This is a genomic window from Sphingobacterium sp. HMA12 (assembly GCF_002933815.1).
In the GTDB taxonomy this organism is placed as follows: Bacteria; Bacteroidota; Bacteroidia; order Sphingobacteriales; family Sphingobacteriaceae; genus Sphingobacterium.
On the sequence record NZ_BEYR01000002.1, the window covers coordinates 747,047 to 832,343 of the forward strand.

The 85,297-nt window shown below is 39.5% G+C and carries 72 protein-coding genes (1 of these 72 only partly in view); 38 read left to right on the forward strand and 34 right to left on the reverse strand.

Annotated features, from left to right (window positions below; genetic code table 11):
• The 5 genes from HMAT_RS16530 to HMAT_RS16550 all read left to right on the forward strand — a co-directional run.
• A protein-coding gene (locus HMAT_RS16530; protein WP_104383931.1) for a TonB-dependent receptor crosses the window boundary here: on the forward strand, positions 1-765 show its final stretch. The gene continues 1,806 nt to the left of window position 1, outside the view; 765 of the gene's 2,571 nt are visible here — the last part of the coding sequence; the start codon falls outside the window, past its left edge; its stop codon occupies positions 763-765.
• 1 nt (position 766) lies between these two features.
• Positions 767-1,585 (forward strand): DUF4249 family protein, encoded by an 819-nt coding sequence (locus tag HMAT_RS16535; protein WP_104383932.1) that lies wholly within the window; start codon positions 767-769, stop codon positions 1,583-1,585.
• A gap of 32 nt (positions 1,586-1,617) precedes the next feature.
• A complete protein-coding gene (locus HMAT_RS16540) occupies positions 1,618-2,307 on the forward strand; it encodes an AcvB/VirJ family lysyl-phosphatidylglycerol hydrolase (protein WP_104383933.1) in 690 nt (229 codons plus the stop codon).
• Positions 2,308-2,374: 67 nt separating this feature from the next.
• Positions 2,375-4,879, forward strand: a complete 2,505-nt coding sequence (locus HMAT_RS16545) for a DUF5686 and carboxypeptidase-like regulatory domain-containing protein (RefSeq protein WP_104383934.1) — start codon at positions 2,375-2,377, stop codon at positions 4,877-4,879.
• Positions 4,880-4,965: 86 nt separating this feature from the next.
• Positions 4,966-7,536: a flippase-like domain-containing protein gene (locus tag HMAT_RS16550; protein ID WP_104383935.1), complete on the forward strand. Its 2,571-nt coding sequence runs from the start codon at positions 4,966-4,968 to the stop codon at positions 7,534-7,536.
• Positions 7,537-7,583: 47 nt separating this feature from the next.
• On the opposite strand, the gene HMAT_RS16555 is transcribed toward HMAT_RS16550, so the two are convergent.
• Positions 7,584-8,075, reverse strand: coding sequence for a histidine phosphatase family protein (locus HMAT_RS16555; RefSeq protein WP_158655907.1), 492 nt, complete (start codon positions 8,073-8,075; stop codon positions 7,584-7,586).
• A gap of 130 nt (positions 8,076-8,205) precedes the next feature.
• Here HMAT_RS16555 and HMAT_RS16560 point away from each other — a divergent pair, with 130 nt between their 5' ends.
• The 3 genes from HMAT_RS16560 to HMAT_RS16570 are packed head-to-tail and all read left to right on the forward strand — an operon-like array spanning position 8,206 to position 10,650.
• On the forward strand, positions 8,206-9,195 hold the full coding sequence (locus HMAT_RS16560) for a glycosyl transferase (RefSeq protein ID WP_158655908.1): 990 nt from the start codon (positions 8,206-8,208) through the stop codon (positions 9,193-9,195).
• The gene (locus HMAT_RS16565) at positions 9,195-9,596 is read left to right on the forward strand and encodes an FdtA/QdtA family cupin domain-containing protein (protein ID WP_104383938.1); all 402 of its coding nucleotides are present in this window, start codon (positions 9,195-9,197) and stop codon (positions 9,594-9,596) included. The genes HMAT_RS16560 and HMAT_RS16565 overlap by 1 nt, the downstream gene beginning before the upstream one ends.
• Positions 9,562-10,650: a DegT/DnrJ/EryC1/StrS aminotransferase family protein gene (locus tag HMAT_RS16570; protein WP_104383939.1), complete on the forward strand. Its 1,089-nt coding sequence runs from the start codon at positions 9,562-9,564 to the stop codon at positions 10,648-10,650. The genes HMAT_RS16565 and HMAT_RS16570 overlap by 35 nt, the downstream gene beginning before the upstream one ends.
• On the opposite strand, the gene HMAT_RS16575 is transcribed toward HMAT_RS16570, so the two are convergent.
• The 3 genes from HMAT_RS16575 to HMAT_RS16585 are packed head-to-tail and all read right to left on the reverse strand — an operon-like array spanning position 10,613 to position 13,469.
• Complete coding sequence (locus HMAT_RS16575; RefSeq protein WP_104383940.1) at positions 10,613-11,581, reverse strand: DUF6492 family protein; 969 nt, start codon at positions 11,579-11,581, stop codon at positions 10,613-10,615. The two genes, HMAT_RS16570 and HMAT_RS16575, sit on opposite strands and share 38 nt — an antisense overlap.
• Before the next feature lie 20 nt (positions 11,582-11,601).
• Positions 11,602-12,459: an alpha-1,2-fucosyltransferase gene (locus tag HMAT_RS16580; RefSeq protein ID WP_104383941.1), complete on the reverse strand. Its 858-nt coding sequence runs from the start codon at positions 12,457-12,459 to the stop codon at positions 11,602-11,604.
• Entirely contained in the window at positions 12,456-13,469 is a 1,014-nt protein-coding gene (locus HMAT_RS16585; RefSeq protein WP_104383942.1) for a glycosyltransferase, read from the reverse strand. Before HMAT_RS16585 ends, HMAT_RS16580 begins: the two co-directional genes overlap by 4 nt.
• Positions 13,470-13,811: 342 nt before the next feature.
• On the opposite strand from HMAT_RS16585, the gene HMAT_RS16590 reads away from it, so the two are divergent.
• On the forward strand, positions 13,812-14,813 hold the full coding sequence (locus HMAT_RS16590; protein WP_104383943.1) for a hypothetical protein: 1,002 nt from the start codon (positions 13,812-13,814) through the stop codon (positions 14,811-14,813).
• 2 nt (positions 14,814-14,815) lie between these two features.
• Here HMAT_RS16590 and HMAT_RS16595 read toward each other — a convergent pair whose 3' ends face one another.
• The 5 genes from HMAT_RS16595 to HMAT_RS16615 form a co-directional block, all read right to left on the reverse strand.
• A complete protein-coding gene (locus tag HMAT_RS16595) occupies positions 14,816-15,619 on the reverse strand; it encodes a hypothetical protein (protein WP_104383944.1) in 804 nt (267 codons plus the stop codon).
• Between the two features lie 107 nt (positions 15,620-15,726).
• Positions 15,727-16,779 carry a glycosyltransferase gene (locus tag HMAT_RS16600; RefSeq protein ID WP_104383945.1) on the reverse strand — a complete coding sequence of 351 codons (1,053 nt, stop codon included), beginning with the start codon at positions 16,777-16,779 and terminating at the stop codon, positions 15,727-15,729.
• Entirely contained in the window at positions 16,779-17,735 is a 957-nt protein-coding gene (locus HMAT_RS16605; RefSeq protein WP_104383946.1) for a lipopolysaccharide core biosynthesis protein rfaS, read from the reverse strand. The genes HMAT_RS16600 and HMAT_RS16605 overlap by 1 nt, the downstream gene beginning before the upstream one ends.
• Entirely contained in the window at positions 17,704-18,720 is a 1,017-nt protein-coding gene (locus HMAT_RS16610) for a hypothetical protein (RefSeq protein WP_104383947.1), read from the reverse strand. The genes HMAT_RS16605 and HMAT_RS16610 overlap by 32 nt, the downstream gene beginning before the upstream one ends.
• On the reverse strand, positions 18,695-19,471 hold the full coding sequence (locus tag HMAT_RS16615; RefSeq protein WP_104383948.1) for a glycosyltransferase family 2 protein: 777 nt from the start codon (positions 19,469-19,471) through the stop codon (positions 18,695-18,697). The genes HMAT_RS16610 and HMAT_RS16615 overlap by 26 nt, the downstream gene beginning before the upstream one ends.
• A gap of 410 nt (positions 19,472-19,881) precedes the next feature.
• Here HMAT_RS16615 and HMAT_RS16620 point away from each other — a divergent pair, with 410 nt between their 5' ends.
• A complete protein-coding gene (locus HMAT_RS16620) occupies positions 19,882-20,493 on the forward strand; it encodes a glycosyltransferase family 32 protein (RefSeq protein ID WP_233789397.1) in 612 nt (203 codons plus the stop codon).
• Positions 20,494-20,526: 33 nt separating this feature from the next.
• The gene (locus HMAT_RS16625) at positions 20,527-21,489 is read left to right on the forward strand and encodes a glycosyl transferase family 90 (RefSeq protein WP_104383950.1); all 963 of its coding nucleotides are present in this window, start codon (positions 20,527-20,529) and stop codon (positions 21,487-21,489) included.
• Here HMAT_RS16625 and HMAT_RS16630 read toward each other — a convergent pair.
• The 14 genes from HMAT_RS16630 to HMAT_RS16695 form a co-directional block, all read right to left on the reverse strand.
• Complete coding sequence (locus HMAT_RS16630; RefSeq protein ID WP_104383951.1) at positions 21,484-22,593, reverse strand: glycosyltransferase family 1 protein; 1,110 nt, start codon at positions 22,591-22,593, stop codon at positions 21,484-21,486. The two genes, HMAT_RS16625 and HMAT_RS16630, sit on opposite strands and share 6 nt — an antisense overlap.
• Positions 22,590-23,615: a glycosyltransferase family 9 protein gene (locus HMAT_RS16635; protein ID WP_104383952.1), complete on the reverse strand. Its 1,026-nt coding sequence runs from the start codon at positions 23,613-23,615 to the stop codon at positions 22,590-22,592. The genes HMAT_RS16630 and HMAT_RS16635 overlap by 4 nt, the downstream gene beginning before the upstream one ends.
• 4 nt (positions 23,616-23,619) lie before the next feature.
• On the reverse strand, positions 23,620-24,225 hold the full coding sequence (locus tag HMAT_RS16640; RefSeq protein WP_104383953.1) for a DUF4254 domain-containing protein: 606 nt from the start codon (positions 24,223-24,225) through the stop codon (positions 23,620-23,622).
• A 104-nt stretch (positions 24,226-24,329) separates the two neighbouring features.
• Entirely contained in the window at positions 24,330-25,811 is a 1,482-nt protein-coding gene (locus HMAT_RS16645; RefSeq protein WP_104383954.1) for an NADH-quinone oxidoreductase subunit N, read from the reverse strand.
• Positions 25,812-25,817: 6 nt separating this feature from the next.
• Entirely contained in the window at positions 25,818-27,419 is a 1,602-nt protein-coding gene (locus HMAT_RS16650) for a NuoM family protein (protein ID WP_104383955.1), read from the reverse strand.
• Positions 27,420-27,422: 3 nt separating this feature from the next.
• Positions 27,423-29,477: an NADH-quinone oxidoreductase subunit L gene (locus HMAT_RS16655; protein WP_104383956.1), complete on the reverse strand. Its 2,055-nt coding sequence runs from the start codon at positions 29,475-29,477 to the stop codon at positions 27,423-27,425.
• 2 nt (positions 29,478-29,479) lie between these two features.
• Positions 29,480-29,788, reverse strand: a complete 309-nt coding sequence (gene nuoK, locus HMAT_RS16660) for an NADH-quinone oxidoreductase subunit NuoK (protein WP_104383957.1) — start codon at positions 29,786-29,788, stop codon at positions 29,480-29,482.
• Positions 29,785-30,327, reverse strand: a complete 543-nt coding sequence (locus HMAT_RS16665; RefSeq protein WP_104383958.1) for an NADH-quinone oxidoreductase subunit J — start codon at positions 30,325-30,327, stop codon at positions 29,785-29,787. The genes nuoK and HMAT_RS16665 overlap by 4 nt, the downstream gene beginning before the upstream one ends.
• Positions 30,328-30,331: 4 nt before the next feature.
• Entirely contained in the window at positions 30,332-30,895 is a 564-nt protein-coding gene (locus tag HMAT_RS16670; protein WP_104383959.1) for an NADH-quinone oxidoreductase subunit I, read from the reverse strand.
• A gap of 3 nt (positions 30,896-30,898) precedes the next feature.
• Positions 30,899-31,972 (reverse strand): NADH-quinone oxidoreductase subunit NuoH, encoded by a 1,074-nt coding sequence (nuoH, locus tag HMAT_RS16675; RefSeq protein ID WP_104383960.1) that lies wholly within the window; start codon positions 31,970-31,972, stop codon positions 30,899-30,901.
• Between the two features lie 225 nt (positions 31,973-32,197).
• Complete coding sequence (locus HMAT_RS16680) at positions 32,198-33,484, reverse strand: citrate synthase (RefSeq protein ID WP_104383961.1); 1,287 nt, start codon at positions 33,482-33,484, stop codon at positions 32,198-32,200.
• Between the two features lie 191 nt (positions 33,485-33,675).
• Complete coding sequence (locus tag HMAT_RS16685; RefSeq protein WP_104383962.1) at positions 33,676-33,921, reverse strand: hypothetical protein; 246 nt, start codon at positions 33,919-33,921, stop codon at positions 33,676-33,678.
• A 6-nt stretch (positions 33,922-33,927) separates the two neighbouring features.
• Positions 33,928-34,935, reverse strand: coding sequence for an SPFH domain-containing protein (locus HMAT_RS16690; RefSeq protein ID WP_104383963.1), 1,008 nt, complete (start codon positions 34,933-34,935; stop codon positions 33,928-33,930).
• A 5-nt stretch (positions 34,936-34,940) separates the two neighbouring features.
• Positions 34,941-36,311, reverse strand: coding sequence for a hypothetical protein (locus HMAT_RS16695; RefSeq protein WP_104383964.1), 1,371 nt, complete (start codon positions 36,309-36,311; stop codon positions 34,941-34,943).
• Positions 36,312-36,661: 350 nt separating this feature from the next.
• On the opposite strand from HMAT_RS16695, the gene HMAT_RS16700 reads away from it, so the two are divergent.
• Both HMAT_RS16700 and HMAT_RS16705 read left to right on the forward strand, forming a co-directional pair.
• A complete protein-coding gene (locus HMAT_RS16700; RefSeq protein WP_104383965.1) occupies positions 36,662-37,024 on the forward strand; it encodes a BlaI/MecI/CopY family transcriptional regulator in 363 nt (120 codons plus the stop codon).
• Between the two features lie 4 nt (positions 37,025-37,028).
• The gene (locus tag HMAT_RS16705; RefSeq protein WP_104383966.1) at positions 37,029-39,116 is read left to right on the forward strand and encodes a TonB-dependent receptor plug domain-containing protein; all 2,088 of its coding nucleotides are present in this window, start codon (positions 37,029-37,031) and stop codon (positions 39,114-39,116) included.
• Between the two features lie 51 nt (positions 39,117-39,167).
• Here the strand turns inward: HMAT_RS16705 and pth are convergent, their stop codons facing one another.
• The 3 genes from pth to HMAT_RS16720 form a co-directional block, all read right to left on the reverse strand.
• Positions 39,168-39,731 (reverse strand): aminoacyl-tRNA hydrolase, encoded by a 564-nt coding sequence (gene pth / locus HMAT_RS16710; protein ID WP_104383967.1) that lies wholly within the window; start codon positions 39,729-39,731, stop codon positions 39,168-39,170.
• 79 nt (positions 39,732-39,810) lie between these two features.
• Positions 39,811-40,407: a 50S ribosomal protein L25 gene (locus tag HMAT_RS16715; RefSeq protein WP_104383968.1), complete on the reverse strand. Its 597-nt coding sequence runs from the start codon at positions 40,405-40,407 to the stop codon at positions 39,811-39,813.
• 165 nt (positions 40,408-40,572) lie between these two features.
• Positions 40,573-41,529, reverse strand: coding sequence for a ribose-phosphate pyrophosphokinase (locus tag HMAT_RS16720; RefSeq protein ID WP_104383969.1), 957 nt, complete (start codon positions 41,527-41,529; stop codon positions 40,573-40,575).
• An 800-nt stretch (positions 41,530-42,329) separates the two neighbouring features.
• Here HMAT_RS16720 and HMAT_RS16735 point away from each other — a divergent pair.
• The 11 genes from HMAT_RS16735 to HMAT_RS16785 all read left to right on the forward strand — a co-directional run bounded on the left by HMAT_RS16735 (position 42,330) and on the right by HMAT_RS16785 (position 58,774).
• Complete coding sequence (locus HMAT_RS16735; protein WP_104383970.1) at positions 42,330-45,341, forward strand: DUF2723 domain-containing protein; 3,012 nt, start codon at positions 42,330-42,332, stop codon at positions 45,339-45,341.
• 144 nt (positions 45,342-45,485) lie between these two features.
• Positions 45,486-46,877 (forward strand): APC family permease, encoded by a 1,392-nt coding sequence (locus HMAT_RS16740; protein ID WP_233789401.1) that lies wholly within the window; start codon positions 45,486-45,488, stop codon positions 46,875-46,877.
• Between the two features lie 312 nt (positions 46,878-47,189).
• Complete coding sequence (gene pyrR / locus HMAT_RS16745) at positions 47,190-47,753, forward strand: bifunctional pyr operon transcriptional regulator/uracil phosphoribosyltransferase PyrR (RefSeq protein WP_104383971.1); 564 nt, start codon at positions 47,190-47,192, stop codon at positions 47,751-47,753.
• Positions 47,754-47,853: 100 nt separating this feature from the next.
• Entirely contained in the window at positions 47,854-48,792 is a 939-nt protein-coding gene (locus tag HMAT_RS16750) for an aspartate carbamoyltransferase catalytic subunit (RefSeq protein WP_104383972.1), read from the forward strand.
• A 381-nt stretch (positions 48,793-49,173) separates the two neighbouring features.
• Positions 49,174-52,212, forward strand: coding sequence for a tetratricopeptide repeat protein (locus HMAT_RS16755; RefSeq protein ID WP_104383973.1), 3,039 nt, complete (start codon positions 49,174-49,176; stop codon positions 52,210-52,212).
• A gap of 6 nt (positions 52,213-52,218) precedes the next feature.
• Positions 52,219-53,970 carry a TonB-dependent receptor gene (locus HMAT_RS16760; RefSeq protein WP_104383974.1) on the forward strand — a complete coding sequence of 584 codons (1,752 nt, stop codon included), beginning with the start codon at positions 52,219-52,221 and terminating at the stop codon, positions 53,968-53,970.
• Positions 53,971-54,010: 40 nt separating this feature from the next.
• A complete protein-coding gene (locus HMAT_RS16765) occupies positions 54,011-55,420 on the forward strand; it encodes an SPOR domain-containing protein (RefSeq protein ID WP_104383975.1) in 1,410 nt (469 codons plus the stop codon).
• Between the two features lie 25 nt (positions 55,421-55,445).
• On the forward strand, positions 55,446-56,153 hold the full coding sequence (locus HMAT_RS16770) for a MotA/TolQ/ExbB proton channel family protein (protein ID WP_104383976.1): 708 nt from the start codon (positions 55,446-55,448) through the stop codon (positions 56,151-56,153).
• The gene (locus HMAT_RS16775; RefSeq protein WP_104383977.1) at positions 56,153-56,563 is read left to right on the forward strand and encodes a biopolymer transporter ExbD; all 411 of its coding nucleotides are present in this window, start codon (positions 56,153-56,155) and stop codon (positions 56,561-56,563) included. Before HMAT_RS16770 ends, HMAT_RS16775 begins: the two co-directional genes overlap by 1 nt.
• A 57-nt stretch (positions 56,564-56,620) precedes the next feature.
• Positions 56,621-57,448: an energy transducer TonB gene (locus HMAT_RS16780; protein ID WP_104383978.1), complete on the forward strand. Its 828-nt coding sequence runs from the start codon at positions 56,621-56,623 to the stop codon at positions 57,446-57,448.
• 12 nt (positions 57,449-57,460) lie between these two features.
• Positions 57,461-58,774 carry a folylpolyglutamate synthase/dihydrofolate synthase family protein gene (locus tag HMAT_RS16785; protein ID WP_104383979.1) on the forward strand — a complete coding sequence of 438 codons (1,314 nt, stop codon included), beginning with the start codon at positions 57,461-57,463 and terminating at the stop codon, positions 58,772-58,774.
• Positions 58,775-58,882: 108 nt separating this feature from the next.
• Here the strand turns inward: HMAT_RS16785 and HMAT_RS16790 are convergent, their stop codons facing one another.
• Both HMAT_RS16790 and HMAT_RS16795 read right to left on the reverse strand, forming a co-directional pair.
• The gene (locus tag HMAT_RS16790; protein ID WP_104383980.1) at positions 58,883-59,902 is read right to left on the reverse strand and encodes an asparaginase; all 1,020 of its coding nucleotides are present in this window, start codon (positions 59,900-59,902) and stop codon (positions 58,883-58,885) included.
• 13 nt (positions 59,903-59,915) lie between these two features.
• On the reverse strand, positions 59,916-60,683 hold the full coding sequence (locus HMAT_RS16795; protein WP_104383981.1) for a TatD family hydrolase: 768 nt from the start codon (positions 60,681-60,683) through the stop codon (positions 59,916-59,918).
• Positions 60,684-61,002: 319 nt separating this feature from the next.
• Here HMAT_RS16795 and HMAT_RS16800 point away from each other — a divergent pair, with 319 nt between their 5' ends.
• From HMAT_RS16800 to HMAT_RS16810, 3 genes are read left to right on the forward strand one after another with little or no spacing between them, the layout of a single operon-like run.
• Complete coding sequence (locus tag HMAT_RS16800; protein ID WP_233789402.1) at positions 61,003-62,397, forward strand: TolC family protein; 1,395 nt, start codon at positions 61,003-61,005, stop codon at positions 62,395-62,397.
• A 1-nt stretch (position 62,398) separates the two neighbouring features.
• A complete protein-coding gene (locus HMAT_RS16805; RefSeq protein ID WP_104383982.1) occupies positions 62,399-63,355 on the forward strand; it encodes an HlyD family secretion protein in 957 nt (318 codons plus the stop codon).
• An 11-nt stretch (positions 63,356-63,366) separates the two neighbouring features.
• Complete coding sequence (locus tag HMAT_RS16810; protein ID WP_104384050.1) at positions 63,367-64,545, forward strand: ABC transporter permease; 1,179 nt, start codon at positions 63,367-63,369, stop codon at positions 64,543-64,545.
• Positions 64,546-64,626: 81 nt separating this feature from the next.
• Here the strand turns inward: HMAT_RS16810 and HMAT_RS16815 are convergent, their stop codons facing one another.
• The 3 genes from HMAT_RS16815 to HMAT_RS16825 all read right to left on the reverse strand — a co-directional run bounded on the left by HMAT_RS16815 (position 64,627) and on the right by HMAT_RS16825 (position 69,416).
• Positions 64,627-65,625 carry an FKBP-type peptidyl-prolyl cis-trans isomerase gene (locus HMAT_RS16815; protein WP_104383983.1) on the reverse strand — a complete coding sequence of 333 codons (999 nt, stop codon included), beginning with the start codon at positions 65,623-65,625 and terminating at the stop codon, positions 64,627-64,629.
• Positions 65,626-65,648: 23 nt separating this feature from the next.
• Positions 65,649-66,659 carry a bifunctional oligoribonuclease/PAP phosphatase NrnA gene (locus HMAT_RS16820; protein WP_104383984.1) on the reverse strand — a complete coding sequence of 337 codons (1,011 nt, stop codon included), beginning with the start codon at positions 66,657-66,659 and terminating at the stop codon, positions 65,649-65,651.
• 117 nt (positions 66,660-66,776) lie between these two features.
• Positions 66,777-69,416 (reverse strand): hypothetical protein, encoded by a 2,640-nt coding sequence (locus HMAT_RS16825; protein ID WP_104383985.1) that lies wholly within the window; start codon positions 69,414-69,416, stop codon positions 66,777-66,779.
• Positions 69,417-69,690: 274 nt separating this feature from the next.
• Here HMAT_RS16825 and HMAT_RS16830 point away from each other — a divergent pair, with 274 nt between their 5' ends.
• From HMAT_RS16830 to HMAT_RS16850, 5 genes are all read left to right on the forward strand, one after another.
• Entirely contained in the window at positions 69,691-70,080 is a 390-nt protein-coding gene (locus tag HMAT_RS16830) for a DUF423 domain-containing protein (RefSeq protein WP_104383986.1), read from the forward strand.
• Positions 70,081-70,226: 146 nt separating this feature from the next.
• Positions 70,227-72,710 (forward strand): primosomal protein N', encoded by a 2,484-nt coding sequence (gene priA / locus HMAT_RS16835; RefSeq protein ID WP_104383987.1) that lies wholly within the window; start codon positions 70,227-70,229, stop codon positions 72,708-72,710.
• A 224-nt stretch (positions 72,711-72,934) separates the two neighbouring features.
• Positions 72,935-73,591 carry a protein-L-isoaspartate(D-aspartate) O-methyltransferase gene (locus tag HMAT_RS16840; protein WP_104383988.1) on the forward strand — a complete coding sequence of 219 codons (657 nt, stop codon included), beginning with the start codon at positions 72,935-72,937 and terminating at the stop codon, positions 73,589-73,591.
• A 34-nt stretch (positions 73,592-73,625) separates the two neighbouring features.
• Positions 73,626-75,449, forward strand: a complete 1,824-nt coding sequence (locus HMAT_RS16845) for a DNA mismatch repair protein MutS (RefSeq protein WP_158655910.1) — start codon at positions 73,626-73,628, stop codon at positions 75,447-75,449.
• 69 nt (positions 75,450-75,518) lie between these two features.
• Positions 75,519-75,920: an acyl-CoA thioesterase gene (locus HMAT_RS16850; RefSeq protein ID WP_104383990.1), complete on the forward strand. Its 402-nt coding sequence runs from the start codon at positions 75,519-75,521 to the stop codon at positions 75,918-75,920.
• A gap of 84 nt (positions 75,921-76,004) precedes the next feature.
• Here the strand turns inward: HMAT_RS16850 and HMAT_RS16855 are convergent, their stop codons facing one another.
• Positions 76,005-76,379, reverse strand: coding sequence for a DUF779 domain-containing protein (locus HMAT_RS16855; protein WP_104383991.1), 375 nt, complete (start codon positions 76,377-76,379; stop codon positions 76,005-76,007).
• A gap of 2 nt (positions 76,380-76,381) precedes the next feature.
• The gene (locus tag HMAT_RS16860) at positions 76,382-77,884 is read right to left on the reverse strand and encodes an aldehyde dehydrogenase family protein (RefSeq protein WP_104383992.1); all 1,503 of its coding nucleotides are present in this window, start codon (positions 77,882-77,884) and stop codon (positions 76,382-76,384) included.
• A gap of 199 nt (positions 77,885-78,083) precedes the next feature.
• Between HMAT_RS16860 and HMAT_RS16865 the strand changes: the two genes are divergently transcribed.
• Complete coding sequence (locus HMAT_RS16865; protein WP_104383993.1) at positions 78,084-78,986, forward strand: AraC family transcriptional regulator N-terminal domain-containing protein; 903 nt, start codon at positions 78,084-78,086, stop codon at positions 78,984-78,986.
• Positions 78,987-78,991: 5 nt separating this feature from the next.
• Here the strand turns inward: HMAT_RS16865 and smpB are convergent, their stop codons facing one another.
• Positions 78,992-79,447, reverse strand: a complete 456-nt coding sequence (smpB, locus tag HMAT_RS16870; protein ID WP_077438891.1) for an SsrA-binding protein SmpB — start codon at positions 79,445-79,447, stop codon at positions 78,992-78,994.
• Positions 79,448-79,857: 410 nt separating this feature from the next.
• Between smpB and HMAT_RS16875 the strand changes: the two genes are divergently transcribed.
• Genes HMAT_RS16875 through HMAT_RS16895 form a run of 5 tightly spaced genes read left to right on the forward strand, consistent with a single transcriptional unit; the run spans position 79,858 to position 84,279 of the window.
• Positions 79,858-81,057, forward strand: coding sequence for a pyridoxal phosphate-dependent aminotransferase family protein (locus HMAT_RS16875; RefSeq protein ID WP_104383994.1), 1,200 nt, complete (start codon positions 79,858-79,860; stop codon positions 81,055-81,057).
• Positions 81,058-81,068: 11 nt separating this feature from the next.
• A complete protein-coding gene (locus HMAT_RS16880; RefSeq protein WP_104383995.1) occupies positions 81,069-82,190 on the forward strand; it encodes a hypothetical protein in 1,122 nt (373 codons plus the stop codon).
• Positions 82,187-83,179: an NAD(P)-dependent oxidoreductase gene (locus tag HMAT_RS16885; protein WP_104383996.1), complete on the forward strand. Its 993-nt coding sequence runs from the start codon at positions 82,187-82,189 to the stop codon at positions 83,177-83,179. The genes HMAT_RS16880 and HMAT_RS16885 overlap by 4 nt, the downstream gene beginning before the upstream one ends.
• Before the next feature lie 9 nt (positions 83,180-83,188).
• Positions 83,189-83,881: a CDP-alcohol phosphatidyltransferase family protein gene (locus HMAT_RS16890; RefSeq protein WP_104383997.1), complete on the forward strand. Its 693-nt coding sequence runs from the start codon at positions 83,189-83,191 to the stop codon at positions 83,879-83,881.
• Positions 83,882-83,883: 2 nt separating this feature from the next.
• Positions 83,884-84,279 carry a GtrA family protein gene (locus HMAT_RS16895; RefSeq protein ID WP_104383998.1) on the forward strand — a complete coding sequence of 132 codons (396 nt, stop codon included), beginning with the start codon at positions 83,884-83,886 and terminating at the stop codon, positions 84,277-84,279.
• Positions 84,280-85,297: the final 1,018 nt, after the last annotated feature.

Here is an 85,297-nt window from a genome sequence, read left to right on the forward strand (position 1 = left end):
CTCTTGCAAAATGATGAACTTGCATTTTCTTCTTTGGAAGCATGGGTGCCAGCTGGGCCAAATATAAAACCGCAGTATGCAGATGTGCTTTCTTTTCGTGTTAATAGGTTGTTGTATAAAGGTAATCTCGGATTGGAGGGCTATTGGAAAAAAATGGGAAACCAAGTGGAGTTGATTGACCATGCGCAGTTAATTCTCAATCCTTTTATCGAAACGCAATTGCGACAGGGAAAGGGTCGGGCTTATGGGGTGGAATTGTCCATAAACCAACGTATTGGGAATGTGTCCGGTAGCCTGCTCTATAGCTGGTCAAGGTCTTTCAGGAAGATTAATGGTATCAATAAAGGAAAGGAGTATGTGGCCAATTTTGACATTCCCCATGTGCTCAAAAGCAGTCTGTCCTACGATTTGGGGCGCAGTATTCATTTTAGTGGTTTCTATACGATTCATACAGGTCGGCCGCTAACTTATCCAATGGGTTTTATGGAATATGAGGGAATCTACGTGCCGGTTTATTCAAGTCGTAATTCACAGCGAATGCCTACATTTAGTCGATTAGACCTAAATTGCTCAGTAGACTTGGAAAGTAGAAAACAGCGGCAAGGTGGTACACGTCATACGTTGAATTTTGGCTTGTATAACGTCTTTAATCAACGTAATCCCCTTTATTATAGTTTTTCTGAAGATAGCAATGGGAACTTAGCTATCCAAAAAAACTCGTTCTCGGGACGGGTACCCTCAATCAGTTATGCCATGAGATTTTAATATGAGAGTGTTTTTGTTTTTTATCGTTTGTTGTCTGCTGTTTGCCTGTAGTAAGTCAATGGTGGATGAAGGTCAATCGTATGATATGATCGTTGAAGGTGGAATTAATACCATGTATAAGGAACAGTATATCCAATTAAAAAAGCTGGATGGACTGCATTCTAATGGGATGACAGTGGGTATTACGGATGCTACTGTGCGGGTCGTGAATGGAACCAATACCATCGATTTCGAAGAATTGGGGGAAGGACTTTATATGGGTAAACTATTTGACCTAAAGGACACAGTCGGAAGTATTTTCGAACTGCAGGTCACATTAAACGGTAAGCTGTATCAAGCCCAGGACCAATTGATACCGACTGTACCTATTGAAAAGGCTTTCTTACCCGTTGAAAAGAGCAGTTTAAATAACAATTGGGAAGTCAAGGTAAGTAAGCATCTGTTTGGTATGAAATCTTCCAATAAATGGTTGATTATGCCGCAAAAAGATTTTTCGGATGAAGATATTTCTACCTTCCGTTTGCCATTTAGCTATAGCTACCGTTTGGGAGCTCCCAACGTACTCAATACATTGCTGGGGCGTACCTATAATTATGAGGTATCAAAGAAGGATAGTCTGATGGTGTTTAAATTTTCTGTATCACCACGTTATGCCCGGTTTCTTTACAATCTATTTCAGGAGACAGAATGGAAAGGTCTATTGTCAGCGGTTCCCGCTAATGTAGAAGGAAACATTTCGGGTAATACACTTGGATTTTTTTATGTCATGGATGGAACTCAAAAGACGATCCCAATAAAAGATGTTAGAAACAGTAAATAACAATTGATATACGCAATTTATTTTTTAGTGAAATGAAAACCAAACAATTTAAAGCAGGTAGGCTGCTTATGCTTTTGTTTTTTTGCTTATGTTCAAGCGTACGGGCGGAGAATCTTCCAAATTATGTCATACCGCTTAAGGATAGCAATAACAAACAACGAACGATGCTGGTATTTATCACGGGTGACGGTGGTTACAATGATTTTAGTAAGAGCTTATTGTCCTATTTTACACAAGAAGGTTACCCTCGATTGGTGATTGATGCAAAAAAATATTTTTGGAAAAAGAAAGACCCGCAAGAAGCGGGACGGGATTTTGAACGTTATATTGATCATTTCAAAAAGGAATGGAATTGTGAACAGATTTACGTGATTGGCCATTCATTTTCTGCGGGCGTACTACCGTTTGTTCTCAGTAATTTCTCAGATTCCCTAAAAAAATCCATTCGTCATGTAACTTATTTGTCCCCTGATCAGTATGCAAGCTTTGAAGTGACTATTTCCACGATGCTCAACTGGAAGCAGAAAGCAAATGGCTACGATGTTCTTGCTGAAATCATGAAGTTAAGGCAATTTCCAGCAACCTATGTTTTCTGCCGTGATGGCGAAGAAGATCTGGTAAAAATGTATCACAATGCAGGTTTAAAAGTCGATGTATTGGCGGGCCCACATAATTATAACCGCGATTTTAAGACAATATACAATACGATTCGATTAAGATAACATTCTTATTAGGACTTTTTTAGCGAAACCTTGTCATCTTACTGAATTTAGATGCAAGGTTTTTTTTATGCGATATCGTTTTTTACTGATTTTATTGTTCTTTACTTCTCGAATACTTGGACAAGGGGCATCACTCACAGGGATAGTGTTGGATGCCGCAACCGAAAAGCCAATCCAGGGTGTAACCGTAAAACTTTCCAATACCACCAAATCTGTAAGCACAAATAAGGGGGGGCTGTTTTCGCTACCCTCAGTTCCCGATAATTGGGAGCTAATATTCAGCGCTGTTGGTTTTAAAAAGCAGCTGTTTCCGATGAGTGTCGCACAGGGGAGAAAAGTTCTTATTGTGCGGTTAGAAGATGAGCAGCAGAATTTGGAGGAAGTGGTGGTTAATGCACCCAAAAGAAAAAAATATTCAAATAAACATAATCCAACGGTCGATCTGATCCGCAAAGTGATCGAAAAGCGTGATGGTAACAATGCTTTGAACACAGCTGGAGGTAGTTATCGTGAATATGAAAAACTATCCATGTCACTGTCCATACAGAATGAAAAAGTGGATAAGTCTCGTTTGTTAAAGCGTTTTGACTTTTTAAAACAGGGGACGGATACCCTAAAGTATCCCGGCAGAACCTTGGTGCCCATCTATATGGATGAAAAAATTGGTCAGCGCCAATTGGATAAAGCCAAGGGAAACGCCTTTATATTATTGGGGGAGAACCAGTCCCGTGTGGACCAATATCTAGACGAAGATGGTATTGATGAGTATTTGGATAAAATCTATGGGGAGACAAATATTTATGATACGGATGTATCCATCGGGAATAGGCGTTTTCTAAGCCCCATTGCGACATTAGGCCCTTCTTTCTATAAATATTATTTAGTCGATACACTCAAAGATACGAAACCCTGGCATGCCAAAATTAGGGTAGAACCACGGAACAGGGAGGATGCGCTCTTTTCAGGATACATCTATATCCGACTCGATGGTACTTATGCCCTGGATCAAGCTGAATTGTCGATCAATGAAGCGACCAATATCAATTGGGTAAGAGGTTTGAATATTGTGCTGGATTATTCGCAGGATCAGGCCCAGCGTTTTTTTCTCAGCCGGGGGCTGCTTCGAATAGATCTAGGAATTTTTAAGGACGGTATGGGATTATTTGGTGAAAAAGTAACCAACCGTTCTGTGCTGGATACGGCACAACTGGCGACGCATGCAAAGGCACTGACAGGTCGGGGCGTTCAAAATCCGAATGCCATTGATTGGGAGACGGCGAGACCGGAAAAACTCAGTAAATTGGAGCAGCAAGCTTTCCGGAACATTGACAGTTTAAAACAATCAAAGTCATTTAAAAACCTAATGGCTTTGGGTTCTCTTATCGTATCGGGCTATTATGGACGGGGGCTGATCGAGATCGGATCTATTCCTTCATTTTATAGTTTTAATCCGATAGAAGGTAGCCGGTTTAAGTTTGGAGGGAATACAACGGATCTGTTTAGCAAAACCTTGGTATTGGAAGGATACGGCGCTCATGGAACCAAGGATAAACGATGGAAATATAATCTTGGTGCGACCTATTCTTTTAATGGGCAGTCTGTATATAAATTTCCTGTCAAGTTACTTAGTATCAAGGTCAGTAAAGAGGTTCAAGTCCCAGGGCAAGATCTTAATTTTATTGACAACGATAATTTTTTGCTGTCTTTTAGAAGGGGAGAAAACGATAAAATGTTTTATCTGCAACGTCGGCAGGTAGAGTATTTTCAGGAATTTGAAAATCACTTCTCATTTAAAGTGGGTTTCTTTAATCAGATTTTAAGTCCGGCAGGGGTATTGGAGTTTGACCGCCGGGCATTCAGAAAAGGTAATGGAGAGGAATTATGGACTTCGGCTTTCACAGCAGAGTTACGCTGGGCCCCCGAAGAGAAACTTTATCAGGGAAAACGGTATCGCCGTATCATCATTACAGGAAAGCCTATTTTTACACTTGTGGCACAGTTGGGGGTGAAAGGGCTTTTGGGTGGAGATTATAATTACCAGCGTTTTATCTTCAATGCCAAGAAGCGGTTCTATGCTTCGCAATTTGGTTTCGCAGACGTTGTGTTTGAATCAGGCGTGCAGTTTGGCAAGGTTCCTTATCCTTTGATGATTATCCATCGTGCAAACCAGACCTATTCCTATCAGTTGAACTCGTATAATCTGATGAATTCCATGGAATTTATGAGTGATAAATACACTTCGCTATTACTTCAGCATTCTTTCAATGGTTTTTTACTCAATAAAATACCGCTCATAAAGAAATTAGATCTACGTGAAATTGCTTCATTGAAAGTGCTCTATGGTTCGGTGGATGCATCTAATCGGTATACTAAAAGTTTTGACGGGATGCCCAAAAATCCGCTGGAACCGCGCTTGTTTTCGCTCAGCAACGGACCTTATGTGGAAGGAAGTGTGGGGCTCAGTAATATTTTCAAGATCCTAAGGGTGGATGTGGTTCGTCGTTTTACGTATCTGAACAATCCGGGGGTGTCACCTTGGGGTATTCGGGCAAAAATCGGTATCGACTTTTAAATAGATAAAAAATGTATTGGGACTATTTACAGGAATTGGTGTCATTAGATAAATAGCAGTAAGAAACAAAGTAGCGAAGTAGCACGATGAAGAACAAAATATTGATCTGGAAATCCTTATTGGGACTATTAATCATCTTTGGAGCCTTATACTTTTTTGCCAATCAGCGACAAGAACTTGCCTCTTCGTTACAGCTTATTCAATCGAGTTCCTTATTTTGGATTGCTATAGGTATTGTGATTTCTTTCGCCTATATCGCTATGCAGGGACTGGTTTATGTCTATAGTTTCAAATCTTTGCGACAAAAACTTTCACTTGGTCTGGCTACTCGTTTGTTTCTGAAAAGAAATTTTATCAGCGTATTTTTACCTGTCGGCGGATTCACTTCATTGGCGTTTTTCAAGAAGGAGGTCAATCAGGAGGGAATCTCTGACTCGAATTCCAATCTAGCTTCCGTGATATATGCGGTTATTAGCTTGGTATCGCTATTTATTCTTTGTCTCCTCGTTTTTCTTTTTGTCGGGATTGCGGGCCTAAATCTGCAATTGGTAGGGGTAATGTCAGCTTTCACCGCTTTATTGCTTGCTTTTGGGTGGTATTTTTACTCCTTTTATCAGCAAGGAAAGGCCTATCATTTAACGATCCGTTATTTTCCTGCCGTGGAGACAGCCTGGCGTGAACTCAGGGGTAACGGTGTCAATTTTAAGTCCGTATTTCACAGCTTACTTTGGGCGACAGCGATTGAACTGGTGGGTATTTTGCATATGTACATTGCCATGCTTGCGCTGGGGTTTGATACGTCTTTGTTGGCTTGTACCGTTGCCTATGCGGTGGGTACATTGGTGTATTGTTTTTCCCCTTTAATGAAGGGCATCGGGCTCATTGAGGTTTCGATGGTCGTCATTTTGAGCAGTTTTGGCTATACGGAAGAAGAGGCGATTTCGATCTCATTATTGTACCGTTTGTTTGAATTCTGGGGACCATTAGCATTAGGAGGCATGAGCTTCTTTGTCAATAAAGACAATATTTTCGTCCGTATCCTTCCGTCGGTTTTTATTTTCGCGATGGGTATCATCAATATCATTTCTGTATTGACGCCCGCAATTCATAGCCGTGTGACAGTACTCAAGCAGTTTATTTCCTATGATGCGCTGAACTTCTCCAATGCTGCGGTGCTGTTTTTCGGTATTTTACTGGTGATGTGTTCGGGCTTTTTAATGAAAGGCTTGCGCTTGGCTTGGTACGTTGCTGTCGCATTATGTTCACTTTCAATTGTTGCCAACCTCTCCAAAGGACTTGATTTTGAAGAGGCTTGGTTTGCTTTTCTGGTGCTATTGATGTTATTCTATTCATCGCGGCATTATTTTGTACAAAGTAATCGTAAACTGACAATACTTAATCTGGGGTTGGTTTTGTGGCCTATAGGTGTTGTTTTGCTGTATGGGATCATCGGATTCTTTTTTCTCAATAGCCGGCATTTCAACATGGACTTTACAATTGGGAATGCTGTAAGGAGTACATTACACAGTTTTGTGCTGTTGAATGGCGACGTGGCGGCGCCGCAGACAGCCATCGGACAATATTTTTTGTACTCCATTAATTTTTTCAGTGTGGTGAGTCTGTCCGCATTATTTTATTGGCTGGTCAACCCCTGTCAGGCAGCTGCAGTGGAAATGGAAGGAAAAATAGAACTCGCTCAAAAGTTACTTGAACGGTATGGTAAATCTCCGATAGATTATTTTAAGACCTATGGTGACAAGGAAATTTTTCTGAATGATGAAGAAAGCGGGTTTATTGCCTATAAAAAATGCTATGGTTTTGCTATTGTCCTGGAAGGTCCGGTCTGCGAAGATAGGGAGTCCGTGATAAAGGATTTGATTAATTCCTTTGAATGTTACTGCCGCCGATCAGGTTTAAAAACGGTCTACTATCGCGTTGACGGTAAATATTTGGGGATCTTCAAACAGCTCGGAAAGAAATCATTTTTGATCGGTGAGGAAGCAATAGTGAATGTGGACAATTTTTCATTGGAGGGCAAGAAACGAAAATCATTGCGGAATGCAGTAAATAGCATCGAGAAGAAAGGATTTGTATCCAATCTATATCGTGCTCCGTTATCGAATGGTTTGCTGCAAAAGTTACAGGTCGTTTCGGATCATTGGCTTAGGGACATGAAGCGTTCGGAACGAGTTTTCTCGCAGGGGATGTTCGATCTAGGAAAGATTAAAAATAGCCATGTGATTACATTGGAAGATAATGAAGGCCGGATTTTGGCATTCCTGAATATCATTCCCAACTATGCACCTGATGAAGCGACTTATGACCTGATACGGAAATTACAGGATGCTCCCGGAGGAAATATGGATGTATTGATTATCCGGTTTTTGGATTATTGTAAAGAAGAGGGGTATTCTTATTTAAATATGGGTTTGGCGCCTTTTTCAGGTTTTGATAAGAAAAAGGGGCCTGTGGAACGTCTTATCAATTTTTTGTATGAAAATAATACCTATTTCCGTCAACCCAAGGGATTGAAAGAATTTAAAGAAAAATTCGATCCCTGCTGGGTAGAGAAGTTTGTGGTGTATTCACATGATCTGGATTTGATCACAGTGCCTTTGGTGATTGACAAAGCCATGAAATCTGTTACAGTGAAGTGATAAGACGACCGTTGACAGGCAAGTAAGTTTGTTCTTTGAATTGAATTTTAATCTACGATCTGTACCAGATCGGCGCAATTGCCACTGAGCATTTGAAAGGTAAAGCCGGCATCAAGTTTAACCTCTGCAAACGAGGAAGTGCGGAGATAGGCGGACTTTCTGGTCAGGTATTCCACAAGGTCAGTCAATGTTGGGTTGTGCCCAAAGAGCAAGACGTGATCGATATGATCTGGAATTGTGTTGATGACCGAAAGCAGGTGCTTGTAGGTGCATTCATAAATGGACTCCTCCAGTTGGATATCAAATTGGGGCGAGCCCATGACATCCAAAAAGACGCGGGCAGTCTGTACGGCTCTATTGGCGGGCGAACTGATCACAACACTGTTTTCGTTGAGCGTCAGCTTGCTTGCAAGTTTCTCCGCCACCTGCTTTGCATGTTGTATGCCTTCAGATGTCAATGCGCGATCAAAGTCATTTATTCCGGGGATAGTTTCGGCTTTGGCATGTCGGATGATATAAAGTTTTTTGCTGTTGTCCATGATTAAAATTTTTGATTTTATACTATTAACGCTTTTGTTCTGCATTTCATTGTGTTTGTGACAAGAGACAGCAGGTATTGCATATGAATACAAATAATAATAAACGAAGTTTTGAAAAAATACATAATATATGAATAATTTTTGCACCTTATTTAACTCACTGTATCTTTCGAGGGGACTGGCGATGTATCGGTCACTCGAAAAACAGGCGAGGAACTTTCATCTTTATATTTTTGCATTTGATGATGAGTGCTACAGTATATTGACAAGATTGCAACTCGCCAAAGCAACTATTATTCCGCTGTCGGATTTTGAAGATGAGCAATTATTGGCCATAAAACCGACCCGTACAGCGGGCGAATATTGCTGGACCTGTACACCTTCAATTATTTTATATAGCATTCAAAAGTTTGGTTTATCCAATTGTACCTATTTAGATGCCGATTTATTTTTTTATGCGGACCCTGTCGTGTTAATAGAGGAGGCCAAGGATGCCTCCGTGATTATAACCCCACATCGGTATAGTCCGATGTATGAAGATAGTGAATCGGGCGGAACTTATTGCGTACAGTTTGTTTACTTTAAAAACTCACCTGAAGGCATGGCAGTACTGGAGTGGTGGCGCTTGGCTTGCATCGAGTGGTGTTATAATCGGAGGGAACCCGGAAGATTTGGGGATCAAAAATATTTGGATGTGTGGGCATCGAAGTTTAGTGGAATACATGTTTTAGAGCATCTTGGCGGAGGGGTAGCCCCTTGGAATGTCCAACAATATGATTTTGACCATAAAATAGGTCAGATCTGGGGCAAAGAACTTGCTAGTCAACATTTATTCCCGGTTATATTCTATCACTTTCATGCCTTAAAATATGCTGAAAAGAATTCTTTTACTCTTGCTGGGGCAAATTTGATCAGTGATAACGATATCGAATTTCTGTACAAGCCGTATATCGGAGCGTTAAAAAGTTCTGGGCGTGAAATCAAATCGATCTCACGTTCGCTCAAATTTCATGAAACCAATGAAATTCCCCGCATTAGAAAATCATTACGCCGTATGTTCAATTTATATGTTCTCGGCAAATTTAGAGAATACTACCACCAATCCTATTTTTTAAGATAATGGCTTATCAGATTGACCTAAAAACATTCACCGATGAGCGTGGACATCTAACGGTGATCGAAAAAGTTATTCCGTTCGATGTGAAGCGGATATTTTATATCTATGGCGTAGATGGTTCTATCCGCGGCGGACATCGTCATCATCAAACGATACAGGCAGCGATTTGTCTGAAAGGAAGTTGTGCTATTTATAACCAGGATGGAATTAGTGAGCGCGTTTTTGAATTGAATTCACCAGATCAATGCCTGATTTTGGAACCTAAAGATTGGCATCAGATGTTTGACTTCTCAGAAGATGCCATTCTTATGGTCCTTGCTTCCGAATATTTTGATTCAACAGATTATATTTACGAACCTTATTTTATATATGATCGCTTACGAGAGCTTGCAGCAAGTCAATAAGGAATTTATGGAGGAATATACCAATGCTTTCCAGAAGGTATTGCATGGAGGCTGGTATATTTTGGGAAAGGAAGTTGAGCAGTTTGAGCAATCATTTGCGAGTTATTGTGGTGTTGAGCATTGCATCGGAGTGGCGTCGGGGTTGGACGCGCTGGTTTTGTCGTTACGTTATTTTGGTTTTAATCCGGGCGACGAAGTCATTGTTCCGGCAAATACCTATATCGCATCGATACTCGCTATTATGCAGGTTGGCCTAAAACCGGTTTTGGTAGAACCTGATATAACGACTTACAACATTGATCCAGAAAAAATTGAGTCTGCTATTACAGTACGGACGAAGGCTATTCTTGTTGTGCATCTTTATGGAAAGATGTGTGACATGGATTCCATTTTACTGCTTGCGAAACAATATAATTTAAAGGTTATTGAGGATTGCGCGCAAGCCCATGGGGCTATTTATAAAGGTCAAAAGGCCGGCTCATTTGGCGAGTTTGGAGCATTTAGCTTTTATCCAACAAAGAATTTAGGCGCCTTGGGAGATGCAGGAGCGATCACTTGTAAAGATCAGGGATTAAATCAATCCATTCGTACATTACGAAATTACGGTTCTTCGGCTAAATATGTCTTTGATGATGTGGGCTATAATTCCAGACTTGATGAGTTACAGGCGGCTTTTTTATCTGTAAAATTGAAGTATTTGGATAAGATTACTGTACATAAACAGATGCTGGCCACAATTTACCGAAGTGAATTGAAGTCTGATTTTATTCTTCCGGCGGTAGAAGGTGGTTTTGAGGATGTTTATCATATTTTTGCTATACGTCACCCTGAACGAGATCGGCTCAAAAAGTATTTATTAGATAGCAACATTGGAACAGAAATCCATTACCCAATAGCTCCACACCATCAAAAAGCAATGAATGGGATTTTATCTGGCGCAAGCTATCCAATCTCAGAAGAGATTCACCGAACAATACTTAGTCTTCCGATTTCCTATGGACACACGGAAGCGGATATTAGTAGGGTGGTTGAGGTAATGAATAAGTTTTCTTAAAGTTTTTTGCGATTAATTTATTCAGAGATCTTATCAATGGAATTTTTTCCAAGAAAAAAAATAAGGCAATACGTCTTTTGTTGACTTTAATCTTTTTAGGATTAATGTCTTGCCAGATTTCGAATGTCGCATAATGTAAACCTAAGACCTCCAAAAACTTGAGGTCTTTTGTATGTGGTAGAGTGTCCAAAATCATACTGCCATTTCTGGTTGTATTTAATAATTCCGAAGGCGAGGTCCGTAAACGAAAATGCTCGGGATGGGTTGAATTAAGAAAATTACCGTAAGTTTCATACTCTGAGAAGCCCGAAAGTGCGATATCTTTTGTGGCTATATTTTCAAGGATGTAATACGGCCAAGACTGATCTCCTGCTTTTTTGCTGATCTCAAGTAACATGTTTTGCATCAGCTTTGTTTGAACCATAAAATGTTCGGATATAAACGAGTAGTTGACCGTTTTTTTCAGACCGAGTATATGTTCTAATGTTTCAAAATATGGCTGGTGATTTTCTTCACTCTTTTGAATTAAAACCCGGTTATCCTGGTCAAAGAAATGGATCGGTTTTAATGGTATTGTATCCGCATCCCATATTAGATAATAGTCACTTTGAATAATTTTGGAAATTTCCATTTTTAAAAACTGTTGGAAATACCAACCCGCACGATCACCATTATCTATTTTCTGTTTTAGAAAGGTGGTTATAGATCGAAAATTGAATCGATCGAACAATTCATTTTCGTTAACAAGAACTAAGGTGGTTAAACTGAGCGACTGAAACTTTTCGAAATGAGAAGGGCTTGTTATGACATAGATTTGTTGCGCCTGAAAAAATCGCTTAACCTGATTGATCACAACTTTCGCAATTTCGATGTGTTGTGGACCGACGCAGATGACAATGTCGTAATTTGGGTTATTTGCAAATGCTCGCATCACTAGCGAATCTAAATGAGTTAAAATGTAACAAAAGTCGGTAAAATCAATCCCGTGGTATCTATCGTGGCATCATTAATCCATTTTTTTGGCGATACCACAACTTTCTCTGGATTATCGTTTAACCAAGCACCCCACCAGCTAAAGCTGCTATTTGCAATAATATGGTGCTTACACAACGACATTAATTGTAGATCTCTAAAGCTATTGGAACCTACGTTGTGCTCAACAAAAATCGCATTTAAATTCTTAAATCTAGATTTACACCAGTTTATATCATTGGAAAATACTATAAATAAGGGCGATTCTTGTGTTTCAAGGATATACTGTATGCTCTTTTCATAATATTCTTCTGTACAGATATCTTTAAATAATGGTTCCTGCAGATAATCTCCTCTACGAACATGTAGTGATACCGCATTTTGTTGCTGTATCAAGTGCTGTATACGTATATTTTCAGTGGCTTTAAATGGAGGGAATGTAAGATGCTGACGAAGAAGCGATGCTACTTGATTAATATAGTCAATATGTTGCCAATATCCCCAATAATAGCGACTTCTGAGGTCCTCAAAAATATTTTTTGTGTAAGAAAAAGGCGAAGTTTCCTCAAAATAGATATGCTTCGTATTATACAGTCGCCTTAGTTTTCGCCACAACCATTTGCTATTGTGTCTGGTATAGATATTTGTTTCAAAAGTACTGAGTTGTGGAAGTTTAATGTTGAATACTGTTTCTAATTCGAAACCATTGTGTAGGTGGTAGCCATTAAAATCTTCTAAATCGACTTTTACGTGCTTAAATTTTTGTTGCAATGCCAAAAAAAAAGCATACTGAAAGAGCTGATTTCCCAGACCGCCTAAGAATTTTACTATTTTCATTTTTTAAAAATAAAAAGATTTTTGAACGTATTCTTAAATGCCCGGCGTAATTGTTTAGCATTAATATATTTCCATCCAAAGAACGGAGAGGCAAAAAAATAGAGGAGCGTATTTTTTTTACCATTATTCATAATTACCTCGTACCATTTTTGGAAAATAAACTGATATGTTCTAAGGGATAATGATTCATTAGAGGGATTGATACGACTTAGTAATTGAATATAAAATTTCTTATATTCAATTACGCTAATACTAGGCCATTCAAAAGGAGGTGTTATCATTTTCTGATATTTTATCTCCGAGGGTAGATCAATGTTACGAAGAATATTTTCTTTTATTGGTAAAATTTGATTTTCAAGTTCTAATGCATATTTTTTTGAAATGCCTGAAGTATGATCGCGATAAAAAAGTAGACACTTATCTAAATTTGATACTGGATACTTTGTTGAAATTCTTAGAAATAAATCGTAATCTTCTGCAAGGGGAATTCGGTATCCATTAAATTCTCTAAATACATTCATTCTCATCATAATTGACGAGTGTGTGAAATTGTTGCCAAAAAATAAGAGGTGCCGAAGTAAATCTGGGTCTGTTTCTACCTTAAATTTTTGCCCTGTAGGTATTCCATTTGGATCTATTACATCCGCATGACCACCTATTAGAACAAGTTCAGGCCTCTTATTAAATTCATTTAAAAGTAATTCTAAACGATCAGGGATAGCAATATCATCACTGTCCATAATTGCAATAAACTCACCTTTACCCTCCTGTAAGGCTCTGTTGCGCGTAATGACGACACCTTGGTTCGTATGATTTTGAAGTAGTCTTATTCTACTATCTTCAAATTTCCTAATTTCATTTAAGGTACCGTCCAAGGAACAATCATCTATAATTAGGAGCTCAAAATTATTATAGGTTTGATCTAGGATACTCTGAATTGCTTGTGCAATATATCTTTCCGTATTATATGCGGCCATTAAGACCGTTATTAAAGGCTGCTTTGAATTCATTATAATATTATTACCAAGTTTGGTATATTTAAGCAGTGCTTTATTTAAAACACTAGCTCAGGACAGAATTATACAATATTTTCTTTTGGTGTAAAAATATGTAAAAATATTGAAAGGTCATTTTATTGAATCTATAAACAAGCATTTCCCGAAATTTATCTCGACAATAGAAGATAAATCATTTTGAAAAATATTCTAACATCTAGGAGTATGAAAGCTAATATTTATCTTTGTCATGATATCGGTTAGAAAGTCCAAGGAAGAGATAATATTATTTTCAACATAACATATAAAAAGAATACTATCTGCTAGTATATTTGGGACTTATGATTTAAATATTTTATGAAGAAAAGAATTTTGTTGCTTGTTCCAAATGATTATAAACTATATTCACTAATAGAACGAAATCTGCTAGATATTGGTTTTGAGGTAACGGTTGTCCTTCACGATTCCATAAAATTTCGATATAAAAATATATTCCAGAGACTCTACAAAACTTTTAGAAAAATTTATGATAGGAACAACGGATATAAAAAGAAACTTGTAACTGATTATAACGCTATTCAGCTGACAAAAATAATTGAAGAATTTGAAGAATTTGATTATTGTTTGGTACTCCGTGCAGATTTTTTTCATGAAAAGGTATTATTAGCGGCCAAAAATAAAGCTAAATATATGGTGTCCTACCATTATGATGGGTTAAGACGGAGTCCGGAGATTTTTAAATTGATTCCCATATTTGATAAGTTTTATGTATTCGATGAAGATGATATTATCTCAAATAACGAACTACAGACCCATCTTTTACATAATTTTTATTTTGATTTTGCTCAGGAAACTAATTCAATTAATTATGATGCTTATTTTTTAGGCTTTTATCATCAAAGTAGGGAGCATTTTTTGTTGAATTTGTTCGATATATTGACTAAAATTTACAAAAAAGTAAAATTTCAGATTGTTTTTATATCTGATCAGCTAGAAAATGTAGGTCTTTATATGGAGAGGGGGGTAGAGTGTTTAACTGAAGTTATTCCATTCGAAGATTATCTGAAGTTTATAGAACAGACAAAAATAATTGTGGATTTTTTAATCGGCGATCATAATGGATTATCGTTTCGGATATTTGAAGGATTGAAATACGAAAAAAAAGTGATTACGACAAATATCAATGTTGTTAAATATGATTTTTATCACCCGAATAATTTTTATGTTTTAGACTATTCTTCGATGAATGAAGCAGATATAATTACATTTCTTAGAGCTCCATATGTTACTGTGGAGCTTGAAATAAGAAAGAAATATAGCTTTTCCTCATGGATCAGTCAAATATTGGATGTCGATTAAATTTAATAATTTGCTTCTGATGCTACCAAATTTCCATCTTCGTCAAATTTCCAGGAACTTGAGCCAGAGGAAGTTTTCATGTATACACTCTGTTCTTCTGTAAGATTTTTGGGATCCAAATACCAGCCCATGTGTTTACAGGTAAAATTTCCTGAAATACGGATACCCTCATAAAATTTCATTGGTTTCACCTTGAATTTTTTCGGATATTTAGGTTTATAAAGGGCAAATGTAGTATCTATTCCAGCTTTGTATATGTTTGGCTCTAATTTTTCCAGCCAAAATTGTTTTTCCCATTTTAGTACTTTTTCTTTAAACGGATAAAAATTTGGGATTGTTTTTAGGTCAAGTGCAAATCCAACTTTTTGTATTTTACCATGATATCTATCCATGATATTTATCATTATATCTAAAAAGTTGTCTGGTAATTTTTCGTTCGGAAGAATATCGGCATCAGTAATACAATAGTATCCGTATCCATATTTTTTCTGAAGATCTTCATGTTCAAAAAATACCATGTGTCCTAAATTTTCAGACATCATCTCTATTTTTACTTTGCCGTTAATTTGCCTATAATAAGTTAAAAGAGGTTCATATGTTGATTTATTATCAATAATTATTATATTTTTAATATTTTTAGCTAGAAGAAAAGAAACCAAATTTTTTAAATTTTCCAACTGATTATAATTGATAATTATAATCGGAATGCTCCTAGGATCTTTTCTTTGTATTTTTACTTTCTTATCGAAATAAATTAAAGATTTATACTGTAAAAAATGATATATCCGTTTTAATTGTTTTTTCATTAGTAAATTTCATTTTGGTAACTGCAAATTTAGTAAAAATAGTGTACACATACATTATAGAGTTTGAATATTTTCTTTTTGCTGTATAATTTTTATTTTAAATTAAATTAACGAATCAGTTTTTTTAAAGTATTTTTCCAAACATCTACTATATCGCTAATTTCATTATTTATACTATAATTATTCAAAATAAAATCCGAAGCTTGTTTTCTTTGAACTGTTACAAGATCAACGTTTGTTTCAAATAGATTTATTATATAAATAATTTTATTTACATATCCAACTATGTCTCCTTCTTCTACAGAATATGAAAACTCTGGTTTGAAATATTCTGCTCCGCCTCGGCCTTTATAGCCAACAACGATACAGCCGCAGGCCATCGCTTCGGCAGGCGGCAAACCAAATCCTTCTCGATGATTGAAACTTAAAAAAATTGAACTTTCACGCATAATCTGTGCCACTTCTTTTTCTGATTTATCTTCAATTGGAACCAGATTCCAAGAACCATCCATTCCTCTCAGTCGAAGTATATTAATAACTTGTGAGATGTCGTGAGACAATTTTCTTGGCATAAAGCATATTTGTTTTTTCTTCTCTTTGGAATAAAAGAACAGTTCATTGTTTATTCCTAACCTTAACTTATGAATTGGAATCTTCGGAAATGTGTATTTAAGATAGCTTTGAGAATCTTCGGAGACTGTTATTACCGCTAAAGTTTTATCATCAGTATATGTATTGTTTTGTAAATCAAAATTATCTGAATGGTCAAATGTATAGTAACAGTTTTGATTGAATATTACTCGTGGTAAATTAGGCGTAATTTTATGCGCATTTAATCCATAAAATTCTGGAAAGACCAGTATTGAGTTGCTATCTATTTTTTTACTTACCATCTTCAGAAAGAATAATGTTAATCTTCGAAAGATATTTATGCTTTTTGAATTTGCTTTGTATTTTATTTGTTTGAAAATATATGGACTATAAGAAATTGGTGGATTATTTTGTAACCATCTCTCTCTATTCCCATGCCATTTATGTAAAATCCTTGCATTGATTCCATTGTTATTTAATACCTCGACCTGTCGGTACATCTGCTTGACCCCACCAGTAGCATACTTATTTGTAGGGCAGATAAAATAAATGATTAAATCTTGTTCCATTATGATATAATGCTTTCAACCCAATTTTTTAAGGAGTATCTTTTTGCTACTTGTAAACTTGGCTTAAGATACTTTTCATCAAGAAATTTTTTAGGGAAATCTATATTATCAATATCCTTTATATATAAAATATTTGTTGCATTGTAAAATTCTAAAGATTTTACATTTTCAGCTGTTGTGATTAGCTTTTTCTCTAAACCTAAGGCCTCAAATGGCCGAAAAGAAAGCCCTTTTTGATTAGAATGTGATAGATCTAAAATTGCTTTGCTGTCGAAATAATATTCACAGGATTTTTTAAAAGGAATAATTTGCTCGATTACTTCCATGTTTTCAGGGAGTTTTTCTTTGATCTGATCTTTTTTATAAACAAAAATCCGTGCTTTTGCATTTATACCTTGGCTGTCGAAGTATCGAAATAACTTAATAGCATCATTAATTCTATTGTCGTATGTCATCAACAGGGCCACATCAAATTTTATTTCCCAATTCTGGGCTTCTTTAAAGTAAAAGTTAGTGATAGGTGTAAATCCATAATGAATACAGTCATCTGGGTCGAAGCTTAAGATATTATCAAATTTAGCAAGATATTCATTTGGTTGTGGAATTTTTTTTAGACTATCCCACAAAATTACCTTGCTTTTTTTTGATTTGGTTATGGCTTTCTTTAAAGCCTCTTCGGTTAATAGGTCAGGTCGATTCACAATAAGTAAATCATATTGTCCGAAGTCTTCAATGGTTTGTTGGATATATTGTTCAGTCTTTATTTTTTTTAAATTATCTTTTTTGAATGTCTTTAGAAAAAAATTATATATCTTTTCGCCAATGTTTTTGTACTGATAGGGTCTCGTAGAATTTATTTCAATTACTTCATAACCACTAAAGGATTTTAATCCACTATATACAACTTCGTTAAATCCGTAATAATTAGGAGCTATAAAGAGTAATTTTTTTTTCATCTAAAGTTTGTTCGAGATCAAATACTTTTTCAAGCCAACTGTCTAATGTATATTTCCTATAAAGTTCGATGGCGATTCTTTTATAAGGGGTATGAAAAAAGGATTCATTTAAGATTTCCAAATCTTTATCGATATATAAGATATTTTGGGGATCGTAAAAATCATAATTTAGAATGCTTGGATTGTCAGTTATGATTTTTTTTTCCAGAGCCATTGCCTCAAAAATTCGGAAGCTTAAGCCCTCCTGTCCGTCCCGCATCAAATCGAGAATTACTCTATTCTTCTTATACTCTGTTAATACCTCATCTATATAAATGGGTGTTTTTCTTAGTTGGATATACCCGTTAAGTAATTTATTGGAGGATAATTGTTTTATTTTCTCTTTCCATACCTGTTTCCCCACCACAATAATTTTGCTTTTTATTTTCATTGTAGAGAGACGGGACGCTAATTTACGGAGCAATTTAATACGTCTTTTGTCATAGGATGTTATATAGAATAAGTCGTTTTCAATCGTATCACATTTGAGAGGCTGATCAGAAAGATAGTTATAATTGGTGATCTTCTCAAAGCCATATTTTTTAACGTCTTTGTCTTCAAAAGAATAGATCTTATCAAACAGATCCAATTTGTCTTCCACAGGAAAACGTTCTAGATTGTCATATAGATAGGATATTAAATTGGGAGTATATGATTTGATCTGCTTAATCGTTTTGTAATCCAACGTGTGAGGATTCAATACTAGTATTTTATCCTGCGGCCCTAATTTTGCCAATGACTCAAGCACATACTGCTGACGTTTGACATGCTTAATATTTCTGTTGAGAAAAATTTTACTGATAGCATTGAAAGCCCGTTCACCGAAATTTTTGTACCGATAGGATCCCATATTAATATGAGAGGCATCAATACCCTTTTCTTGTAACTTCTTTACAATATGGTGGTCGTAATTCCAGTAATCAAAGCTTATAATACAAATCTTCATTTTTTTCTTCTCTTTTCAACGACATAAAAGTTTCATGTACGCTGAGACTCTGTAGGTAGCAAAGTTGATATCCTCGTCGTCCGTCAAGAATACCTAGTTTCAAAAAGTATGCCTTAAAAAATTTAAAGGATACTTTTGCTAGGTGACTCAACAGCGAATATCGCTTGTTCTTAGCATAGAGCTCCTTGCCTTTAAGCTCTCCATAATGAACCATTTTCTCTTTATAAGACGCATAATCAGCAAAAGAATAATGCCATATTTTATTTTTTAAGCTACCGATCGTCCCGTTGACAATTAACGTCTCGTGGACTTTCTTTTTGGTATCATACGTAACCTTACTCTTTTTGAACAGACGGAAATTCTTGTCATTTTGTGTTCCAGAAAAATTAATCCGTTCACCACAAAAGAAAAAAAGACGGTACATGTAATACGCATCCTTAGCTTGCGGATCATTTACCGTTGACAATATTTCAGCTTGACTAGCGGCAGGTAAACGTTCATCTGCGTCCAAAAATAAAATCCAGTCATTATTCGCATAAGTCAATGCTAAATTCCGCTGCTTGGTGAAATCTTCAAATTTATTTTGATAAATCTTTACTTTTGGGTGCAATCGAGCTCGTTCCAATGTTTGATCTGTGCTGAATGAATCCAGAAGAATAATCTCATCTGCAAATTCCATACTCTGAAGAACCTCGTCTATATTATTTTCCTCGTTGTATGTGATAATTAAAGCGCTTATTTTTTGACTCAATGTTTATGATATAATTGAAAATTGGACCATATGATATTATAACGTAGTAGATCTTTATATCGTTACAATATTTTTAAAAAAATGACATTTGATTTTCTGAACTAAGACCACAACTTCTTAGGACTTTTAGTATTTTGTGACAAATATATTACATATTTTTTTGTAATAGAATATAAAAAATAAATTGTTGGGTATCTTACAATTTTTATTAAAATAAGCAGAATTTAGTTTACTAAATATATGAAAAAAGAACGTTTTTAAGGATATATCTTTATTTTTGCAGTTAGACGATTTCAAGATTTTTTTGTCGTCCTGTTTACGCTATTTATTTCCATTATTTTAACTTTTTAATTCAGGTGGCGATTCCAAAGGTTATATATCAGACTTTTAAAACAAATAAGATCCCTTTATTGACTAAATTTTATATTTGGCGATTCCTGAAACGGAATAAGGGCTATCGGCGAGAGTTTTTTGACGATACGCAAATTGATCATCTTGTTAGAGAATATTTTGACCAACGTACTTATGACGCTTTCGCCCGTTTGCAAATTGGGGCCGCCAAAGCGGATTTTTTTAGGTATGCTGTTTTATACGTTCACGGGGGGATTTATTTGGATTTGGACAGTGATATTATCGGCCGCCTGGATGATGTCATTAAACCGGAGGATATTGCCGTAATCGCACATGAGAACAACAGAAGTCTCTATGCGCAATGGGCCCTGATCTATGATAAAGGCCATCCTTTTTTAAAGAAAACCATTGAGTTGATCGTGAGAAACATCGAAGAGAATCGGTATCTCCATGATGTACATCAGATGACCGGACCCACAGTTTATACTGAGGCAATTAATATGGTATTGGAAGAAGACCCCAAAGTGCCGTTTCGTCGTATAATAGATGATTATCGAGGCTTGCTGAAATTCAAATATAAATTAAGCAAGATTTTAATTTATGGTGACCGATCATTGCATTGGAAAAAAATGCAGCTGAATACACCAGTTATCAAACCCAAAGACAAATAGAGGCGCATTGCTTGATATATTGTTATTTATGTCATGAGTTTAAATTACAAGAAGTTTTTCTTTAAGAATAAAAATGTAAAATTCTTCTATTATCTGGAAGTGTTTTGCAGTGAGGTAATACCAAAGACATTTCTTAGGAAAAAGGCGCGGAAAATATTAACAATGAATTGGGGAAGCCGATCAGAATGGTTGGAGTTTCGAGTCAACTATTATAATAAATTGACACCGGGGCGAACGTTATCAAACGATGCTATACGCATTAAGGATTACCGAATTCCCAAAAGAATCAGGGTTTACTATTTTGATAGTAAACAGTATTTGAATTATTTTAGCCAAGAACTGAAATTTCAAATTTTGCCGGGCGATATCATTGATATTCCATCAAATCCGGCCCTTGTAAAAAGTAGGCCCATTGCTGGAGATAATGCTAACTCGGTGCTGCTAAATTTAGATAAGAGTCGGCATTTTAATTTTATTGAAGACCATATTCCACTTTGTGAAAAGAAAGACATACTGGTGGGGCGAAGCATGTTTGCGCAAACACATCGCCGGATATTTTTTGAAAAATACTATGACCATCCATTATGTGATCTAAAGAAGGCATTCAAAACTTCAGATCCTGATTACCTTTCTATCACAGGACATCTTTCCTATAAATTTATATTGGCTTTGGAGGGGAATGATGTAGCGACAAATTTGAAATGGATTATGTCCTCAAATTCGATCGCTGTTATGCCAATGCCGAAATATGAAACTTGGTTTATGGAAGGTACACTAATACCGGATCATCACTTTATTTGTATTAAAGAAGACTACTCAGATCTAGAGACCAAGCTTAACTATTTTATTGAGCATGGGGATAAAGCCGAAGCAATCGTGAAAAATGCTAATGATTATGTAAGACTTTTTATGGATCAACGCGAGGAAGATGCCGTTTCACTTCGGGTATTGAAAAAATATTTTATTTCAACGGGGCAGGACCCGTTAAATTCATAGGGCCGAATAAATTGAAGACATCTGCTGTGCGACACGGTCGTCATTGAATTTTTGTACAAATTCTAATCCTTTTTTGCTCATTTCCTGACGTCTGTATGTATCTTCGAGCAAGGATTTAATCGCATCATACATCTGGGAGATGTCTGTAGGATCTACATAACAGGATGAAGGTCCACCAGCTTCTGGGAATACGCCCATTTTACTTGTAATAACCGGTGTGCCCGAATAGAGTGCCTCTATAATGGGGATACCAAAGCCTTCATAAATAGAAGGGTAGATAAATATGGAGGCTGCGGCATATAAAATTGCCAGTTCTTCCATTGCAAGCCCCTGAAAGAAAAACACCTTGTTTTCCAGCTTATTCTGCCCGATATATTCCATGATTTCTTGGTGGTACCGTGTCGGTTTGCCAACGATAACTAACGGAATAGCCAGGTCTTTGATCGCTTTTATTACAGGTAAGATATTTTTTCGGGCTTCAATTGTTCCAACATTAAGCAAAAATTCTTGTGGTAAACCAAGCTTTTCTTTGATCGCCCTTTTTTGTTCTTCGGATTTGACTGTTTTAAAGGATTCATGGCATCCTTGATAAACGACATCAATTTTATTTTCAGGGATGTGAAATAAATCAATAATGTCATTTTTTGTACACTCGCTTATAGCAATGATACGGTCGGCAGCTACGCAGGCATGTCTGAATTTCTTTTTGTAAATCCAGCGATCTATGGGATGATAGAGCTCCGGATGCCGCATGAAAATTAGATCATGGATTGTTACGATAGACTTAATATCTGCTTTGGCAAGACCAGAAGGAATTTCTCCTGATAAGCCATGAAAGATGTCTATTTTATCTTTCTTAAGATCATGGACAATACGTCTGTGTCGCCACAGGTTAGGCCATCTTGTATTAATAAATCCCTCTGGCAGGCGGGTTGTCTTTTCGAGGTCCGGATTTTTAATATCGTAATTTCCAGTTTTTGTAGTATACTTGATGTATTCGTTCTCCGGGACGTATTTTTCCAGAATACGAACGAGATCACGGCTGTAATTACCCAGACCGGTTTTGTTCAGAAAAAAGCGCTTTGCATCAAATCCTATCCTCATCTTATCGCTGTTATTTTTTCGATCACCATTTCCGGTGTAATTAAATCAATTGCCTCTGTACCGTCACAATCGCAAGGTTTGTTGCCATACACGGAACTAGGGCGGTTGGGATGCTCCACTTGGATACAGTCCTCAGCTTGCTGCCCATAACCCGTAAATCCTGCGTAAGGATGTGTTGCCCCCCATAACGACAGGCATCTTACGCCCATCAATGAAGCCATGTGCAACCCTGACGAATCCATGCTGATCATCAAATCCAGATTGGATATGATATCCAGTTCTTCTCTCAACGTAAATTTTCCAATGGTATTGTAGGTGTTTGGAAAACGTTCAGTCCAGTTTTGTGCGATTTGAAACTCTTCCTTACCTCCCCCGAAGAGTAATACATCATATCCATTGTGTGTCAGATAGTCTATGATCTGTTCCATCTTTACCTGTGAAAGGATTTTGTAGCGATGTTGTGCAAAAGCTGCAATACCAATTTTTTTTCGTTCGAAATTGCCGAACATGCTAAATGCCGCTTTGGGTACATCTTGCAAATCAGAAGTTAATTTGTGACTTAGTTCAAAGGTGAACCCCAAAGCACGGAATACATCCGCATAGCGCTCTACCGTTAACTTTAACTGCCGCCTAACCTTATGTTCTTTGCGTGTCAGCGCATTCTTCTCTGGGCGTCCTTTGTCCAGTTGTTTGACCTTGATGCCGGAAAGTGACAGGAGGACATCAAGGATGCGCGAACGTAAGTTGAAGTGTAAATCTGCTACAGCGTCTGCACTATATTGTGCCAACTCCTTTTTTAACCGAACTAATCCAAAAAAACCTTTATGGGTCGTCTTAGGTTCAATCGCATGAAATATAACATTCTTTATGCCGTCAAAAAATGGTGCAAAAAAATGACGACTCACCATGATAATCTCCACCGTAGGATACTGCCGGCAAAATTCTTTCAATACAGAAGCTACCATGGCGACATCGCCCATGGCCGAAAATCGGGTTATTATAATTCGCTGCGGTAGTGGCATGTCCTTATTTTCCGGAGGTATAAAGTACAGGGTTCAGTTCGGGGTCGTTATACATTTTCATCTGCTTATAAACTTTCATGTATTTTTCACCCGATTCTATAGCTGTCAATAATTCGTCGATACTTTGTGAAAGATCGATACGTTGCTCCAGCAAGATGTTCAATTTGTCCTGACAGGCAGAGATATGCGCTGCTGTGGCATCTGAACGGAGTGTTTCCTGCTCCATGTGGTAGATTTTTAAAGCGAGGATGGACAATCTGTCGATGGCCCAAGCCGGACTTTCCGTGTTGATCTTTGCTGAAGGTAATGCTTCGATACATTGATATTTCTGCAAAAAGTAGCTGTCAATATATTCTACCGTGTCCGTGCGGTACTGGTTAGACTCATCGATGCGTCGTTTCCAATATAATCCGTCCTTGGGATCAATGGCAGGATTACGTACAACATCCTCCATGTGCCATTGTACGGTGTCAATCCAGCACTTTAAGTACAGGAGATGTTCTAGGGATTGTTTGTCATACGGATTCTGGATTGGATGATCAATCTGATCGTATACGTGGTAATCCTGGATAGCACGTTGAAAAATGGGATTTGCTATTGCACTAATCATGGTACAAATATAAAATATATTATGGAGTTATCCTTAACTACAAGCGCTGTATAAGCACAGTAAAATTAGCGATGAGTCACACTATGAAAAGAACGGCGATGATTTTAAAAAATAGAAAGCAATGTGTCCGGGAACAGTCCAAGCAAGATCACCAAAAGGGTGCACAGCAAGCCAATACCGAGAAGCAAAGGATTGGATTTGCCAGCATATGGATCCACACTGTCTTTTAAGAATGCGTTCAATGGAATCTTAAAGTAATAAAATAGGGAAATCACCGAGGTTAGGGCTCCCACGATTAATAAAGCAAGCAGGCCAAAGGATTGGAAGTTTTGGTATTGTTCGAATACTTTTGAAAATATCAGTAGCTTACCGACAAATCCAGCGGTAGGAGGCAAACCGATCAAAGCGATCAGGACTAAAGAAAAAGCGGTGAACAATAGGGGAGATTGCTTACCCAATCCTTTATAAGTGTCAATTGAAGTGCTGCCCAGATTCGTTTCCATGATGTCAATAAAGATAAAGACAGCGATATTCATCAGGGCATAAATTGATAAATAGAATAGTAAGACGTTCGATTCATTATTTTGATAGACTAATACGGCCATCAACAATATGCCTGTATGACCGATAGAAGAATAAGCCATCATGCGCTTGGCATCTTGTTGACGCAAGGCTGCCAGATTACCGATCAACATGGTTGCAATGGCAATAATGATGATAGCGTAAGCCAGAAAATCGCTAAAATAAAAAGATACAGCAAGCCAGGCCGCGAGAAGCTTGGACAGAAGTACGACGATAGCAATTTTCGGTACAGTCGCCAAGTAAGTGGTGATCACTGTCGGGGCACCCTGGTAAACATCAGGGCTCCAAACGTGAAAAGGAAAGAAACTCAGTTTAAAACCAATACCGGTCAGCAGAAATAGGAGGGCAATGTTAATCATTAACTGAGGAGCCTCCATCAGACCCGCGATATGACTTGGCGCATCAAAATTTAAGTTTCCCGTGAAACCGTATAGCAAAGATAAGCCATAGAGCATAACGGCAGCGCAGGTCGACCCAAAGAGTACATATTTCATCGCTGCTTCGGACTGTGCTTTATTGGGTGAAAAATAACCAACCATAATGTAGGAACTGATAGATACGGTTTCTACTGCAATGAAGATCATCAGCCAATTACTCGACATGGTCAAAAGATTCAGCCCTAAGGTCGCGGTCAAGAGTACGGCGTACAAATCTCCTAAAGGACGATCATGCTGATGACGTTGTTGAATAAAGATCGTAATCAGTAGGGTCGACAGCAGGATTATCACGCGTGCCGATGTTGCGAATGTATCAATGTGGATCATGTCGAAGAACCCAATCCTGTCCACATGACTGAGCCCCTGTCCCAATAGATAACAACCACTCAACAATAATCCAGCTATTGTAATCGTAAAAGATGCTTTGTCCCAGTATTTATCGACGAAAAGACTCGCGATAATACTACCTATAAAAGTAATGATCAGCGTTAATTCCGGTTTGAAATAGGGAATACTAACGAGAATTTGATCAATAAATGAACTGATATATGGACTGAATGCGAGCATGCTGAATTAAATAAATTGTTGGATAAAGCTAACGAGATTCAATACACTTGCATTTAGATTGCTGAATACCAAGGATGGCATAATACCCAGTAAAAGGGCAAGAGCCAAGGTAGGAAATAGAATCAGCTGTTCGCGGCTGTTGACATCGGTCAATGCATTGGCCCAAGATTCGCCACCTTTGAGTCTGATCTCTCCAAAAAACATCCGTTGAAGTGTCCATAACAAATAAGCTGCACTCAAGAGAATACCAATTGAACCTGCTAAGGCCATCCAGCGTGGAAGGCCTGTACCTACACTGGCGGCGTTGAACGAACCGATGATAACAAATGCTTCACCGATAAATGCGGAGAAGCCAGGAAGTCCCAATGAAGCAAAGAAAGCAACAGCAACATAACCGGTATACTTGGGCATAATTTGTGCCAGTCCTCTGAAGCTGTAGATGTTTCGATCATGCACACGGTCATAAACAACGCCAACAAGAAAGAAAAGTGCTGCGGATAGAAAACCGTGGGAGATCATCTGGAACATGGCACCAGAAACTCCTTCGGCTGTCAATGAGGCTATACCAAGCAATACAAAGCCCATGTGGGAGACCGATGAATAGGCGATCATCCGTTTTAAATCTTTTTGAGTTAAGGCGTTTAATGCCCCATAGATAATGGAGATGACGCCGATCAGACCAAGCCACCAATTGGACAGGGCGGCCATGTCGGGGAAGATACTATAGCAGATACGGATAATGCCGTAGCCACCTATTTTCAACAGGATGCCTGCCAAAATAATGGATACAGGTGTGGGGGCTTCAACGTGTGCGTCAGGTAACCAGGTGTGCAATGGTACGATGGGCACTTTGATCGCAAAAGCGAAAAAGAGCACCACAAAGCCAACTAATCTGGCCGAAATACCTAATATTTCCTGATAGCCATCCCAGGCGAAGATGGAGTCCCCTAAATAATTCTGAGGATTCATCATGTAAATCATATTGAAGGTATGTGCCCCAGTTTCGGGGTTTATAACCGAAAAATATAAGCCTACAATGATCAATAGCATAAATACCGAACCAAAAAGGGTATAGAGAAAGAATTTTATGGCAGCATATTCACGTCGTGCCCCGCCCCAGATACCAATCAGGAAGTAGAGCGGCAGGAGCATGACCTCATAGAATAAATAAAACAGGAAGAAATCCAAAGCACAGAATATACCCATTACAGCCATGTTGAGGACCATAAGTAAGGCGAAATATCCTTTGGGACTCTTTTGTATGTTCCAGGAGGCACCGATTGCCATAAGCATCACGAAAGCGCTGAGCAGCAATAATGGCATGGAAATACCATCTATCCCGATCAGGTAATCTATCTCTAATTTTCCGATAGAGCCGAGATCCAGGCGAATCCAGGGAAGTTGTTCAACAAATTGGTATCCTGCCAAATCTTGTACACCGGTCTTGCTGGCATCAAAATGTGCATAGCATATACCGGCAAGCACAAATTGTACGGCCGTGAATGCTAAGGCTATATATTTGTAACTCGATTTGTATCGTGTCGGTAGGGCGAGGATAAACGCCGTCGCCAGAAGCGGTAAAAATATCAGTAAGGATAAAATAGGCATTTCCTAAAAAAATATAAGATAAATTAAACCAAGTAAAACGAATAGAAAAACGGAATACAATGCAGTCTGTAATTTGCCGTTCTGTACCAGGCGAACCTGGTTGCCAGTCCAGTAGGCAACAGAAGCAACAGCATTGACAAAACCGTCTACAATATATTTGTCTATCCACACGCTCAATCTGGAGAGGGATAGGACGATAAACTGAATAAAAGCAACTAGTGAATCTACCACATAACGGTCAAACCAATAACAGAACCGTGCTATTTTCAGTGTACCATCAACAAAGATCCATTGATAGAGTTCATTGATATAACCTTGGTTGAATGCCGCTTTCAGCGCCAAACTATTGGTGTTAAGTGAATAGGTATGTTGTACGTACCATTTCCAACCTACTACCCAACTGATAATCGAACCGATCAATAAGATCAACGGAATAATCAAGTGTGCGCTGTGACATGGTGCAAACGTATATTCATCCAATAATAGACCATCCATCAACCAGGAGTCATGATAAGATACTGGGTTGAGAGAAAATAGCGGGAATAGACAGCAGATACCCAATATGAACATCGGAATCAACATGGTTTTTGAGGCCTCGTGCAGGGGAGCACCATGTAATTTGTCCTTGACCTGATCCATGATGCGAAAATCGCCTAAAAAAGCCTTAAAGATTAAGCGACCAATGTAGAATGCGGTCAGTATACTGATGACGATAAGACTAACTGGTATAATGAGGTAAAAATCACCTTTTGATAAAGCCCATTCAAAGGAAGATATCACGATACTATCTTTGGAAAGGTAACCTGATGTGAGTGGAAACCCTGCAAGTGCCAGTGATGCGACACTCATCAGGATAAAGGTTTTGGGCATGTATTTTTTTAGTCCGCCCATATTTCGAAGATCCTGCGGGTCAAAATCAAGCTGGCTATGTGTTTTGAGGTGTGCCATCTCATGGATAATGGCTCCCGCAGACAGGAATAATAAGCATTTAAAGAAGGCGTGTGTGACCAAATGGAATAGCGCAGCATCCCAAGTTCCAATACCGATTCCGACCATCATAAAGCCCAATTGGGAGATGGTTGAAAAGGCAAGGATGCGCTTTATATCATATTGACCTAATGCAAAGTAAGCTGCGGATGCCGCGGTGATCGTACCTATGATAGCGATAAATAGCAATGCACTTTCGTTGAATAACGGAAATACGGTTGCCAGCAAAAATACACCTGCTGCGACCATGGTGGCGGCATGGATCAACGAAGATACCGATGTTGGCCCTTCCATGGCATCTGGCAGCCATACGTGTAAAGGAAATTGAGCTGATTTAGCCATGGCCGCAAGGAAAAATGCCAATCCTGTTATTGTGAGCCAAATCTGATCCATACTGTTCACCGGAGAGACCCATTGTCCATTGGTGACAGCAGATTGATAGATCAATCCCGTTTCGCCAAAAAGATCAATCAGATTGAGCGTTTTAAATTGCGTGAATATGATTGCTAAACCAATCAGAAAACCAAGGTCTCCGATGCGGTTTACTATAAATGCTTTTTTGTTGGCCTGTACAGCTGTTTCGCGTGTAAACCAAAAACCAATAAGGAGGTAAGAGGCGAAGCCGACCAATTCCCAGAAGATGTACATGAGCAAGAGACTGTCCATAACCACCAGTCCCAGCATAGCAAAACAGAAGAGACTAAGATACATCCAGTAGCGATGGATCCCCGGGTCTCCTTTCATATAGGCTCTCGAATAGATATGTACGGGAAGGGCGACTGTAGGAACCAGCAACAGCATAAGTGCGCTCAGGTTATTCAATAGGATGCCTACCTTAAAAGTAGAAGCACCAATGGTGAACCAGTTGATCTCAGCAGATACGGTCGGATGATTCCAGATGGCGAGCCAAGTGAGTCCGCCGGATATAAAACTACATGCAATGCCGATCAGGGAGATGATTCCTGACTGATCACGTTTGCCAGCCATCGATTGGTATAAAAAGGCAATAAACGGTGTGGCTACTGCAAGCAGCGCGGTGTATATGGGTGATATGTGAGCAACTGGATCCAATCTTACTTATCTTTTAATTCATTGATTTCATCCGGATTGATGGTTTTATAGTGTCTATAGACATTCAAAACCAATGCTAATCCAACTGCAACTGCTGCGGCAGCAAGGACAATGGCGAATAAGGCGAAAATCTGGCCGCCATAGCTGACTTTATCGTATTTACCGAAAGCTACAAAATTTAGAATAGCCGCATTAATCATCAGTTCGATACCTACTAAGATCATAATGGCATTTTTCTTTGAAAGTACGGTATAAAGGCCAATACAGAATATGCAGGCACTAACAACCAAAAAATGTGTTAGTGTGATCATCTATCGCGCTCCTTTCTGGATAAATGCGATGCTCCGATAAGCGCCATCATCAAAAAAACTGATATGACTTCAAATGGCAATACATAAAAGGTCATAAATCGTAAGCCAATTTGCTGAATATTATTATCCGTTGAAATAATCTCGGTATTATTTTCCCGGGCTTGCTGAATCCATGTGGGTGGGGATTGCTGCCATTCCCGTATACCAAAAATCATGAGGATCAGAAAACCCAAGCTTAATACAATTGCTTGCCATCGGGGCATACTGAGAAAGGTGCCACTGCTGTCCTTAAGATCTTTCAGAAGCTCTTTGTTGGAAAGCATAAAGGCAAATAGCATGAGGATCAGTACACCGCCTACATACACCATGATCTGCGTGATGGCTACAAAATCTGCTAAGGCAAAGAGGTAGAGGCCCGCCATTGCAAAGAGGACAATAAAAAATAAAAATAGGGCGCGGGCTATATTTTTAAGATTGACCAATAGAAGCGCAGATCCGATTGCCAGTACAGCGAAGGCATAAAATAAAATAATTTCCATGTTCTTATTTTTGCTTTGCTGCCTCCTTTTCAGCTTGAAACTGTGTCCATTCAGCTTTGCGCTGCGCAACCTGTTCGTCGGTCATATCCGAAAATCCATAAATCAGATCGGTCAACTTCTGCGAACTACGATCATATTCGTTGGTCATGACAATACATTCGGTAGGGCAGACAACAGTGCATAGGCCACAATACATACATTTGGCCATGTCAATATTGAATTTGGCCGGATATAACCGTTTGACGCTACCGTCTGAAGTCTTTCCGATCGCTTCTGGAGATTTGATTGCTTCAATTTCAATGCAATCTACAGGACATGCTTTGGCACAGAGATCACACACGATACAATCGTCAATATCCACTTGCAATTGATAACGTGCAACTTCGGGAATAGGCATTTTTTCGGCAGGGTATTGTACCGTGACGATCCCTTCCTGATGGTCAAAGTAATTGTCGTTTTTGATATTTAATTCCTGACGCGAACGTCGAGCGCCAAACAAGTGTTTCACAGTCAAAGATAGTCCTTTGATTGCTGTACGAAATGCGTGAGAAGCGGTTTTAAATATCATATCTTATGCTATAATTAAAATTCTCCAAATGGCCGAAATGGCCATGCAAACAAAAGCTAACGGGGTCAATACCTTCCAACATAAGCTCATCAATTGATCTGCACGCAAACGGGGGAGGGTCCACCGAATCCACATTTGTATCCCCACAATGAATAATGATTTGGCCAAGGTCCAAAAGATTCCCCAGGCGAGGCCTGTTGTCCAGTCTGCCAATCGTATCGCGCCGATATTAGGGAGCGGTGTATTCCAGCCACCCAGGAAAAGGACTACGCCCAACATTGAGACCAAAAACATCATGGCATACTCAGCAAGGAAAATAAAGGCAAATTGTATCCCGCCATATTCCGTATGAAAACCACCAACCAATTCGGATTCCGCTTCCGGAATATCAAAGGGAGCCCGGTTACACTCGGCAAGTGTTGCGATAAAAAATATGATGTAGGTCACTATTAAATGTGGGGCTTGGAAAATATTCCAGGCGAAGAATCCACCAATCTCATTGACTTCCCAAAAACCTAAAAACTTGATGCTTCCGTTGGTCAGAATACCTTGACCAATAGCAATTTCATTGAGGTTTAAGGTCTGTGTTAACATTACTACTGTGATCAGTGAGAGCCCGACCGGTATTTCATAAGACACCATTTGGGCAATTGCACGCATGGATCCAAGCAGTGAATATTTGTTGTTCGATCCCCAGCCAGCCATTAGGATTCCCAATGCATCAATGGAGATAATAGCCATGATAAAGAATAGTCCCGTGTGTGTATTGGCCGGAATAAAATCTTTGGCCCAAGGAATAACTGCAAACCCAGTAAAGACTGCTACGAAAATAATAACTGGGGCAATTCTAAAGAGAATTTTATCGGCTAAAGAAGGGGTGATTAATTCCTTTTGAAGCAATTTAAGGATATCGGCTATGGTCTGGAGACTACCATATTTTCCAGTTTCCATTGGCCCGAGACGATCTTGGACAAACCCGGCAATCTTACGTTCGGCATATACTGCAAATAAGGTAAATGCTGCTATAAAGGTAAAAATAGCAATGGGAACCAAGATATGTAGTATTGTATCTATCAAGTCTTATTTATAATGATTTTTAATAAGCGTCCAATGAATACGCAAACTTAACGAAAAACAAGGAATTTCGAGAGGGAAAAATTAAAATATACTTAACAAGTAGATTATCGTGACATATTAAAGATATCAGTATTTAGATTTGAGTATGAAGATTTTGCTTGTGTAAGCCTTATCTCCATAAAAAAAGCATCCCTAAGGATGCTTTTTTTATGGAGATAAATCGAATTAACGATTTGAGAACTCAACATAATTACGTTCTGTATGTCCAACATACACTTGTCTTGGACGGCCGATTGGCTCTTTGTTTTCACGCATTTCTTTCCATTGTGCGATCCATCCCGGAAGACGACCCAAAGCAAATAACACGGTAAACATATCTGCTTTAAAGCCTAATGCACGGTAGATAATACCTGAATAGAAATCGACGTTTGGATAAAGCTTTCTATCGATAAAGTATTGATCATTTAATGCCGCTTCTTCAAGTTTTTTGGCGATGTCCAATACGGGATCCTGAACGCCTAATTTCTCTAAAATATCATCACATGCTTTTTTGATGATTTTAGCACGAGGATCGAAGTTTTTGTATACACGGTGACCGAATCCCATTAAACGGAATGGGTCATTTTTGTCTTTTGCTTTTGCAAGGTATTTTTCTGCATCACCGCCGTCATTTTTGATGGCTTCCAACATTTCAATTACAGCCTGGTTGGCACCGCCATGTAATGGCCCCCACAATGCATTGATACCTGAAGCAACAGATGCGTAAAGGTTGGCATTAGATGAACCTACGATACGAACTGTTGATGTAGAACAGTTTTGTTCGTGATCAGCATGTAAAATAAGCAATTTATGCATGGCGTCGATAACAACAGGATCGAATGTTTTTTCGTCGTTAACCTCGCCGAATAACATGTTTAAGAAGTTGTCTATGTAACCTAAGTTATTTTTAGGATAAACGACCGGATGACCTAATGATTTCTTTTGAATCCAGGAAACAATCGTTGGCATTTTAGCCAAAAGATTGATGATCGTTTGATCTTCTTCTTCGTCTGTTAAGTTTGGATTTAAAGATTCAGGGTAAAATGCAGATAATGCGCCTACTAAACAAGAAAGTTGGCCCATCGGGTGGGATTTGGAAGGGAATCCTGCGAAGAAATTTTTCATGTCTTCGTGGATCATCATTTGCTTTTTAATGTCAGCTCTGAATTTTTCCAATACCTCTTTTTTCGGAAGCTCTCCGTAGATCAACAAATAAGCAACTTCCAAGAAAGTCGATTTTTCTGCCAACTGCTCAATTGGATATCCTCTATATCTCAATATGCCTTTTTCACCATCAAGGAAAGTAATCGCACTTTTTGTTGCGCCCGTGTTTTTGTATCCCGGGTCTAACGTAATAAATCCACTTAGATCTCTTAATTTGGAAATATCAACTGCTTTTTCATTTTCAGTACCGACAATGACCGGAAGGTCATAAGAAGTGCCGTCTAAATTTATAGATGCTTTATCTGACATGTTTATATATTATCTTATATCTGATTTTGTATGCTAATCTCACAAATTTAACTATTTGATATTTAAAACTGAAAGTTCTTTTGGAATTTAAATGACATCATTGCGTCATTTTGGATAATATTGAATAACAATTTACTTAAATACGCAAATAGTTTATTCAAATTTAACACTATCTTATTATGTCCGAAATATTAATCTATTTTTCGTTGGGCAACTTTTCCCTTGTCTTCATATTTTCCGTTTTTGCCTGAACCAAAAAAAGGTAAGATGACGAAGCATACCAAAATAATAGATGTTAAGGTGAGAATTCCTGTTGTCCATAAAATTTTGCTGAAATTTTCAGCATCCAAAAAATGGATACCCCAAAGCCCCAATAAAAAATAGGTGGCCACGAATAGGATAACCAGTGTGAATAATATACCAAAGATGTATTTCATGATAGGTTATATTTTGTTGAGAATCTGTTTTTTGAGCAGGTCGAATTCGTCCTGTGTAATAATGTTTTCGCGCAGTAGCAATTGTAGTTTTTGTAGCTTTTCGACAAAATCTCCTTCTGCTTGTATATTGTCTTTGATCTCTTCTTTTTGAAGATCAAATTGTTTGCCCAGCTCCATGCCCACACCTAGTTGTGCGCCAATGCCTGCCAGGCCACCTTCATTTTTAGCTGCATCCCGGAGCGCGCGTAATTTTTCCAATTCCACATAGCTCAAACCTGCTTGCTGTGCGGCTTGATTTTGTGTCGTCAAGTCAGCGATTTCACCAATTCGACGTTGTGTATTTGAGTCAAATTGTGTACCTAAGATTTTAAAATCTGTAATAGCTAAACCAAGATCGTTAAAATCCTGTTCGACCGCTGTTTTGATATCCGTGGATAAAATAGATAACTGACTATCGATTTCGTTGTAACCCAATTTTTTCTGCGCAATCTGTGCGACAATCTGTTGCGGAATCCGGTTGTTAATAATATCTTGAATAACAGCTGTGTTAACTGTGTTTTGATTGGCAACGATATTTTTATAGAAATGTACCGGCTCTTTGATGACGTAAGAAAAAGTACCGTTCAAGCCTATTTCCACCGGCAGATTATACTGTGGGTCAATATATTTGATTGGATTTCCCGTTCCCCACGATTGATTGACAATGGCAGCTGTACGAAAGAAATAAATATAGAGCTTATGCTCTGACTCGAAATTTTGTCTTAATCGCGCTAATGTGGTGAAGAAAGGATTGTTATCTGTTTTTAAATTATAGGTACCTGCCTCCGTAAGGAGGTTTTCACCTTTCCCTTCATAAACAAGGATACAGCCCTGTCCCGGGGCAAGAATAAGTTTACTGGAATTTTTAATTTCATTTCTTTCGGAAGGAAATTTATACCATAATAAACGGGGGTCTTGATTTTTCCACTCAATGACCTCTGATAGTTGGTTGTTAAAAAGATTGAATAGTCCCATAATGTTTAATTTAATGTGTCGAATTTGGGATTATACCCTTCGAATTTATTGATCTGTTTTCCGCTATTGTCAAAATAATAATAGTCGCTTGACCCTTTGACAATAAAACCATCTTTGAGTAGACAGCCATTTCCATAGATAGATTTAAGGTCTGTGGTGATTGTTTTCTGTATCGCACCGGTCGATATATCCAATAGCTGGATCTGTAGCGGATCATCTTCCGCAGGTGTTGGTTTGTACGCGATCAGAAGCGTTTTGTCACTCTGAGCAACTACGACGGGCTGAAAATAGAGCCTACCTGGTGTAAAGTCTTTAAAACTAATCAGGCGGGCTCCCTTAATTTGCCATGGATTGATCAGTACCTTTTTGTAGGGATCGCGGTCGGTAAAAATACCCGATCCACCAAAATCTTTATCCCAGGAAAAGCGCGGGCTATCTTTTGGGTAGCCATATTGATAGTAATAATTGTACTGAATTAACTGAATTTTTTCCTCTGGATAGGAGCTAGATTTACTTGAAAAAGTGAATTCCGTTTTTGTCGTTGGATTAGGGAGTTTTTTTCTCCTTTCATCGTAGAGTTGTTTGTCAGGAATTGATTTGTTAATCAGCGGATAATAAGCTAAGTTTTGTCCTTCATTGTTGATAATTTGATAGGCAGAGCCATAGTCCTCGTATTTAAATTCAACTTTGGCAATGCCAGTGCTGAGTGCCGGTGCATCTTTGACATAATTTTCAAGGACACTTTTGTAGGTTAGGCTATTTCTGTCCAATTGATAGATATACTTGGATTTGACGATGATGTAAAGGTTTTGGTCTTCAAATACCTGTAATTTAACGTCGCTACTTGATAACTCGACGGGCGTTTCCATCAGCTGCTTTACCCATTCCTTTTTGCCAGTTTTGGGGTCAAATAATCCGATATATACTTTATTGTCTTTGCCCTCGTCAAATCGCTTCCTGAAAGTTCCGACATTGCCCACAACGACGACGTGTGGAGAATTATCTTTGTCCAGAAATAAAATGTTGCTTGCATAATTCCATTCCAACGGCTCAGCTTCTTCTTTTTTGTCTGCAGTGTTGGACGCGCTATAAGTCGAATAATTCGGTTCTGGTTTTTTAGAGAATATAGAACTCAATACACCAATAACGAACATGAGTGCAATAAAGCCTACAACGGCAAACAATACGATTCGGATAGCTTTATATTGATCTGTATTGTTCCGTGGATAGTTGTAATTGTGATTGATGTTGATGTCATCACTATCTAAAAAAAACTCTGTTCCACAACTATCACATTTGTAATAGTCGGGACGTATTGTGCTGACTTTTATGCTGCCACAGTGCGGGCATTTGATCGCTTTGATGCTTTTAGCCATTTATTTTTTGTTGTATTTGTTTTGAATTACTTCTGTTTAAAGTTTCATTTTTAGCACAGTTGAACATGTATGTTTTCATCATAATGCGTCCTGTCAAGTCGCCAAAATAAAATTATATACAGTTGAAAGTTAAAATAAAAAACAAGGTATAACAAATTTTCGGCCAGTCATCTTATATTCGATGGGATTGATTTTAAATACGTCAACTAATGATTCATATTGTAACGTTACAAAGAATCGTGGCTTTAGATGCTGTTTAGAAGGATATCATTAGAAAATGTAATATATTTTTTTTTGTATTTACGAATAATTCGTAGATTAGTGAAAGATTAGTAAAGAAAGATTTAGACATGGAAAAGTTAACAGCACAAGAGGAACAGGCGATGCAATCTATCTGGAGCCTAAATGGAGGTTTTATCAAAGAGATTCTCGATAATATTAAAGGGGAGAAGATGCCATATACAACTTTAGCGTCAACTGTAAAGAATTTGGAGCGCAAGGACTTTGTGAAAGCTGTTCGTTATGCCAATGCAAAACGTTACGAACCTATGGTAAGTGAGCAGGATTATAAAGCGAAGTTTATGAACTCTTTTGTAGGTGATTATTTCAAAAATTCTTATAAAGAGATGGTTTCTTTTTTCGTGAAAGAGGAAAAGCTAACCGAGGACGAGCTCAAGGAAATCATGGATATGATTAAAAATAACAAATCTTAATGCGATGGAAAATCTGCTAACCTATATCATACAAGTCAATCTGCTGTTGAGCATCATCTACTTGGGTTATGTTGGGCTATTGAAAGGCTTAACTTTCTATTCATTGAATAGGGCATACTTTTTAATAGGTGGATTATTTGCTTTTATATATCCGTTTTTGGATTTAAAATCGCTGTTTGTACGACGTGGATTGGACATGGGGCTAGTCGGTGAACAGATTTCATTTTATATGGAAGAACAGGATGTGCAAGAACGGTTGACACTGGGTGGGTTGGTAGAGTTGGTTTTTATGTTGGGTGCGGCATTTCTATTGTTGAAATTTGTTTTCCAGTTATTCAGCCTATTAAGGATTCATCTGCATTCCAAAGCCGATCAGTGGACGACGTATTTTTTTAGGAATGTGTTTATCCCTATTGTGCCATTTTCGTTTTTGAATAAAATTTATGTCAATAAGGGACAGCATATGGATGCTGAACTGAATGATATTTTTAAGCATGAGGATATTCATGTGAAAGGCCTTCACAGCTTGGATATTTTATTGTTTGAAATCATATTGGTGTGCTGTTGGTACAATCCTTTCGTCTGGTTCATGCGCAGGGCCATTCGCCAAAATTTGGAGTTTCTGACTGATCAACAGGTGCTCAATAAAGGAATTGACAAACAGACGTACCAATATAGCCTGTTGAATGTGTCCAAAAAGGGCACTTCAATCGGGTTGAGCAATCAATTTAATTTTAAACTATTAAAACGTCGAATTATGATGATGAACAAGAAAAGGTCATCCAAAATAGAACTGAGTAAATATGCCTTCTTATTGCCTGTATTCTTACTTGCAGGCGCGGCTTTTACCGTAAGTAAAGCAGAGGGGAATATCGAAGGTATCGTTGAAAAGGTCAATGAAACTACGCTTTTAAAATTGGATGTAGGCCAACAGCAAGATGTACCACTCCCCGTAAAAATGGTTGGCGAAACGGGAAAGTTGGTGAAAGAAGCTTTTGGATCGAATGAGATTAAGATTGATACAGTTCGCACTAAAAAAGTAGCTAATTTATTAAGCGATCAGATTGGTTCTTTGAGAGTCAGAGGTACTTCAGATGTCATTGGGAATCTACTGTTTGTGTTGGATGGCGTAGTTGTTAGCAAAAAAGAACTGGATGCAATTGCTCCAGAAGAGATCGAATCTATATCAGTTTTAAAAGATAAGTCTGCTACAGCAATCTATGGTGAGAAGGCTAAAAATGGAGTTTTACTATTGACTACCAAAAGTGGAAATGCCACTAAGAAATCTGAAAATGGCCTTCAAGGTAAGGTGGCGGGCTTTACCGTCAAAAAGGATTCTGTGGGCGGAAATAAGGCAGTAATGTATCCTGCCGATGTTTTGTATGTGGTTGATGGTACACGAATAGGCTCCCAGGATATAAAAGATATCGACCCTAATAACATTGAGAGTATTCATGTTCTCAAAGATGCAGCTGCTCGGGCAAAATATGGTGAAGATGGGAAAAATGGTGTCATTGAAGTGACCACAAAAAAATGGGCAAGGGAAAATCCAGATAAGGTCAGTAAAGCTTCTAAGGAACTCAAATCAGAAAATAGCCCAGATGAGAAGGTAATTACTGTAGTGGGGTATAAAAAGGGTGACAAGGGAAATGATCCTAAAACGATAACCTCTGAGGGAAAAGCTGCCCAAAACGATAGCCCAGGGAAAACTGCGAAATTTGTAGCACAAACAGCAACATACGCGCAGGTAGATGGAGAACCAGGGAATATCAATGGCATCCGGCTCCGTGGTTTATCGGGAAAAGAAAAACCATTGTTTGTTGTTGACGGTCAGGTGCAGCCTAAAGATCGCAATGATCTGAAATCCGAAGATATTGAGTCCATCGAAGTTCTTAAAAATCAAAGTGCAACGACTCTTTATGGTACAGCAGGGTCGAATGGTGTTATTCTCATAACGACAAAGAAAAAAGCGGGGGAATTGAATGAGAGGAAGGGAGATGGGGAACCACTGGATGGAAAGATAAAGAAAATAATCAAGACTGAGCTTGATGCCGAAAGAAAACGTGCTGATGCTGCCCGTGACAAGGGATAGTAACAATAGCTCGCTGTAGGGGATACAAAATAAAAGGGACTAATGCACCTTTTATTTTGTATTCAGATTGGTCATTGTCAACTCAATGCCGATATTGACAAAGCTTTGGATCATTTTGACAGAATGATCAATTAAAGCCGGAAGTTCTGCTTGTTCATCTTTGTCAAAAGGGCCAAGGACATAGTCCACCTGTCTGCCTTTGGGATAATTATCTCCGATACCAAAACGTAGGCGAGGGTATACCTGTCCACCACAAAGCTGCTCGATGGACTTCAGTCCATTGTGGCCAGCACTGCTGCCTTTAGGCTTCATACGTAAAGAACCAAATGGGATCGCTAAGTCATCGACGATCACCAATACATTCTGGATAGGCACTTTACATTGCTGCATATAATAATTGACCGCTTTGCCACTAAGGTTCATATAGGTAGTCGGTTTGATGACAGTTACATTGTGCCCTCGCTGTTTAAATTCACTGTAGTATGCTAATTTCAATAAAGAAAAGCTTGCACCAGCCTGTTTGACCAATTCGTCTGCAACCATAAAGCCAATGTTATGTCGTGTGTCAGCGTATTCACTGCCGATATTCCCCAATCCAACGATAAGATAATTCATGATGCAAAAATAAAAATTTAATAAACAAAAAAACACCGAATTTCGGTGCTTTCTGTAGTATTTAAGAATCTTGTTCAGATTATTTTTTACCACCTTTAGCTGCTTTAGCTGCTTCTTGTTCAGCTTGACGCAATGCACGGGACATGATAACTGATACGATTGTATCGTCAGCATTGTTCAATACTTTTGCGTTGTCCAATTGAACTTGAGCTACACGGTATGATTTACCAACTTCTAGAGATTCCATTGGTACTTCAATTTCTTGTGGCAAGTTAGCAGGTAATGCTTTTACGCGTAAATTGCGTAATTTTTGAACTAATTTACCCCCCATTTTAACACCTGGAGATGTTCCTGTTAATTTGATAGGAATATTCAATGATACTTCTTTGTCATCAAATAATTCTAAAAAGTCAACGTGAGTAACTAGGTCTGTCAATGGGTGGAATTGTGCGTCTTGAACGATAGCTCTTTTTGTTTGACCATCAACGTTTAATTCTACGATTACAACGTCAGCAGTGTAAAGAACTGGTTTCAAATCAGCTGCGGATACAGAAAGAGCAGTTTGTTCTTTACCTCCGTAAAGTACTGCTGGTACTAAACCTTGGTAACGTAATTCTTTTGCATCTCTTTTCCCTACGTTCTGTCTTACAGAACCGCTAATAGCAATTGATTTCATCTTTTAATTTTTATAAATTTTGAGGTGCAAAGATAATTTAAATTTTGGTATTATCAAAAAAAAACTATTGATATTGAGGGGGTAAGAAAAAGACTCCAGTATTTCAGCCGAAGGCTTACCATACCAGAGTCTCAATACTAATATCTAAATACTATATACTATATACTATTCTACGTCAAATAAATCAGAGATAGATGTATGTTGGTTGACGCTGGTAATTGCTTTTGCAAACAGATCAGCTGTAGATAATACTTTAATTTTTGTGGATTGTTTTGCTTTTTCTGGATCCAATTGGATGGTATCTGTTACGATCATTTCTGATAATACCGAGTTTTCAATGGTTTCATAAGCTTTGCCTGATAACACCGCATGTGTACAGACCGCTCTTACAGATCTTGCCCCATTTTCCATGATCAACGCTGCAGCTTTCGAAAGTGTGCCGGCTGTGTCACAGATATCGTCGATCAATACAACATCCTGACCTGTTACATCTCCAATGATAGACATTGACTCAATTTCATTCGCACGTTTACGACGTTTGTCACAGATGATCACTTCTGCATTGAAGAATTTAGCAAAGGTACGCGCTCTGTATGATCCACCCATATCTGGTGAAGCAATGGTCAAGTTAGGAAGTTTTAGTGATTTGATGTAAGGAACAAAAATAATGGAGCCATCAAGGTGATCAACAGGGATATCGAAAAAACCTTGGATCTGTGCAGCGTGTAAATCCATGGTCATGATACGGTGGATTCCGGCCGCTGTTAAAAGATTGGCAATCATTTTTGCGCCAATGGCAACTCTTGGTTTGTCTTTTCGATCTTGTCTTGCGAAACCGAAATAAGGGACAACCGCCGTGATGTAATGGGCTGAGGCTCTCTTTGCCGCATCAGTCATCAACAATAACTCAAAAAGATTGTCGGTAGGCTGGTTGGTAGATTGGATGATAAACACATCGGCTCCACGAACAGATTCATTGTAGAATGGTTGAATCTCACCGTCGCTGAAACGCGATAATGTTTTGTCTCCTAGAGGTTTCCCGTAAGATTGTGCGATTTTTTCGGCCAGTTCTGTAGTGCCAGAACCTGCAAATAGTTTAACCGTGTTGAATTGCAAAGGCATGGTTTTGTATATTTATGTTGGGTTATTGTATTGTCGTTTATTCAATATTTTTATTCCCTAATATTTTTTAAAGTTAAACATTAAAAAAAATGGATTGTTTGCACAATCCATATACTCTTAACTTTAAAAGTTGTCCGACCTGGATTCGAACCAAGACAAACAGAACCAAAAACTGTCGTACTACCCTTATACTATCGGACAATGTCTCTAAAAAGCCAACGTTTCCGTTTTTTTCTTTTTGACGACGCAAAGATAGAGATTTGTTTTAAAAATCAAAATTCAAATTAAAAAAAATCTAAACCCTTTTATAAATAATAAGCCTTGCATATAACGCAGAAAAGGCTTGCGATTGCAAGCCTTTTCTATTGTTTGTTGTCCGACCTGGATTCGAACCAAGACAAACAGAACCAAAAACTGTCGTACTACCCTTATACTATCGGACAAACAATTCAATTGTGTTCGTTATCGTGATGATGTCGTTCACATTTGATGATGCAAATATACGGACTATTCTTATTTCTGCAAATAAAAATGTACTGTAAAGTGCATTGGGCTTGATTTTCAAAGAAATAATTTTTGTTTTGCCCTAAAATTTAAAACATAGGTGCTGTTTTTTAGTTGGGGTATTGACCTGGCCAAGCTGATGGATGCCTTTGTCCTGCTTTCTTTACAGCCAATATTGCATCGCTTAATGAAATTTTTTCAATTAATATGTGTTAAAAAATCAGAATAAAGTTCATTTCTTATTAACTTATCCTTATTTTCGAGCCGTATTATAATACTTTTACAGTTATCATTTTATGAACTATACTAAAATCAACAATCTTTTAGGATGGATATGTGCGCTCATTGCAACAGTAGCATATGTCATGACTGCCGAACGATCGACGAGTTGGTGGGACTGTGGTGAGTTTATTGCCTCAGCCTTTAAACTTCAAATTGTGCACCAGCCAGGAGCACCATTATTCTTAATGATTCAAAACATCTTTTCCAATCTTGCCGGAGGTGATGTCACACGGATCGCTTTTTGGATGAATGTGGGATCTGCTGTCTGTAGTGGTCTGACGATTCTGTTTTTGTTCTGGACGATCACAGCACTAGCGAAGAAAGTCGTTGCAAAAGGAGTCGGCGAGTCGTATACCGCAACAGACTTGATCAAAATATTTGGCTCAGGTGCTGTTGGTGCATTGGCTTACGCATTCACGGATACATTTTGGTTTTCCGCTGTTGAATCCGAGGTGTATGCCATGTCTTCGCTTTGTACCGCTGTTGTATTTTGGGGGATATTAAAATGGGAAAATCATGCTGATGAGGCTGGTTCTGACCGTTGGCTGATTTTTATCGCCTATGTAATGGGCTTGTCAATCGGGGTTCACTTATTGAACCTTCTTGTGATTCCAGCCATCGCCTTGGTGATTTATTTTAAACGCTCAAAAACAGTGACTTCTTCGGGAGCAACCAAAGCATTCCTGATCGGTGTCGTTGTGCTTGCTCTGATTTTATGGGGTATCATTCAGTATACGGTCAAAGCTGCTGCTTATTTTGATTTATTCTTTGTGAATAGTCTAGGCATGGGCTTCGGTACCGGATTTAATCTTTTTTTGATATTGGTAGTAGCTCTTTTTGTGTATGGTATCTGGTACTCGATCAAGAAAGCAAAACCGATGTTGAACCTGATTCTGATCAGCACCGCATTTATTATCTTCGGCTATAGTTCCTTTGCGATGATTATGGTGCGCGCTAAAGCGAACCCTACCTTAAATAATAGTGATCCGGATAATGCTTTTTCTTTCGTAAGCTATTTGGGCCGTGAACAATATGCGAGTGAACCACTTTTAAACGGTCCTACTTTCGACGCGCAGGTCGTAGATGCTGTGCCGACATATACCTATAGAAAAGATAAGGATAAATACACGAAAGTAGAGAACGGAATGGATTATAAATACGATAAGACGATGCTCTTTCCGCGTGTTTATAGTAACCGGGATGGACATGATGGGTATTATCGTGATTATTTGAAAATTCCTGAAGGACAATCGCCTACATTTGGGGATAACCTGAAATTCTTCTTTAGTTATCAGATCGGGCACATGTACGGTCGTTATTTCCTTTGGAACTTCGCTGGTCGCCAAAACGATCAACAAGGACAAGGGTCTTTTACTGAAGGCAACTGGATCTCAGGCGCTAAACCTGTAGACCAAATGCATGTGGGTGGGCAGAACGCCATTCCCGATTCATTGAAAACTGATCCTTCAAATAATAAATATTATTTCTTGCCTTTGATCATTGGTTTGATCGGTGCATTCTGGCACTTTGGACGGAGACAACGTGATGCTGGAATCGTAGGGTTACTATTTTTCTTTACAGGTCTAGCTATTGTATTGTACCTAAATCAAAGCCCGTTGCAGCCACGTGAACGTGATTATGCCTATGCGGGATCATTCTACGCATTTGCGATATGGATCGGCTTGGGGGTATTTGCGATTGCAGATTATTTAAGTAAAAAAGTGGATGGCAAGATGGCTGCAGGTATTGCGACAGCAGCCTGTTTACTGGGGGCTCCAGTATTGCTGGGATTCCAGAACTGGGATGATCACGATCGTTCGGAGAAAACAACAGCACGTGACCTAGCCAAAAATTATTTGGCTTCCTGTGCGCCAAATGCGATTTTATTCACCTATGGTGATAACGATACATATCCATTGTGGTATGTACAAGAAGTTGAAAATTATCGTCCCGATGTACGGGTAGTCAACCTGAGTCTTTTGAGTTCTGACTGGTATATGCGTCAGATGAAGCAAAAAGTAAATCAGGCGGATGGCTTGCCGATCAATATTGATGACGAAAAATTCAAAAAAGGTGTTCGTGAGGTCCTTTATTATCAAGATATGAAAGTACCGGGTCACGTAGATCTTGATCTAGTGATGCAGATCTTGTTGTCTGATGACCAAAAAAATAAACTGGAATTACGTGGCGGTAAATTTGAGAACTTTTTACCGACCAAAAACTTTAGCCTTCCGGTAAATAAGGAAGCTGTACTGCAAAATAATGTAGTTCCAAAGGCATGGCAAGAATCCATTGTCGATACCATGAGCTGGACTTACAATAGGAATTATGTGTCCAGAGCGGAATTGTCGATCCTAAACGTTTTGTTGAACAATAACTGGAAACGTCCGATTTATTTTGCGGCAACCGTTCCAAACGACAACTACCTTGGATTGGATAAATATCTGGTCCAGGAAGGATTTGCTTTACGTTTAATGCCTATTGCGACTCCTGCGGGATCTGAAGGTACTTTAGTGGATACACAATCGGCTTTTAAAGATATTACCACGAAATATCAATGGGGTAATATGGCGAATGCTTCTTATTTGGATCCTGAATCCTATCGCATGATCACCATGATCACCAATACGGTGATGGGGGGAACGGCGACGCAGTTGATGATGGAAGGTCATAAAGATGAGGCACGTAAAGTTGCTGTTGAAACTTATGAGAAGATGCCAAAACGCGTGTACTTGATGCGTGATATATTGGGGTATATTCCGATTATCAATGTGTTGTACGAAACTGGTGAAAATAAGCGTGCAAATGAGATTGTCAATCGCAATCTGAAATTTATGACGCAAAACATGCGCTGGTATCAGGATATTGCACAAACCAAACCTGAATTGGAGTATTCTAATATCGGAACTGCTCTCAGGGCGCTAGGTGCTTATAAAAGTATATTGGCTTCCACTTCGGAAAAACAATTGCTGCAACAGGTGACTGAACTGGAGAAATCGTATAAACAACAGTATGGCGTAGAATAATATTCACACCATCTTTCAATCAGAAGGAGCTGCCCTCGGCCGTGCCTATTCAAAAAAATAATCTTTTGAATGGGATGTAGCTGAGGGCAGCTCTTTTTTTGATTATTTTTTCTTAGCTTAACGCCATAAAACCAACCTGATATTATGATGAAACGTCAACTGAAATTGTGGGATGCGATTATGCTGGTCATGGGCTCGATGATCGGAAGCGGGATCTTTATTGTATCGAGTGATATGATGCGGCAACTGGGCTCAGGATACTGGTTGGCGATAGTATGGATATTGACCGCTGTAGCAACTGTAGCGGCAGCAATCTGTTATGGTGAGCTATCTTCGATGTATCCCAAAGCTGGTGGACAATATACTTATCTGACAGAAGTGTTCGGAAAGCCGATTGGCTTTTTGTATGGTTGGAGCTTATTTACAGTTATCCAAACAGGTACTATAGCAGCTGTTGCGGTTGCTTTTGGTAAATTTACCGCTTATTTAATTCCGCAATTGAACGATGCGGCACCGATTTTTCAGCGAGGTGAGTTTAAGATTACCTGGATACAGATACTCGCCATGGGAGTAATCCTCCTGCTGACTTATATCAATACCCGCGGAATCAAGAGCGGCAAGTCGGTGCAGTCTTTTTTTACCTCCGCAAAAATTATTGCATTGGTTCTATTGATCGTTGGCGGACTGTTTTTGATCAAAGAAAACCATTTTTCGGAGAATATGGCGTACAGCTGGGATGCTTTTCAGAATTTGAAAGGTGAGGGCTGGATGAGGATTTCCGGCGGCGCTTTAATGGGGGCGCTGGCAGCAGCTATGGTGGGATCCGTCTTTAGTAGCGTTGCCTGGGAAAACGTGACCTTTGTGTCGGGTGAGATTGTGAATCCACAGCGTAATGTGGTTCGTGCGCTCGTCATCGGAACCAGCCTTGTCATGCTTTTATACATCTGTTGCAACTACATCTATCTTTCTGCGCTGAGCCGCGAAGAGATCGCCTTTGCAACAAATGACCGGGTCGCAATTGCTGCTGCTGAAAAGATGTTGGGGCACACTGGTACAATAGCGATGGCTATCTTGGTGATGATATCAACATTTGGCTGTGTCAATGGTCTTGCGCTTTCCGGAGCACGGGTTTTTCAGACCATGGCCAGAGATGGCTTGTTCTTAAAACAGGCTATCCCCAACAATAAATATGATGTGCCGGCCCGCTCATTATGGTTGCAGGGGATCTGGGCATCCTTGCTCTGTTTAAGTGGTCAGTATGGTAATCTGTTGGATATGATCTCTTTCGTTATTGTCATCTTTTACATGATTACGGTACTGGGCGTTATTATCCAGCGTATGCGTAAACCTGAGTTGGCACGTTCCTACAAAACGTTTTTATTTCCTTTTACACCGATCATCTATCTGCTTATTGGTACGGTATTTTGCGTGCTGCTAATCATCTACAAGCCGCAGTATACCTGGCCAGGTTTTATATTGGTATTGATAGGGCTGCCGGTGTATTTTTTCGCAAGGGGCAATAAGAAAAATGATTAAAACAGGTGTATCTCTTCGGTGTTTTTTACACCGGATAGGTGATATGAGCCGCGATAAATTTAATCTGCTTTATACTGCCGTGATTCCTGTCCCTCTGTTTTTTGAAATGCTGAGTACCCTCGAAACTCATATGTGCTGTATGGCGCCATAATGGAAACCAATGAGCTCGTTTATCTGCTTTGATGAGCTGCTGTTTTAAAAGTTATAGGTCTCAGAGTTAATGCTGGGAACGAATTGAAATATTGAAATTAATTGGGAAACGAGCGATAGTTTTTGTTAAAAAAAGTGTAGCTTTGCTCAAACATTCCCATAATGAAACAGTCGATTTTATTAGACGGACCAAAATTTCAAATCACCATTCAAAGACTATGTCGTCAATTGATTGAGAATCACGGTGATTTTTCAAATGCTGTCGTCATAGGTATTCAACCAAGAGGAACTTTCTTAGCTAGACGTATCGTCAAAGAACTTGAACGGATGATCGAAAAACCGATCTTGGTCGGTGATCTGGATATTACATTTTATCGGGACGATTTCCGTACAAAAGGTAATGCTGGCCCGTTGTTAGCAAATAGTACAAATATTAATTTTATTGTAGAAGGTAAAGACGTTATTTTTATTGATGATGTCTTGTGGACTGGACGCACCATTCGGGCAGCCATGGATGCCGTACAGGCTTTTGGAAGAGCGAGAAGCATTGAGTTGCTTGTTTTAGTCGATCGTCGTTTCTCCAGACAGATTCCGATTCAACCCGATTACATTGGAATACAGGTTGATTCTATAGATTCACAAAAAGTCATTGTGAACTGGAAAGAATCTGACGATCAAGATAGCATTATCTTGGTCACGGAGAAAAAAACTTCGGTTAATGATTAGAAATCCGGTTCGGTAAAAAAATAACGGAAGGTTCTAATAAGCCCTTGGGAACGAACACTCAATTAAAAAATGATTAGTAAATACTTGAATACACTATAAAATGTCAGCTGCAGTAGAACAATTAAGTACTCGCCATTTGTTGGGAATCAAAGATCTAAATGAACAAGATATCCAATTGATTCTGGATACAGCGAGTAATTTCAAAGAGGTATTAAATAGACCGATCAAAAAGGTGCCTTCTCTACGGGATATCACCATCGCCAATGTGTTTTTTGAAAATTCAACACGTACGCGGCTTTCCTTTGAACTTGCCGAGAAAAGACTATCTGCAGATATCGTCAATTTTGCGGCTTCTTCTTCTTCAGTGAGTAAAGGCGAGACTTTGATTGATACTGTCAACAATATCCTTGCGATGAAGGTGGATATGATTGTGATGCGGCATCCCTACGCTGGAGCAGGTGTGTTCTTAAGTAAGCATGTCGATGCACAAATTGTGAATGCTGGCGACGGCGCACATGAACACCCTACACAAGCGCTGTTGGACTCTTTCTCTATCCGCGAGCGCTTTGGCGATGTAGCGGGACGTAAAGTTGCTATTATTGGTGACATAACCCACTCCCGGGTAGCCTTATCCAATATTCTATGTCTTCAAAAACAAGGAGCGGAAGTCATGGTATGCGGACCAACGACATTAATTCCTAAGCATATCACTTCTTTGGGTGTAAAGGTGGAGCATGATCTGAGAAAAGCACTGAATTGGTGTGACGTGGCAAATATGTTGCGCATCCAGCTGGAGCGCCAGGATATCGCCTATTTCCCATCTTTGAGAGAATACTCCATGTTATATGGTTTAAATAAAGAAATCTTGGATTCTTTGGATAAGCCAATTACCATTATGCACCCCGGGCCGATCAATCGCGGGGTCGAAATCACTTCAGATGTTGCCGATAGTGAACACTCCATTATCCTAGATCAGGTTGAAAATGGAGTTGCTGTTCGGATGGCGGTATTGTATCTATTGGCTGGACAACGCGGCTAATTGAAATTTCGATTTTGAGCCAGTTTTAGATGTTGGAGTACAAAATTGACAGATTCATCAATCAACAATATTATGCCTGACTTTATTTTTGGTCGGGCATATTTTTTGTGCAAAATTTCCGTTATAATACTGGGTTATTCACAGATGTTAATAACTTTTGTGTAAAATAGCTCAATTAAAGTATAATTTAGTAAAATGAATAAAACTATCTCCCAAAAATGGGTAGATTTGAATTGATTTTCAATAAATTTTGGCTTATCTTAAATCGGTCAATCAAAAAAGAGAATTCAATAAATTTGCATGTCAAGGCAAATTTACCTCGGTTTGAAGGGAGATTCATTTACATTTGCAGATAAATAACATATTAAGGTTTCACATATTATGTATAAGAAGATTTACCAGGTGGGAGTTGCACTAACCGTTATGGCGACGCCAGCATTAGCGCAACAGACAGAATGGCAACAAATCAACAAGGCTTACAAGACCGGAATGGAATTGTATGAACGCGGAAAATTCGGATCCGCATCAGCGCAATTTGATCGTGTGGAGGCCTTGCGGACGAAATCCAACCTACAATTGGATGAGACAGAGGAGCTGTCCTTATTAAAGGAAAACGTACGGTATTACCAAGCGGTATGCGCCTTGGAATTGGGCGAGTCAGATGCCGAAAATCGTTTCTTAAAATATATTAAAGATTTTCCTGTCAGTGCCAATTCTAAAGCAGCTTACTTTCAGATAGGTAAATCATATTATGCTAAAAAGGATTACGTAAAAGCAATTGAATGGTTTACAAAGATTGACAGTAAAAATCTCGCTGGTAAAGAAAATGTAGAATATCGCTTTAAATTGGGGTATGCTTCTTTCATGACGAAAGATTATAAGACAGCAAAACCCTTATTTGAAGGATTGAAAGATCAGAAGACTGAATTTCAGGAGGCCTCAATCTATTACTATGCTTATTTATGTTATTTAGATGCAGAATATAAAACTGCATTAAATGAATTTGAGCGGTTAAATGGCTCAAAACAATTTGAAAATAGTTATCCTTATTATATTACGGCGCTGTATTTCCTGGATAAACGTTACGATGATGTTTTAGACTATGCGCTACCGATCTTATCGCGTACCAAACAGGAAAATGAGACGGAGATGTTTCGTATTATCGCGGCAACATACTTTATTAAAGGGGATCTAAAAACATCAAAAGATTATTACGATAAGTTCCAGGCACAGGATCAGGGCAAGACCCAAAATAATCAAGATAGCTATCAGATCGGTTATATCGCTTATAAGCTAAAGGATTACGATAAGGCGATCACGGAGTTGGAGAAAATGACAGAACCTGATGCGTATTACCAATCCGCCATGATTACCCTGGGGGACAGCTTCCTGAAAAAAGGAAATAAGCAGTCGGCTCGTAACGCGTTCTTCAGAGCCTCCAAACTGGATTTTGATCCGGCGATGAAAGAAGAGGGATTGTTTAACTATGCGAAGCTTTCGTATGAATTGGAGTTCCATCAAGTCGCCTTGGCTTCTACGCAGGAATATTTAAAAACCTACCCAAAATCACAACGCCAGGAAGAAGCGAAAACGCTATTGGCGGAGGTGCTGCTAAGTACTAAAAATTACCGTGATGCGGTCGATATTTTGGAGTCTATTCCGAAACGCGGAAAAGAAGCAAATGCGGCTTATCAAAAAGTAACCTACTACCGGGGTCTGGAGTTTTACAATGAGCGCGCTTTTGAAAATGCAATTTCTTTGTTCTTGCGTTCAGAACAGCACCGTTACGATGAAGAAATCTACGCGTTGTCTACCTACTGGAAAGCGGAAGCGATGTACGAAGTACGCAAGTATGGCGAAGCGGTAACGAATTTCAATAAATTCTTACGTTTGCCGGGGGCAAGTAAAACCGACGTATACGGTTATGCAAATTACGCCCTGGCTTATGCGGCTTTCCGTAACGGAAACTACAATACCGCAGCGAATTATTTCGAACGCTTCTTAGCTTCTGGCGGTTCGAAAGGAATAGAGATGAATACACGTAATGATGCCATCGCACGTTTAGGTGATTCATACTTCTCATCCAAAAACTACGGGAGAGCATTAACAGAATATAACAAATTAATATCATCTAAAGCGCCTAGTCAGGATTATGCTTTATTTCAAAGAGGTATTATCCAAGGATTGCAAGGCGACAATAATGGTAAAATTTCAACACTGAATGCTGTCATCGCACAATTCCCAAGTTCCAATTATGCCGATGATATTGCATTTGAGATTCCATATACACGTTTCTTGATGGGGGAAAGCGATCAGGCAATTTCAGGTCTTCAAACGATGGTTGAAAAATATCCACGAAGCAGTTATGTACCTCGTGCGTTAGTGACCATCGGACTGGTTCAATATAACCAGGATAACAACGATGCTGCTTTAGCGACATTCCAACGTGTCGTTGATCAATACGCTTCTACGGATGAAGCCAGACAGGCCATGCGATCAATTGAGAATATCTATCTGGATAAAGGCGATGCGACTGGATATATCAAATATGCCACCGGAACAAATCTGGGCGACGTTTCGAAGTCTGAGCAAGATTCACGTACGTTCTCGACAGCAACGACTTTGTTCTCCAGAGGTAATTACCAAGGAGCTGTAGAAGCTGTAAATGCGTATTTCGATAAATTTCCGAAACCAAACCAAGAGAAATATGCGCGCTTCGTTCGTGCGGAAAGTAATGCGGCATTGGGAAATACAGAAGATGCCTTGCACGATTACAATATTATCTTGAATGACTGGACTTCTCCATATACTGAACGTACGTTGATTTCAGTGTCAAATTTATATTTGAAACAGAAGAAATATAATGAAGCAACACAGTTGTTGAAAAAATTGGAGCTTACTTCTGAATACAAATCTAACTACGGTTTTGCAATTAACAACCTGATGGTTTCCTATTACCAAATTGGAGACTATAAGGAAGCTTTAAATTATACCAACGCTGTTAAGAATTACGAAAAATCTTCTGAGGAAGAAATCGCGAATGCATTCTTGTATGCGGGTAAATGCTATGTGAAGCAGAATAAGAAAACTGAAGCAATGAAAGAATTCAGTTTAGCAGCTTTGAAGAGCCGTACCGTATACGGTGCGGAAGCTAAATATAATGTCGCGGTTATTCAATTGGAAAATAAACAATACGATGCCTGTATCAAAACAGCAATGGATTTGTCGGACAATTTCTCCTCTTATGAATATTGGGTAGCAAAAAGCTTTATTACGATGGCTGATGCCTATGCGGGTAAAGGCGATACATTCCAGGCGAAAGCGACATTGGAATCAATTGTGGATAACTACGATGCGAAAGATGATGTTTTGCCTGCTGCGAAAGAGCGTCTAAATAAATTGAACAACAAAAAGAAATAGGATACAATGAAGAAGTTGCAAAATAGAAATGTGAAGAAATATACCTTAGCAGCGCTTTTGATGGGCGTGGGATTGAATTCTTTTGCACAGGAAACAGGCAAGAAGAATGATCCTGAAAAACCGGTCACTATTGATTCTTTTGATGTTGTTCGTGATTACAAACCGATTCTTGCAGATGCTGTAAAAATCCGTCGTAGTCCTGATATGACCAACAAACGGGAATATCAGCCCAAATTAAACTATGGTAATATTATTGACAAAAAATTGGATATCAATACTGGTCTGAAACAATTGAATGTGCAGGAAATACCGTTTGCACAACCTTTTGAACATAGCAGCAATTATGTTAAATTTGGAATAGGTAATTATAACTCGATTTTAGGTGAAGCATATTTAGCGTCAGAGCAGTTTGAAAATACGCGTTTTGGATTATTTGCAAAACACTTAAGCCAAAAGGGCAATATTGATGGACAGAAGTTCAGTACACAGGATATTGGTATTTTTGGACGCCGTGTACTGGATGCCGTGACTGTAAAAGGTACTTTAGGCTACAATAGATATGGTACAAATTTCTACGGTCAGACATTTGACCAACCAGGGACGACATTATTGAATACCTCACCAGATAAGCAAACATTCACCGATATTTATTTAAACGGGGAGTTGACAAGTAACGTTGATCCAAAAAATGAGCAGGCGATGAGCTACTCTGCCAAAGTAGATGGTTACTTATTCAAGGATGCCTACAAGGCAAAAGAAAATTCTTTCGCTTTGTCCGGCTATCTGAACAAACGCATGAGTGCTTTCAATGTTGGAGCCAACCTGAGCGTCACCATGAACGATGTCAAAAACGAAAATGATACGGCAAATGTGAAGAACAATTTGTTTTTGATCAATCCGTATATTCGATTTAAAGGAGATAGCTATAATGTCACTTTGGGTGCCAACCTGACTTCGGAATTTGGTGATGAGTCCCGTTTTAATGTTTTTCCATCGGTTGAAGCAGATTTTTCTTTGGTTCCGGAATATGTCTCTTTATTTGCCGGAGTTAATGGTAATGTAAGACAAGGTTCCTTCCGAAATTTTGCGAAGGAAAATCCTTATTTGGCACCAAACGTCAGGATTGCCAATTCAATTGAAAAATTGAATGTATACGGTGGTTTAAAAGGTAATGCCGGTGCGACATTTGGCTATAAAGTAAAGGTTTTTTACAAACAGATCGAGGGATTGCCTTTATTCAAAAATAGTGCATTTGGCAATGGCCAGGATGGTTATATTCCCTGGGCTTTTGATGTGGTATATGATGGCCAGATCAATAAAGCTAAGCATATGGGACTGGAAGGGGAGATCAATGTACGTCTATCACAATTGGTTAATCTAGGTGGTAAAGTATTTATTGATGACTATAATCTGAGCGATGAGGAAGAGGCTTGGGGCTTACCGAAATTTAGGTTGCAAGCCAATGCAAGGTTCAATATCTCGGATAAATTCTTTGTCGATGCAGAGCTTTCTAGCCAAGGTAATACCTATGCATATGTTTACAATTACAACAGCGATGGCAGTCGTGTAGCGGATAGTGGCCACAAGGTGACGATAGCTTCCTTTGCTGATCTAAATGCTGGTGCTGAATACCGAATTAAAAAACAATTTGGTGTTTTCGTGAAAGCAAATAATATCTTTGGAAAGGAATATGAGCGTTACATGTATTATCCAAGATTGGGTTTCAATGTAATTGGTGGTCTTAATTATTCGTTTTAACGAATTAAGATTATAAATTTGCATTTTAAATCAGAGAACAATGAATCTAGGCAAAAACATCAATAGTTTATTAAGACGTTATGCGGAAGTATACGTGCCCGGGATAGGTGTGTTCAAAAGAATTCATTCTCCGGCTCAATTCGATAAACAGAATAATGTGTTTTTGCCGCCTATTTCCTATGTCGAGCTGGACTATTCTGCACAACAGGGATTTAATATTGTGCATTATATCCAACAGCAAGAACATTTGAGTTTGGGGCAAGCCCAACAAATACTGGATGATACTGTTGGTGCATTGCGAAATGACCTAGGGCAATTTGGTCAGGTGAAACTGGACGATCTCGGTCTGTTGATTAGCTATGGTTCGAGTTTGGTGTTCAAACCGTTGGACCTCTCTGGTTTTAATTTTCAACCCGTTGTCAATCTTGTTGGCCCCGAAATCGAAACCGTTATTCCGGTACGCGAAGATGAACACGGGCTTGCTGATCCGATCGAATCTACTCCATCAGAAGATATTATTGGGGAAATCGATGCGGATGAACCTGTCGTTGAAGCAACAGCTCGTACTGAAAACGAAGAGCAAGCTGAACAGGAGGAACAAGAATCTGAGGCTCTTGCCAATAAGGATTCGCTTCCTGTGGCCGAACCTATTGTTGAATCAGTGGTAGAAACTGATAATCCGGAAGGAGAAGAAGAAGCTAGCCCTGCGGATGACGAACTGTTGGATACCGTGACGGTACCTGTTATCGCTAATCCGGAGGATACCACAGCGCTTACGGAGGAGCAGATTGCTTCGCAAAAAGAAGTTGGCGCCATTGCTGCTGCAAATTCTACTTATGCACCCCATATTTATGAGGAGGAACCACGCAATTCGAATGCGATATGGTACTGGCTAACAGCAGTCATTGTATTGGTTATGATTGCTGTAGGAGTATTATATACGAATCCGGGATTGAAAAATTCATTATTTGGAGGAGTCCAGCCTGCACTAAAACCTGCTGCTGACACAATCGTTCAAAAAAATAATCTGCCAGCCAGTGATTCATCATCAAATGTGCTTGCGGCGGATAGTTTAAAAAAGGTAGATTCCTTAGCAAAAGCAACAACAGATTCATTAAAGGGGACAGCTGTAGATGCAGGCAAGAAGACAGCGACGGCTGAAAAAGCTACTCCTGTTTTGCAGGCGGATCCAGTCATCAAAGAATCCATACCCGTAGCACAGCCGAAATATCAGCTTGTGATCGGTTCGGCACGGACAATGGCTCAGGCAGAGGAGGAGGCAAAACGTCTTCGGATGCTAGGCTACAAGACTGCCCGCGCAGTGGAAGGTAAGCATAAAAAGAATAGAAAGAAGATCATCTTGAATACCTACATGACAAAAGCAGAGGCTGACCTCGCTCAAAAATCTGTAGAGAAGAAAATTGAAGGTGCATGGGTAGAAACATTATAGAAACTATATAAAACTATTAATAATTATGTCATTAGTGCAAGATACAGCCAGGGCTGCTGTAGATACGTTTAATCAAGCTGCGCAACAACCATTACCTGCTGCTGCTAGTACAGAAAACATGAGTTTGATCGATATGATGATCAAAGGGGGATGGATAATGGTTCCAATCCTATTATTGTTCTTTATTGGATTGGTTATCTTCTTTGAACGCTATCTGACCATTCGAAGAGCCGCCAGATACGATAATAGTTTGATGTCTCAAGTGAAAGCAAATGTATTGTCTGGAAATTTGGACTCTGCGTTGGCTGTATGTCGCTCCAGCAATTCGGCCTTAGGACGCATGTTGCAAAAAGGACTATTACGCGTGGGCAGACCGATCAAAGACATTGAAGGGGCTATCGAAAATGTCGGTAAATTAGAAGTTGCCAAATTGGAGAAAAATATCAATATTCTCGGTATCATCGCTGGTATCGCTCCGATGCTTGGTTTCGTTGGTACTATCTTTGGGGTAATCAAGATTTTCCATGAGGTAGAATTGGCGGGAGGTATCGACATTGCATCTGTATCCGGTGGTCTATATGTGAAAATGGTGTCTTCAGCGTCAGGTCTTGCAGTCGGTATCTTGGCTTATTTGGGCTATCATATCTTAAATATGATGGTTGAACGATTGATTTTACGTATGGAAACCGATGCGGTAGAATTTATTGATTTATTGGATGAACCAGGAAGATAATGAACTTACGAAGTAGAAAAAATAAACCATCTGCCGAAGTCCATACTTCAGCGCTAAACGACATCATGTTTTTCCTGATGTTGTTTTTCCTGTTGGCGTCGGCAGTTTCGAATCCGCAAGTGGTCAAGCTATTGTTGCCTAAGTCAAGCGCAGGAGAGCAGTCTGTTGCGAAAAAGACGATTACTGTATCTATCACAAAGGAATTGGGTTATTTCATCGATAAAAACCCTGTTCCGATAGAAGGTTTGGAAGCTGCAATCCAATCGCAGATGGCCAGTGGCGAAGAATTGACCATTATGCTGTATGTCGATAATACCGTTCCTATCCAGAACGTGATTTCGGTCATGGATGTAGCCAATCGTCTGAAAGTGAAAGTGGTGTTGGCGACAGAACCCAAAAAAGATAAGTAGGGCAATTAAACTTTTTTGAAGTTTTTTGCTCATATGTTAATATAGGAGATTTATACAATGAGATATCATCTTCAACATGAAGAAAATAATTTCCCCAAGGCCTTGGGGATATCTACATTGGTCATGGCATCACTGCTTTTGATTGGTTTCTTTGTGGTTTTTAAGGCGCAGGCACCGGATGAGTATGGTATGGGCGGTATGATTGTCAACTATGGTACTTCTCCTGAAGGAATGGGAGACGATTATATGAGTGTGGAAGAACCCTCTGTAGATCCTAATGCAAATAATGAGCGTCCGGATCGTATCGATCCTGTGGAGACCCCAACCCCAACTCCTACACAGCAAGTTGCTGAAAAGGCGGTTGTCACACAAGACCTAGAAGAAGCTCCGGCAGTGACAAAAACGGAGAAAAAAGTAGTGTCTAAAGCACCCGAAACGACCAAAGAGACCAAAGAAGTGGCGCCTCAGGCAAATGCGAAAGCGCTTTTCAAGGGGAATAAAAACAATGGTAAGGGTGCCGGGGACGGGACTGGTACAACACCGGGCAACCAGGGCTCTAAGCTGGGGGACCCTTTGGCCAGCAATTATGGCGAAGGTGGATCCGGTAATGGGAACATGATGTTGTCCATTGAAAACCGTAGTTTTACGCAGCGGCCGAGCATCGACGATAATGGCCAACAGGCCGGAAAGGTTGCCGTGGAATTCAGAGTGAATAAACAAGGCGTAATTACCTACGCGCGCGCCGGAGTAAAAGGTACTACAATCACGGATCCTTCCTTGTTGGAGAAATGTGAACGTGCTGTCCGCGGTGCAAGGCTAAATCAATTGCCTAATGCTCCAGATTCCCAAACAGGACGGATTGTGTTCAATTTTAGATTAAGATAAAAAATCATTCAGATGAATGCTTATAAAGAGGCAATCGAGTATTTATATACTCGATTGCCTATGTTTACAAGGGATGGTGCCTCAGCCTTCAAAAAAGACCTTGACAATACCATCAGACTTTGCAACGCGCTGGATAATCCACAGCGAAAATTCAAAACCTTACATATTGCCGGTACTAATGGAAAGGGATCTACATCCCATATGTTGGCAGCGATATTAGCGCAGGCAGGTTATAAAACCGGACTCTATACCTCTCCCCATCTGCTGGATTTCAGAGAACGTATCCGTGTCAATGGCGCTATGTGCGAACAGGAATTTGTGACGGATTTTGTTCAAAAGCATAAGGCGCTGATCGAAGATGTGCAGCCTTCTTTTTTCGAAATCACCGTAGCGATGGCTTTTGACTATTTTGAAAAATGTAAAGTTGATCTTGCTGTGATCGAAGTCGGGCTCGGCGGACGATTGGACAGCACCAATATCATCCAACCCTTACTTTCTGTCATTACTAATATCGGTTTCGACCACATGAACCTGCTTGGAAATACACTGGTGGAGATTGCTGGCGAAAAAGCAGGCATTATCAAAAAAAATACACCAGTTGTAATTTCTGAGTATGCTGCCGAAACAGCAGCTGTATTCTTGGATAAGGCCCATACCGAGACAGCTCCCATTCAATTTGCGTCTCAGGTTTATCAAACCAGGATGTTGGCCGTTGATCAAGATTATCTCAGCATAGAGGCTATTGACGGTCATGGTATAATTGATCATTATCAGCTTGATCTGAAAGGCTCCTATCAGGTGAAGAATCTGGCTGGTGTCCTTTTGGCTGTGGATGAACTACGTAAGCAAGGCTTTGAAATTAGCTCGTTCCATGTACATGAAGCCTTAAAGCATGTCCAGTCTGCCACAGGTATTCAGGGACGTTGGCAACAGCTGTCCAAAGATCCTTTTATCATCTGCGATACGGGACATAACGAGGACGGCATTCATGAGGTGTTGAAAAATCTAAATGCGACTAGCTATAACAAATTACACTTTGTCATTGGGGCTATGCGCGATAAAGACCTAACACACATGCTGCCTTACCTGCCCAAGGAGGCAGTTTATTATTTTGCTGCACCGGATATGCCGAGGGCAATGCCTTCGGATTTACTTCGCGAGGAAGCTGCAACTTTTAACCTGAATGGTGAAGACTATTTTTCTGTACGCCAAGCTTTTGCAGCGGCGAAGGCTACATACGAAAGGGGAGATCTGATTTTTGTGGGCGGAAGTAATTTTGTGGTAGCTGAAGTGTTGGCTGAGATAGATGAAAGCCATAAAAAATAAAGAATAATGAACAAGGATCAAAGATGTTAGCTGGGTAAGCCTAAGCTTATTCTGCCAGTCCATAATCCTTGTTCATTAGTTTTCACACCTATCTTTTAGTACCTTTTTCTAATCGTTAACCGTCAGTTCGCCGCGAATATCTTTTTCTACCCAATAGGCAACTTCTTTTTGATCTTCGAGCTCGCCCTGAAGGTACATAAGCTTAGTGACAGCAGCTTCAAATGTAAGATCGTACCCATTAAGCACACCGATGGCTTTCAGGCCCTGTGAAGTTTCGTAACGCCCAAGTTCTACTGAACCAACCTTACATTGTGAAATATTAAGGATATTTTTCCCCTGATCTATAGCTCCTTTTAATAAATCCAAAAACCAGCTATCTGTCGTGGTATTTCCCGAACCAAAAGTTTCCATCACAATAGATCGCACATCCGAATCTAGAACAGATTTGATGGTCTGTGCGGAAATTCCGGGGAAAAGCTTCAATACAGCAACACGGTTATCCAGTTTGGTATGTAAGATAAATTCCTTATCAATATTATTTAATAACGCATCGGTATTGTATTTCAGGTGAATGCCAGCTTCGACCAGTACCGGGTAATTGGGGGATCTAAACGCTTCAAATTTGGCAGAGTTATATTTGAAAGAGCGGTTTCCCCGGAATAATTTGTTGTCGAACAGGATGCAGACTTCCTGTATAATCGAAACACCGTCCTGTTTGGCAGAAGCAATTTCCAGCGCTGTCATCATATTTTCGCGTGCATCTGTGCGGATCTCTCCAATGGGCAATTGTGAGCCAGAAAGAATGACGGGTTTTTGCAGGCCCTCAAGCATAAAACTTAACACAGAAGCTGTGAATGCCATCGTATCCGATCCATGTAGAATGACAAAACCATCGTAGCTCGCGTAATTCTCCTTGATGATCTGGGCCATTTCGATCCAGATCTCCGGTTTCATGTTGGAAGAGTCGATGATCGGTTCGAAAGAGTGTACGGTCAGTTTATAATCCAGACGGCTTAAATCAGGAAGATTACGCTTTATCAGCTCAAAGTCGAAGGGAACAAAGGTGCCCGTTTCGTCTTTGACCATTCCTATGGTTCCGCCAGTGTAGATAATAAAAATATTGTGCATGGGATTCTATAGATTATATACCAAAAATACGTTTTGAATTCGCGGTTGTAATTTCTGCGACCTGTTCAATAGGAATCGCGTGTAGGTCAGCGACCTTTTGGGCTACATAAATCAGGTAGCTGCTCTCATTTTCTTTACCTCGGTAAGGGGCAGGAGCGAGGTAGGGCGCATCTGTTTCAAGGACGATATGTTTTAAGTCGATTTCCTTGACGACATTGTCCAGACCTGCTTTTTTAAAGGTGACAACACCACCTATTCCAAGTGCAAAGCCTAAGTCAATCGCATGCTGGGCCTGTTCCAATGTCCCCGTGAAACAATGGAGTATACCAAACAGTTTATCATCCTTAAGCTCTTCCAATAATTCGAACAATTCGGTGAATGCCTCACGGCAATGAATATCTATCGGTAAATTAAGCTCCTTAGCCCATTTTACCTGTGTTCGAAAAGCATCTTTTTGGATGTTTAGCGTACTTTTGTCCCAATAAAGATCCAGCCCGATTTCACCTATGGCATGGACTTTGTTAATCTCCAAACTCTTTTGGATGTTGTTTAATTCGTCCACATAGTTTTCCTTAACGTCGCAGGGATGTAGTCCTAGCATAGGAAAACAGTGTTCTGGATAAGCTGCAACCGTATCGAATACAGGTTTGATGGAAGCACTATTTACGTTTGGCAAAAAAAGACGTTCTATATGGTTGTCTAAACAACGTTGTAAATGTTCTTGCAGTTTATTGGTACCTGAATGGTAGTAGATGTGTGTATGTGTATCAGTAAGCAACATAGTTTTCTGCGTGGAGGCAAAAGCGGGTTAGGGTAAAAAACTTCTTTTTGTTATTATCGAATAAAGAGGTAGGCTTCATTACCAAAATTTCAATTCGTTCTCCAAAGATAACTTATTAATTAACAAAATGAAAATTAATAACGAATTCTCTTCTTATTGGATATTTTAGCTATAAAGCCAAAAAAGAGAATTCGGGTCCTATATGGCTATACTTTTTTCTTATCTTGGAAAAAATGGCAAGTTGTAAAACATACTTTACTATTTGCTGTTAAACAGAAGAACGGTTGTTGCCCTATTTTTTAAAGAATAAATGAATCATATGATGAATAAGAAACTATGTATGGGTTTGTTCACCTTTGCATCGCTTATCGGTTTAAATAAGCTGCATGCGCAGTCACTGATTGACCCATCGGTAAAAGATATTATTCAAAAGGCCTTTCAAACAAATAAGGAGTTGAAACTGAAGGCATATGAAGTTGATAAAGCAAGGCTGGAGGCCGAAGGGGTAAAAGCCAACAGGCTGCCCCATGTTTCCGCATTGGGGCTATATGGGTATGTGCATAGCAATGGTAGCGTGGATATTCCGACTGTGAATGTTCCACTGCTGAACCTGGGGCTTTTTGAGGGTGCGACGGGATTCAGTATGCATGGGCAGGCCGCATATGCCGGTGTTTCGGTAAAACAAATTATTTTTTCGGGACTACAGATTCCCAATGGCATAAAGGCACTCCAAGAGAAAGCTGTGGCACAGCAATATTTGGAATCTGCGAGCCGTGAGACGCTCTCAAAGGATATTATCGCTTCCTTTGACCAGTTGATGCTTCTGGACGAAGTCGACAAACTTATTGCAGATTCGGAAAAAAGACTAAAAAAAGAGCAGGAGAAAGTCAATAAAGCGATACAAAATGGCTTGGCTATTCCGTATGATCGAGATAAACTCAAATTGGCGCTCCTTGAATTAGAAGAGAAGAAGGTGGAGCTTGCCGGAAATCGTGATCTCCTTTGTCAGAAGATTGAGCAGGAAACTGGAGTTGCATTTCAGGAGGTTGGCGGCATTCACTATGGACTAAAGCCGATATTTTTGTCGGAAATACCCAACGATGTTGAGCAACGATCGGAACTTAAAGCGCTGGAAGCATCATCAAAAGCTTATGAATATTTATACAAAAAGGAAAAGGGGGGATCTCTACCAGCTGTTTTTGCTTTCGGATCGGCAAATTACTTAAACGTATTCAATTCAAAATTGAGCATAAAAGACCAGCCACTATTGGGAACAGTGAATCTGCCCTTAAATTCAATCAAAGGAAGTCCAAATCTATTGGTTGGGCTCGGGGTAAAATGGGACCTCTATACCGGCGGAGAACATCATAACAAAATTAAACAAGTTAAGCTTGACCAAACCATTAATGCGACTAAAAGGGAAGATACAGCGGAAAAACTTAATCTGTTGTTAAGTAAAAATAAAGTAGGTTACAGTACCGGAAATCAGAAACTGAAAGTAGGTGAACAGCAGCTAAAAGTCGCTGAAAACAACTTATCAATGGCCGTAAAGCAATATCAGGCTGGGTTGATTGATGTGACGGAATTGCTGGCGGCGGAAAACGACTGGTATAAGGTTAACCTCGGTTATTTTAATAACGTTTTGCAACAACGAAATGCTGCCGTCGAATTATTACATACTTCTGGAAAATTATTACAAACTATACATGAGTAACATGAAAAATTTATATGGGATATTATCCTTGTCTATTTTTGTTTCCTGTACAAATCAAGTGAAAGAAAAACCTATTGAGGGAAAAGTAGAACGTGAACAGGTGACCGTCGTCACAAAAGTGCCCGGAAAAATCGCCAGGATCTTAGTTGAGGAGGGCGACTTTGTCCGCGCGGGCGATACATTGGCTATTTTAAATATTCCTGAGGTAGATGCAAAGGAAGAGCAAGCGAAAGGGGCGCTGCAATCTGCCGACGCACAATATAATATGGCCGTCAAAGGCGCGACCAAAGGACAGCTGGTCCAACTGCAAGCAAAGGTAGATGGCTTGAAAGAGCAGTATGAATTTGCGAAGAAATCCATTGGTCGACTTGAAGCTTTATTGCAGGATAGTTTGATTCCACAACAAAAGTATGATGAAACTTATGCGAAGTACCAAGGGGCAAAAAATCAATACCTAGCAGCGCAAGCCGAAATGGCGGAAGCGAGGGGCGGAGCTCGGCAGGAACAACAGATTATGGCCTTAGGTCAAAAAGAAAGGGCACTTGGCGCTGTGTCTGAAGTGAATGTTGCTGCGCAGGAGAAATATGTTATTGCGCCGCAGGACATGAGCGTAGAAACCATCAATCTCAAAGTGGGTGAACTGGCCATGGCCGGCTATCCCATTGTAAATGGTTTTCTTGACCGCTCTACCTATTTTAGGTTTACACTGCCGGAAAATCAGATCGGGAAATTACAAAAGGGGGCTGCGGTAACCGTCGAGATACCTTACCTGAGCAACAAAAAGGTATCGGCCAAGATCGTTAGCGTAAAAGCATTGAATTCTTATGCCAATATCGCTTCAGCGTATCCAGATTTTGATCCACAGCAAGCAGTCTTTGAATTAAAGGTTGTACCCGAGGATATCGCTGGAACAAAAGATTTGTTAACAAAAACGCTTGTGGTTCTCCATGCGAATTAAAGGGAATGGATGTGAAAAGATTTCTAGAATTAATCCAACGGGAGTTTAAGCTCTTTTTTAACAATAAGGTTTTGTTGATGCTCTTTTTGGGCGCACCAGTATTGTATGGAGTGCTGGTTGGTCATGTGTATCAACAGGGAAAGGTCACTGAAATGCCTGTTATTGTTGTTGATGAAGACAATAGCCCCTTAAGTAGTTCATTTATAGATATGCTTTCGGACAATGAAAGCATTCGGGTGGCGAAGGTATTACCTTCTTTGTTTGATTCGAAGGATGTTGCGATCCAATACGATGCAACAACCATTGTTCATATTCCCAAGGGCTTTGCTTCGGGGGTACAACAGAGCCGTCTGCCCGAGGTGACGGTATTTGTTGATGGCGCGAATACCCTGACTTCGAATACGGCCTTAATGGCCGTCAACGTCTGTGCGATGACAATGAAAGCGGGTATTCAGATTCAGTCACAAATGAAGCGTGGTGTACCGGCAAAGGTAGCAGCTCAACAGTATGAACCGTTTAAGACCACCATCGTCAAACAGAATATTCGAAGTGGAAATTACCTCTATTTTATGTTGCCCGGAGTATTAATTACCGTATTGCAACAGGTCTTGCTACTGGGCTTGGCCTTGTCTTTTTCTTCGGAGTTTGAGGGCAATACCTTTCCTGATCTTGTCCGGAAAATTTCCAATCCGATTGGACTTATTCTCGTCAAGATATTGCCTTATGTATTGATGTCGATCGGAATATTGCTGCTGTATTGGGGTTTTGGGAAATATTATCGAATGCCACTGCATGCTGACTTTGGTCGTTTTGTGTTATGCACTTTCGTTTTTTTGCTGGCGGTTTGCTTTATCGGTGTATTAGTGAGCGTGGTTTTGCCTTCTCAGTTAAAGTCAACGGAGGTCTTGATGGTGATCGCGACGCCCGCTTTTATCTTAAGCGGATTTACCTGGCCGGCGAGTTTAATGCCGGGTTGGGTACAGGGTATTGCCAATGTGATTCCTTCGACACATTATCTCCGGATTTTTAGATTGATGTTTATCCAACATGCGGAAAACTACCATACCAATAAAGCGCTAATGGCATTGACGATCATTATGGTCGTCTGTTTTGTCTTAGCAGTTGCTGTACTTTGGTGGAAGATAAGGAAGTTGAAGCAGGCTGATAAGCAAAAACAGGTTCAGGTCTAAAAAAAATATAACAAACAAAAGAGAGCCGTTCCAACATGTTGGAACGGCTCTCTTTTGTGTTAGCGAATTTATTCTGCTAAATTATTTTTTAGCTGCCGGAGCTTTTGTAGCAGGGGCAGTTGCTGTTGGAGCTACTGTACCCGGAGTTGTTGGCGCTGGAACTTTTCCTGGTTTGATATCCAATACCTCTACCTCAAACACCAATGGCGCATAAGGAGGGATTTTACCTGATGGACGGTCACCGTAAGCCAAAGAAGAAGGAATAACTAAAGTCGCTTTCGTACCTTTGTTGAACAACTGGAATGCTTCAGTCCATCCTGGGATGACACCGTCAACACCTAATTGGAATTTCAATGCTTCGTACGGACGTTGTGGCATAAAGATTTTCTCTTTCTTAGCAACATCTGGAAGGTTGGTGTCAAATACAACTCCTGTAGTCAATGAACCTACATAGTTTACATGAAGGGAATCACCTACTTTAGCGTTTGCTCCTGTTCCTGGTTTCGTAATTACGTATTGAAGTCCTGAAGCTGTTTTTGTTGTTTTCAAGTTTTTATCTTTGATGTATTTCTCCAATTTTGCCGGCTCAGCAGCTTTGTGTTTGTTCAATTCTTCTTCAAAGTATTTTTGAACTTGCTCGCCCAATTGTTGATCTGTTAATTTTCCTTTTTTGAAGTGTTTTTTTACTTTGATCGAGAAAACTAAGAATTTGTCAGCAAATTCTGGTTTAGGTTGGTGAGTTTTCGCAGCCATGGAATCCAAGTTGATTTTGAATACCAAGCTATCGCCTTCACCGACGTATTTGAATAAACCTGTTGGATCACCTGGATTTTTTGCGATAATGCTGTCTGGATATAATTGAACGATCTGAGGAATGCCCATTTCGTAAGTGCTGCTCATTACAGAATCTCTATCTGTTGATTGTACAATGTCAATAGCTAATAAATCGCCAGATACTGCTTTTTCTTTTGCATTATCATCCACGATTTTATACTCAAGACCACCTTCAGCCTTTTTGAATTTTTGGCATGACGTCATCAAAAGACCGGCAGCCGCGAAAAATAGAATTGCTTTCTTCATTTTCTAATGTATGTTACGATATCTTATTTTGTTAATATTTCTTTATAATTTGGTAAAATGGATTTGAATTTTGCGATCACCGCATCCAAACTCTCTTTCGAATTTCCGCCAGAAGCGTTGAGATGACCACCCCCATTGAAATATAATTTACAGATTTCATTACAGGGAACTTCTCCAATCGATCGCAAAGATAGTTTAATTTGTTCATTTCTGTCAATAATTAACGCAGCTAATCGAATTCCTTTGATGGAAAGTGCATAATTGACCAAACCTTCGGTATCTCCAGTGATGACCTGAAATTGATTGAGGTCTTCTTTGGTGACGTGAATGACAGCTGTATTGTACTCGTGAATGACTTCGAGACGGTTGAGGAGGCAAAATCCAAGGAACTTGAGACGGCTTTCCGAAGAGCTGTTGTAAATTTCTTCATGGATAGCCCAGTTTTGTGCGCCACAGTCAATCAAAGTCGCAATGATACGGTGGATTTCGGATGTCGTAGAGCGAAAACGGAACGAGCCGGTATCGGTCATAATACCTGTGTAAAGACAGGTTGCCATATCCGCACTGATACCGTCCCCATCGTGCATCTCATTCACCAAGAAACGGTAGATTAATTGTGCGGTTGCTGCTGCAGATGGATCCCAAAATGCATAATCTTCGAACCCTTCTGGATCCAGGTGATGATCAATCATGCATTTGATTCCTTTTGCCTGACGGATAGGATCTCCCATTTCATGGATACGGCCCAGACCGTTGAAGTCCAAGCAGAATAATACATCTGCTGTCTCAATCTGCTGATTATGTAGGATGGTATTTTGTGTGTAAATCTGTACGTTTTCCAACCCGGGCAGCCAGTCTAAAAAAGCAGGAAAATCTGATGGTACGATTAGATTAACGTGGTGTCCCTTTGTGGTTAACCAAAAATATAATCCCAACGATGAACCCAATGCATCTCCGTCTGGCTTGTAATGTGTGGTGATTACAATGCGCTTTGGTTCAGCCAATAATTCTTTTAATTCTTCCGATTTTAGCATAGTCATATTAAGTCTGCAAACCTACTATAAAAAATTTAGATTAGACAAATTTTTTATAAACATCTTTTGCATCTTATTTCGTTTTGTTTTGGTGTTAAAAAATTGATTTTCAAGTTTTTAAAATTTGTATACATAAACCTTAAAATCCTTTTTCATGCAAATCAAATAATTCGCATTGTCGCCATAGTTAATCGGTCCATAATAGAACTTTGAAAAGCCTTCCATTGGGAATCCTTCTTGTACCAAGCCATCCGATCCAAAGACATAAATCATGCGATTGTCAGTACCAACTCCCAATACATCGGATTTACCGATACGTTTAAAAAATAATGGCCTGTTGCTCGCATCTTCAATGAATTTATATTCAAAATAGGAAGAGGAGTCCCTTGCGCTATAGGCATTCAATTTATTGTTGGCTAAAATGATAAAATCTCTATCGGCACCACCACTGATATCTTCAAAATTAAAGAACGCATCTTTGCCCCAGCCTCCCAGTTTTATTTTCTTCGCTTCACCTTCAAAAGGAACTTTGAAAACACTGCCTTTATTATCGGCAACATAGACAAACGAATTCTTTTCATCTGAAGCAGCGACTAAACCGATTGGGTTTTTAACACTTTCGCCCTCAGTGTCCAGGGTTTGCTTTCGCATAATTTTGCCATTTTCATTGAAAAAATAAACAGAAGCTGTACTAGTACCTGCTATAATGTAATTCGTCTGGCCTAAAGCTGTTGTTTTGAGGTCAAAAAGAATACGGCTGTCTACGGTATTATTCTCCATTCCCTCCACTTTCTTGCCATCCAAGGTGTAAGCCAAAATGCGATCCGTGGCCGGGATGTAGATCCGTTGTTCTTTGTTGAAGTTAGTTACTGTGGCACCGTAGCTTGCGGTAGATGGTAGTTCGACTGAAAAGCCGTTTACATTTTTCCCGTCAGGGGTAATCCGGTACAGCCGGTTTTTGGTGACAATGACAATACTGAGATCCTGTAATTGAATCGGTTCGCCCAAAATCTCGCCCTGGAAAAGGTTCTGCCAAAGTTCTTTGCCATCTGGCGAAAACGCATGTACGGTATGATCCTGTTCCTGGATCATGATGAATTTGCTTTTACCATCCTGATCCAAAATCCACGGCTTATTGATGATACGATTTTCAAGCTGAACGGTCCATTCCGGTTTCCCACCCAAACGTGTATCACTTTTATAAAGCCCATATAAGCTGGATGCGAATGTTCCTTGATTGCCACTCAGTTGGTACGACCAGGAATAAAAATTTTGAAAACCAAATTGCTCCTCATCTTTAAAATTCTTTGCATAATCAGATTTTAGGTTGTCCAAAATATTGCTTTTAGCAGCTTTGGGTTCCAAATAAAAAGTGACATTGCTGCGGCTATTTTGTAAAGCTGCGTGATTCTTGAAAATAGCAGTGCCCGATAAAAATTGCTTCTCACGGAATGATTCACGATAATCGCGTAAGATTCCTGTTCTACTTGCGATAACCATAATATTGTCAACGACGGTAAAATAGGGCCTTGTGAAGCCCTTGAACGGTTCACCAAAAGAGGCATATAAGAGGTGAGAATATTTAAATTGATAGATTGAGTCACCAACAGAAGAACTGAATTTTTTGAAGTTATTTGCAAATAAGCTGGAATCTGATAAGCTGATTAATCCAAGTACATCTTGATTATCTAATTCAGCTAGTGCGAATTCATCATTGAAGAGGGGAGTGATGACGCTGTCAAAAGAAATTTTAGTATCATCTTCAAAATTTTTAACGCTTTTGTTTATACGGTCATATTCTTTTTGCTGGATCAACAGCTCTTTTAATCCTGAATGAAAGCTGGCTGCATCTGAAATACTGAAATCAATATAAGAAGCCGCATTTTTTGGCAAGTAATTCCCTAAGGCCTGGACTTGCGGTGTTTGATTGGTAAATAACTGCAGGTAGCTGTTTTTACTTCCCGTAAGATCTGTTTCACCCTTAAAGATAAGAGCATCCTGTTTAAAACTCATATTCCAGGAGGTTTGCCCTTTTAGGGAATCGATTAAATTGAGGTAATTCCCAAATTTTGATTTCATCAATATGCGGGCAACCTGCGCGAGCTGTTCATTGAAAACATACAAACTGAGGGGGGTATTTTTATTGTTGTGATTGACAAAGAACTCAATCTGTTTTGTATTTATTTTTCGGACATTCTTGTCGAAAATTTGCGCGAGAACCTGCTTTGAATAACTGGCAAAAATAATTTCATGCGAATAGGCACAATAGAGGGTGCTGTCTTTTATTCCCTTATTGAGACCGTAGAATCGTTGACCTAGGGTATCAAATGGTTGTACTTTATAATTGTTGCCTATCTGACCAATAAGCGTCCCTAGTGAATTATTGTCCAGACTTTGTCCCACCTGTACACTATAAAGTGGAGTTATCTGATCTTTTTCCTGGTGAAAAGATAATAAGATCTGTTGGCCTGTAACAAAGGGACTGAGTTGTTCACTGTGTAGCAATTGTCCTTTTAATCGTTCGAGATCACCAAAATTTACGTGGCCTAGGATGGCCTTAAATAATTCGTATTCATTAAATATCGTATCTACAGTCTCGTCGTTGGCGAAAGATGCTATGGCCAGGGTGTTTTCTGGTAAGTATTGTAAGGCCTTGGAATCCTGTTTGTTATTTTTATTAAAATCTCCGAAAAGATAGATCGTTGCCGCAATGACGGCTATGAATAATAAAATAGTGATGACTATTGTTTTTTTCATCAGAATAAATATTTTTATGGCTGCTCACCTGCCATGGTAATACATGAGCGCGTTTCTTTCAATTTGTTTTTTCGATGGTAATGAGGCTGTGATTTACAGGAAACTCAGGATGGTTCCATCTATAAAACAAACCTAATAAAAATATGCGGGAAGCGCTAGAAAATCATCTCGATAATGGGGTTTTGTAATATAAATTTAACAAAATATTCCTTATTTTGTCCGGTTTTTAATACATTTATCGGAGAAACACGTTTTCAGCATTCACTTTATTATAATGAATAAGAGAATCATTTTAGCCGCTTCGTTATTAGGAGCATTAGCTGTAATATTAGGGGCCTTTGGTGCCCACGGTCTAGAAGGAAAGGTAAGTGCATATCATATCGAAACTTGGAAAACTGCAAATCAGTATCATTTTTACCATACCTTTGCATTGCTATTTTTATCTACTTTTTCGCGTGCAAAAACCTATTCGATCAAGGTGTCTTTTATCGCCTTTATTGTTGGTATTATCTTTTTTTCGGGGTCGCTATATGTTCTTAGTATCAGGGAGATAACCGGTTTTGGGAATCCCGCCATCTTGGGGCCTATCACTCCTTTGGGTGGGCTATCATTGATCATCGGTTGGATCGCCTTATTTGTGGCTGCCCTAAAGAACAAATCCTAATCCTGCTGTTTGGAAAATAAAGTGCGCGAGCCTTGTAAATAAAGAGCCTTCCCAAGACTAAAGTCCGGGAAGGCTTTCTTTTTGAAGGACGACTTCGCTGTTCTTTCTGCGGCTTTTTTTGTATTTTTATGCCATAATAAGAAATTATGTCCAATCCGCAATCTTCGATTTTTAGTGAAAGAGATACCTTGTTTATTGATGTGGTTCTACCGTTGGCTCTAGCAAGAACATACACCTACCGTATTCCGGCTGACTGGAATGATCGGGTACAGGTTGGGATTCGGGTCATTGTGCAATTTGGACGAAATAAAATTTATTCGGCTGTGGTGAAATCTGTCAGTAAAGATGCGCCACTAAAATACGAAGCAAAATATATTTTAGATATCATTGATGACAAACCTATTGTCAATCTAGCTCAATTTAAATTGTGGGATTGGTTGGCAGATTATTATATGTGTAGTTTGGGTGAAGTCATGCAAGCAGCTCTCCCAGCTGCATTAAAATTGGCAAGTGAAACAAAAGTGGCTTCGTCGATAACAGCGGAATTTGACCGATCGACGCTATCTGATAAAGAATACCTAATTATTGAAGCGCTGGAGGTGGCGGGAGAGCTTAAGGTCAATGATATCGTGAAGTTATTGGGACAGAAAACCGTATTTCCGATATTAAAACAATTGTTTGACAAAGGTATCGTCCTTATTTCAGAAGAAATTACAGAAAGGTATAAACCTAAAACGAAAGCATTTCTGCGTTTTGCTCCGGACTTTAGGAACGAGGACGCAAAGCGTGAACTTTTGGATAGTCTCAACCGTGCGCCCAAACAGCAGGATGCGGTCTTGGCATTTATGCAGCTCGTCAAGAAAACGGAAGAGATTACGCGGCCCATGCTGGCAGAGGCCTCAGGCTGCGGAAATGCTGCGATTACGGCTTTGATCGACAAAGGAGTATTTGAAATAAAGGAAAAGGTCGTGTCGAGGTTTCAGGGAGAAGATATCGAACTGGATGCCAATTTTCAATTCAATGAAAACCAACAAAGAGCTTACAATGAAATTAGCGCATCTTTTGAAGAGAAAGAGGTAACACTCTTACACGGCGTTACAGCATCGGGTAAAACGCAGATTTACATACGGCTGATTGAACAGGCCATAGCGGCAGGGAAATCGGCGTTGTATCTTTTGCCGGAGATTGCATTGACGGCACAGATTACAGCGCGGCTAAAACTGCATTTTGGTGATAAGCTCGGGGTTTATCACTCTAAATTTAATGACAATGAGCGGGCCGAAGTATGGCATAAGGTAATGAAGAACGAGTTTCAGGTCGTTATTGGCGCGCGTTCTTCTGTATTTCTTCCATTTCAGGACCTGGGAATTATTATTGTCGATGAAGAACATGAAAGTTCATACAAGCAATTTGATCCGGCACCACGCTACCATGCTCGGGATACGGCCATTTATTTAGGTTTTTTGCATCAGACTAAGGTGCTATTGGGGTCCGCAACACCATCGTTGGAAAGTTATTATAACGCCAAGGCAAAGAAGTACGGATTTGTACAGTTGTTGGAGCGTTATGGTAATGCGCAATTGCCCAGTGTCGAACTGGTCAATATTCCTGAGGAAGGGCGAAAAGAAAATATGTTCTCCTATTTCTCAGGTACGTTGTTAAAAGCTATTGAAGAGGCTGTTAAAAATAAAGAACAAGTTATATTGTTTCAGAATCGGCGTGGACATACCACAATGATCCAGTGCAATACCTGCGGCTTTGTAGCCAAATGTGTGAATTGCGATGTCAGTTTAACCTATCACAAAAGCTCCAACATGATGCATTGCCATTACTGTGGACATGTTGAACCGCCCCTTCGGGTCTGCCCGGCTTGTGGAATGCCGCACATCGAAAGCAAGGGTTTTGGAACAGAACGGGTGGAGGAGGAGCTGGAATTGCTGATGCCTGAGATTCGTATTGGCCGGTTAGATCTGGATTCCACCAAAGGAAAGTATGGATTTGACAAGATAATTACGGCTTTTGATGAGCATGAGTTTGATGTGCTGATCGGTACCCAGATGGTAGCCAAAGGGCTGGATTTTGGACGTGTCAGCTTAATCGGAGTGGTGAATGCGGATACAATTATTAATTTTCCTGATTTTCGCGCTTATGAACGTTCGTTTTCCCTATTTTCCCAAGTTGCTGGCCGAGCTGGCCGCCGGGAAGCCGGAGGACGAGTAATCATCCAAAGCTATACCACCAATCATAGGGTCTTGGAACAGGTCGTTAACAATGATTATGAGGGGATGTTTATGACAGAAATCACAGAGCGGAAGAATTATCTTTACCCCCCATTTTATCGGCTTATCCGTATTGATATTAAGCACACTGATTTTCAAAAATGTTATGATTCTGCCAATCGTTTTGCTTCGGCACTGCGTCAGCAACTGGGCGCAAGAGTCCTGGGACCCGAACCGCCACTGGTCTCTCGCGTGCGGAATAATTTTATTCAGACCATTACCCTCAAGATTGAACGGGCAAATATCAGTATTGCCAAGGTAAAGGAGTTGATCCGCTCCGTTTTATTGGATTTTGAGCTTGATAAGACCAACACTGGTGTTCGTGTTCATGTCGATGTCGATCCCTATTAAGATTTTAGCTCTTGTACGTGTATCCGGCAGCTCAGAGCATCATTATTCTGAAGCCAATGCAATTTAATTATTTTTAACTTGCTGTTGCTGTTTGGATTAGCTTGTTTTGAAATGGCGAAGCTTTGTTCTACGTTCGGTATTCAGTACCGTGTATTGGCTTGACGTTAAATGACTTGTGAATAGTTCGGCTAAATATCCCTTTTTAAAAGTAAATTTGAAACATCATGGCGTATAAGTTTATTGATAATTATCGGGAAAGAGGTGCACGCAAGAAATTGGTCGAGCATCTAAAAGGAAGAGGTATTGAGGACCAAAAAGTATTGGAAGCCATTGGAAAGGTCCCGCGCCATTTCTTTTTTGATGAAACCTTTTGGAATCAGGCTTATCGGGATATTGCTTTTCCTATCGGTGACGGACAGACGATCTCACAACCCTATACTGTTGCTTATCAATCAGAATTGCTCCACGTGAAAAAAGGAGATAAGGTACTGGAAATAGGTACTGGATCAGGCTATCAAACCTGTATTCTGCTTGAACTTGGCGCTGACGTGTATACCATAGAACGTCAGGAAAATCTTTATCAACGGACAATTCAAGTGCTGCCCTATATGGGTTATAAGGCAAATTTCTTTTTAGGTGATGGTTCCAAAGGTATTATAGAACATGCCCCTTACGATAAAATCATTGTAACTGCAGGAGCCCCATTTGTGCCTGAAATCATGCTGAAACAGTTGAAAATAGGGGGGATTTTCGTTATTCCGGTAGGGGACGAGAAGTCTCAGAAAATGGTAACAATAATTCGTGTTGGAGAAAATGATTTTGATCGAATAGAATTAGATACCTTTCGTTTTGTGCCTTTGGTGGGTGACCAGGCCTGGTAGTTGAATGATTGATGGAATAAAAAATTATTTAGGAGTGAATTCAATAGCTACATTGTATGCGCAAAAGCATCAAGAAATTGCGTCGACGGTTTTAAAATTAAATAAACGGGTCAATACCTTGAGTTTAACACGGTTATTCGTTATTCTTGGCGGTGGCGCACTGTTGTTTTATACTTTTCAGTTGGAAAGTCTACCCTTGGTGTTCTTTTGTTTCTTTGCCTTGTTATTCTTTTTTGCCTATTTGGTGCGCCGGCAAAGTCAACTTGAACTTCAGAAAAATTATTTTGAAGCTTATTTAAAGGTTCTTTCCAATGAACAGACCATAGCAGAAGGGAAAGCGAATATGTATGCTCATGGAGAACAATTTGAAGATGGTAACCATCCCTATAGTTCGGATATGGATGTATTTGGAACCTATTCTTTATTTGCGCAATTGAACCGTTCGACAACGAAGCAGGGTATTGATCTGCTGGCATCTTGGTTCAGTGCTCCGCTGGACAAAGAGCAGATTCAGCGTAATCAGGAAGCATCGAAAGAACTGGAAAATGAATCCGAATGGATATGGGATTTTCAGGCAAAACTGCTGGCAAACCTAAATCATAAACTGGATATTAAAGCTTTTTTGTCCAATTATTTTCAAGACCGGAATTTTAACTTTGGAAACGGCTTCATGCGCATGTATGTCAAGGTTGGTCCGGCTTTATTTGCGGTGGCGCTTGTTGGGAGCTTCTTTATTCCCCAATTTACAGCGGTCGCCACCATATTGGGGTTGTTTCATGTGCTTTGGGCTTTTGCCAAAGCAGGTAGTGTAAGTTTATTCTCCTCAAGAATAGACAAGATAGGTGGAATACTGGGATCCTATGCAGATGCTATACAGACTATTGAAAGTCATTCATGGAAATCTGCATCTCTACAGGAAATGGCGAATGAATTAAAGCAAGGGAATCATGCTGAACCTATTTCAAAGGCTTTTAAAAAACTCGCCACATTGATCAATAATCTGGATGCACGAAATAATGTATTCGTGGGGCTATTTCTGAATCTCTTTTTACTGTGGGATTTTAAGCAGGTATTAGCGATTATAGACTGGAAAAATAAATATGAGCAGGAAATCTTGAATTCATTTGATACCTTGGCAAAAGTCGAGGCCGTGAATAGTCTGGCGATCTGGAAAAGAAATCATCCAACGTATATTTACCCGGTCATTTTAAACCTGCCTAATGAAGATAAGATTGAAGCACAAGGCGTTTTTCATCCGCTTATTCCGAGTGAACAGGTTGTTGCAAATGATTATACAAGTATGGATCATTGGGTTGCATTGGTGACTGGATCCAATATGGCGGGAAAAAGTACTTTCTTGCGAACAATTGGAATCAATGCAATTCTTGCTTATGCCGGAGCCAGTGTTGCCGCGACAACATTTCGGCTACCGATCTATAAGCTTATATCTTATATGCGTATCCGGGATAATCTGAATGAAAGTACCTCTACCTTCAAAGCAGAGCTCGATCGGATGAAGTTTATACTAGATACAGTGGCTTCCTATACGGATAGTTTTTTTCTGATTGATGAAATGCTACGTGGTACAAATTCGGTGGACAAGTATTTGGGCTCCCGTGCGATTATCAAAAAATTAGTCCGCTTGGAGGGGAAAGGTATGGTGGCTACACATGATCTGCAACTGTCCAGTTTGGAGCCGGAGTTTCCAGGAGAGATTAAGAATTATCATTTTGATATCCAGGTGGACGAAGGGCAAATGCTGTTTGACTATAAATTGAAGACCGGAGAGTGTAAGATCTTCAATGCCTCATTGTTATTGAAGGGGATAGGGGTGGATATCGAAGAAAATATTGGATAAAAATGACTCAATTGTTTTGGTATAGCATTACATTTGTGTCCTCTTAAATCCACAAAATTAAAACAATAAATGACTTTACAAGAACGTATTGATTTATCGGAAACGCACGTATGTACAACAGTATTTCCGTTTTTGACAAATCATCACGATACCTTATTCGGCGGTAAGGCGATGTCCATTATGGATGAAGTGTCTTTCATGGCGGCTACGAGATTCTGCCGCAAAACTTTAGTAACTGTATCCACTGACCGTATTGATTTCAATAAGGCAATTCCTTCCGGAAGTATTATTGAAGCAATTGCACGAGTCCAAAATGTCGGGCGTACCAGTCTCAAGGTAAAAGTTGAAATATTTCTGGAACACATGTATAAAGAAGGGCGCGAACTGGCGATAGAAGGTGTTTTTACGTTTGTTGCTTTGGATGAAAATAAACAGCCAATTCCTGTCTTAGAGGGGCTGGATATAGAATAATCTACCTAATTTTACTGGGACACTTTTGTCTTCGATAGCAAAGATTTAGCAAAACCGGGTGGATCCCCCACCCGGTTTTTTTGTTTATTCACTACGTTTGATTGGACTAAGTTCTTTTAATTCTTCTTCGGTAAAGAGTCGATAATGTACTTTAAAGGTTTTTCCCAGCGGTGTTTCCAACGAAAAACCACCAGGTCCGAAACCTTCCAGCACATCAAGGGTAAAATGGGCATGTTTCCAATACTCAAACAAATCCCGGTCCACCCAAAACTCATATCCTTCCACCAATCCGATCATGGCATCATTCATCCGCGGAAAATACCCCCCTTTTTCGAAACATTGGGGCTGAGTGCCCTCACAGCAACCGCCTGCCTGATAAAACATCAATGCACCGTGTTGTGCTTCAAGTGTATGAATGAGTTCTTTGGCTTTGTCCGTACTATCTATTCTGTTGACCATTGTTAAAAGAACCCTAGTTTTTCCTTGCTGTATGAAATTAACATATTTTTTGCCTGACGATAATGGGCAAGCATCATCTTGTGATTTTCTCGACCAATGCCCGATTGTTTGTAGCCGCCGAATGGGGCACCTGCCGGGTAAGAATGGTATTGATTGACCCATACGCGGCCAGCTTGGATGGCACGAGGAACCTGATAAAGCTGATGGGCATCTCTGGTCCATACACCAGCGCCAAGGCCATACATGGTGTCGTTGGCAATAGCAATAGCTTCTTGCTCATCTCTGAACGTTGTAACAGCTAAGACCGGACCAAAAATCTCTTCCTGGAAAATACGCATCTTATTATTTCCTTTGAATAGCGTTGGTTTGATGTAATAACCTTCTTCAAAACCTGCACCGACATTGTTTTCGTCCCCGCCAGTGAGCACTTCGGCTCCTTCTTGTTTACCCAGTGTAATATAAGACATGATTTTGTCCTTTTGAATTTTGGAAGCTTGGGCCCCCATCATTGTTGTCGGATCTAATGGGTCACCAACTTTGATCTGATTGACCCGATCAATGACACGTGCAATAAACTTATCGTAGATATCCTCCTGGACTAATAAACGCGAGGGACATGTGCATATTTCTCCCTGATTAAGGGCAAATAAAACAGCACCTTCGATCGCTTTGTCCAAGAATGCATCGTCAGCATCCATGACAGAGCTGAAGAATATGTTAGGAGATTTTCCTCCCAATTCCAGTGTTACGGGTATAATATTTTCTGTAGCATATTGCATGACTAATCTGCCCGTTGCGGTTGATCCTGTAAAGGCTGCCTTCGCAACTTTAGGATTGGTTACTAAGGCCCGGCCTAGTTCCGACCCAAACCCATTCACAATATTTATCACACCCGCCGGTATCAGATCGCCAATAATTTCCATCAAGACGAGAATTGACGCCGGTGTGCTTTCTGCTGGTTTTAAAACAACGGTATTTCCGGCAGCAAGCGCTGGAGCAAGTTTCCATACCGCCATTAAAATTGGGAAATTCCATGGAATGATCTGTGCAATAACGCCGATCGGTTCGTGTACAATCAGGGAAACGGTATTGCTGTCCAATTCGGTTATTGATCCCTCTTCGGCCCGGATTACTCCCGCAAAGTATCTAAAATGATCAATGGCAAGCGGTATGTCCGCATTTAGCGTTTCGCGTACCGCTTTTCCGTTATCTATGGTCTCTACTGCTGCAATATATTCCAGATTAGCCTCGATGCGGTCTGCAATTTTGTTGAGAATAATGCTGCGTTCGGTTGCGGATGTTTTTCCCCAGGTCTCAAAGGCTTTAGATGCCGTATCAACTGCCAGATCGAGATCTTCTTTTGTTGAGTGTGCCACTTGGGTATATACTTTACCATCCACCGGCGAGATATTATCAAAATATTTTCCCTGGATAGGGGCGACAAAATTACCGCCAATGTAATTGTCGTATCGTTCTTTGAACGATGGTCTTTTAATTGCGCTCATATGATTTATTATTACTTATTTTTACTCCCTTCTTATCAAAGTTAGCCAGCAATTATCCAATACCGTAGCATTATTGAAGCAAAGCATAGCATCATCGTTGCAGCAAAGCATAGCATATTACTTTAGGATACACTAAAACAAATGTTTGGATTTTTTTGTTATATTTGATTGATTTTCAATTATATTTAGTTGATGTGATATGAGGGATAGGACATTGATTCATACATTACCATTTTCTCAGGGAAGGGAACTCAGTACGCTGGTGGAAAACCGACGCGCGTTTACGTTGGATAGCCTAGAACTGAATATATATGAGACATATCGTGTGTCTGAATATGTGCCCCTGCGGTTTGATGATCTGGTCATGATCAATATGATTCAAGGAAAGAAAATTATGCACTTAGATCATATGAAAGCTTTTGACTATCTACCCGGACAGATGATCGTATTGCCGGCCATGGTCGGTATGCATATTGACTTTCCGGAAGCCACACTTGAGCGTCCTACGCAATGTTCGGCCCTCACCATCCGGAAGGAAAAAATAGAAGCTGTATTGGATTATTTAAATGAATTTTATCCAAAGGAACAGTTGGACCACTGGCATATTGATCCTGAACTTTTTCATCTTTATAATTCCAACGAATTGGCCGAATTGGTTAATAAATTATTTCAGCTTATTATAAGCGAGAATCCGCTTAAAGATGTTTTGGCAGATCTGACATTTAAGGAGCTCACAATTCGACTGCTACAGTCGCAGTCTCTTATGGCGTTGAAAGTGGGGAAATCACCCAACAAGGTGCTTGTTCATTTACAGGAGTTTATCCGTAGGAATATTACCGAGAAGATATCGATAGACTTATTGGAGAAGGCCGCTCACATGAGCAAGGCAAGTTTGACCCGAATGTTCAATCGGGAACTCGGGCTTAGCCCAATGGAATATGTGATCCAGCAGCGTATTAATAAAGCAAAGCAATTATTGCTCTTGACCCGGAATGTCAAGGAGTCCTGTTTTGGGGCAGGCTTCAATGATGTCAATTATTTTGTTCGGCTGTTTAAAAATAGAGTTGGCATCACGCCAGGGGCATTTGTCCTGGCGCAATGACAACGTTAGAATTTCATGACGCGATCAAGCTCACGTTTGACATCTCTTTCCTTTATATTTTCCCGTTTATCGAAGTCTTTTTTACCCTGTGCAAGGGCAATTTCAACTTTTGCAAAACCACGCGAGCTGATAAATATGCGCAAAGGAACAATGGTAAAACCACGTTCTTCGCCTTTTTCTTTTAATTTCTTCAGTTCTTTTTTTGTTAGCAAAAGCTGGCGGTCGCGTTTTGCTTCATGATTGTAAAATGAACCCATGGAATATTCGGCGATATGCATGTTACGGATGTAAAGCCCATCGTCGAAGAAACTGCAGAAACTATCGTTAATATTTGCTTTTCCCTCCCGTATTGATTTTATTTCTGTGCCTAAAAGTCGAATTCCAGCAACGTATTTGTCTAGTAGGTGATACTCAAAAGAAGCTTTTTTATTTTTTATATTGATATCTGAAGATAAAGCCATATATTGTTGTATATTAGTAAGTCTATACCATTGCTAGTGCAATGAACCTAAATGTAACTAATTATAGGATAATTTAAAGTTCGCAAATATAATTATTAAAATTGTCTTATTTTATAGTAGAATTGTGTGGGGAGATGTTAGCGGAGTATTAAAATAAAATTAACTGTTTTGGACGATGTGTTAAAAATATGACTAAATTTAAGTGAAAGTCAGATTATGTTTTCGTATGTTTGCAACGTTTTTTGGAATTATTGTGAATATATACAACGTAGAATTTCAACTTACATTGTGGATAGAGCAGATTTTTATTCGAAGACAGAGTTTTTTATATAAAAGTCCAATTCGAGAATTTTGTTTGTTACAATAACATCTAAAAGTTAGAAATAGTTTTAGAAATACCTTTTTATCGCATGAGTAAAGGAAAGTTAGGCGAAAAAATATCGCAATTTAAGATTGTAGAGGAGTTAAAAGCTAAAGGCTTATATGCCTATTTTAGACCTATTCAATCAAAACAAGATACCGAGGTAAAAATCGATGGTAGACGTGTATTGATGTTTGGTTCTAACTCTTATTTAGGGTTAACGACTGATATACGTATTATAAAAGCAGCGCAAGATGCTTTGGAGAAGTATGGTACTGGATGTGCTGGATCGCGTTTCTTAAACGGTACGTTAGATATTCACGTAGAACTGGAGGAAAAACTATCTGCCTATGTAGGTAAAGAGTCCGCGATTCTTTTTAGTACAGGATTCCAATCAAATCTTGGTCCTTTGTCTTGTCTGATGGGACGTAATGATTATATTTTGCTGGATGAACGTGATCATGCATCTATTATTGATGGTAGCCGTTTATCATTTGCGAAAGTGATCAAATACGGACACAATAATATGGACGATTTGCGCGCCAAATTATCCAGACTGCCTGAAGAAAGTGCAAAATTAATTTGTACGGACGGTATCTTTAGTATGGAAGGTGATATTGTTAACTTACCAGAACTTACTACAATAGCTAATGAGTTTGATGCTGCCGTTATGGTGGACGATGCGCATAGCTTGGGTGTTATTGGGCACAAAGGGGCTGGTACAGCGTCACACTTTGGGCTTAATGACGATGTTGATTTGATCATGGGTACTTTTAGTAAATCATTAGCTTCTTTAGGTGGATTTGTAGCGGGTGATGCTGATGTGATTGATTTCTTGAAACATAATGCACGCTCAGTGATGTTTAGTGCGTCAATGACGCCAGCATCTGTCGCTTCTACATTGAAAGCGTTAGAGATTATTCAAAATGAGCCTGAACACATTGAAAAATTGTGGAAAAATACGGATTATGCCAAAGCACAATTATTAGATCATGGTTTTGATCTAGGCGCTACGGAAAGCCCTATTTTGCCAATCTTTATTCGTAGCAATGAAAAAACCTTCTGGGTAACTAAAATGCTCCAAGATGATGGTGTATTTGTTAATCCTGTAGTTTCTCCAGCAGTTCCTGCGGAGGAGTCTTTGATTCGTTTTTCATTGATGGCGACACATACTTATGACCAGATCGATGAAGCAATTGAGAAGATGGTTAAAGTATTCAAACAAGCTGAAGTTGAAACATTAATATAAAATCTAATCGTATGATTCAGATTGTACCCGTTGAAACAAAGAAACAAAGACGGCTGTTTATAGATTTCCCTCATAGCCTCTATGAGGGAAATCCTAATTATGTACCTGCCTTATTTCTCGAACAAGAAGACCTGCTTTCTCCTGATAAGCATCCTTTCTATAAACATTCTCAAGCGCAACCCTTCCTAGCTTATCGTAACGATAAGATCGTTGGCCGAATCTGTGCGATTTGGAACAACAATCACAATGCCTTTAATCATGTCAATGAAGGGCAATGGGGATTTTTCGATTGCATCGATGATCAGGAGGTGGCCAATGCTTTGTTTGAAACTGCTGAGAAATGGGTGAAAGCCAAAGGGGGGGATACTATTGTAGGGCCTATCAATTTATCAACCAATGATACTGTTGGTTTATTGGTTGAAGGTTTTGATAAACCTCCTGTTGCCATGATGCCTTATAATTCACCCTATTACATCGATTTGATTACCAATGGTGGATACAGTCATAAAGTAGATCTTAGGGCCTATCTGGTCATGGAGCAAACTGCGGATAAGCGCTCTGTAAAGCTTTTGGATAAGTTGGAGGAACGTTTAAAAAGGTCAGGAATTACACTGCGTCAGTTCAATGTAAAGGATTTTAAAAACGAAGCTGCAAAGGTTCGTGATATCTACAATAGAGCTTGGGATAAAAATTCAGGATTCGTTCCGATGACGGAAGATGAATTCAACTATACGGCTAAAGATCTGAAAATGATCCTCGATCCACGTTTTGCCATTGTGGCAGAAAAAGATGGGGAGCTCGTTGGCTTTGGTCTTGGTATTCCGGATATTAATCAAATCCTTATCAAGATGAAGAAAGGTCGTTTGCTTCCTACAGGTATTTTCAAACTGTTGTTCGGGAAGAAAAAGATTAATTTACTTCGGGTGTTGATGTTGGGCGTATTGGAAGATTATCGCAAACTTGGTATTGAAGCATGTTTGTATGGCCGAATTATTAGAGAATCAAAAGATTCTAATATCAAAGGGGCCGAATGTTCATGGATGTTGGAGCATAACTATATGATGAACCATGCCATTGAACAAATGAATGGAGAATTGTACAAACGTTATCGTTTGTATCAAAAATCATTATGATAGAAAAAATATTGATCACTGGAGCGAGTGGTTTTGTGGGCTATCATTTGACGAGAGCGGCGAAGGAAGCGGGGATGGAAGTGCATGCTGCGGTAAGAAAGTCGAGTGATGTTTCAGAAATTAGTTCTGTTGTGGATAAATTTGTTTATCCTGATTTCGCTGATAAAGCTTCCATCAAAGCTTTATTGGAGTCAGAAAACTATACCTATATCGTACATGCCGCGGCAATGACGCGTGCCAAACGTGAAGAAGATTTAGAAGAGGTCAATGTTGGTTATACCCAAAACTTGGCGTCGGCTTGTTTTTCACTGAAGAACCCAATCCGCAGATTTGTTTTTGTCAGTAGTCTTGCTGCCATAGGCCCGGTAACCTATGCGTCAAATTTAATTGACGAACGGAATTCTTACTGCCCAGTGACCGCTTATGGTCGAAGTAAAAAGAAGGCTGAACTTGCATTGAACGCGTTTGAGGATCAGCCAGTGACAATTCTGCGCCCTACAGCAGTTTATGGCCCGAGAGAGAAGGATATTTTTATTCTTTTCAAAACAATGAACGGAGGAATGGATGCTTATGTCGGAAGATCTCCTCAAAAGCTGAGCTTTATTTATGTGACGGATCTAGTTCAAGCGATTTTGAATGCCTGCCGTTTCGATCAGGGGGGAAAAAGAGTGTACAATCTGAGTGATGGCCAAGTGTATGACCGATATGAAATGGCTAAAATTTTCAAAGAGTTTACACAAAAGAAAATGATCCGGATGCATATTCCATTGGGGGTGGTGAAAGCGGTAGCGGTAATCTTTGAACGTGTATATAAAAATTCAAAAACAATACCTGTACTATATCCAGAGCGATTGAATGAACTTACAGCAGAAAATTGGGGCTGTGATATTTCATTGGCTCAAAGCCAAATACAATACCAACCTAAATATAATTTGAGAGCGGGCTTAATGGAGGCACTAGCTTGGTATAAAGAAAATAAATGGTTATAATCACAGATAATGAGTGAGTTTAAAATAAATAAAAAGCTTTTTCAAGATCGGAAAAGAACAAATATCCTGAGTGAACCTGAACAAAAGCTGATTACCTACCTTGTGCCCAGAGTTCCTAATTGGATTACTTCGGATGGCCTTACAGCGATCGGTTTTTTTGGCTCGTTAATGGTTTTAGGGAGCTTTATACTTGCGGAATACGTGGATATCCGCTATTTACTTTTGGGTATACCCGGTTTTTTCGTGCAATGGTTTGGTGATTCGTTAGATGGGCGTATAGCTTTTTATCGGAATAAATCACGCCGTTGGTATGGATTTGCGTTGGATATTGTAATGGATTGGATTAGTACAGTCTTTATCGGATTAGGGTATGTGCTTTATACAACGGGTGACTATAAGTACCTTGGCTTTACGTTGGTATCATTATATGGATGGGCGATGATCATATCTCAACTTAGGTATAGGATTACGGATAAATACACCATAGATGCCGGAATCTTGGGGCCGACAGAAATACGTGTGATTATTTCCTTGGTGATGTTATTGGAGGTGTTGATGCCAGGTTCTATTAATTGGTGTGTATTCGTGATTTGTATCCTACTTTTTATTATCAATGCAAACGACACGCGTCTTTTGTTGAAATTGGGCGATGCGAAGGATAAGGAAGATAAATTAAAAAAGCAACAAGAAGAGGCTAGCTAAATATGTCTTCAAAGGTTATTACATTTTTGAAAGCACAACTGTCCGCCTTTTTGGGCGGATTGTTTGATTTTGGAGTATATTCCGCCTGTTATAAACTTTTACATATTAGTGCGCCTTTCTCTAATGCAATCAGCGGAAGTCTCGGCGCTGTCGTAAATTTTCTGATCAATCGGTACTGGTCTTTTGGTAGCACACAAAATTCTGTCGGTAGTCAGTTATGGAAGTTTGTGATTGTGGTTTGTGGAAGTATATTACTTAAATCTACGGGTATACACTTTCTGGTGGACGTGTACCATTTTAACTTTTTGTTTTCAAAGCTACTTGTTGAGCTGCTTGTTTCTTTAGGCTTTAATTATACGCTCCAGCGTTTCTGGGTCTTTAAAGACGGAGGGAAGTAATTTGTTTCTCTTTTCTTGTCGATTGAACGATGCCGTTCAGCTTAATATTGTTTTTTCTTTATAACTTTTTTTGGACTTCTAATCCATTTTTTAAATTTTAAATTGATGAAATTGTAATCTGTATGGATAATTCCAGGTTATTTGTAATCGTTTCAGTGCTATTTTAATTTCGCTTGCCGGCGTTTGCCTATTAAATTATCATCGATAACCATAATATTAACAGTTATATTCTTTTAAGTAAGGCTAAGGCTATTTGGTTATAATACTAATTATTTCTCTATTGATTATATATTAGTTTAGGAATAATTTAGATTTAAGTTAGCGATCCATTAGGTTTAGTTTAGCTTTTCCCTAAACAAAACCTAACCAATACCTAAACTAAACCTAAACAAACCCTAACTAAACTACGAATTTCTGCTGACCTTGATGACACGCTTTTACCTTGTTTTTTCTGCGGTCTCCTCGGTTTGTTTGTGGCTGCGGTTTTTATGCCTATCTACCGTTCCATATCTTCTGATCCGGGAGATCCGGCCCATCGGATTTTTTTTCTGCTTTTTACGGTCTGTTTCCGGTTACGGTTTTTCTGCTGTGCCCATGTCATTCGATCTTTCCATCCCGGGTTCGGGGTATCCCTAATGTTTTCTATTAGCCAGTGCTGTGCTTTTGGGCTAACAACTATCAGGGAGTCAGTACCCCAATCAAAAGAATAAGCGAAAGCTGCCCGGAAGCCTTTCCTACGGCCCTCCGGTCAGCTACCGGGAAAAACAATCCACCAAGTTCACAGCGAGTTACAGACATATTGAAAGAAAATAAAACAAAAGGCTTGGAAGTGATTATAAAAACTCCCTATCTTTGCACCACTCCGCAAGGGAGGAACGGTTGCTTCGAAAGAAGGAATCCTGAAAAAAGAAGGGTCTGACGGGAGTTAGGCGCGGAAATCGGAAAAAAGAAAAAGAAAAAAAACTTCAGAAAGTTTTTGGAAGTTCAGAAAAGATTTCTACCTTTGCAGTCCCAACGG

Coding starts and splice junctions, on each gene's coding strand:
- HMAT_RS16535 (WP_104383932.1), top strand. CDS start 767: ATGAGAGTGTTTTTGTTTTTTATCGTTTGTTGTCTGCTGTTTGCCTGT.
- HMAT_RS16540 (WP_104383933.1), top strand. CDS start 1,618: ATGAAAACCAAACAATTTAAAGCAGGTAGGCTGCTTATGCTTTTGTTT.
- HMAT_RS16545 (WP_104383934.1), top strand. CDS start 2,375: ATGCGATATCGTTTTTTACTGATTTTATTGTTCTTTACTTCTCGAATA.
- HMAT_RS16550 (WP_104383935.1), top strand. CDS start 4,966: ATGAAGAACAAAATATTGATCTGGAAATCCTTATTGGGACTATTAATC.
- HMAT_RS16555 (WP_158655907.1), bottom strand. CDS start 8,075: ATGGACAACAGCAAAAAACTTTATATCATCCGACATGCCAAAGCCGAA.
- HMAT_RS16560 (WP_158655908.1), top strand. CDS start 8,206: ATGAATAATTTTTGCACCTTATTTAACTCACTGTATCTTTCGAGGGGA.
- HMAT_RS16565 (WP_104383938.1), top strand. CDS start 9,195: ATGGCTTATCAGATTGACCTAAAAACATTCACCGATGAGCGTGGACAT.
- HMAT_RS16570 (WP_104383939.1), top strand. CDS start 9,562: ATGATCGCTTACGAGAGCTTGCAGCAAGTCAATAAGGAATTTATGGAG.
- HMAT_RS16575 (WP_104383940.1), bottom strand. CDS start 11,581: ATGCGAGCATTTGCAAATAACCCAAATTACGACATTGTCATCTGCGTC.
- HMAT_RS16580 (WP_104383941.1), bottom strand. CDS start 12,459: ATGAAAATAGTAAAATTCTTAGGCGGTCTGGGAAATCAGCTCTTTCAG.
- HMAT_RS16585 (WP_104383942.1), bottom strand. CDS start 13,469: ATGAATTCAAAGCAGCCTTTAATAACGGTCTTAATGGCCGCATATAAT.
- HMAT_RS16590 (WP_104383943.1), top strand. CDS start 13,812: ATGAAGAAAAGAATTTTGTTGCTTGTTCCAAATGATTATAAACTATAT.
- HMAT_RS16595 (WP_104383944.1), bottom strand. CDS start 15,619: ATGAAAAAACAATTAAAACGGATATATCATTTTTTACAGTATAAATCT.
- HMAT_RS16600 (WP_104383945.1), bottom strand. CDS start 16,779: ATGGAACAAGATTTAATCATTTATTTTATCTGCCCTACAAATAAGTAT.
- HMAT_RS16605 (WP_104383946.1), bottom strand. CDS start 17,735: ATGAAAAAAAAATTACTCTTTATAGCTCCTAATTATTACGGATTTAAC.
- HMAT_RS16610 (WP_104383947.1), bottom strand. CDS start 18,720: ATGAAGATTTGTATTATAAGCTTTGATTACTGGAATTACGACCACCAT.
- HMAT_RS16625 (WP_104383950.1), top strand. CDS start 20,527: ATGAGTTTAAATTACAAGAAGTTTTTCTTTAAGAATAAAAATGTAAAA.
- HMAT_RS16630 (WP_104383951.1), bottom strand. CDS start 22,593: ATGAGGATAGGATTTGATGCAAAGCGCTTTTTTCTGAACAAAACCGGT.
- HMAT_RS16635 (WP_104383952.1), bottom strand. CDS start 23,615: ATGCCACTACCGCAGCGAATTATAATAACCCGATTTTCGGCCATGGGC.
- HMAT_RS16640 (WP_104383953.1), bottom strand. CDS start 24,225: ATGATTAGTGCAATAGCAAATCCCATTTTTCAACGTGCTATCCAGGAT.
- HMAT_RS16645 (WP_104383954.1), bottom strand. CDS start 25,811: ATGCTCGCATTCAGTCCATATATCAGTTCATTTATTGATCAAATTCTC.
- HMAT_RS16650 (WP_104383955.1), bottom strand. CDS start 27,419: ATGCCTATTTTATCCTTACTGATATTTTTACCGCTTCTGGCGACGGCG.
- nuoK (WP_104383957.1), bottom strand. CDS start 29,788: ATGATCACACTAACACATTTTTTGGTTGTTAGTGCCTGCATATTCTGT.
- HMAT_RS16665 (WP_104383958.1), bottom strand. CDS start 30,327: ATGGAAATTATTTTATTTTATGCCTTCGCTGTACTGGCAATCGGATCT.
- HMAT_RS16670 (WP_104383959.1), bottom strand. CDS start 30,895: ATGATATTTAAAACCGCTTCTCACGCATTTCGTACAGCAATCAAAGGA.
- HMAT_RS16680 (WP_104383961.1), bottom strand. CDS start 33,484: ATGTCAGATAAAGCATCTATAAATTTAGACGGCACTTCTTATGACCTT.
- HMAT_RS16685 (WP_104383962.1), bottom strand. CDS start 33,921: ATGAAATACATCTTTGGTATATTATTCACACTGGTTATCCTATTCGTG.
- HMAT_RS16690 (WP_104383963.1), bottom strand. CDS start 34,935: ATGGGACTATTCAATCTTTTTAACAACCAACTATCAGAGGTCATTGAG.
- HMAT_RS16695 (WP_104383964.1), bottom strand. CDS start 36,311: ATGGCTAAAAGCATCAAAGCGATCAAATGCCCGCACTGTGGCAGCATA.
- HMAT_RS16700 (WP_104383965.1), top strand. CDS start 36,662: ATGGAAAAGTTAACAGCACAAGAGGAACAGGCGATGCAATCTATCTGG.
- HMAT_RS16705 (WP_104383966.1), top strand. CDS start 37,029: ATGGAAAATCTGCTAACCTATATCATACAAGTCAATCTGCTGTTGAGC.
- pth (WP_104383967.1), bottom strand. CDS start 39,731: ATGAATTATCTTATCGTTGGATTGGGGAATATCGGCAGTGAATACGCT.
- HMAT_RS16715 (WP_104383968.1), bottom strand. CDS start 40,407: ATGAAATCAATTGCTATTAGCGGTTCTGTAAGACAGAACGTAGGGAAA.
- HMAT_RS16720 (WP_104383969.1), bottom strand. CDS start 41,529: ATGCCTTTGCAATTCAACACGGTTAAACTATTTGCAGGTTCTGGCACT.
- HMAT_RS16735 (WP_104383970.1), top strand. CDS start 42,330: ATGAACTATACTAAAATCAACAATCTTTTAGGATGGATATGTGCGCTC.
- HMAT_RS16740 (WP_233789401.1), top strand. CDS start 45,486: ATGATGAAACGTCAACTGAAATTGTGGGATGCGATTATGCTGGTCATG.
- pyrR (WP_104383971.1), top strand. CDS start 47,190: ATGAAACAGTCGATTTTATTAGACGGACCAAAATTTCAAATCACCATT.
- HMAT_RS16750 (WP_104383972.1), top strand. CDS start 47,854: ATGTCAGCTGCAGTAGAACAATTAAGTACTCGCCATTTGTTGGGAATC.
- HMAT_RS16755 (WP_104383973.1), top strand. CDS start 49,174: ATGTATAAGAAGATTTACCAGGTGGGAGTTGCACTAACCGTTATGGCG.
- HMAT_RS16760 (WP_104383974.1), top strand. CDS start 52,219: ATGAAGAAGTTGCAAAATAGAAATGTGAAGAAATATACCTTAGCAGCG.
- HMAT_RS16765 (WP_104383975.1), top strand. CDS start 54,011: ATGAATCTAGGCAAAAACATCAATAGTTTATTAAGACGTTATGCGGAA.
- HMAT_RS16770 (WP_104383976.1), top strand. CDS start 55,446: ATGTCATTAGTGCAAGATACAGCCAGGGCTGCTGTAGATACGTTTAAT.
- HMAT_RS16775 (WP_104383977.1), top strand. CDS start 56,153: ATGAACTTACGAAGTAGAAAAAATAAACCATCTGCCGAAGTCCATACT.
- HMAT_RS16780 (WP_104383978.1), top strand. CDS start 56,621: ATGAGATATCATCTTCAACATGAAGAAAATAATTTCCCCAAGGCCTTG.
- HMAT_RS16785 (WP_104383979.1), top strand. CDS start 57,461: ATGAATGCTTATAAAGAGGCAATCGAGTATTTATATACTCGATTGCCT.
- HMAT_RS16790 (WP_104383980.1), bottom strand. CDS start 59,902: ATGCACAATATTTTTATTATCTACACTGGCGGAACCATAGGAATGGTC.
- HMAT_RS16795 (WP_104383981.1), bottom strand. CDS start 60,683: ATGTTGCTTACTGATACACATACACACATCTACTACCATTCAGGTACC.
- HMAT_RS16800 (WP_233789402.1), top strand. CDS start 61,003: ATGATGAATAAGAAACTATGTATGGGTTTGTTCACCTTTGCATCGCTT.
- HMAT_RS16805 (WP_104383982.1), top strand. CDS start 62,399: ATGAAAAATTTATATGGGATATTATCCTTGTCTATTTTTGTTTCCTGT.
- HMAT_RS16815 (WP_104383983.1), bottom strand. CDS start 65,625: ATGAAGAAAGCAATTCTATTTTTCGCGGCTGCCGGTCTTTTGATGACG.
- HMAT_RS16820 (WP_104383984.1), bottom strand. CDS start 66,659: ATGCTAAAATCGGAAGAATTAAAAGAATTATTGGCTGAACCAAAGCGC.
- HMAT_RS16825 (WP_104383985.1), bottom strand. CDS start 69,416: ATGAAAAAAACAATAGTCATCACTATTTTATTATTCATAGCCGTCATT.
- HMAT_RS16830 (WP_104383986.1), top strand. CDS start 69,691: ATGAATAAGAGAATCATTTTAGCCGCTTCGTTATTAGGAGCATTAGCT.
- priA (WP_104383987.1), top strand. CDS start 70,227: ATGTCCAATCCGCAATCTTCGATTTTTAGTGAAAGAGATACCTTGTTT.
- HMAT_RS16840 (WP_104383988.1), top strand. CDS start 72,935: ATGGCGTATAAGTTTATTGATAATTATCGGGAAAGAGGTGCACGCAAG.
- HMAT_RS16850 (WP_104383990.1), top strand. CDS start 75,519: ATGACTTTACAAGAACGTATTGATTTATCGGAAACGCACGTATGTACA.
- HMAT_RS16855 (WP_104383991.1), bottom strand. CDS start 76,379: ATGGTCAACAGAATAGATAGTACGGACAAAGCCAAAGAACTCATTCAT.
- HMAT_RS16860 (WP_104383992.1), bottom strand. CDS start 77,884: ATGAGCGCAATTAAAAGACCATCGTTCAAAGAACGATACGACAATTAC.
- HMAT_RS16865 (WP_104383993.1), top strand. CDS start 78,084: ATGAGGGATAGGACATTGATTCATACATTACCATTTTCTCAGGGAAGG.
- smpB (WP_077438891.1), bottom strand. CDS start 79,447: ATGGCTTTATCTTCAGATATCAATATAAAAAATAAAAAAGCTTCTTTT.
- HMAT_RS16875 (WP_104383994.1), top strand. CDS start 79,858: ATGAGTAAAGGAAAGTTAGGCGAAAAAATATCGCAATTTAAGATTGTA.
- HMAT_RS16880 (WP_104383995.1), top strand. CDS start 81,069: ATGATTCAGATTGTACCCGTTGAAACAAAGAAACAAAGACGGCTGTTT.
- HMAT_RS16885 (WP_104383996.1), top strand. CDS start 82,187: ATGATAGAAAAAATATTGATCACTGGAGCGAGTGGTTTTGTGGGCTAT.
- HMAT_RS16890 (WP_104383997.1), top strand. CDS start 83,189: ATGAGTGAGTTTAAAATAAATAAAAAGCTTTTTCAAGATCGGAAAAGA.
- HMAT_RS16895 (WP_104383998.1), top strand. CDS start 83,884: ATGTCTTCAAAGGTTATTACATTTTTGAAAGCACAACTGTCCGCCTTT.